This is a genomic window from Flavobacterium terrae (assembly GCF_900142035.1).
Lineage (GTDB): Bacteria > Bacteroidota > Bacteroidia > Flavobacteriales > Flavobacteriaceae > Flavobacterium > Flavobacterium terrae.
Genome location: NZ_FQZI01000007.1, coordinates 1 through 86633 on the forward strand (window position 1 = coordinate 1; position 86633 = coordinate 86633).

General features: G+C 33.8%; 78 protein-coding genes, 1 tRNA gene and 2 pseudogenes. 40 read left to right on the forward strand and 41 right to left on the reverse strand.

All coding sequences use genetic code 11. The features are described from left to right. Nucleotides 1-1395, reverse strand: a pseudogene (locus tag BUC09_RS13685) (hypothetical protein); the annotation flags it as partial. Nucleotides 1396-1552: 157 nt separating this feature from the next. Here BUC09_RS13685 and folE point away from each other — a divergent pair. From folE to BUC09_RS13705, 4 genes are all read left to right on the forward strand, one after another. Then, nucleotides 1553-2224: a GTP cyclohydrolase I FolE gene (folE, locus tag BUC09_RS13690; protein ID WP_073312179.1), complete on the forward strand. Its 672-nt coding sequence runs from the start codon at nt 1553-1555 to the stop codon at nt 2222-2224. A 98-nt stretch (nt 2225-2322) separates the two neighbouring features. Beyond that, nucleotides 2323-3804: a cysteine--tRNA ligase gene (cysS, locus tag BUC09_RS13695; RefSeq protein ID WP_073312180.1), complete on the forward strand. Its 1482-nt coding sequence runs from the start codon at nt 2323-2325 to the stop codon at nt 3802-3804. 49 nt (nt 3805-3853) lie between these two features. Further along, nucleotides 3854-4426 carry a 2'-5' RNA ligase family protein gene (locus BUC09_RS13700; protein WP_084127260.1) on the forward strand — a complete coding sequence of 191 codons (573 nt, stop codon included), beginning with the start codon at nt 3854-3856 and terminating at the stop codon, nt 4424-4426. A gap of 139 nt (nt 4427-4565) precedes the next feature. Then, nucleotides 4566-6209: a phospholipase D-like domain-containing protein gene (locus BUC09_RS13705; protein WP_073312181.1), complete on the forward strand. Its 1644-nt coding sequence runs from the start codon at nt 4566-4568 to the stop codon at nt 6207-6209. Between the two features lie 28 nt (nt 6210-6237). Here the strand turns inward: BUC09_RS13705 and BUC09_RS13710 are convergent, their stop codons facing one another. Continuing rightward, nucleotides 6238-7842, reverse strand: a complete 1605-nt coding sequence (locus tag BUC09_RS13710; RefSeq protein ID WP_073312182.1) for a class I SAM-dependent methyltransferase — start codon at nt 7840-7842, stop codon at nt 6238-6240. Nucleotides 7843-7972: 130 nt separating this feature from the next. On the opposite strand from BUC09_RS13710, the gene BUC09_RS13715 reads away from it, so the two are divergent. The 12 genes from BUC09_RS13715 to BUC09_RS13770 all read left to right on the forward strand — a co-directional run bounded on the left by BUC09_RS13715 (nt 7973) and on the right by BUC09_RS13770 (nt 18242). Further along, nucleotides 7973-8599: a Crp/Fnr family transcriptional regulator gene (locus tag BUC09_RS13715; protein ID WP_073312183.1), complete on the forward strand. Its 627-nt coding sequence runs from the start codon at nt 7973-7975 to the stop codon at nt 8597-8599. Between the two features lie 71 nt (nt 8600-8670). Beyond that, nucleotides 8671-9456, forward strand: a complete 786-nt coding sequence (locus BUC09_RS13720; RefSeq protein WP_073312184.1) for a sulfite exporter TauE/SafE family protein — start codon at nt 8671-8673, stop codon at nt 9454-9456. Nucleotides 9457-9524: 68 nt separating this feature from the next. Beyond that, nucleotides 9525-10937, forward strand: a complete 1413-nt coding sequence (locus BUC09_RS13725; RefSeq protein WP_073312185.1) for an MBL fold metallo-hydrolase — start codon at nt 9525-9527, stop codon at nt 10935-10937. Further along, nucleotides 10938-11141: a hypothetical protein gene (locus tag BUC09_RS13730; protein ID WP_073312186.1), complete on the forward strand. Its 204-nt coding sequence runs from the start codon at nt 10938-10940 to the stop codon at nt 11139-11141. It begins immediately after the preceding gene. Beyond that, nucleotides 11134-11436, forward strand: a complete 303-nt coding sequence (trxA, locus tag BUC09_RS13735) for a thioredoxin (protein WP_073312223.1) — start codon at nt 11134-11136, stop codon at nt 11434-11436. The genes BUC09_RS13730 and trxA overlap by 8 nt, the downstream gene beginning before the upstream one ends. Before the next feature lie 4 nt (nt 11437-11440). Continuing rightward, on the forward strand, nt 11441-11632 hold the full coding sequence (locus tag BUC09_RS13740) for a DUF6132 family protein (protein WP_073312187.1): 192 nt from the start codon (nt 11441-11443) through the stop codon (nt 11630-11632). A 10-nt stretch (nt 11633-11642) separates the two neighbouring features. Further along, entirely contained in the window at nt 11643-11846 is a 204-nt protein-coding gene (locus BUC09_RS13745) for a hypothetical protein (RefSeq protein WP_073312224.1), read from the forward strand. Nucleotides 11847-11989: 143 nt separating this feature from the next. Further along, on the forward strand, nt 11990-13297 hold the full coding sequence (locus BUC09_RS13750) for a TolC family protein (RefSeq protein ID WP_073312188.1): 1308 nt from the start codon (nt 11990-11992) through the stop codon (nt 13295-13297). Between the two features lie 96 nt (nt 13298-13393). Beyond that, the gene (locus BUC09_RS13755; RefSeq protein WP_073312189.1) at nt 13394-14476 is read left to right on the forward strand and encodes an efflux RND transporter periplasmic adaptor subunit; all 1083 of its coding nucleotides are present in this window, start codon (nt 13394-13396) and stop codon (nt 14474-14476) included. 49 nt (nt 14477-14525) lie between these two features. After that, the gene (locus BUC09_RS13760) at nt 14526-17720 is read left to right on the forward strand and encodes an efflux RND transporter permease subunit (RefSeq protein ID WP_073312190.1); all 3195 of its coding nucleotides are present in this window, start codon (nt 14526-14528) and stop codon (nt 17718-17720) included. Between the two features lie 16 nt (nt 17721-17736). Continuing rightward, nucleotides 17737-18060, forward strand: a complete 324-nt coding sequence (locus BUC09_RS13765; protein WP_073312191.1) for a hypothetical protein — start codon at nt 17737-17739, stop codon at nt 18058-18060. Next, the gene (locus tag BUC09_RS13770) at nt 18057-18242 is read left to right on the forward strand and encodes a YgaP family membrane protein (RefSeq protein ID WP_073312192.1); all 186 of its coding nucleotides are present in this window, start codon (nt 18057-18059) and stop codon (nt 18240-18242) included. Before BUC09_RS13765 ends, BUC09_RS13770 begins: the two co-directional genes overlap by 4 nt. On the opposite strand, the gene BUC09_RS14865 is transcribed toward BUC09_RS13770, so the two are convergent. After that, nucleotides 18239-18379 (reverse strand): hypothetical protein, encoded by a 141-nt coding sequence (locus BUC09_RS14865; protein WP_200778497.1) that lies wholly within the window; start codon nt 18377-18379, stop codon nt 18239-18241. The two genes, BUC09_RS13770 and BUC09_RS14865, sit on opposite strands and share 4 nt — an antisense overlap. Next, nucleotides 18376-18915 (reverse strand): hypothetical protein, encoded by a 540-nt coding sequence (locus BUC09_RS13775; RefSeq protein ID WP_073312193.1) that lies wholly within the window; start codon nt 18913-18915, stop codon nt 18376-18378. The genes BUC09_RS14865 and BUC09_RS13775 overlap by 4 nt, the downstream gene beginning before the upstream one ends. 103 nt (nt 18916-19018) lie before the next feature. Here BUC09_RS13775 and BUC09_RS13780 point away from each other — a divergent pair, with 103 nt between their 5' ends. The 5 genes from BUC09_RS13780 to BUC09_RS13805 all read left to right on the forward strand — a co-directional run bounded on the left by BUC09_RS13780 (nt 19019) and on the right by BUC09_RS13805 (nt 23495). Then, complete coding sequence (locus tag BUC09_RS13780; protein WP_073312194.1) at nt 19019-20137, forward strand: TlpA disulfide reductase family protein; 1119 nt, start codon at nt 19019-19021, stop codon at nt 20135-20137. A gap of 171 nt (nt 20138-20308) precedes the next feature. After that, nucleotides 20309-20389, forward strand: a tRNA-Tyr gene (locus tag BUC09_RS13785). Nucleotides 20390-20663: 274 nt separating this feature from the next. Next, the gene (locus BUC09_RS13790) at nt 20664-21902 is read left to right on the forward strand and encodes a site-specific integrase (RefSeq protein ID WP_023579469.1); all 1239 of its coding nucleotides are present in this window, start codon (nt 20664-20666) and stop codon (nt 21900-21902) included. A 530-nt stretch (nt 21903-22432) separates the two neighbouring features. After that, nucleotides 22433-23188, forward strand: coding sequence for a hypothetical protein (locus BUC09_RS13800; protein WP_023571585.1), 756 nt, complete (start codon nt 22433-22435; stop codon nt 23186-23188). 28 nt (nt 23189-23216) lie between these two features. After that, entirely contained in the window at nt 23217-23495 is a 279-nt protein-coding gene (locus BUC09_RS13805; RefSeq protein ID WP_023571586.1) for a hypothetical protein, read from the forward strand. Between the two features lie 256 nt (nt 23496-23751). Here the strand turns inward: BUC09_RS13805 and BUC09_RS13810 are convergent, their stop codons facing one another. From BUC09_RS13810 to BUC09_RS13845, 7 genes are all read right to left on the reverse strand, one after another. Further along, nucleotides 23752-23931 (reverse strand): hypothetical protein, encoded by a 180-nt coding sequence (locus BUC09_RS13810; protein WP_023579470.1) that lies wholly within the window; start codon nt 23929-23931, stop codon nt 23752-23754. Nucleotides 23932-23958: 27 nt separating this feature from the next. Then, nucleotides 23959-24381 carry a DUF6943 family protein gene (locus BUC09_RS13815; protein ID WP_023571588.1) on the reverse strand — a complete coding sequence of 141 codons (423 nt, stop codon included), beginning with the start codon at nt 24379-24381 and terminating at the stop codon, nt 23959-23961. A gap of 1419 nt (nt 24382-25800) precedes the next feature. Beyond that, nucleotides 25801-27792 (reverse strand): heavy metal translocating P-type ATPase, encoded by a 1992-nt coding sequence (locus BUC09_RS13825; protein WP_023579472.1) that lies wholly within the window; start codon nt 27790-27792, stop codon nt 25801-25803. Nucleotides 27793-27803: 11 nt separating this feature from the next. Continuing rightward, complete coding sequence (locus BUC09_RS13830) at nt 27804-28169, reverse strand: DUF3703 domain-containing protein (protein WP_035118369.1); 366 nt, start codon at nt 28167-28169, stop codon at nt 27804-27806. Between the two features lie 16 nt (nt 28170-28185). After that, nucleotides 28186-29454 carry an efflux RND transporter periplasmic adaptor subunit gene (locus BUC09_RS13835; RefSeq protein WP_023571592.1) on the reverse strand — a complete coding sequence of 423 codons (1269 nt, stop codon included), beginning with the start codon at nt 29452-29454 and terminating at the stop codon, nt 28186-28188. A gap of 11 nt (nt 29455-29465) precedes the next feature. Then, complete coding sequence (locus BUC09_RS13840; protein ID WP_023571593.1) at nt 29466-33785, reverse strand: CusA/CzcA family heavy metal efflux RND transporter; 4320 nt, start codon at nt 33783-33785, stop codon at nt 29466-29468. A 98-nt stretch (nt 33786-33883) separates the two neighbouring features. Then, complete coding sequence (locus BUC09_RS13845; protein WP_234972663.1) at nt 33884-34210, reverse strand: DUF6660 family protein; 327 nt, start codon at nt 34208-34210, stop codon at nt 33884-33886. A 122-nt stretch (nt 34211-34332) separates the two neighbouring features. Between BUC09_RS13845 and BUC09_RS13850 the strand changes: the two genes are divergently transcribed. From BUC09_RS13850 to BUC09_RS13860, 3 genes are read left to right on the forward strand one after another with little or no spacing between them, the layout of a single operon-like run. Beyond that, the gene (locus BUC09_RS13850; protein ID WP_035118371.1) at nt 34333-35535 is read left to right on the forward strand and encodes a di-heme oxidoredictase family protein; all 1203 of its coding nucleotides are present in this window, start codon (nt 34333-34335) and stop codon (nt 35533-35535) included. A gap of 1 nt (nt 35536) precedes the next feature. Next, entirely contained in the window at nt 35537-35977 is a 441-nt protein-coding gene (locus BUC09_RS13855) for a Rieske (2Fe-2S) protein (RefSeq protein ID WP_023579474.1), read from the forward strand. Between the two features lies 1 nt (nt 35978). Continuing rightward, entirely contained in the window at nt 35979-37205 is a 1227-nt protein-coding gene (locus BUC09_RS13860; protein ID WP_035118373.1) for a hypothetical protein, read from the forward strand. An 83-nt stretch (nt 37206-37288) separates the two neighbouring features. Here the strand turns inward: BUC09_RS13860 and BUC09_RS14940 are convergent, their stop codons facing one another. The 17 genes and pseudogenes from BUC09_RS14940 to BUC09_RS13940 all read right to left on the reverse strand — a co-directional run bounded on the left by BUC09_RS14940 (nt 37289) and on the right by BUC09_RS13940 (nt 55600). Further along, nucleotides 37289-37510, reverse strand: coding sequence for a GDCCVxC domain-containing (seleno)protein (locus tag BUC09_RS14940; RefSeq protein WP_035118559.1), 222 nt, complete (start codon nt 37508-37510; stop codon nt 37289-37291). A gap of 48 nt (nt 37511-37558) precedes the next feature. Then, a pseudogene (locus BUC09_RS14945) lies at nt 37559-37897 on the reverse strand (MerC domain-containing protein); the annotation flags it as partial. A 14-nt stretch (nt 37898-37911) separates the two neighbouring features. Further along, entirely contained in the window at nt 37912-40446 is a 2535-nt protein-coding gene (locus tag BUC09_RS13870; RefSeq protein ID WP_073312196.1) for a heavy metal translocating P-type ATPase, read from the reverse strand. Between the two features lie 73 nt (nt 40447-40519). Next, the gene (locus BUC09_RS13875) at nt 40520-41074 is read right to left on the reverse strand and encodes an AAA family ATPase (protein WP_073312197.1); all 555 of its coding nucleotides are present in this window, start codon (nt 41072-41074) and stop codon (nt 40520-40522) included. A 28-nt stretch (nt 41075-41102) separates the two neighbouring features. After that, nucleotides 41103-42323 (reverse strand): efflux RND transporter periplasmic adaptor subunit, encoded by a 1221-nt coding sequence (locus BUC09_RS13880; protein WP_073312198.1) that lies wholly within the window; start codon nt 42321-42323, stop codon nt 41103-41105. A gap of 2 nt (nt 42324-42325) precedes the next feature. Beyond that, nucleotides 42326-43570 (reverse strand): heavy metal-binding domain-containing protein, encoded by a 1245-nt coding sequence (locus tag BUC09_RS13885; RefSeq protein ID WP_023579478.1) that lies wholly within the window; start codon nt 43568-43570, stop codon nt 42326-42328. Nucleotides 43571-43572: 2 nt separating this feature from the next. Continuing rightward, nucleotides 43573-44826 (reverse strand): TolC family protein, encoded by a 1254-nt coding sequence (locus BUC09_RS13890; protein ID WP_035677971.1) that lies wholly within the window; start codon nt 44824-44826, stop codon nt 43573-43575. Continuing rightward, nucleotides 44813-46750 carry an efflux RND transporter permease subunit gene (locus BUC09_RS13895; RefSeq protein ID WP_023579480.1) on the reverse strand — a complete coding sequence of 646 codons (1938 nt, stop codon included), beginning with the start codon at nt 46748-46750 and terminating at the stop codon, nt 44813-44815. The genes BUC09_RS13890 and BUC09_RS13895 overlap by 14 nt, the downstream gene beginning before the upstream one ends. A gap of 1 nt (nt 46751) precedes the next feature. Continuing rightward, nucleotides 46752-48041: an efflux RND transporter permease subunit gene (locus BUC09_RS13900; protein WP_023579481.1), complete on the reverse strand. Its 1290-nt coding sequence runs from the start codon at nt 48039-48041 to the stop codon at nt 46752-46754. Between the two features lie 90 nt (nt 48042-48131). Next, nucleotides 48132-48383, reverse strand: coding sequence for a heavy metal-binding domain-containing protein (locus tag BUC09_RS14870; RefSeq protein ID WP_023579482.1), 252 nt, complete (start codon nt 48381-48383; stop codon nt 48132-48134). Between the two features lie 105 nt (nt 48384-48488). Then, the gene (locus tag BUC09_RS13910) at nt 48489-49364 is read right to left on the reverse strand and encodes a DUF3347 domain-containing protein (RefSeq protein ID WP_023579483.1); all 876 of its coding nucleotides are present in this window, start codon (nt 49362-49364) and stop codon (nt 48489-48491) included. A gap of 196 nt (nt 49365-49560) precedes the next feature. Continuing rightward, the gene (locus BUC09_RS13915; RefSeq protein WP_051364347.1) at nt 49561-49932 is read right to left on the reverse strand and encodes a hypothetical protein; all 372 of its coding nucleotides are present in this window, start codon (nt 49930-49932) and stop codon (nt 49561-49563) included. Between the two features lie 122 nt (nt 49933-50054). Then, nucleotides 50055-50711, reverse strand: a complete 657-nt coding sequence (locus BUC09_RS13920) for a P-loop NTPase family protein (protein WP_023579485.1) — start codon at nt 50709-50711, stop codon at nt 50055-50057. Next, the gene (locus BUC09_RS13925) at nt 50695-51384 is read right to left on the reverse strand and encodes a transcriptional regulator (protein ID WP_234972664.1); all 690 of its coding nucleotides are present in this window, start codon (nt 51382-51384) and stop codon (nt 50695-50697) included. Before BUC09_RS13925 ends, BUC09_RS13920 begins: the two co-directional genes overlap by 17 nt. Before the next feature lie 293 nt (nt 51385-51677). Beyond that, nucleotides 51678-51956, reverse strand: a complete 279-nt coding sequence (locus BUC09_RS13930; RefSeq protein WP_023579486.1) for a helix-turn-helix domain-containing protein — start codon at nt 51954-51956, stop codon at nt 51678-51680. Nucleotides 51957-52296: 340 nt separating this feature from the next. Continuing rightward, the gene (locus BUC09_RS13935) at nt 52297-53163 is read right to left on the reverse strand and encodes an RteC domain-containing protein (RefSeq protein ID WP_234972665.1); all 867 of its coding nucleotides are present in this window, start codon (nt 53161-53163) and stop codon (nt 52297-52299) included. Nucleotides 53164-53173: 10 nt separating this feature from the next. Beyond that, nucleotides 53174-55600 (reverse strand): aminotransferase class I/II-fold pyridoxal phosphate-dependent enzyme, encoded by a 2427-nt coding sequence (locus BUC09_RS13940; protein ID WP_023579489.1) that lies wholly within the window; start codon nt 55598-55600, stop codon nt 53174-53176. Between the two features lie 227 nt (nt 55601-55827). On the opposite strand from BUC09_RS13940, the gene BUC09_RS13945 reads away from it, so the two are divergent. The 5 genes from BUC09_RS13945 (at nt 55828) to BUC09_RS13960 (ending at nt 59122) form a co-directional block, all read left to right on the forward strand. Beyond that, nucleotides 55828-56211: a DUF7793 family protein gene (locus BUC09_RS13945; protein WP_035677979.1), complete on the forward strand. Its 384-nt coding sequence runs from the start codon at nt 55828-55830 to the stop codon at nt 56209-56211. A 63-nt stretch (nt 56212-56274) separates the two neighbouring features. Beyond that, nucleotides 56275-57141 carry a helix-turn-helix domain-containing protein gene (locus tag BUC09_RS13950; protein ID WP_159432955.1) on the forward strand — a complete coding sequence of 289 codons (867 nt, stop codon included), beginning with the start codon at nt 56275-56277 and terminating at the stop codon, nt 57139-57141. A gap of 95 nt (nt 57142-57236) precedes the next feature. Beyond that, the gene (locus BUC09_RS14645) at nt 57237-57680 is read left to right on the forward strand and encodes a MauE/DoxX family redox-associated membrane protein (protein WP_084127268.1); all 444 of its coding nucleotides are present in this window, start codon (nt 57237-57239) and stop codon (nt 57678-57680) included. Then, on the forward strand, nt 57677-58732 hold the full coding sequence (locus BUC09_RS14650) for a hypothetical protein (protein WP_143161939.1): 1056 nt from the start codon (nt 57677-57679) through the stop codon (nt 58730-58732). The genes BUC09_RS14645 and BUC09_RS14650 overlap by 4 nt, the downstream gene beginning before the upstream one ends. 114 nt (nt 58733-58846) lie before the next feature. Further along, nucleotides 58847-59122, forward strand: a complete 276-nt coding sequence (locus BUC09_RS13960; protein WP_073312201.1) for a DUF6520 family protein — start codon at nt 58847-58849, stop codon at nt 59120-59122. Between the two features lie 83 nt (nt 59123-59205). Here the strand turns inward: BUC09_RS13960 and BUC09_RS13965 are convergent, their stop codons facing one another. From BUC09_RS13965 to BUC09_RS13975, 3 genes are read right to left on the reverse strand one after another with little or no spacing between them, the layout of a single operon-like run. Then, nucleotides 59206-61848: an alpha/beta hydrolase family protein gene (locus BUC09_RS13965; protein WP_084127272.1), complete on the reverse strand. Its 2643-nt coding sequence runs from the start codon at nt 61846-61848 to the stop codon at nt 59206-59208. 2 nt (nt 61849-61850) lie between these two features. Further along, the gene (locus BUC09_RS13970; RefSeq protein ID WP_084127274.1) at nt 61851-63278 is read right to left on the reverse strand and encodes a RagB/SusD family nutrient uptake outer membrane protein; all 1428 of its coding nucleotides are present in this window, start codon (nt 63276-63278) and stop codon (nt 61851-61853) included. A 17-nt stretch (nt 63279-63295) separates the two neighbouring features. Beyond that, nucleotides 63296-66304, reverse strand: a complete 3009-nt coding sequence (locus BUC09_RS13975) for a SusC/RagA family TonB-linked outer membrane protein (protein WP_073312203.1) — start codon at nt 66302-66304, stop codon at nt 63296-63298. Nucleotides 66305-66852: 548 nt separating this feature from the next. On the opposite strand from BUC09_RS13975, the gene BUC09_RS13980 reads away from it, so the two are divergent. From BUC09_RS13980 to BUC09_RS13990, 3 genes are all read left to right on the forward strand, one after another. Then, entirely contained in the window at nt 66853-67074 is a 222-nt protein-coding gene (locus BUC09_RS13980) for a helix-turn-helix domain-containing protein (RefSeq protein WP_073312204.1), read from the forward strand. A 160-nt stretch (nt 67075-67234) separates the two neighbouring features. Beyond that, on the forward strand, nt 67235-67801 hold the full coding sequence (locus BUC09_RS13985; protein ID WP_073312226.1) for a TIR domain-containing protein: 567 nt from the start codon (nt 67235-67237) through the stop codon (nt 67799-67801). A gap of 5 nt (nt 67802-67806) precedes the next feature. Continuing rightward, a complete protein-coding gene (locus BUC09_RS13990; RefSeq protein WP_073312205.1) occupies nt 67807-68649 on the forward strand; it encodes a macro domain-containing protein in 843 nt (280 codons plus the stop codon). 142 nt (nt 68650-68791) lie between these two features. Here the strand turns inward: BUC09_RS13990 and BUC09_RS13995 are convergent, their stop codons facing one another. Genes BUC09_RS13995 through BUC09_RS14005 form a run of 3 tightly spaced genes read right to left on the reverse strand, consistent with a single transcriptional unit; the run spans nt 68792 to nt 71767 of the window. Further along, the gene (locus tag BUC09_RS13995; RefSeq protein ID WP_073312206.1) at nt 68792-70606 is read right to left on the reverse strand and encodes a DUF2326 domain-containing protein; all 1815 of its coding nucleotides are present in this window, start codon (nt 70604-70606) and stop codon (nt 68792-68794) included. Then, on the reverse strand, nt 70593-70835 hold the full coding sequence (locus tag BUC09_RS14000; RefSeq protein WP_073312207.1) for an ABC-three component system middle component 8: 243 nt from the start codon (nt 70833-70835) through the stop codon (nt 70593-70595). The genes BUC09_RS13995 and BUC09_RS14000 overlap by 14 nt, the downstream gene beginning before the upstream one ends. Further along, nucleotides 70832-71767: an ABC-three component system protein gene (locus BUC09_RS14005; RefSeq protein WP_073312208.1), complete on the reverse strand. Its 936-nt coding sequence runs from the start codon at nt 71765-71767 to the stop codon at nt 70832-70834. The genes BUC09_RS14000 and BUC09_RS14005 overlap by 4 nt, the downstream gene beginning before the upstream one ends. A 433-nt stretch (nt 71768-72200) precedes the next feature. Between BUC09_RS14005 and BUC09_RS14010 the strand changes: the two genes are divergently transcribed. Continuing rightward, complete coding sequence (locus BUC09_RS14010; protein ID WP_073312227.1) at nt 72201-72995, forward strand: cation efflux transmembrane domain-containing protein; 795 nt, start codon at nt 72201-72203, stop codon at nt 72993-72995. Nucleotides 72996-73097: 102 nt separating this feature from the next. Here the strand turns inward: BUC09_RS14010 and BUC09_RS14015 are convergent, their stop codons facing one another. The 5 genes from BUC09_RS14015 to BUC09_RS14035 form a co-directional block, all read right to left on the reverse strand. Continuing rightward, a complete protein-coding gene (locus BUC09_RS14015) occupies nt 73098-74180 on the reverse strand; it encodes a Fic family protein (protein WP_073312209.1) in 1083 nt (360 codons plus the stop codon). Nucleotides 74181-74594: 414 nt separating this feature from the next. Continuing rightward, nucleotides 74595-75278: a lysoplasmalogenase gene (locus tag BUC09_RS14020; protein ID WP_073312210.1), complete on the reverse strand. Its 684-nt coding sequence runs from the start codon at nt 75276-75278 to the stop codon at nt 74595-74597. A gap of 223 nt (nt 75279-75501) precedes the next feature. Beyond that, a complete protein-coding gene (locus BUC09_RS14025; protein WP_073312211.1) occupies nt 75502-76287 on the reverse strand; it encodes a patatin-like phospholipase family protein in 786 nt (261 codons plus the stop codon). 89 nt (nt 76288-76376) lie between these two features. Continuing rightward, a complete protein-coding gene (locus BUC09_RS14030) occupies nt 76377-77072 on the reverse strand; it encodes an SIMPL domain-containing protein (RefSeq protein ID WP_073312212.1) in 696 nt (231 codons plus the stop codon). A gap of 44 nt (nt 77073-77116) precedes the next feature. Next, entirely contained in the window at nt 77117-77743 is a 627-nt protein-coding gene (locus BUC09_RS14035) for a rhomboid family intramembrane serine protease (protein WP_073312213.1), read from the reverse strand. Between the two features lie 94 nt (nt 77744-77837). Here BUC09_RS14035 and BUC09_RS14040 point away from each other — a divergent pair, with 94 nt between their 5' ends. Continuing rightward, nucleotides 77838-78713 (forward strand): lysophospholipid acyltransferase family protein, encoded by an 876-nt coding sequence (locus BUC09_RS14040; protein WP_073312214.1) that lies wholly within the window; start codon nt 77838-77840, stop codon nt 78711-78713. An 11-nt stretch (nt 78714-78724) separates the two neighbouring features. Here BUC09_RS14040 and BUC09_RS14045 read toward each other — a convergent pair whose 3' ends face one another. Further along, nucleotides 78725-80212, reverse strand: a complete 1488-nt coding sequence (locus tag BUC09_RS14045) for an aminotransferase class V-fold PLP-dependent enzyme (RefSeq protein ID WP_073312215.1) — start codon at nt 80210-80212, stop codon at nt 78725-78727. 108 nt (nt 80213-80320) lie between these two features. Between BUC09_RS14045 and BUC09_RS14050 the strand changes: the two genes are divergently transcribed. The 5 genes from BUC09_RS14050 (at nt 80321) to BUC09_RS14070 (ending at nt 84362) form a co-directional block, all read left to right on the forward strand. Next, nucleotides 80321-81886 (forward strand): protein adenylyltransferase SelO, encoded by a 1566-nt coding sequence (locus BUC09_RS14050; RefSeq protein WP_073312216.1) that lies wholly within the window; start codon nt 80321-80323, stop codon nt 81884-81886. A 42-nt stretch (nt 81887-81928) separates the two neighbouring features. Beyond that, a complete protein-coding gene (locus BUC09_RS14990) occupies nt 81929-82780 on the forward strand; it encodes an SRPBCC domain-containing protein (protein WP_317041206.1) in 852 nt (283 codons plus the stop codon). A 19-nt stretch (nt 82781-82799) separates the two neighbouring features. Further along, nucleotides 82800-83231 carry a VOC family protein gene (locus BUC09_RS14060; RefSeq protein ID WP_073312217.1) on the forward strand — a complete coding sequence of 144 codons (432 nt, stop codon included), beginning with the start codon at nt 82800-82802 and terminating at the stop codon, nt 83229-83231. Between the two features lie 44 nt (nt 83232-83275). Further along, nucleotides 83276-83689, forward strand: coding sequence for a hypothetical protein (locus BUC09_RS14065; RefSeq protein ID WP_073312218.1), 414 nt, complete (start codon nt 83276-83278; stop codon nt 83687-83689). A 121-nt stretch (nt 83690-83810) separates the two neighbouring features. Continuing rightward, nucleotides 83811-84362: a hypothetical protein gene (locus BUC09_RS14070; RefSeq protein WP_073312219.1), complete on the forward strand. Its 552-nt coding sequence runs from the start codon at nt 83811-83813 to the stop codon at nt 84360-84362. A 33-nt stretch (nt 84363-84395) separates the two neighbouring features. Here BUC09_RS14070 and glmM read toward each other — a convergent pair whose 3' ends face one another. Then, nucleotides 84396-85784: a phosphoglucosamine mutase gene (gene glmM, locus BUC09_RS14075; RefSeq protein WP_073312220.1), complete on the reverse strand. Its 1389-nt coding sequence runs from the start codon at nt 85782-85784 to the stop codon at nt 84396-84398. Nucleotides 85785-85918: 134 nt separating this feature from the next. Between glmM and BUC09_RS14080 the strand changes: the two genes are divergently transcribed. Further along, nucleotides 85919-86515, forward strand: a complete 597-nt coding sequence (locus BUC09_RS14080) for an acyl carrier protein phosphodiesterase (RefSeq protein WP_073312221.1) — start codon at nt 85919-85921, stop codon at nt 86513-86515. The last annotated feature ends 118 nt before the right edge of the window (nt 86516-86633 follow it).

Sequence of the window (86633 nt, forward strand, 5' to 3'; positions counted from 1 at the left end):
CCCAGATGTTAATCCCGATAAAGTCACAGCAACTGGCGTAGTAATAGACTCACAATATGATGATGAGGCATAACTAAAACTGCCACTAGGACCAGCAGTAACGTTTAATTGAAAACTTCTTAAGTTTATACACCCAGTACCTGTTACAGTTCCTTGTTCTTCAACTTCAACCCAAATTGTTTGAGGATAGGTTGATGATGCAGGTGTATATGCATTAAGTGTACCGTTAGGAATTAGTGCTCCTGGAGCACCAGAACTATCAACATAATATCTAAAAACAAAATCTCCAGGCGTTGCATAACCATTTACCATGTAGGCATTTTGATTGATGTTGAACGTATATGGACCTGGACTTGAAGTACAAAGTGTTATATCTTGAGGATCTAGTGTAGGTAAATTGGGTTCTGGAGCAACTGTTATGTCATCTTGAATTTGAATTAAAGAACCATCACAACGAGTGTATGTAGCAACAGCAGTATAGGTTGTAGATGTTGTAGGAGAAACAGTTATTGGATTTGTAGAACCTAAACTTGTTGCACCTTGAAACCATTCTAAAGTTACATTTGACCCTCCAGCTGAAGAAGGAGTAAAACGCCAAGCCTCATTAAAAGCACTCCAAGTACCTGTGTTTCTATTTGGTGGAACAGCCGCTAGAGTACCTGCTTGATTCATTAAACCAATAACTCCTCTACCTCCATTCCAACTTGTGCAGGCAGTTCTTTTATTAACTAATACATCAATCGTATTAGTTGTCTCGTACAATATAATTTGATAGGTTTGCAAACCAACACTTGTATTACAACTATATTGTGGAATTTCTGATGTATTAAGTACAAATGCTCTGTTAGGATAAGTTCCTGTTACATAATAATTAATATTTTGAACAGCTGGATTAGTTATTAAACCTGGATGAATATCTTGATAAACTCCATAAATTGCATTTTTTATTGGGAAAGTTGTACTAGGTATTGTTCCACTATAAGACCATTCACAATCTCCAGGTACCAGAGGTGTCTCTGTTCCACCTGGAACTACTCCAGCAATATTAAATGACAAAACTCCATTAGCTCCCACTAATAATTTAGTATAATTCTGTCCATAGAAACAGAACGGGAATGGTAAATCTACAATTGGAGACCAAATATCATCAATTTCAACATTCAAAAGTGTCCCTCCAATAAAAGGAAACTGAGGCGCATAAGGAATAGATGTTACATCATAATTATTGGTATTAGTTGCATATGTTTGCAAGTAATCTGCTTGGAGAGTAGTTGACTCCCCGGGATTACATACAGGTAAGGGAGCTTGTATATCCACGTAAACTGTTGGGGCATTTTGCGAAAATGAAAGAAAATATCCCAATGAAAAAATGAATATAAGTAGGTGTTTTTTCATAATTATTGTAGTTTGCTCAAATAAATTTGCGAAAATTAATGAATTTTTAACAATTAATACATTTTTCTTTAACTTTTTTTATGTTAAAAAACGAAATATATAATCTGAATATATTGCGTATATTTGCGCAGTATTTAAAACTGTTGATTATTTTATAATGACTCAAAACGACGAATTTCAAGAAGAAATTGGGAATAACCATATAGCTACAAGTGCTACAAACCCTTTACGCAAAGATGCTTTTGAATTGACGGATGATGAAAAAATAGCCTCAATAAAAAAAGACGTAGAAAATATTTTAAACACATTAGGTATGGACTTAACTGATGACAGTTTGAGTGGAACTCCTAACCGTGTAGCTAAAATGTTTGTAAAAGAAATCTTTGGCGGACTACACCCTAATAAAAAGCCGGGATCATCAACTTTTGCTAACAACTACAAATATGGTGAAATGTTAGTTGAAAAAAACATTACCGTCTATTCAACCTGTGAGCATCACTTGTTACCTATAATTGGTAGAGCTCATGTTGCGTATATTTCAAACGGTAAAGTTATAGGTTTGTCTAAAATGAACCGTATTGTTGATTATTACGCTAAAAGACCTCAAGTACAGGAACGCTTAACTATGCAAATTGTTCAAGAACTTCAAGCTGCTTTAGGCACCCAAGATGTTGCTTGCGTTATAGACGCCAAACATTTATGTGTAAACTCAAGAGGAATCAAAGACATAGAAAGTAGTACTGTTACGGCAGAATTTGGTGGAAAATTCAAAGAAGATAAAACTCGCAGAGAATTTTTAGATTACATTAAACTAGATACGAAATTTTAATAATAGCCCTGATAGAAGCGACATCCTTTTTGAACACTGAGCGAAGTCGAAGTGTATTACAAAAAGATAAAGCGGATAGCAGGAAATAGCTCCTACTAATGCATTTATATCAAGAAAACACTTTAAAGGTATACAATTCGCTAACTGGCGAAAAAGAAACATTTACACCTATTCACGAAGGAAATATCGGAATGTATGTTTGTGGACCTACTGTTTACAGTAATGTTCACTTGGGTAATGTTCGTACTTTTATGAGTTTTGATATGATTTATAGATATTTCAAACATCTAGGATATAAAGTAAGATATGTAAGAAATATTACTGATGCAGGACACTTAACAGATGATGGAAATGTAGAAAACGATCGTTTTGTTAAACAGTCTCGTTTAGAAAAACTTGAACCTATGGAAGTTGTACAGAAATATACTGTTGATTTTCATAAAGTTTTAGATTTATTTAATTTTTTGCCTCCAACAATTGAACCTACCGCAACTGGTCATATTATTGAGCAAATTGAATTGACTCAAAAATTAATTGATAAAGGATTAGCCTACGAAAGTAATGGTTCTGTATATTTTGATGTACTAGAATATAATAGTAGAGGGCTAAATTATGGTGAATTAAGTAACAGAAACATCGAAGATTTACTTGCTAATACAAGAGATTTAGATGGTCAAAATGAAAAGAAAAACGCTCCTGATTTTGCACTTTGGAAAAACGCATCACCAGCACATATAATGAGATGGAACTCTCCATGGGGTGAAGGTTTTCCGGGTTGGCATTTAGAGTGTACAGCCATGAGTACAAAATATCTTGGTGAAACTTTTGATATTCATGGAGGAGGTTTAGATTTAAAATTTCCGCATCATGAATGTGAAGTTGCTCAAGGAAAAGGATGTAATGATTCAAATCCCGTAAACTATTGGATGCACACAAACATGCTTACCATGAATGGTTTGCGTATGAGTAAATCTACTGGAAACTACATACTTCCAATGGAACTATTAAATGGAGACAATGACTTTTTCGAAAAAGCATTTAGTCCAAGTGTAGTTCGCTTTTGTTTTATGCAAGCACATTACAGAAGTGTTTTAGATATTTCAAATGAAGCAATGGTGGCTAGTGAAAAAGGACTTACTAGATTAACAGAAGGTATCAAATTACTTGATAAATTATCTACTTCAAACAAATCTACAATTGATGTTCAAACTTGGAAAAAAAGTTGTTATGATGCAATGAATGATGACTTTAATACCCCTATATTAATCGCTCAATTATTTGAAGGTATTAAATACATCAATCTTATAAATGATGGTAAAGAATCAATAACAACATCTGATTTAGAAGATTTAAGAATTACGATTTCAAATTTTGTTTATGATATTTTAGGTATTCAAGACGAACAAACCGTTTCGAATAATTCCGACAAGCTAAATGGAGCTGTTGAAATGTTAATAAGAATGCGTAATGAAGCTAGGGCTAACAAAAATTGGGCTTTATCTGACCAAATACGAGATGAATTAGCAGCCATAGGCATTATTTTAAAAGACGGGAAAGAAGGAACTTCTTTTACAGCATAACAAAAAACGCCTTTATGGCGTTTTTTTTTATTAATTAAACTATCATAAATTGGAAACATCAACTTTTATTAGACCTGAAAAATATTCCATTGCAATTCATCCTTCTAAAGAAATAATTGAAGATATTAAAACAATGAAAGAGCAATTAGCATCAGAAATTGGTTGGTATAAAAGCAAAAACTCCATCGCTCATATCACTATTTGTGAATTCGAAGCAACTGATGATGATTTAAAAAAAGTATATTCAGAATTAACCCAAATATCTGCACCAATTTCTCCATTAAACGTTTCAACAAAAGATTTTAATTTGTTCCCAAATGGAGCATTTTTTATTGCTATTGAAGAAGATTCTAAAAAATCACTTCGCCCTTTAATGAAGCAGTATCACAATACTTTATCTGTTAAAACACACCATCATAGCGACACGCCACATATTACTATTGGCCGTGGGCTAAATGAAGAACAACTTGTTTGTGCGCAAAATCTTTTTAAATCTTACCAAAAATCATTTCATTGTGACTGCATAGTTTTAAGAAAATTTGACCCCATTGTAAAGCAATTTCATGTCACAGAAAAATTTTATTTTAAAAGCGAACCCAATAGTCAGTTACTTCTTTTTTAAGAGTTCAAAGAAAAAGGCAACTAAAATCACAAAACTGTAATACTTAACTTACGAAAAAGCTGAAAAACAGCACTTTATAGCTCTCGATTAAATAGTGTTTATATATTTGAAGCCCCCAACTTTAAAGTAAATAAATACTATGAGAAAAAAACTACTATTATACATTTTACCATTATATTTTTTCACATTAATAGTTAATAGTCAAACAACTATTAGAGAAAAAAATATTACTACAAGTTATTTCTCTGATAAAGTTGAACTAAACTTTGACTCTCCTACTAATATTGTAAATGTTTTGGATGCATTCAGTGGTGAAAAATTGTATTATGCTAAAAGCAATAATAGCAATGCTTCATATAGTATTCCTGTTTCTAAACCTGGACAAATTTTAGTTATTAATTATATCGAAAATGGTATTGAAAAAACATCACGTTTAGCAACGCAATCACTATCAACTGGGGAAATAAAAGTGTATTTTAATCATACTGTAAGTACTTCGGTGGCTTATCCCGGAAATAATGCTACAAACTTAGGAAACACCTTAGATGATAAACTTATTGAAAAAATAAATGCTTGCACCTCAACTTTAGATATTGCTATTTATAATTCGGCTTCGCCAAATTCAACTTCTGGAATTGCTGGAGCTATAAATGCTGCATATGCTAGAGGTGTTCAAGTAAGAGTTATTTATGACGGATCTACTAGTAGTACAATGATCCCTTTATTGAATGCTGGAATTCCAAAATTAGCAAGTCCTACATCTTCTGAATATGGAATCATGCACAATAAGTTTGTCATTTTTGATGCCAATCACGCTGATGCTAATATTCCTTTAGTTTGGACAGGGGCAACCAACTGGACTGTAGTTCAAATAGACGGACCAGATTCAAACAATGTGATCACATTTCAAGATCAAGCCATGGCTTTAGGCTATAAACTAGAATTTGAAGAAATGTGGGGAAGCACTACAATGACTCCCAATCCAACCAATTCAAAATTTGGTCCTTTTAAAACAGATAATACCCCTCACAATTACATAGTTGGAGGAAAAGCTGTAGAAAGTTATTTTAGTCCATCTGATGGTACATCATCAGCAATCATTAACTGCATAAATACTGCTAATTCAGATATAAACATAGCAACAATGCTTATTACCAGAGATGATATTGCAAATGCAATTGTGGATAAATATAATTCAGGTATAACCAATATAAATCTACTTACAGATACACAAAATCCTTCTGGTAATGATTTTAATTTTATTCAAAGTAGTATTGCTCCTAACCACGCCGTTAAAGACGTAGTTACAGGAAGCATAATGCACCATAAATTTGTTGTAATTGATAACGGTAACACTTCTTCTGACCCACAAGTTCTTACTGGTTCTCACAACTGGAGCTCATCGGCAGAAACTAGAAATGATGAAAATACAGTAGTTGTTCATGATGCTAACATTGCCAATCAATATTATCAAGCTTTTCATTATTTATACACTTTAGCTTCTGGAGTTTTATCTGTTAACAATTCAACATTCAATGAAAAAGCTCTTACATTGTATCCTAATCCAACAAGTAGTAGTATAACAATTAAAAATTCTGGTGAAGATGATCTTGAGAATTGCTCAATTGTTCTTTACGATTTTATGGGCAAAAAAGTATATGAGAAAGAAATTGGTTATTTAGTTTCCGAAACTTTAGATTTATCAAACCATCAAAGTGGAGTTTATATTTTAAACTTAAAAAGCAATGATAAAGTAAAAAGCTTTAAAGTCATTAAACAATAAAAAAAGGCCTCAATAGAGGCCTTTTTATTTATCCTTTCAATAAATTAATACTTACTGTAGCATAATCTGTGTTTGGATATTTCTTGAAAAAATCATTATCCGGAAAAAGACCAGCTTCAGCTGCTATTTTATGCAGCACATCAATCTCTACAATAAATTGATCAGAAAACCCATGTGTAGCATCATAAGCTGTTGCAGCAGTGCTTCCTATGTTTACGGCTGTAAGTTGTGGAGCCACAGTATGAAGTTCTATCATTAACAATCCAAATCTATGTACATATGGAGCCCATTTTGAGAAATGTTCCAACAAATTGTCTTCAACATCATTATTGTTGATTCTGTTACCTCTGTGAGCAAATGCTCCAGTAGAGGTGCTTACTCTATTTTCATTTTTTACAGAAGGCTCTTCCCAAATTCTATTGTGATCTAAAAATGTTCTCACATTTAATAAATCTTTTAAATCAATATTGTAGTCCTCTAATAAATCTGAAGCTAATTGCTTCGGATTTCCTATATCTCCCCAAATAACCTTAGCCCAAATATCGGCCTTAATTAAATTTGCTCTAGTAACTTTTAATGCTGCTTGATTGTAATCGGCGCCTACTAAAAACAAAGGATACTCGTCTAATAATCTCCCTCTCAATGTTTGCCTTTCGATAACTTCAAAAATATGTTGTAAAAAAGCTCCATTACCACAACCCATATCTAAGATTCCTTTAGGCTGTTCGTGGATAGGTTTATTAAACAATTCTATAATAATATCATCTATAACTTTAAAATAGGTTGTATGAGCTCCTCCACTACCCCAAACATTCATTTCTCTGTTTACGTGAATTTCTTCTTCATTTTGTCCTATGTCTCTTAATTTATTTGGATTACCAAAAAGTAAGACTTCCATGTTCTTAAACATTGGCAAGTAGGATACAGTAACTCCATAGGCTGAAGCTCTTTTGGCAATAAACAAACCATCCTCAGTAAATTGATATTTTCCTTTTTTCTGTAAAAACCATCCTAGATAAGCTAGAAAATCTAACATTTTTGAGAATGATTCCGGGTTTTTATGAAACTCATCAGCACTAAAAGAAGATTCCATAAAGTATTTATGGAACATACCACTCATTCCTAGACTTACTGTAATAGGAGCTACTAAATACCCTTCAATATGCATTAAGATTTGCTCTTGAATACTTTTTAAAACCTCATCTGACTCCCAAGTAAGGCCATAATTGTTTTTGTATTTTTCAAAAACTGGTTCTAAAACACTTATGCTATCAGGCGTTATAACATTTGCAGTAAATATGTTTGTTGTATTTAATAAATGAGACACATCTTTATAGAGATAAAACAAACTAAAAGCGTATTCACTTTTTGAATTTACCTCAACACTAATGGTGTCTTTTTGTATATCTATCTCATAATTTAAAAAACCTTGTGAAGCTAATACTCTAAGTGCTACATTAAGATATCCTTCATTAGCGTTAAACTCTTTTACGAGTTCTTTTAAAGTCACTTTTTTGGTTTGCAAAATATAATCTAAAACTCCTTTCTCGTTCAAAACAGTGGCTACTGGTGCAGTAACAATTCCATCTAAATGTCTAAAAATTGATTCACGAAGTTTGTTTTTTGGTATCATAAAAGTTTAATGTTATATCTCAAATATATAAAATTATTATTCAATAAAATGAGATATCTCTTTCAACAACAAACATTCTTAGAATAAAATTGACTTAAAAAAACGTAACTTAGAACGCCAATTATTCAGTATGAAAAATATAATAAAAGATAACTTTCCTAATTTCAATCAATTATTAATTGAAGACATAGAAAAAAATGCAACTATTAAAGATTTCAATGCCGGAGAAGTGCTTATTCGCTCTGGACAGTATATCAAGAATACTGTTTTAGTCCTAAAAGGAAAAATTAAAATCTACAGAGAAGATGATGATGGAAACGAGTTTTTCATGTATTACTTGCAACCTGGACAAGCCTGTGCTATATCTATGATTTGTGCAACCAAAAATGAAACAAGCGCAATCATGGCAAAAGTAGTTGAGGACGCAGAGGTTTTGATGCTTCCTTTACCACTCATGGAGAAATGGATGGCGCAACATCGTTCTTGGTACGAATTTGTAATTGAAACTTACCGAAATAGGTTTGAAGAAGTACTTGAAGTTGTAGACAGCATAGCCTTTAAAGCGATGGATGAACGTTTAGTTTATTATCTAAACAAACATAAAGAAGTCAATAAATCAAAGGATATCAAAATTTCACATCAAGAAATTGCTAATGAATTGAATACTTCTAGAGAGGTTATTTCAAGATTACTAAAAAAAATGGAACAACAAGGTTTAGTAAACCTACATAGAAATCATATTGAACTGATAAAATAATTTTTAGTATGTGATAAATGTTACTATCATTTATCTAATGGCAAGCCATATTTGCACTATAATTTTTAATAATGGAATTACTAGGTTATTTTTCGGCAGTTTTAATTGGAATTTCTTTAGGCCTAATTGGCGGAGGTGGTTCTATTTTGACAATTCCAATTTTAGTATACTTATTCAAGATTGAACCAGAAAACGCAACAAGTTATTCATTATTTATTGTAGGTTTTAGTTCTTTGATAGGGACATACAAGCATTATAAACTAGGGAATTTACAAATTAAAGCAGCTCTTTATTTTGGAATACCTTCCTTAGTTGCGCTCTTAATAACAAGAAAATTTATCTTGCCTACCATACCGAGTGTAGTGTTTAAAATTAATCAATATCAAATAACCAAAGATGTATTAATCATGGTTGCTTTTTCTGTTTTGATGATATTCGCAGCTTTTTCTATGATAAAAAAACAATCAGAAACTGAATCTCGTGAAACAAACCATCTGAAGTTGGCTTTTTTAGGCATTACAATAGGAATTATAACTGGTTTTTTAGGAGCTGGTGGTGGTTTTTTAATCATTCCTACGTTAGTCTTATTTGCAAATTTGTCCATGAAACATGCAATAGGTAGCTCATTATTTATTATTTTTATAAACTCTACGATAGGTTTCCTTGGCGATGTAATTAATGGTGTTAACATAAATTATTCCTTTTTAATAATTATTACTTCAATAGCAAGTATAGGAATCTTAATAGGTACTCAACTTTCCAAGAAAATTGATGGCAAAAAACTAAAACCGGCCTTTGGTTGGTTTGTTCTTGTTATGGGAATTTATATCATCAGTAAAGAATTTTTAAACATGTGATAATTATCACTAATTATAATCTAGATATATTTTAATTTTGCTTAAATAAAAAATAATTCAATACTATTATGAAAATAGAACAAATATATACTGGTTGCTTAGCTCAAGGTGCTTACTATATAACATCAAACGGTGAAGCTGCCATAATAGATCCTTTAAGAGAAGTTCAACCCTATTTAAACAGATTGTCCTTAGATGGTGTTTCATTGAAATATATTTTTGAAACTCATTTTCATGCTGATTTTGTTTCTGGACATTTAGATCTTAGCAAATCTACTGGAGCTCCCATTGTTTATGGGCCAACAGCAAACCCAGAATTTGAAGCAATCATTGCTACCGATAATCAAATATTTGAAGTAGGTAACATCAAAATAAAAGTTTTACATACTCCAGGGCACACCATGGAAAGTACAACTTATTTATTGATTGATGAAGATGGAAAAGATCATGCTATTTTCTCTGGAGATACATTGTTTATAGGAGATGTAGGAAGACCTGATTTAGCTCAAAAATCGGCTTCAATGACACAAGAACAATTAGCTTCTACATTATTTCATTCATTACGCAATAAAATAATGACACTCGCAAATGATGTAGTTGTTTACCCTGCTCATGGTGCAGGAAGTGCTTGTGGAAAAAACATGAGTAAAGAAACAGTTTCAACCATTGGAGAACAAAAAGAGAAAAACTATGCGCTAAGAGCTAACATGACCGAAAGCGAATTTGTTACCGAAGTTCTGGATGGATTAACTCCTCCTCCAGCCTATTTTGGTATGAATGTAGCTATGAATAAAAAAGGATACAATAGCTTTGAAGAAGTTTTAAATAATGGAATGAAAGCGCTGTCTGCTAACGAATTTGAAGAAATTGCGGATAGTAGTGAAGCTTTGATTTTAGATACTCGTAATCCAGCTGAGTTTTATAAAAAACATATCCCACAATCTATTAATATAGGAATTGGTGGTGATTTTGCTCCTTGGGTAGGAACATTGATTGCAGATGTAAATCAACCTTTATTGATAGTAACCGATTTAGGCAAAGAAGAAGAAACAATAACTCGACTAAGTCGTGTTGGTTTTGATAATGTTTTAGGACACTTAGAAGGAGGTTTTGAAACATGGGAAAAAGCAGAAAAAGAGACCGATAGTGTAAAGCGTATATCAGCTGAACAATTTGCATCGGAAGTTACCATAGGACAAGATAAAGTAATTGACATCCGTAAAGAAGGTGAATATAGTGCTGAACATGTTGATGAAGCTTACAGCAAACCTTTAGCTTATATCAATAATTGGATTAACGAAATTGATCCTAAAGAGCATTTCTACATTCATTGCGCCGGTGGATATAGAAGTATGATTGCTGCGTCAATTTTACAAGCTCGTGGTTATAGAAATTTTACTGAAATTGAAGGTGGGTTTAACGCTATTGCAAAAACTGATTTACCTAAAACAGATTTTGTATGCCAAAGTAAAGTATTATAAATGAAACAATTATTGTTTACAAATTGGCATTTAATGCGTTTCATTCGTTTGATTTTTGGAATATTTTTAATTTTCCAAGCTTTTGAAACACGTCAATGGATATTTTTGGGATTTGCTGGTTTCTTTTTATTTCAAGCCTTATTAAATCAAGGTTGCGGATTAAATGGATGTGAAATCCCTCAAAAAGATAAAAATAATGAATGATTCTTTTCAAAATATAATCAATAGTGACAAACCTGTTCTAATCGATTTTTTTGCTACATGGTGTGGGCCTTGCAAAATGCTAGCTCCCATACTTAAAGAAGTAAAAGACAATATGGGTGATCGTGTTTCTATCATCAAAATTGATGTAGACAAAAACCAAGAATTAGCTTCTAAATACCAGGTTCGTGGTGTTCCTACTATGATGCTATTTCAAAAGGGACATCAATTGTGGAGGCAATCTGGAGTTTTATCAAAAGAAGATATTATTAGTATTATCATAGATAAAAGCTTATAACTTTATGGTAAAAAAGTATTTAACTACTATTATTGGAACTCTATTAGGGGCAGTAGCTGGATATTTATATTACAAAAACATAGGTTGCATTTCCGGCACTTGTATGATTACTTCTAAACCAATCAATAGTACTTTATATGGAGCACTAATGGGAGGTTTAATTGGAAATTTATTTCAAACAAAAAATAAAAATTAAACCCTTAACTATGAAAAAACTAGTAACAGCAATCGTTTTTGCAACTTTTTTATTATCAGTAAATACATTCGCTCAAGAAATAAAAAGTGATAAAAAAGCGAAAAAAGCAAAGAGCGAAAAATCGTGTTCAACAGAAGAAAAGAAAGCTTGTTCTTCAACAGCTTCAACTGACAAAAAATCTTGTTGCGCTGTTAAAGCTGAAAAAAAAGCGTAACTATTTCTATTTAAAACTATCAAAAGCATCTGAAATTCAGATGCTTTTTTTATTTATTATAAAGAAACTCTTGATTGTGACTATAGTTACAGACTTATCAATTTTTGCGATATATTTTTGTTTCATAATTTATAAAATCTATTATGAAAAACAGACATATATTATTGGCTACAAGTATTTTGAGTCTCAATGTTTGGTCACAAGATACAATTCCACTTTCTAAAACCGATTTACAAGCAAAGGTTATAGAAAACAATCTCCAAATTAAAATCGCAGAGAAAAATTATCAGGTGTCAAAAGCGGATTACAATCAATCAAAGTCCGTCTATTTGCCTAATGTGACTGCATCGCATACTGGATATATAACTACTAATCCTTTAATGGCTTTTGGTTCCAAATTAAATCAGGAAGTTTTAACTGCAGCCGATTTTAATCCTACTTTGTTGAACGATCCTAAACGAACACAAAACTTTGCAACTAAAATTGAAGTACAGCAGCCTCTAATCAATTTTGATGGTTTCTACGGCAGACAGGCCGCAAAAGCAAAAATGGAAGCCTATGATTTACAAACTGAACGTACCAAAGAATATTTAGAACTGGAAATCAATAAAGCCTATATGCAATTGCAATTGGCATACAAAGCCATTAAAGTCTTGCAAAAAGCGGAAACTACTGCTAAAGCTAATTTAAAGTTGGTCGAAAACTATTTTAAAAACGGAATGTTGCAAAAAACTGATTTGTTAAATGTACAAGTACGCGTTAATGAAATTGTAAATCAATTGCAATACGCAAAATCAAATGTTCAAAATGCTTCTGATTATTTAGCTTTCTTATTAAATGAAGAAAATACTGCTAAAATATACAAACCTACAGAAGAGTTGGAGAATTCAATAACACCTTACTCCGTTGAAACCAAAATATCTGAGGAACGAAAAGATATTCAAGCGATGAAAAAATCGGCTTATGCGTATCAAAAAATGTTTCAGTCTTCTAAACTTGGTCTTTTACCTCGTTTGAATGCTTTTGGAAGCTATGAAATGTATGATAAAAACATCATAGGCATGAGAGCCAATGGATATTTAGTAGGCGCACAACTTTCCTGGAATGTTTTTGATGGATTAAAAACAATTACTAAAACTGAAAAAGCCAAAGCTGAATTCCAAAAAGCTGAAGTGGAAACAGAACAATATACAAAACAAAGCCAGCTTGAATTAAACAAAACGAACCGTCAGTTAAAAGATGCTGAAAATAAAGTAAATCTTTCCAAATTGGCCCATGAACAATCTCAAGAAGCATTCAGAATCAGAGAAAACAGATTCAAACAAGGTTTAGAAAAAACTACTGATTTGTTGCTTTCTGAAACACAAATGGCACAAAAAGAACTTGAATACTTACAAGCCGTTTTTGAATATAATTTTACAAAAAGCTACTTACAATTTTTAACAAAGTAGAATTAAGAAACAAGATAATAAACAAATAGATAATAGACGAATAGATAAAAGATGAAATCGAAGATTCACGAAGTCCTAAAAATAAAAAACAACATTATGAGTAAAAATATAATAGTAATAACATTAGTGTCAGCATTGGTTTTAACCTCATGTGGTGACAAAAAAGAAAAAGTCGTTGAACTAGAAGCAATTCCTGTAAAAATAAATGGAAAATTGGATACTAATAATAGTCCATTCATTACTGCAAGTGGAAAAATTGAAGCCGAAAATAGTGCTAATTTAAGCACAAGAATGATGGGTTATGTTACTAAAGTACATGTAAAAGTGGGGCAAAACGTTCGCGCTGGACAATTATTAGTCAGTGTAAACAGTACCGATTTACAAGCCAAAAAAGCGCAGGTTAATGCCTCAATCATTCAAGCGGAAGCTGCTTACAACAACGCTAAAAAAGATTATGATCGTTTTGTAAACCTTTTTGCACAACAAAGTGCTTCTCAAAAAGAACTGGACGACATTACGGCACGCTATGAAATGGCAAAAGCAGGCTTAGAAGCAGCAAAACAAATGCGTAATGAAATTCAGGCGCAGTTCTCTTATTCAAACATCACAGCGCCTTTTACTGGTGTAGTAACCAATACGTTTGTAAAAGAGGGTGATATGGCAAACCCTGGCATGCCGTTAGTAAGTGTTGAAGGTGCTTCAAAATTACAGGTGACAGCTATGGTTTCTGAAAGTGATATTGCTAATGTAAAACAAGGCATGAAAGTAAAAGTAACCATCAAATCACTAAACAAAGAAATATCAGGCAGAGTAACTGAAATAAGTTTATCAGCAAAAAATACCGGTGGTCAGTATTTAGTGAAAATAAATTTAGACAAAACAGATAAATCTATTTTATCAGGAATGTTTGTCAATGTTCAATTTCCAGTTGAAAGATCAGCTACTACTGCAACTTCTTCGGATAGAGTATTAATTCCAAAAGCAGCTTTAGTAAAACAAGGGCAATTAAACGGAATCTACACCATTGGAAATGGTAATGTGGCAATCTTAAGATGGTTGCGAATTGGAAAAACATTTGGAAACCAAGTAGAAGTTTTATCTGGTTTAACAGCTAATGAAGCATACATTGTTTCATCTAAAGGAAAATTGTTTAACGGAGCTAAAGTGAGTGTTCAGTAATCAGTCACGGTTTTCACTTTACAAATTGAAGCTCATAAACTAAAAATATATGGAAGGAATATCAGGTAAAATAGCCATTTTTTTCATCAACTCGAAATTAACCATTTTGTTGATGGTTGCACTGATGATTATTGGCACATATAGTTCGTTCTTAATTCCTAGGGAAGAAGAACCACAAATTGCCATACCAATGGCAGATATAATGGTAGGTTATCCAGGTGCCAGTCCATCGGAAGTGGAAAGCAGAGTGGTAAAACCATTAGAGAAAATTATATCAAATATAAAAGGTGTAGAACATGTTCACAGTATGGCTATGAACGGCCAAGCTATGATGATTGTTCAGTTTTATGTTGGCGAAGATATTGAACGTTCTTATGTAAAATTATATGACGAATTGATGAAGCACCAAGGAATGTTTCCTCAAAACGTGATGCAGCCAATGGTAAAAACACGCTCGATAGACGATGTTCCGATGTTAGGAATTACACTATGGAGTGATAAAATGGATGATTTTGAGTTACGCCAAGTAGCTGAAGAAGTTACCTCTGAAATTGAAAAAGTAAAAGACGTTGCAATTACTAAAGAAATTGGAGGAAGAAACCGTCAGGTAAAAGTCATTTTAGATAAAGACAAGATGGCTGAAAACGGTGTGGATGCCTTAAGTATCATGCAAATGATTCAGGCAAACAACGGCAGTGCACAATCAGGTAGCTTTGTACAAAAAGACAAAGAATTTTTAGTAACAACGGGACAATTTTTAGCAACTTCTGAAGATGTTGAGAATTTGGTTGTAGGCGTCAATCAAAACATGCCTGTTTATTTAAAACAAGTAGCTTCTGTTCAGGATGGCCCGTCAACTCCAAAAAGTTATGTTTCTTTTGGCTATGGAAAAGGAAATGAAAAATTCAGTAAAAGTCCATCCGAATATCCAGCAATAACCATTTCTATTGCTAAAGTAAAAGGTGCTGATGCCATGAAAATTTCTGAAAAGATTATTGATCATGTGGAGAAATTAAAACAAAATTTAATCACCAATGATGTTCATGTAGAAATTACCAGAAACTACGGGGAAACAGCTTCTCATAAAGTTGGCGAGTTATTAATGCACTTAGGAGTAGCCATCCTTGCTGTTACACTATTAGTAATGTTAGCTATGGGCTGGAGAGGCGGTTTAGTCGTATTCTTCTCTGTACCATTAACATTTGCCCTGACTTTATTCAGTTATTATATGTTAGGCTACACTCTAAACCGTATCACGTTATTCGCATTGGTATTTGTGGTTGGTATAGTCGTAGATGACAGTATTATCATAGCTGAGAATATGCACAGGCATTTTAAAATGAAAAAACTGCCATTCAAACAAGCGGCAATTTATGCCATTAACGAAGTGGGTAACCCAACCATTTTAGCCACTTTTACTGTTATTGCAGCTATTTTACCAATGGCTTTTGTTTCGGGAATGATGGGGCCTTATATGAGTCCAATGCCTATTGGCGCATCTATTGCCATGTTATTGTCTTTATTTGTAGCTTTGACAGTCACACCATATTTAGGATATCACTTGTTACATGAAAAAGAAGAACAGGAACACAAGGAAGAACAAGGTTTAGAAACAAGTTGGATTTATAGAATATACAAAAGAATAGAACAGCCTATGCTGGAAAGTTCTTCAAAAAGAAATCTAATGTTTGCCATTACAGTTTTCTTGTTATTGGGTTCTATTGCAATGTTCTTTACCAAATCGGTTGCTGTAAAAATGCTCCCTTTTGATAATAAAAATGAATTTCAAGTGGTGATTGATATGCCTGAAGGAACTACTTTAGAGAGAACAGCTGTAGTAACTAAAGAAATAGCGCAATACATATCAACGGTACCTGAAGTAGTGAATTATCAAAACTATATAGGAACCTCTGCTCCTATAACGTTCAACGGATTGGTTCGTCATTATGATATGCGAGGCGGAAGCAATATGGCAGATATCCAGGTAAATTTATTACACAAAGAAGATAGGGATTTACAAAGTCATGATTTAGCCAAAATTGTACGTCCTGAAATTCAAAAAATTGCCAAAAAATATGGTGCCAATGTAAAAGTGATTGAAGTGCCGCCCGGACCACCAGTACTATCCACCTTAGTAGCTGAAGTTTACGGTCCCGATTACAAGGAGCAAATTAAAGTTGCCAACCAAGTAAAAGACATTTTAAACAACACCCCAGATATCGTAGATGTTGATTGGTATGTGGAAGATGCTCAAACCGAGTACAAATTAAATGTAGATAAAGAAAAAGCCATGTTAAACGGCATTGCACCACAACAAATTGTGGGTAATTTGACGTATCTGCTTCGAGAAATGCCAGTTACTAATTTATATGACGAACGTTCTAATGATCCTGTAGGTATTGTTCTTTCTTTAGATGATAAAGACAAAACCTCATTAGACGATTTGAAAAATTTGAAAATCAAAGGAAGCAGAGGCAATGTGGTTCCTGTAAGTGATTTAGTGGAAGTAAAACAAGATACACTACAAAAAACAATTTACAGAAAAGATCAAAAAAGAGTAGTTTATGTTACTGGTGATATGGCGGGTGCTTTAGAGAGTCCAGTTTATGCTATCCTAGGTATGGAAGAAAAACTTCAAAAAATGAAATTACCTAAAGGTTATAACGTAAACGAAATTTACATGGGACAACCAGAAAGTGAAAGTGATTTTACTGTAAAATGGGATGGTGAATGGCAGATTACGTTGGAAGTGTTTCGTGATTTAGGTGCCGCGTTTATGGTTGTAATCATCATTATCTACATGTTGATTGTAGGTTGGTTCCAAAACTTTAAAACCCCGATTGTAATGATGGTAGCCATTCCGTTATCCTTAGTTGGTATTGTATTAGGACACTGGTTGTTAGGCGCTTATTTCACTGCAACTTCATTTATTGGAATGATTGCACTGGCAGGGGTTATGGTTCGAAATTCGGTACTGCTCATCGATTTTATCGAAATTCGATTGAATGACGGTATCCCAATGAAACAAGCTATTATCGAAGCGGGAGCTGTACGTACCACTCCTATCCTATTAACAACTGGTGCGGTGGTTATTGGTGCTTCCATTATATTATTTGACCCAATTTTCCAAGGACTTGCCATATCATTAGTAGCAGGTGCTATAGTATCGACCTTGTTAACATTGATTGTAGTACCATTGATCTACTATATCACAGAAAAGAAAAAATGGGAATCTAATTTATAATCGTAAACGAAACACTATGAAATTAGTAGTCATTACAGCTATAACAGAATATAGTAAGGATATAAAAAAAATATTGAAAACCTCTAATGTCAAAGCTTTTTCCTTTAAAGAAGTGACAGGTTATAAAGATATTTCTGAAGAAAATATCGATACCAATTGGTTTGGTTCAGAAATGAATGAAACAGATTCTGTTTTATTCTATGCGTTTGTTAATCTTAAAGATCTTGATTCGTTGTTTGTGAATATTGAAGCATTTAATGAGCAGCAAGAAACAATTTCAAAGATTCATGTGGTGTCTTTAGCTATTGAAAAAAACAATTTTTTAAAACAAAGATTATGAAAGATAGAATCATCAGAGCTTTTGCAGGAACATTTATCCTCACCAGCTTACTATTAGCACATTATATAGATTCCAATTGGTATTGGTTTACCGCATTTGTGGGAGCTAATTTATTACAATCATCTATTACAAAATGGTGCCTCTTGGAAGTCATTTTAACTAAATTAGGCGTACAAGATTAATTTTTATTTTCGTTAAATTTTTTCAAAATTGCTTTAAGTTGAGCTTTACGCTCAACTTTTTGCTTTTTTTCTTTAGCTTCTGCTTTATGTAGTTTATCATTATATTTTCTTATGTTTTCATTATTCTTTCTACTCATAAATACTTTCTTTTAATTTCATCTAAAGACAATTCAGTATTGATTAAATCGCCAATTATTTTTTCTCTTAAAACATTTATATCAGTTTCAAAATATTTAGCCCAATTTGTTAACTGCAGAATATTTCTGGCATTTTTAAGCCTTTTTTGAGTCTCTTTTGAAGTTCTTAAAATAGCCGTACCATTGTAATCAGGGTTGTTTTTATGTTGGTACAAAATATCATTTAGCTCTTTATCCCATTCCAAATAATATAGTTTATCAAAATCGTTATCGGGATAAAAATCTTCCCAATTAGCAAAACCAACTTTAAATTTTTCTTCTGACAAATTTTTATCAATTAATCTCCATTTACTATTCGCTAATCGTCCCCAATGATTAGATAATCTGTACATTCCTTCTTCAGTGTAATAATATTTACTACCAGATTCACTTGAATAGCTAACTTGAAAATCTTTTATACTTTGAAAACTTACCTCTTCAAAAACACAAAAAGTATTTTTAAATGAATTAGGTATAGGTCTAAAATGATTAATCATACTAAATACATTATTAACAACAAAATAACATATTTTGTAGCTTAACTAAGCATAAAAATTACATAAATAAGCTATTTTTGTGACGAATTAATTAAAATAACAAATGAAAAAAATAATTTTAGTAGTCCTTGCAGGAATTTTGTTTTCTTGTAATAGTAACAGTTACAAAGTTTCAGGAGAAATAAAAGGAATTTCTGATGGTACCAAAGTGTTCCTTGAAAAACGCGACTCTTTAAAAGGAATTGTTACCATTGATACTGTAAAAATTAAAAATGGTGTTTTTAACTTTGAGGGAGAGACTAATGAGCCTGAAATTCATAACATAAGAATAGACAATTTAAAAGGCGGATTCGTAATTGTATTAGAAAATGGAAACATTAAGGCTGAAATAAATAAAGACAGTATTTCAAAAGCCAAAATCACTGGAACATATAATAACGATGAATTACAAAAATTCAATAATCAGATTTCGAAAATTCAAACTAAAATAATGGATTTTCAAAATAAAAATAGAGCCTTGATTGTAGAAGCTCAGCAAAAAAATGATACAGCTTCTTTAAAAAAATTTCAAAAAGAATTTTCAAAATTTGGAGATGAATTTAAAATAGTGAATGAATCATATGTTGAAAAAAGCCCAAAATCTTTTTTGTCTGCACTTCTCATTGAAGGGATGTTTGCTGAAGTAGAACCAAAAATTCAAAAAATTCAAAAATATTATGATGCACTTGCTGATGACATAAAACAAACAAAACCTGGTAAAAGAATTAAACAAAAACTAAGTAAGTTTAAATCTGTAGAAATTGGTCAAAAAGCTCCAGATTTTTCAGGACCAACACCAGATGGTAAAACAATATCATTAAAACAATCTTTAGGAAAAGTAACTATTGTTGATTTTTGGGCGTCATGGTGCGAACCTTGTAGAAAAGAAAACCCTAATGTTGTTGCTTTGTATAATGAATTTCACTCAAAAGGACTAAATATTATTGGAGTTTCATTAGACAGAGAAGGTGGATCTGCACAATGGAAAGAAGCTATTGCAAAAGACAAGTTAGCTTGGAACCATATTTCAAATCTTAAATTCTGGGAAGATCCAATTGCAAAACAATATAATGTTCAAAGTATACCCTCAACATTTATCTTAGATAAAAACGGAATTATTGTTGCTAAAAATATTTCTGGAGCTGAATTAAAAGCAAAAATTAGTGAATTATTAGCTAAATAATAGCTTCAAAATATAGTTTTAAAAGCCTCATTTAATTTTGAGGCTTTTTTATTTTATTTATATCCAAAGACTTACAAAAAAGTTGAAAATAAAGTGCATTTTTTGTTTGCAAACAAAAAAAACAATTCTATATTTGCAACCGCTTTGAAGGCGAACTATTAAACAATAGTTGGGGAGATACTCAAGCGGCCAACGAGGACGGACTGTAAATCCGTTGGGAAACCTTCGCAGGTTCGAATCCTGCTCTCCCCACAAATAAAAAAACAAACGGTATCAAAACCCAGTAAATCTTATGATTTTACTGGGTTTTTGCTTTTTAGGTACTTTCAAAATATTCATTCAATCTTAAATCTTAAGGGGAAAAATCGAGACCCTTAAAAATTCTCAGATTTAGGGTCTCGCTAAATTCACTTAAGCCTTACAAACACTGTACTATCAGCCTGTTCACTATTCGGTTCAAATGATGTACATCTTGTTTGTTATTACTCAGAAATTTAAATTGAATAATAATTAAAAGGTTACCATTATGAAAACAAAAATCACTCTTCATTTTTATGCTAAAAGCACAAAAGTGAATGCTAACGGCAAATTACCAATTTATGTTCGACTAACTGTAAATGGCCAACGACTGGAATTTAGTTCTAAAAAATTCATAGAAAAAACGAAATGGTCATCTGAACTAGCTAAAATGAAAGGTAATACAGAAGAAGCTCGTTCAATCAATAGTTACCTTGATATGATGAGATCTAAGGTTTTGAGTGCAGAAATGGAATTACTACATAAAGAAGAGGAATTATCCATCGAAAATTTTCAATCGATACTACTTGAGAAAAATAAGAATCATAGAATGTTGATACCGGTCTTTCAAGATCATAATAATAAAATGAAAGAGCTTTTAGGTAAGAAATATGCTCCAGGAACATTACAGCGCTTTGAGGTTACTTTAAATCATATTCAGAACTTTCTTCAATGGAAATTCAATGCCACGGATATTAGAATTGATAAAATAGACCATTGCTTCATTACTGAACTTGAATTCTATTTAAGAAGCGTAAAAAACTGCAGTAATAATACATCCGTGAAGTATGTTCGTAATTTCAGAAAAATTATAAAAATCTGTTTAAATAATGATTGGTTAGAAAAGAATCCTTTTAGCAGATATGAAGGAAAAGTTATTGAAGTTGATAAAGAGTTTCTGACCGAAGAAGAGATACAAAAAATCTACACTAAAAAGTTCCCTAATACTCGTCTGGAATTAGTAAAGGATATATTTATTTTCTGTTGTTTTACCGGCTTGGCATATATCGATGTGCAACAATTACGAAAAGACCATTTGGGAATTGGCATCGATGGAAATAAATGGATATTCAAAAACAGACAAAAAACAGATACTCGCTCTAAAATACCCTTACTCCCTATTGCGGAAGAATTGATAGAGAAGTATTCCGACCACCCGAAATGCATAAATGAGGACAGAATTCTGCCAGTATTGAGCAATCAGAAAATGAATAGCTATCTAAAAGAAATTGGAGACGTCTGCGGCATTCCAAAAGAAATAACCTTCCATATGGCTAGACACTCTTTTGCAACCTCTGTAACACTTACTAATGGCGTGCCAATTGAAAGTGTAAGTAAAATGCTTGGTCATAAAAGTCTTAGAACTACTCAGCACTATGCTAAGATTGTAGACAAGAGAGTGAGCGATGATATGGCTATACTAAAGCAAAAATTATCAATACAAAATCTTCAAACCAAACAAGCATAATTAATATTCTAGGCGATTTACTAAAAATTTATCGCCTAGAATATTTCTTTAATATACCTTTTAGCCAATAATATGCTGTTCAATATCTTCATACTTTAAGCCTGCATATTGACAGAACTCTTCAATACTTACAAAGTTGTCTTTGGACTTATTTAAACCCTCCTTTATCTTCTGGAGAAGTCTTGTACTTTGACGGTAACTTTTCCCTGTAATACGTTGTATGTCCTTTGGGTAAATACATACTCTTTTAGGCTCTGATTTCATACTTTATCTATGCTTTTGATATGGCTTTGCTATACTCTATTTGTTGTCTTGAAGAGCTAAAATAGATAATTATTAGAATCGTTTTCGATGGTCATTTATGTTTTGTTTGGACATTTATATCATTTGATGTCATTTGGTTTAATATGATTAATTAAAGTGTTTTATTAATTATAATATTTGTTCTCAAATCCTTCAGGAATTGTTGCAACAAGATGAAGATTTATGAATTTGAACACGAATTATTAATCTAATCTATTTAAAATATTATGGCTAGACAGAAAGGCATAATTAAACTAAAAGGTACTATCGGGGATATTACTTTTTATAAAACACAAGACGGGCATTTGGCTCGAGAAAAAGGCGGAATTGATGCGAGCAGAATTGCGAGTGATCCAGCTTTTCAGAGAACAAGAGAAAACGGTTCTGAGTTTGGAAGAGCCGGAAAAGCCGGTAAGGTTTTGAGAACATCATTAAGAGGTTTGCTTTTAAATTCTGCCGATGGTAGAATGGTAAGCCGATTGACGCAGCGAATGGTAAAAGTTATTCAGGCTGACACAACCAGCGAGCGTGGTTTAAGAAATGTTATCGATGGTGAGGCTGAATTGCTGGCAGGTTTTGAATTCAACATTAGAGGAAAGTTGGGAACCAGTTTATTTGCTCCTTTTGTAGCAACCATTGATAGAGTAACTGGGGAAATCAAAGTTGATTTGGCTTCATTTATACCATCGAATATGATTGCTGCACCAACTGGAACAACGCACTTTAAAATTATTTCTGCGGGTACTGAAATCGATTTTGAAGCAGAAACTTTTGTTGAAGCTCATTCCGAAACGGCTATTTTGCCTTGGGATACTACAGCAACTGCCGCTATCAGTCAAACGAATTTGGTAACTGCGAATAGTACACATCCTTTATTTTTAGCATTAGGGATTGAGTTCTATCAACAGGTAAATGGTCAAATGTATCCTTTGAAAAATGGGGCTTTTAACCCATTGGCTTTGGTTTCTGTAAGTGGATTGTAATAGTGTCTAATCTTAAAATAGAGAATTTATGAACATTGTAGAGAGAGCTAAGGCTCCAACACCAAAGTTTTTCAGAGTTTTGAGAACCGTAGGTTTAGCATTATTGGCGGTAAGTGGTAGCATTGTTGCTGCTCCAGTAGCTTTGCCTGCGATTGTAGTTACAGTAGCTGGTTATGCTGCAGTTGCTGGTACTGTATTATCTGCTGTAAGTCAGGTTACGGTTGATGATGATGCAAAGCGTGAGCAGGAAATTGTAAAACGACTGCAGGAAGAAAACAAATATTTACCTCGTGATGGAATCAAATAATTCAATCCATGCGGGAACTGCAGCCGGAACCGTTTTAAGTATAGTGCCTAATATCAGTTCCGAAGATATTTTAAAAACGATTGTTTTGGCAATTGTCGGAGCAATTGTAAGTTTTACAGTCTCGTTACTATTAAAGAGGCTGACAAAATTCAAAAATAAATAGTGCTTCGATGTACTCAGCAACCATCCGGTTTTGATTGGTAACCTTTTCCGGATAATTAGAAAGCCTGGTCACGTGATCAGGCTTTTTTGTATGCTATCCTTCCTGAAATTGATTTAACGTTACTTCTTCAATTACTACCTCAGCATCTGAAGTATACAATCCGTTATACTTTGCAATATCGACGGCTTTAATTCTGCTGTCGAATATTCCAAAATAAATTCTCGATGATTTGGTTTTCCAAACATCTGTTTGGTACAAAATAAATAGTGTCATAGGCTGGTTATGTTATTGGCTTTTACTTTATCGCTTACAGTACCTGTACAGGATAGTTCTACGCAAATCATTAATAAGATTGATATTTTCGTGAAATTGCTTTTCCTTTAATTCCAAAAGGCGTAATGCCTGAATGTTTTTTTTGTGCTGTTCGTAATCTTCATAAATTTCTGTTACTCTTGGAAATAACTCTTTTTTAAATTCCTGCAATCGAATAAAAGGAATAACAGAACCTATTAAAAATTGATGCCAAAATTTTGATTTCCATAAACTGAAAGTTACCCAGTAGATATTTTCGCAATCTTCTTCGTTTTGGAAAATGAGTACAAAGCTATTTGTAAATGGTTCCTTCTGCGGTTTACCGCTGTTAAGTCCTTTGTTAAGGATAAATAAATGAGGTTTGCTGTAAATAGTGTCCTTTCTGTGGGTTTTAACGATGTAATTTATCATGGCTTCGGATTTTAGTTTAATGCTCAGTCCCTTCCTTACACAACATTTTTTTCAAAAGAAAAAAGAGTAAAAAAGAAAGCCTACTACCCCTGTGGAGGGGTTCAGAAAAGCAAGTTTTTCTGGAAAAATACTACCCGGATGGGTGGAGATTTTTACAGAAACCCGTAGGGTTTGAACTTGCTTTTTTGAAGACCGGAACTAATCTTTGCCTTCTTTTTTTCTCTTTTTTGTTTTGATTACGAATTGTTTCTTCTGAAATCCTGATCTTCATGAATTGAGAGCTAATCGTCTTGAAAGGGTTAGAAATTTTTGGGCATTTTGAATAAAAGAAACTTGTCAGTAAAACCAGAGTGCGTTTCAAAATGCCCAAAAATTTGTAACTCTTTCTTAGGACTTGATTTTTGGGGATGCCAAAAGCAGTGTTCAGTGAACAGTTAGCAGTATGCAGTGAGGTTTTTGTTCTGAAAATGGAAGGCATCTCCAAAAAATAACTATAAACCACTCCTAGTGCGGTGGCAGTAGCGGAAGCATGGGTATTGTTTCTTTATTTGTCAACTAAAGGTCTTCTGATTGGTTTTATGCCGGCTTGATGCCTTTATAGGTGTACAATATTCCGAACTTCGTTTACAAGAAATTGTGATTATGGAATTGTAAGGCATTGAGCTGGCGTGAAACCAATTATGGCAATGCTACTGGCAAATAAAGAAACAATACTTATGCGGGCAAAATTTGGCTTTGTGGGTGCTGTTTGGTTTCTGCGGTGGGATTAACTTGAATTAAAGAGAAAAGTTGCTTAGGAATTGTTACAGCGCTTACAAAGGCAATGCAAACACTACCGCTTTAAACACAAAGAAGCTAAAAACAGGAAACGGAAACTTCTTCTGGAATGAATTTAGCCTAAAAATTTCTGTTGAAAAACTGCGCTTGTTAAAGGTAGTGGCGAAGGGCGGTGTTTTTGGTAGCTGGTTGGTGCGATGGAAGCTGCCAAAAATGTTGCCCTGGAGCCACTACCCTGCGCGGCTGTTTTACATAATGACATCTTATAGTGCTTGGCTTTCCAAAAATACAATAACTAGGTCTGGCATGAACTATAAGACTGCATTATGTAACACAGCTTGGGGAAAAAAATTACTGGCACAAGTTGCGAAGCATATGTGTTTTTGTACTAAAAACTGTGACAGTATTTTTTTTAGAGCGTTGGCAAATAATTCTACTGAGCTACTCACATAATAAATGAAACGATTAATAATTACACTTAAGGAAATTAGCGAAATGAAGCAAACAAAGAACTTGCTTTAGGAATACTTGGACTAAAGACAGTTTTTGTGTAGCTGAATGAGATAATGACTATTATGCAAAAAAAAAGATGCTTACTTATTACAGCAAACATCTCTTTCATTTGAATAATATAACTAACACTTAAAATTTCATTTTTTGAATCCGAACCGCATTAAGGATTGCCAATAAAGCCACACCTACATCGGCAAAAACGGCTTCCCACATCGTGGCTAAACCTCCTGCACCGAGTATAAGCACAATCGCTTTTACGGTAAATGCTAATCCAATATTTTGCCACACAATTTTTTTAGTTTGTTTCCCAATATTGATTGCCATTGCAATTTTACTTGGTTTATCGTCTTGTATCACTACATCAGCCGTTTCTATGGTGGCATCGCTTCCTAATCCTCCCATAGCAATACCTACATCACTTAAAGCTACTACCGGAGCATCGTTTACACCATCACCAACAAAAGCGACGGTTTCCTTTTTAGACTTAATTTCTTTTACCTTGTTTACCTTGTCTTCGGGAAGTAAATCGCCAAAGGCATTGACAATTCCGAGTTTTTGAGCTACAAATTGTACCACTGTATTTTTATCGCCACTTAACATTGTTGTTTTGACACCTAACGATTTGAGCATTTCAATGGTAATTTGAGCATCTTCTTTGATACTATCGGCAATGGTAATGTATCCCGCAAATTTAGAATCGTATGCAATAGCGATTAAAGTATAAACAATACTTGTTGGATCAATATCATACGAAATAGAAAATTTGTCCATCAGTTTGAAATTACCAACCAATAATTCTTTGCCGTTTACAGTGGCTTTTAATCCGTGACCTGATATCTCTTCTGTATTTTGCAAAACTATTGATGTATCAATTGTTCCAACAAATTGATGAATAGCTGTAGCAACAGGATGGGTACTTTGTCCTTCAAGTGCATTGACCATTCGTAAAATTTCATTTTTATCGAATTCTGGCTTAATGACAACCTCCTGAACATTAAAAACGCCTTCGGTCATTGTTCCGGTTTTGTCCATTACTACGTTCTGAATAGTTGCCATTACATCAAGAAAATTGCTTCCTTTGAAAAGGATTCCGTTTTTACTGGCTGCACCAATTCCTCCAAAATATCCTAACGGAATACTGATTACTAAAGCGCAAGGGCACGAAATAACCAAGAATACTAGAGCTCTGTATAGCCATTCACTAAAAACATAATTATCAACAAACAGCATTGGCAAAACACAAATAGCAACAGCTAAAAACACTACAATAGGCGTATAAATTTTGGCAAACTTCCTTATGAATAGTTCTGTATGTGCTTTTTGTGCGGTGGCATTTTGTACTAATTCTAAAATTTTACTTAGCTTACTGTCTGTATATGCCGTGGTTACTTTTACTTGCGAAACAGTATTCAGATTTATCATTCCCGCTAAAACTGTTTCGCCTTTACTTTTTGTATCGGGTTTACTTTCTCCTGTTAAAGCCGCTGTGTTGAAGGATGCCGTTTCAGAAAGCAGTTCACCATCTAAACCCAATTTCTCCCCTGCTTTAAGCTGAATAATATCTCCAATTTTAGCTTCCGAAGCTTTTATGATTTTAGCCATCTTATTTTCAAGAATGGTTACTTCATCCGGTCGCTGGTCAAGTAACGATTTAATATTGGATTTTGCTCTTGTAACGGCTAATGTTTGGAATATTTCTCCAATGGCATAAAATAGCATTACCGCAACACCTTCGGGGTATTCACCAATAGCAAATGCTCCAATAGTTGCAATACTCATTAATAGAAACTCTGAAAATATTTCGCCTTTGCGCATACTTCCTACGGCTTCTTTTACTACCGGTAAACCGACAGGAATATAAGCTAAAATATACCACCCAATTCGCACCCAACCCTTAAACCAAGTTTGAGTAAAATAATTATCAAAACCTATTGCCACAAGTAACAATGTAAAGCTTATAATCGCCGGGACAAACATTTTAAAAGTACTTGTACTTTCGTGCGAATGTTCGTGATTATGACCATCGTCATCAGAATGCTTCTCGCTTTCGTGATTTATTTTATCCTCAAGTGTGCAGCATAGCTGCTTACCTGTTGCATCGTATTTATGCTGATGTTCCATATTGGATTATTTTAAGAATTAGCATTGATAATTTCCTGAATGTCTTTTGGTATTTCCATCGATTTTAATGGTGGCACATTTGAACCACCTGTATTACCCACCGGAATATGACCTACAAATGACTTAACGCCTCCAATGAGTAATCTTGGTATTTGTCCGATTACCTCTCTGGTACTTTTTATTTTAAAGCCAAATTGCAACATTTTCCAATGCACATAGGAATGCTCATAAGGATACTTTTGCCCTATAATGTGCGCCCGCTCTAAGTGATACCAAGCCATATTTAGGTTATCTATCTGTAAATTGTCCTTGAATGCTTCTAACTCTTTTTTATAAAAAGGAATTAGAATACTTGGCATTATTGTGTTAATTTTCATAACATTAAAGTATTAGTTAGTGTTCGTGTTCTCCACCTCCTTTAGAAGTTGCTAATAGATAGAACGCCCCTTTGATTACTATTTTTGCATCCGCAGGAATTTCCCCAACCAATTTGACTTCGGTATAACCTAAATCTGTAGTGCCAGGAACTACTTCAATGGCTTTAAAGTGAATTTCATTGTGTCCTTCTTCTTCGCCTTCTGCGTGTTCCGAATGGGCTTCGCCTTCTTTGTGTATATGCTCTTCTACTTTAGCTTTTGGTGCTTCTTCGCTGTGTTCTTCTTGAATGTAAATAAAATATTTATCTCCGTTTCTAACAATGGCATCTTTTGGCAATGCCTGAACCGTTTGATTGGTAATATTGATATTAGCAGCTACATACATTCCTGAAATTAAATCTTTAGCATCGCTTGGATTAATTTTTGCGTGTACGGCTACCGACTTACTTTCATTAGAAAAGGATTTATTAATACCGAATATTTTCCCTTTGATGGATTTGTTGGATTGATTGGTTAAAACAAAATCGACTTCCTGACCTACTGAAATTTTGCCTAAATCTTTTTCAAATACATTCAAATCCAAATGCATTTGGCTATTGTCAACCACTTCAAAAAGTGTCACTCCTGTTTCTGCAAAAGCGCCTTTGGTTATGCTTATTTTACCTACGTAACCACTAATTGGAGAAACAATAGGAATAAGTGAAGTACTTCCGCTTAAACTTACGTGTAATGCTTGTAGTTTATTTTTAGCGGCTTGTGCTCTTGCTCTTTCAACTGCTAATTTTGACTTTACTTCCTGAAATGTTTTGCGAGGATTTACATTTTCATCGCTCAATGTTTTTTGACGGTTGTATTCCAATTGCAGGTATTCAATGTTAGCAATGGCAGAATTATAATCTTCCTGCATTTCTGTAACTTCAAGATTTTGAATGGTTGCCAATGTTTTGCCTTTTGCAACAAATGTACCTTCTAACACATAAATATCTTTAACAACGCCTCCTATTAAAGTTGAAATATTAGCCATATTTTGTGGCGGAACTGCTGTATATCCGTTAGCTTTAATTACGGTATTAAGATTTTTCATTTCAATACTACCCGTTACAATACCAATGGTTTTGAATTGCGCTTCGGTCAACGCTACTTCGGTTTCTGACTTTTCTTCCTCGTGGGCTTCTTCGGTTTTCTTCTCGCCACAAGAATTTAGAAAAAAGAGAAAAGAAAATAGAACAAAGAGATTGAAGAACGAACCCAGATTATAATTTATTTTTAAAAATATATTTTTCATTTTGTTGAGTATTAATTATTGCTAAAAGATGGGAATTGCAATTGAATAGCGCTTTGATTATAAGCATTTACCGCTTCGGCATTTTGCTTTTTTATATCGATTGCCTGATTTAAAAAACTGATGTACGACCAGTAACTCATATCGCCATTGGCATAACTTTTTTGTGCCGTTGTTATGATTTGGTCTGCGTATTGCAATCCTTCATTTTGATAATACAGCATTGCTTTGTTCTGTTTATCGAACTCGCTTTTCAATTCTTCTTTTTGCAGTTTTAAAGCTAATTTACTTTTATCTAATTCCAGTTGTGCCTGTACCACACTTATTTCTGAAGCCTTGGCACGAGCCGAATTTACACCTCCAAAAAGTGGAATTTGTAGCCCCGCCGTAAATCCTTGGAAATAAGATTTTGTATCGATGGTCTGTCCAAAATAACCTAATCCTAATTTTGGTGTTCTCATTGCCTTGAAAATATTGGCTTCTTTTTGATAAACTGAAATTTGTTGGGTGTAATAATCGTTTACCAATCCTTGCACTTTATCCTCGGCAATTGAAACATTCTTTTCATACTTTAACGGAGTTGCGGCATCAGGAACAATATTTTCATCGGTTTGGATAAAATACTGTAACTGCTTTTGATACACCGCCAAATCGTATTCCAACTGTAATTTTTGGGTTTCAATTTCTTTTACCTTGGCTTTGGCACTTATGACTTCTATATTACCACTTTCACCTGTTTGAAAACGAAGTTCAGCATTTTTTAAAAACTTGATATAAATGTCACTCAATTCGTTGTTTAACTTTTGAATGGAAACACCATACAAATATTGATAGTAAGCTAATGTTACCGCTTTTTCAATTTCGTATTCTGATAAGGCTTTTCTTTTCTCAGCTAATTTTGCCAATTCTTCCTGTAATTGTCTGTTTGCCTTAGTGATTTTACCAATTGGGAAATATTGCTGAACAGAAACATTATGGTCATAATCAACACTATTAAACTGTCCGCCTTGGTATTGGACTTGCAAAGGATCTACTTGAAATGCCGCTTTTTTAAGCGTCGTTTGTTTTTCAATTTCTTTATCGGCAATTTTTAAATCGATATTGCTTTTCTTGGCTAAGGTAATTGCTTGGTCTAAAGTTACCGTTTGCTTGTTTTGTGATAATGCTACACAGCTAATCAATAGAAACCAAAGGGTTACAAATGGTTGTCTTTTTTTAAATTTTCTTATTTTCATTCCGTTTTCAAATAATAAATAAAGTATTGGTAATACTATTAATGTCAGTAATGTTGCCGAGAACAAACCGCCTATAACTACTGTTGCCAATGGTTTTTGTACTTCGGCACCGCCACTGGTTGATAATGCCATAGGCATAAATCCTAAAGAAGCCACTGCCGCTGTCATTAACACAGGTCTAAGTCTTGTTTTTGTCCCCATTAATACACGTTGCAACGGATCGGTTATACCTTCTGATTTTAGTTGATTGAAATAGGAAATCAATACAATTCCGTTTAAAACGGCAATACCAAACAAAGCAATAAATCCAATTCCTGCTGAAATACTAAAAGGCATTCCTCTAAGCCATAACGCAAAAACACCACCTATCGCTGATAAAGGAATCGCGGTGAAGATTAACAAGGACTGTTTCACACTGTTGAATGTAAAAAACAGTAAAACCATGATAAGTCCTAATGCAATGGGCAACGCTATTGAAAGACGCTTATTGGCTTCAACCAAATTTTCAAATTGTCCGCCATAAGTAATATAGTAACCCGCAGGAAGCTTGAAATTGGTTTCCAGTTTTTGCTGAATTTCTTCTACCACACTTTTTATATCACGACCACGAACATTTAACCCAACTGTTATTCTACGCTTTCCATTTTCACGAGAAACTTGTACAGGACCTTGCTCATAACTAATGGCAGCCACTTGGGATAGTGGTACTTGCTGACCATTTGGCAATGGAATAAACAAATTGCTTACGTCTGTAATATCGCTTCTGTTGGCTGCATCCATTCTAACCACAACATCAAAACGCTTACTCTCTTCATAGATTTTTCCTGCGCTTTCCCCTGCAAACGAGGAACGAATAATTTTATTGACATCAGTAATATTTAAACCATACAATGCAATTTTATTGTAATCGTATTTTACAGTTATTTGTGGGAGTCCGGTTACTTTATCAGCCTTTAAATCGCCAATACCTTCTATTTTATTTATTTTAGAAATCAATTCTTTGGCTTTTGTATCTAAAACTTCTAAATCGTCACCAAAAATTTTAATGGCTATATCGCTTCGGCTACCCGTCATTAATTCGTTAAAACGCATTTGAATAGGCTGTGAAATTTCGATATTCGCCCCAGGAATAGCTTCCATTTCTTCTTTCATCAAATTGGCTAAATCTTCCCAATTATCGGCAGATGTCCACTCAGATTTGTCTTTCAAAACAATAATCAAATCGCCACTTTCAATTGGCATTGGGTCGGTTGGGATTTCTCCACTTCCAATTTTGGTAACGATGGTTTTAATTTCTGGGAATTTTGCTTTTAGAATTTTCTCATATTTGGTTGTTGTTTCTACCATTTGGGTTAATGAACTACCTGTCATAATGGTAGCATTAATGGCTAAATCGCCTTCTTCAATGGTTGGAATAAATTCGCCACCCATATTTTGAAAAGTTATTACAGCCAAAGCAAATAATCCTAATGCGATTACTAAAACCGATTTTTTAATTTGCAATGCTTTTTCTAAAAAAGGGGTATATATCTTCTCGAACCACGCCATCATTCTATCGCTAAAATTCGATTTATGCTCAGTATTTTTCGATAAGAACATAGCACTCATCATTGGCACATAAGTCAATGATAAAATAAATGCTCCAATAACTGCAAAACCTACTGTCATTGCCATTGGTTTGAACATTTTACCTTCTGTTCCTACTAAGGCTAATATTGGCAGATATACGATAAGAATTATTATTTCCCCAAATGCTGCACTATTTCTGATTTTTGAAGCAGATTTATATACCTCGCTATCCATTTCGGATTGGGTTAAATCCTTTTGCCTTTTGAGTTTTTGTAAATGGTGCATTGTGGCTTCGACAATAATAACTGCCCCATCGACAATGATACCAAAATCGATTGCACCTAAACTCATTAAGTTTCCACTCACACCAAAGTAATTCATCAGGATTACTGCAAAAAGCATTGACAAAGGAATTACGGAAGCTACGATTAATCCGGCACGAAGATTTCCTAAAAATAATATCAGTACAAAAATTACGATTAAAGCTCCTTCCAATAGATTTTTTGTAACCGTTCCTATGGCGTTGTCTACTAATTTACCTCTGTCAATAAAGGCTTCGGCAACTACTCCTTCAGGTAACGTTTTATTGATTTGAACCATTTTTTCTTTCACTCTTTCCACTACAGCACTGGAATTTTCGCCTTTTAACATTAATGCTAAACCGCAAACAATTTCTCCTTTACCGTCTTTTGTAGAGGCACCATATCGCAATGCAATACCTTCACGTACTGTTGCAACGTCACGCACTAAAACAGGAGCACCATTTCGGTTTTTGACTACTACATTTTCTAAATCCTTGATGCCCGTTGCCATACCCACACCACGAATGAAATAAGCGTATTGGTCTTTTTCAATATAGGCACCACCAGTATTTTGATTATTTTTTTCTAACGCATCAAAAATCTCAGTGATAGTAACGCCTAAACTATTGAGTGTGTTTGGATTAACTGCAACTTCATATTGTTTTAATTTTCCACCCCAAGTGCTCACTTCAGCAACGCCTTCAATACCTTGTAATTGTGGTATAATTATCCAATCTTGAATGGTTCTTAATTTGATGGCATCGTACTTATCTTCATACCCTTTTTTAGCATATACATCATACTGATAAATTTCTCCAAGACCTGTTGAAATTGGTGCCAATTCAGGCGAACCAGCATAGTCAGGTATATTTTCTTCGGCTTGCTTTAATCGTTGAAAAATTTGTTCCCTTGCCCAATATATATCTACATCGTCTTTGAAAACAACCGTAACTACCGAAAGCCCGAAACGAGAAATACTTCGTAACTCAATTACTTTGGGGATGGTTTTAACGGATTGCTCTAACGGATAGGTAATTAATTGCTCCACTTCCTGACTGGCAAGAGTGGGCGCAGTAGTAATAATTTGTACCTGATTATTGGTTACATCAGGCAAAGCATCAAGCGGTAATTGTTTAATAGAATAGCTACCCCACGCTATAAGGACTAAGGTTAGCAATAGTATAATGAATTTATTCTTTATACTGAATTGTATTATTTTGTCTAACATTGAAAATATTGTAATGAATTAGAAATTAGCAAATTAAAGTACTTGCCATTATATGTGATTAAAACACACTTTTCTAACCCGAAATTACTCGGGCATCATTATACTATTTGAGGAGGTTGCCAAATACTTCCAAAGAAATAGGAAGCAAAAACTGGCTTATAAAATGGCTCTTTGGTCTTTATAACTGTAGAAATTACAGGAAAATCATAACTGATGGAAGGAAAGTAACTCAAAACCTGCGCTCCACAGCAATTGCAAATGCAAAAAGGCGAACACAAATCTTTACTCTTGTCGTGTGAATGGTTGTCATGGTCAGCCCGATGCGCTTCCAAAGAATGCCCAGCACTATTTACTTCCATATCAGCACAAGGCATAGATGCCAAGACTATTAAATAAATTGATAATATGATATTTAACCATTTCACGAGTGTAAAAATAGCAATAAAATTTATATGAACTAATCACATTTTATTTTTTTAATGCAATTTGATGCGATTCGAAATATTTTTTTAGCTTTGCCTAAAAATAATATTAAGCATATATAAAAATGAAAAACAAGGCATATCTAATTTTAATTGTTATGACTTTAGGGATAAGCACCCTAACCTCTTGTGAAGATATATTAACAGATGCTCCTGCCGATGAAGAAATTTTAGACGGGCCCGTTGAAGGATTGACTTCTTCGGAAATGTTAGAATTCTTAGAAGGTGATGTTGCTTTCAATGAAGAAGTATTTACAACCGAAACAGGTTTGGGACCATTATTTGTTTCTACCAGTTGTGTGTCCTGTCATGCGGGGGACGGAAAAGGACATCCTTTTACTACTTTAACCCGATTTGGACAAACAGATGCCACAGGTAATCAATTCATGCATTTGGGTGCGCCACAGTTGCAAAACAGAGCCTTACCGGGGTATTTACCAGAGCAAATTCCTGCGGGAGCTACTTCAGCTAAGTTTATGCCTCCTGCAAATACAGGTTTAGGTTTTTTAGCCGCTTTAACCGATGCACAAATTTTAGCAAATGCAGACCCCAATGATAATAATGGAGATGGAATTTCAGGTGTACCAAACTATATTACACCTCCAGCTTTCTTTTTGCCAAAATGGTTTCATCAGGAAATTAACGGAAAATACATTGGTCGCTACGGAAAAAAAGCGGCAGCTATCGATTTGTTGCATCAAACCGTTAATGCCTATAATCAGGACATGGGAATTACCTCTTCTTTTTCTCCAATCGACACCTATTCGGGATTAGAAATTGACCCTGAAGTTTCAAACAAAACAGTAAACAGTGTAGTGTTTTACTTGAGAACCTTAAAAGCACCCAAACGAAGAAATCAAAATGATGCTGAAGTTCAAGCAGGTGAAGCTTTATTCTCAAATTTAAAATGTGCAGAATGCCATAAACCGCAATGGACAACACCAAACAGTGATATTGCCAGTTTATCCAACAAAACTTTTTACCCATATACCGATTTACTGTTACACGATATGGGAAGTGGCTTAAACGACGGTTATACAGAAGGAACTGCATTAACAAGCGAATGGAGAACTCCGCCTTTATGGGGAATTGGGCTGGCTAAAAAATCGCAAGGTGGACAATATTTTTTACTGCATGACGGTAGAGCCAGAAGTATTGAAGAAGCAATTTTAATGCACGGCGGTGAAGCTAACAGCAGTAAAAATGCGTACCAGCAATTAACATCGGGTGAAAAACAAAAACTGATAAAATTCATTGAAAGTTTATAGTATGGACAGAAAAGAATTTTTAAAGATTTGTGGCTTTTCCTGTTTAGGAGTTTTTGGATTGTCTGGGATGATGCAAAGTTGTGGAACAACTCATTATGCTTCTACAAATGTTCAAGGCAATCGATTGATTGTGTCTAAAAAAGAATTTGAAATAATCAAAAACGACACCATTCGTTACAGAAATCATGTTGTTAGCAAAATAGAAGGTATCAACTATCCGATTATCATATACAAAAACCTAAATGATACTTATTCAGCATTTTTGTTAAGATGCTCTCATCAAGGAGCCGAACTTACCGTTAATGGTGATGTATTAACCTGTTCAGCTCATGGAAGCGAATTTGGTAAAAACGGTGAGGTTATTCAAGGACCCGCAGAACAACAATTAACCGCATTTAAAGTGCAAACCGATGCACAAAACATTTACATTCAATTATCCTAAAATGAAATCACTATATATAACTGTATTAATCTTATTTTTTAATTTTTCAGTACTGGCACAGGTTGATTCAACAAAAGTCGTAACGACACAAAAAGACACTACAAAATTAGCTTTGAATATGGATGCAGTTTATGCACGTCCGTTTTTGAAATTAGGGAAACTTCCCATTTCCATAGGTGGTTATGTTGAAGCCAATACGAGTTATTTTGCTACTGATGGAGTCACAGAAGGTATGTCTTTTCAGATGCCGAGAATGACATTATTTGTTTCATCCACCATCAGAAACCGAATTAAATTTTTATCGGAAATTGAGTTTGAAGAAGGCGGAAAAGAAATAAATATTGAATTTGCTTCGCTTGATGTGGAGTTACATCCACTATTCAATTTGCGTGGTGGTATTATTATGAACCCTATTGGCTCTTTCAACCAAAATCACGACGGTCCAAAATGGGAATTCATTGACCGTCCAATATCTTCAACAACCATAATCCCATCTACATGGAGTAATGTTGGTTTTGGTTTTTTCGGAAAGTATGCCAAAAATAATTTGGTTTGGGCGTATGAAGGTTATTTCTCCAATGGTTTTGATGATACGATTATATCGAATACCGAAAACAGAACATGGCTTCCTGCTTCAAAAGAAAATAAAGAACGCTTTGAGGAAAGTTTTAACGGAGTACCATTGATTACCGCCAAGACTGCATTAAAACACAGAAAAATAGGTGAATTTGGTATTTCTTGGATGGGTGGTGTGTACAACAAATTTCAGGAAGACGGTATTCAAATTGACAAAAAACGTAGAGTGGACTTATTCGCATTGGATTTTAACACAGTGCTCCCGAAACTAAAAACATACATCAATACGGAATGGGTTTGGGCTTATATAGATGTTCCTGACACCTATACTCAACAATTTGGCTCAAAACAAAAAGGGGGCTTTATCGATATTGTGCAACCCATTTTAAAGCGCGATGTATTGGGTTGGCAAAACAGCACACTTAATTTGGCTTTTAGAATGGAATACACAGATTATAATGTTGGAACGTTTAAAGAAACTAACGAGAATATCCACGATGATGTAATGGCTATAACTCCGGGAATCAGTTTCAGACCCTCTTCACAAACGGTTTTCAGAATGAATTACCGCTATATTTGGGAAACAGATATTTTTGGTAATGATCCTTCGAAGACAGCTGGGATTCAATTTGGGTTTTCCACTTATTTTTAGTCTGATTTGCATGAAAATCACCCAAGATCAGAAAAGTTTTTCATGCAAATTAACTATGTTTTTCCCATGACTAATAAATTTTGCTAGCAACAATCTCCGTCTGCTTGTATGGGTGGACATTTTACAGTTCCGTAACTGCAATAAACGCAACAATCACCCTGTTTCGGTTTTAATACTGTTTTGCATTTTTCACATTCGTAAAAATACTGACATGCATCAGTAGGCATCATTTCTTCCTTTTTATGCCCGCAATTGGGACAAGTAATCGTAGATTTTAATTCAACCTCTTTTCCTCCATACGAAATACAGGTATTACAATTACCCTGAACTTTATTTTGATAATAATTTGCTATTGTAGCAATAAAAAGCCCAAGCATACCAGAATAAATTAAATAGACTGCATTTTCCGATTTACTAAAATAATATGCGAAGAATATTAATATTCCACTTGGTATTGCTATTAATAAAGGATACACGCAACGATGTTTACGGTAAGAAATGATTAAGCCAACAATTGAAATTAAAACCATTGCTTGAAAAATCCACATCGTCCATCCACCAAATAATTCAAAGCTGCCGAGTCCAAGAGCTGAAGCACCAAATGCAAATAGCGGAAAACAGCAAGGCGAAAATAGTGCTGTGAAGAAAAGTCCAATCGTACCTAATTTATCAATGTTATTAATTATTTTCATTTTTGTTTTTGTTTTTAAATTTTTAAATTTCGTAATCTCAGGGCATTTGCAATTACTGATACAGAACTAAAAGACATTGCTAATGCGGCAATCATGGGTGATAATAAAATTCCGAATGTCGGATATAAAACGCCTGCTGCAATAGGTACTCCCAATACATTGTATATAAAAGCAAAGAATAAATTTTGCTTGATGTTTTTCATCACGGAATGGCTTAGATTTTTAGCCTTTACGATTCCCTGCAAATCACCTTTTACTAATGTAATTTTAGCACTCTCTATGGCTACATCGGTTCCGGTTCCCATTGCAATTCCTATATCGGATTGCGCTAAGGCTGGTGCGTCGTTTATTCCGTCGCCTGCCATTGCAACAATTTTGCCTTCGGATTGTAATCGCTTAATTTCTTTAAGTTTATCTTCTGGTAAACAACCGGCTTTGAAAGAACTTAAATGCAGTATATCGGCTACAGCTTTAGCAGTATTAGCATTATCGCCTGTAAGCATAATTACCTCGACTCCTTGGCGCATTAGTTCTTTAATCGCTGCTGCACTAGATGATTTAATAGCATCGGTAATCGATACAAAACCGACTGCTATATTATCCACTGCTATATAGGATACTGTTTTTCCTAGTTTTTGTTCGGTTATAATTCGATTTTCTATGTCATCCGAAACAACTACATTCACTTGCTCCATTAGCTTTTTATTTCCTAATGCTACTATTTTACTGTTTACTGTACCAACAACTCCTTTTCCAGTAACATTTTCAAAATCTTTAACCTCGATCAAAGAAGTGTTTTTTGTTTTAGCGTAATTTACAACGGCCTGTGCCAATGGATGTTCGCTATATTGATTTAAAGAAGCAATATTTTGCAATAAACTATTTTCGTCACTATTAGATGCATAAATTTTTTCTACTGATGGTTTTCCTTCAGTAATAGTCCCAGTTTTATCGGTTATTAAAACATCAACTTTGTTCATGTTTTCTAACGCTTCTGCATTTTTTATCAAAACACCTGATTGTGCTCCCTTACCTACCCCAACCATTACTGACATTGGCGTTGCTAGTCCTAAAGCACAAGGACACGCAATAATTAAGACTGCAACCGCATTGATGAAACCGTAAACTAATGCCGGATCAGGTCCGAATTTTGCCCAAACGAAAAATGTTAGTACTGCAATAATTACCACAATGGGGACAAAGTATTTTGAAATACTATCGGCTAATTTTTGGATTGGTGCTCTTGAGCGACTCGCATCATTAACCATTTTAATAATTTGCGACAATAGTGTTTCTGAACCAACTTTCTCGGCAACCATTACAAAAGATCTATTTCCGTTTATAGTACCGGAAGTTACCTCGTCTCCAGTTTTTTTATCTACCGGTATGGGCTCTCCGGTAATCATAGATTCATCAATAGTACTTGTGCCCTCCATGATTTTCCCATCAACAGGAATTTTGTCTCCGGGTTTTACACGTAATAAATCCCCTTTCTTAATATCATGAATGGAAATGACTTTATCCTTTCCGTTTTCCACTAAAGTTGCTTCTGTGGGCGCCAGTTTCAATAACTCTTTTATCGCACCGCTGGTTTGGCTGTGCGCTCTAGCTTCTAATAGTTGTCCCAACAAGACCAACGTGATAATTACTGTTGCTGCTTCGAAATAAAGATGAATAGTTCCGTGTTCGGTTTTAAATTCTTCCGGGAAAACATTCGGAAACAACATCCCTACAATACTAAACACAAAAGCTACTCCGGTTCCTATTCCAATCAGCGTGAACATATTCAAATTCCATGTGATTATTGATTTCCATGCACGGGTAAAAAACATCCAACCTGCATAGAATACAACCGGAATCGAAAGCAGAAATTGCACCCAGTTCCACTTGCTGCTGTCCATTATCTGAAACAACGGGTTGTTATGCAGCATTTCCATCATGGCGATAATGAAAATCGGAACCGTACAAAGCGTGGCAATCTTCATTTTTTTCAGCAAATCCAGATAGGTTCTGTTTTCTTCAGTATCCGTTGGTTCCATCGGAACCAAATCCATTCCGCAAATAGGACAAGAACCTGGCCCCTCTTTAATAACTTCGGGATGCATCGGACAGGTATACATTTTTGGGATGGTATCCAATTCAACCAATTTTTCCAGATTCATTCCACAAACCGGACAATTACCTGGTTTGTCATAAGTTTTATCTCCTTCGCAATGCATCGGACAATAATATTTCCCTTTGGTATTTCCGGAAACTGCCATTGTCATTTTGGAATGATGAGTATGGTGTTCAAGAGATACTTTTTCTCTCGCGGCTTCGGATGTTTGATGGTTATGAGCTAAATTGCTCATAGTTATGGTGTAGTTACCGGCAATTGCAAGCGCTTGCTGAAGCTGTTCCGTCGGTATGTGCTTTTCCATAGTTATAGTGGCTATCGGTGGGTTTAAGGAAACTGTAGCTTCAACCCCATCAATAGTATTTAATGCATTTTCTACTTTTGACTTGCAGTTATCACATGTCATGCCAGCTATATTATACGTATGTGTCATCAGTTTAATTGTTTAAAATAATGGGATTTATAAATTATTGGATAGCTTTAGTAATGTTTATTTTTTTTCATCATTAAAGATTTTTCAAAATAAAATCTACCCTTTCTTCAGCCGATAGAACCGGAACATGAACTACCGGAAAGGGTAAGGATTCGTAAACTTCGGTAATTAACTCATGAATTTTTTTTTGTGCCTGTTCATCTTCACTTCGGGCATAATCATTTTTTAATGGAAGGGAATCCAGAATAAAAATCTTTTTATAAGAAACCATTTGTAGTGCTTTAGCTAACTTTTCATCTACCGATAGGTTTAAAAAACGATAGTAGGCAAGAGCGTCCGGAATTGCTCTATCAAGAAATACCTGAACGTTTGGTGCAATTTCATTTTCTTGTTCAATCTGCATATCCAAAACTCCCAATTGGAATTCTCTTTGGTTTTTTCTTGCTTCTTCAACTGTTCTTCCCTTTAGTCGTTGCGTGTCTAAATAATGTCTCGCATGCTCAAAAGTTGTTATGTACCCTCTTTCTTTCAGTAAATTGACAGTGGTGGTTTTACCCGAGCTTGGACCACCTGTAATGACATACCAATTTGTTTTTCTTTGCGGAGTATTTATAATATTAGTTTCCATAGTTTCATTTTGGATTCTTACAAAAGACCTACATCTTCATTCCTTCCATTGGGTCAGTCCCTTTTCGGAATTTATATTCGCTATTTATGGCATAAGCCCCAGTAATTACAATCTTTTTTGAAACATCAATCTCTGATTTAATTTCAATCAGTCCATTGCTTTCTATCCCTGTCTCCACCATAAGGTTTTCGAATATCCCCGGACTTTTTTCAATCCAAATGTAAGAGGCATTTTCTTCTCGGATAACCGCATCTACCGGAATAAAAATCCCTTTTTTAATTGATTGGTTTAACTTAACCATTGCCTGCATTCCGGGTTTCAATTCCAAATTTTTATTTGGCACTTGCAATCGGATTAAAAGCAGTCGGGTATCCGGATTGATTTCGGGATTGATGAAAGAAACTTTCGCGTTCATTGTTTTATCGGGGAAATCGGTAAAAGAAACTTTGGCATTTTGTCCAAGGCTAACATTTTTTGAATAGTTCACGTTTACTTGTGCTTCGAGCCAAAGATTACTTAAATCAGCCAATTTTATTATAGGGGAACCTTCCATCATATAAGTTCCTTCTGTGGCTATTATTTCTGAAATATAACCACTTGTTGTGCTGTAAAAAGTTGTATACGGTGAAATTACCTTGCTGTTTCTTATGTTCTCGATTTGTGCATTCGACAATCCGAAGAACAAAAGTTTTTGTTTGGCCGCATTTAGCATATTTTGAGCATTTTTCCCAAAATCACCCGGCATGGAAAGTTGTTTGTAAGCCGTAAAATAATCCTGCTTGGCTATGGCGATATCTTCACTGTATAAAGAATACAAAGCATCATTTTTACGCACATATCCCCCAATCGTTTTAAAATAAAGCTTTTCAATTCGTCCCATTGCTCTTGCTGAAATGGTATTGATTTTTTCTTGGTTAATGGTTAAAACTCCCGTATAGCTTTGTTCTAAGCTGTTTTGCGTTGCTGCAATAGTTTGCGTGGTAATGTTTCCCAGTTGTATTTGTTGTTTGCTTAAACTTATTTCATTTGCTTCTGTATCGTTGTTTTTTATTGGTGTTAAAGGCATGTGACAAATAGGGCATTTTCCCGGTTTGTCTTCCTTTATTTGTGGATCCATGGAACACGTGTAGAAAGTAGTTTCTTTCCCCATATCATGTCCTGAATGGTCTTCTTTGTTTTTAGTAGTACATGCAATTACCATCATGAATACTAATAGTACTGTAATACTGCGGTTTATCATCTTTTTCATTCTTACTCGGTTTTAATGAAGCTTTCACTGTCTATTAAATACTGTGCATTTTTAGCTATAGTATCTTTAATGGAAATTCCGTTGATGACTTGAATATAATCTCCCATTTCAATTCCCGTTTTTATTTCTTTTGCCTTAAAGCCGTTATTCATTTTTATAAAAACTATTTTCTTGTTACCAATGCTGACGAATGCCTGTTTTTGTAACCAAGTCGCTTTAATCGGGTTAGTTTTTACGCTACCCTGCAAACGTAAACCAATAGGTAGTTTTAATTTAGCATTATTTAAATACACCCGAATCCTATTGGATTTATCAGATGCGTTAAACTGCGTTTCTATGAAATTTATATTTGCATTGATGCTGTTATTTTCATCTAATTCTGTAGTAATGGTAATGGGTTGATTCATTTTTAGTAATCCGTTATATCCTTGTAAAACATTAAAAACACCCCATACTTTATCGGTATTCACTAATTTAAAAACAGTTTCGCCCTTTTTTATATAGTTTCCTTCCTTCACATTTAGTATTTCGGAAGTAGCACTTGCGTTTGACATTGTATTACTATTGACCTCCATTGTTTCCGTCGCGTCAATTATGCCATAAGCAGGGCTATAAATTGAAATTACGGGATTTGCCCGTTTTGTTGCCATTAAGGAATTAATATGATTACCGCTCATTCCGTAGAGCATTAATTTTTGTTTTGAAGCTTCAACAATGGAAGTATTAGCAGCATCATTTGAAATTAAATAAATGAAATTTTGCTGTTCCGTAAGTAATTCGGGGCTGTATAAATCAAACAGTTTTTGACCTTTAGTGACCTTTTGGTATTTGTAATTCACATACATTTTTTCAATTCTTCCACTTATTCTTGCCGCGATGTTTACGGAGGAATTTGGATCGTATGCCACAAGCCCAGGTAAATTAATTACATTGCTTATCGTTGTATCTTTTGCCATTGTGGTTTGATAATTTCCAACAATAAAATTATCCGTTGGCTTTAAAACATTTTCGATTGAATTGTTTTCTTCTGTATGATTGTTTGTAATCTTTTTTACTAAAGTCATACCGCAAATAGGACAATTTCCCGGTTTATCCCGAATAATTTCCGGATGCATCGAACAGGTATAAACCACTGCTTGTTGTTCGTGACTGGAATGGTTATCCGATTTGGTTGCAAAATAATAGACTGCAAACCCAATCGTTACAATCGCAATGGTTATTAAGCTGTATTTTAAATATCTGTTCATAATTATTTCGTTTCCAGTTGTTTTTCAATTTCAACCTGTGTTGCCAAAATAGCTTGTAATTTATCTAACGAATCCATCTGTGCCATATTTAACGCTTCCCAGGCATCGAGTACAACAAACAAATCTCCCGTATTATTTTGCCAGGCAATAATGGCAGTATCGTAGTTTTTACGCAAGGCCGGAATAATATTTTTTTCAGCTATATCATATTGTTTTTTAAGATTTGTCAGTTCCGTTTGCATTCCTGAAATCATTCCCGACGCTTCATTCAGTATCATTTGTTTTTGCCAATTAAGACTTTCATTTTTAATTTGAAAACTACTAATGTTGGCTTTGTTCATTTTGGTTGACCAAGGCATTGGAATGGTAACCATTCCCATTAAAGAGAATTGCTGGGGTTGCTGTCCAAAAGCAAACATATGGTCGTATTTAACTCCAAACTCCGGCAAAAACTTTGTCTTTTCGGCTTCTATTTTCAGTTGATTTAACGCCATTGTTTTTTCAATAGCTTTAATGTCACTTCTGTTTTGGGAAAGCAGCGTTGTATCGGTCTTTATCAGATTAAAATCGGTTAATTTATATGCCGAATCAATATCAAATGGGGTATTTTTATCCCTTGCCATCAGCATATTAAGCATAATTCGTTTTTGTGCTATGTCATTTTGCAGCATGACAATCATACTTTGTAATACACTGTATTGAGATTTTGCTTTGTAATATGTTGGTAGTTTGTCCATGTTATATTGATAGCGTATCTCCATACTTTTAATCATGTAGTCCAAAAGCAATAAATTATCATTGGCAATTTTTATTTTCTTATTCAGTACAATCCATTGGTAGTAATTTGTTTTTGCCAAAGCATTGAGCTGATTAATCGTATAATTTTTGTTTTCCTTTTCCACGGAAGACATTGCGTTCATATACTTAAAATCGGCATTCAGCTTTCTGGAATTCGGTATCATTTGCGTGATTCCCAACATATAAGACCCCATTCCGGGTGACATTTCATCAGCCTTCCACATTTTAGAATTGTAAGGTGTCATGAAAAAACCTGTTTCGACCTGTGGTGGCATCCAGCTTTTAGCACCTTTTGCAGCTGTATCCATACTTTGGATATCAGCGTCATACATTTTTAATTGCGGATTGTCAGTTTCTATTTTCTTCAAAACTTCATCCAACGAAAGTGTTTGAGCCCTACTTGAAGTGAGGCTTAAAATCAAACAACCTATTACGATATAATACTTATTCTTTAGCATCTAAAATTTCTATTTTACCATTTGCTTTTAGCTCGCGGAGTTTTACCATTTCAAAAACAACTGGTGTTACTAATAAAACATAAATAGTGGACGTAATTGTACCGCCAATAAGTGGAACAGTAATAGGAAGCATTACATCGGCTCCGGTTCCTGTTGCCCAAAGAATAGGAATCAGACCAAATAATGAAACGGAAACCGTCATTAGTTTTGGTCGTAACCTTTTTGCTGATCCATCAATAATATATTGTCTCAATATTTCTTCGGTGATAACCTCATTGCTATTTCCGTATTTCTCCACCATTTTGTTCATGGATTCATTTAAATAAATGGTCATTAGCATTGCCGTTTCTATGGCCATTCCAAACAAGGCAATAAACCCGACAGCTACCGCTACAGACAAGTTAATACCATAAAAATAGACCATAAAAATTCCACCAATTAATGCAAATGGTACGGTTATCATGGTGATTAAGGCTTCTTTCATGGAACGATAGGTAAAGTATAGGATAAGGAAAATAATAACGACCACTATAGGCAATATCAGACTTAATGTTTTGTTAGCTCTGATTTGGTTTTCCCATTGTCCGCTCCATTCCACGTAATATCCTTTGGGCATTTTAGTCATCATTGCATTTAATTTTTTCTGTGCTTCTTTTACCGTACTGCCCAAATCACGTTCACGAACATTAAACAATACACTACCTCGAAGCATTGCGTTTTCACTGTTTATCATTGGTGGTCCATCACTTATCTTTACATCAGCAACCGTTTCCAACGGAATTGGACCAAATTGCATCGTTTGTATTTGCAATTTTTTTAAAGCGTCAAGGCTATTTCGATATTCCTGAGCATATCTTGCATTTACAGAGAATCGTTGTCTTCCTTCAATGGTTGTAGTCAGTTTCATTCCACCGATAGCCGCTTCGACAACATTATTGATATCATCAATGGAAAGTCCATATCGACCAATAACTTCTCGTTTTGCTTCAATATCTATATATTTACCACCTGTGATAGGTTCTGCATATAAATCTTTTACTCCTGAAGTACCCTCCAATGTTTTTTTGATTTTTTGAGATAAAACATCGATTGTATCTAAACTTGCACCGTAAATTTTTATTCCAACATCCGTTCGAATACCCGTAGAAAGCATGTTGATACGATTGATAATAGGCTGTGTAAAACCGTTTGTTACTCCAGGAATTTGCAGTTTATTATTTATTTCAGTGATAATATCATTTTTTGTTTTGTCCTCTCTCCATTCCGTTTCGGGTTTTAACAAAATAATAGTTTCAATCATACTTATCGGACTGTTATCGGTGGCTGTGTTTGCCCTACCCGCTTTTCCTAAAACATGATCTACTTCTGGTACTGATTTTATTAGTTTGTCCTGTACTTGCAAAATCCTTTTTGCTTCAGAATTTGATACATCCGGTAATGTTACCGGCATAAATAAAATAGAGCCTTCATCTAACGGAGGCATGAATTCCGACCCTAAACGGGTAAACATTAACACGCCAATCAGTAATGCCGCAATATTGAAACCCAATATTGTTTTACGCCATTTTAAACAAAAGGTTAATATTGGCGTATAGATTGCTTCCAGTTTGCTATTGATTGGATTTTTTTCTTCCGGACGAAGTTTTCCTTTGAGTAAGAAGCTGATTAGCACTGGTGTTAGTGTGATGGCCAAAAAAGCATCGACAATAAGAATAAAGGATTTTGTATACGCTAATGGACTAAATAATTTACCTTCCATTCCCGTCAGAAGAAACACCGGTAAAAAAGAGGCAATTACAATGATTGTTGAATAAAAAACCCCTGGCCCCACCAATTTAGATGATGCTTCAATTATCTTGAGTTTCTCTTCTGAAGATAATGGATCCTGTTCTTTTTTGAATATTTTTAATAGTTTCTCTTTCATCTTAAACGGATTCTTTATTGTTAGCCATTTCTTCCTGTTTCTCCGAAATATTTCGATATGAATTTTCCACCATTACAATACCATCGTCGACAACCACTCCGATAGCCAGCGCAATACCCGTTAATGACATAATATTGGAAGAGATGCCGAAAGCCTCAAGTAAAATAAAGCCAACGGCTACAGATATAGGAAGCTGAATAAGGATAATTAAGGCACTTCTCCAATGGAAAAGAAAAATGAGTATAACAAGTGATACTGCTATCATTTCTTCAATTAGCGTTCCTTTGACTGATGCAATGGCTTTTTCTATCAGTTCACTCCTATCATACGAAGTTTTAAAAGAGACCCCTTCCGGTAACCCTTTTTCGACCTCTTTCATTTTTTCTTTTACCGCTTTTATTACTTTGTCGGCATTTTCTCCGTAACGCATTACTACAATTCCACCAACAACTTCTCCTTTTCCGTTTTCATCAAAAATTCCCAATCGTAAATCACCTCCCATTTGTATTGAACCAATATCTTTTACCCGCACAGGAACAGCATTGTAATTTTTTATGGCAATATTCTCTACATCTTTGATATTCTTGATATATCCCAAACCTCTTACGATATACGACATATTGCTCATTTCAAATTTTCGCCCTCCAACATCATTGTTATTTGATTTTACGGCATTCATAACTTCCATCATGCTGACATTATAATATTGCATTTTGAGCGGATCTAAAACCAATTGGTATTGTTTTTCGAATCCACCAAAAGAAGCTACTTCCGCTACACCAGGAACTGTTTGCAATGCAAATTTCACATACCAGTCTTGTAAAGCTCTTTGTTCTCCCAAGTCCATACCCTTGGCGTCTAAATGATACCAAAAAATATGGCCAACTCCTGTACCATCAGGACCCAATGTTGGAACAACGTCTTGTGGAAGTAGACGTTGTGCATAATTTAGTCTTTCCAATACTCGGGTTCTTGCCCAATAGGTATCTACATTATCTTCAAAAATGATATATACAAAGCTCATCCCAAACATGGAGGCACCACGTATGTTTTTAACTTTTGGTATCCCCTGAAGGTTGGAAACCAAAGGATAGGTCACTTGTGCTTCTATTACCTGCGGACTTCTTCCCATCCATTCCGTAAAAACAATAACCTGGTTTTCTGATAAATCAGGGATGGCATCAATAGGATTCTGTTGCACACTGTAAACTCCCCAACCAAATAGTCCAGCTGCAACAAGCAGCACTATAAAACGGTTTTTTAAGGAGAATGAAATCAATTTTTCGACCATACTGTTTATTATTTATTAGTCAGGAAGTTCTACAAAATTCCAGAAGATTTGCAGGACATTCTTATCTAACTAATGGTATTAATTTACGAGCTATTTTGTGACTTCTTCAGTCAATTCCATACCGCATTTTGTGCATTTGTCCCCTTTATTTCCAGTAACTTCCGGATGCATTGGACAGGCATACATTTTTGAATCGCTTTCCATAGTTTTAGAATTATGATCCACCATGGTGGAGTCATGGCTCATCATTTCTGAATTATTAGTTTCAGCTTCTTTGTTTTTTTGGTTACAAGAAGTCATTACGAATGCCATTAGAACGGCAGAAAAGATTATTTTTTTCATATTATTAGATTTAGATTATGTATTACTTTTATTATTAAAAGTACGAATAATCATGTACAATTAATTGTATAATTAATTATAAATTAAAACGTTACAGTTTTAAAACTAATTAATTGTTTCAACAGTTTTACCACAACTTAACATCATTGAACCATAGTATGGATTTTTGACTGCATTCTCTTTACTTAACCAATTTGCCCCTTTACCATCATTTGCCATTGGACAAAACTGATAGTACACCGGAGTTTCATTTTTAGAAACTTTGATTAAAGTATAAATGTCTTTTGATAAAGTCATAAAGTGTTCCCGTTGGTGTTTTACATCCTTAGTGTCTGCAATATGTTCCGCATCTTCTCTCAATTGGTTTACAACTTTCATCCATACCATATGCACATCCATTTCCAGCTTATCCATTTTTACACCGTTAATTGCAGCCAATAATTCTTTGGAAGCTATAGCCGTTGCATTACCATCAGACTTAACCAAAGCGTCCTTAACAATAAAGTAATTATCAAAAACTATTTTTAAATGATTTTCTTTCTGATTTTCAGATACTGATGCTTCATTATGATTACCGTGAGATGAATGGTCTTCATTGGATGCCATAGCAGTAGTTGTTTCATTTACAGCAACTTTAGCAACCCTATCATATTGACAACACCCATGAAGGTTATTGTAAACATCATCAGGTGCAAGGAATTTATCACTATCGTATCCTGCTAATGCTATTTTTTTTAGTATTTCATCTTGTGATATTTTTTTGACATCATAAGTAAATGTGGCTATTTTCGTATCCTGATCCCAATCTACTTCTGCTACTTTTTTCAAACTACCTGCTTTTTCGATAGTTGCCTCACACATACCACAGTTTCCATATACCTTAACGGTTTCTGTTTTGGCGTTGCTAATTTGAGCATTAGACACAACCGCTGATAGCAATAGTGTCAATATCACCATTGCTTTTATAAATGATTTGTTCATTGAATTATGATTTTAGAAACAGTGCTTTAGCAAACAATGTTTCAATTTAAAAATTGATTTAATTAGAGAATACAGCTTGATTAAGTCAAAACAAACGATAAAAGATTGTTTTAGAACAAAAAAAAAAACTGTAAATGAATTTGGAATAGCAATGCTGCTATAGAATTGACGCACTTGTGGCTATCAAAAAAGAAATTTAGCTTATTTTAGGGATAAGCCATAAAGAATAAAAGCCAGAAGAAATATTGGCCTCGTTGTGAAAAAAGTTTTGTTTTTTATCACTTATAACATAAAGACGGTTTTTGATTTCAATGTCGTTGAAAGTAACTACACTAAAATGTACTGTGGAGGTAGATGTACAATTTGAATTACCACATTTACCACCACATCCTTTTTCAGAATTATTTTTTTTATCGCAGCAAGATTTTTTTTCAGATTTAGTATCTGTTTTCTTTTTATCGCAACAAGATTTTTCTGTTTTTGGATTGTCCTTACTGCACGCAAAAACCTCACTAGGCATAAAAAAAATGCCCAACACAAAGATTAAAACTATATGAAACTTTTTCATTTGCACTAAATAACAAAATCAAATTTATGAAATTTAAACCAATTTGTATTAAATAATTGCAAAAAAACTCATTCTTCTTTATTCTACCTATAATCACTATTATGAATAATTCAACAGTACTTTCAACGTTTGTCTTTTGAATTTCTGTCAAAAGTTATTAGGTTTACCATACTTCTTAAACGACTTCTAAGCCGGTTTCCGTAAAGATTTTCAATTTCTGAGGCAGAGAGATTTGTAGTTATATGCGTTACTGTATTATTCTCGACAAACTGTTCATAACGACTTATGAGTATTTCTGCCATTACATTGCAATCGTTACCGAAGTGCTTGATTTGCTGTTCAGCTCCTAAATCGTCAAAACAATAACCTGTCAAACGGTTTTGATTAGTCGCTTTTTGAGTATATAAATTTAAAGCCTCATAACCTCGTTTTGCAAATTCAAAGGAAACTTCCCTAGTCGATTTTATTTTGTAGTCATACTTGGATGGTACGAACGGTTTTATCAGGTGTATGATTGATGTTTTTCCACAACCAACGGGACCCGATAGTATGATTCCTTTGTTAAGATCTAAACCTAACTTCAAAGCATTTTCGGTATCTTGGATTGCATATATAAGCAACTTACAAATAACCGGTTTATCCTCTTCGTATATTTTGAAGCTTTGTCCATAGGTTTGTTTCCCTTGCTGCTCAAGGTATCTAAAACATTGTTCTAAATTGTACGTTCTAAAATTATTTTTTACAACGAACGTGCTGGTAAAACTATAGTGGTTCTGCATAATTTTTCTGAATTACTGTGTGAAGATGATTTGGTTTAGGTCCTTCGACAAGCTCAGGATGACGATTGGTTTTTGAGTTAAATTTTTGGCTGTTCAGCATCCAATTTCTCGCAGCGGCTTTCCAGTTTTTCATTTTTGACTTTCCACTTACCAGCCAGCCATTGCTTTGAAAATGGTTGTAGTACTTCTGCGCTTCGATTTCGGAAACATTGCATTCGCTGAAAAACTGTACTACACTTTGCCATTGTGGTGGGATTGTGTTCTCTGTTGTTTCACCTTTTTTTTCGCGCAACTTTTTTTTTGGTCCTTCGACACTTCGACTTGGCTCAGTACAGGCATGCTCAGGATGACAATTAATATCACCTGACTGATTTTTGAACTCGTCTTTTTTTAAGTCATTTTTGCTTTTGGCCAAGTTTAAAATGTTTGTATTGTTTGTACTGTTTATATTGTTTATAGAAGATACCAGCGCTTGTTCAGTAGCTGTTTCACTACTTGTTTGCTGCTTGTTTACTTCCTGTTCAATAACTTGTTTACTTTTTGAATTGGTTTTATCGCTTCGCTTTATTGGTTTAAGTTCATGAGATAAATTGACCATTTGAAGCATACTTCCTTTAAATGGATTATAGGAGGGCTCGTAAATAACATAGCCTTTATCATGTAGTTCTCGCATGCATTTATGATAGGTGGCTTTTGAACATATCTTGCTGATTCGCATGACCTCATCGCGAGTGATGCTTATGGGGTTCTGAAACCGGTTAAGGTTCCAGAACTGAAAGAGTGCAATGTATAGGCTGATGTGGGTTGGGTTTAGGGAATGGTCGTCTACCACCCTATCGAAATAAGCTGTGAGGTGTTTTATGTAATTCATAATTTTTGAGTTGCTGAGTTACTAAGGTTCTGAGTTGCTAAGTTTTTAGCTTGTGATTTTGTCATGCCATATATGCCCTAACATTGGGCTATTAGCTAGTTAGTTGAATTCGTTTTATTCTGTGAAAGTATCTTTTCGATATCATCGTGCGAATAAAATAAAGTCCCGCCGATTTTGGTATACGAAAGGCTTCCGTTGATTCTATAATTTTGGAGTGTGCCGGAGGAAATACCGAGTAGTTTTCTAACCTCGCTTGATTTTAACCATTGTTTTGAAGCGGATGTGGACTTGACATCCAATAACTTTTTAATATCCTCCAATAGTTCTTTCTTGAATTCTCTTAAATCTTCGGTTGTAATAATTGTTGCTGCCATATTGCTTTTTAAATGTTAAACGATTTTGAATGACGTCATTTCTTGTTACTTGTTTTGTTTTGTTCGAACAGGGCAAAATTGTTGTATTTTATTCTTTTCTTTTCCCAATGCTTATCGTAGTTACGAGAAAATTTAACATCAAAACGCTAAAAAATGCCTGTTTACAAGACAATTGAAATCAAACTTTTTTAATCGTATTGCTTTTACCGACCAACAAAAAATCCGAATTGGTATTCTTTTACCAATTCGGATTCAGTTTTCGGATTTTAAAAATCGTAATCAATTCATAACCAACAATTAAAAGACGTTAGACTTCGTAGTTACGATTACCTACGAAACCTCAAACACTTTCTTCTTTACTGATTTTATGTTGCAAATTGAGCATTAATTCTTCAAGGAATTTGGTTTTACTACTTTTTCTTTCTTTTATCTCGTTATAGGTTTTGTACACGTTGTCAAGCTTCACATTGAAAAAATCTTCGAAAGATGAGGTAATGGTATTAATATCTGCTGCGCCATGATTCAACGCTCCACTTGAATAAAGAGCATAAATAAGCTCAATCAAGGCCGTTTTTGGAGCAGTCCAAACCAAGACCTTATGCCTTTTTTCTTGAAAAATCTCCGCGTCGTTCACTTTTAGCTTTTTCAGTGCTTCCCTGATGTAGTGGATGAACCGATACATCGCTTTTACTTTAGACCAAAGCATATCCTGAGCAGTGGAAAATTCAGGAAACTGGTAGTAGTCGGTCATTGGGGTAAATGGGAAATTATCTCTTTGATTCCTTGTGAAAAACTGATGATCCAGGTAACTGTAGCCCTGTTCCATATAATGCACAAAATCAGCATTTTTACAGAAAAATTTATTGACTTTTTTTAACTCCTTTTGAAGAAATTCAATCTTATATGACGTACCTGCTTTGGGCATGCGCAGCTCACAAGACCTAACTTCCGTAAAATAAATGAGATAACTCATTGGAATGGGTTTATGATTTTTGAAGAACTCGATTTCGTCCGGTACGTTTTCAAAATCATGTTGTTCTACTTTATCTTTTAAAACCGAAAGTGTTCTATTACATAACTGAATACCTTCGTTTGCTTTCTTTAAATGGTTTTCGTTTGTTTCTAAAATGGCATTGCACTTTTGGTTGAAATCTGTAATTTGTGCTGTAATAGTTTTCATTTGTTGTGTTTGGCTAATAGTGAGCATTGTTGGTTTGTTACTTTATTTCGTTTTGTAAACTGTTTAATGCCTCGAATGAGTAATTGTCTTTGGCTTGTATGTAGGCAATTTTAGGTGTTATTTCTGCTCCCAGTTTTCGTTTTTCGAATGTGGCCGAAAAGCCAAAATCTATTTTTGAAATGCCTAAAATATTGGCTCTCTTAATAATCTGAAACAATAACTGACGGTACAAATTCAATTCCTGAACATAGTTGTAATTCATACCAATTAGCGTTGGAACGTAAGTTCTGTTTAAATTTTTATACCCGAATACCACACCCACCATTTCAGGTTCTATGGATTCCTTTCCTTTTAAGTATAGTATTATATATTCCCATGAAGCATATTCGCTCATTTTCCTGAATACACTTAATGGATAAGTGAAAGTATTTATAGCAAAATTATTCTCTTTTACGTTCGTATATAGCTTGTATGCTTTTTCTAATTCTAAATCTGACAGACTACTTTTAACCTGAATATCAAAGCAGGATTCAAAAGGATGAACTTCTTTATTAAAATGTTTTCTGGAACGAGGTGACAGCTTCTTAGTAAAATCTTCAATCGTTGACCAAGTGTTGTTGGTTACTGTGCAAGCTTCCGGCATATCTACTTTTACAAAGCCTTGATTGTGTAGCACACCATTCCAATTATTATTCGTTTCAAAATCCCTAAATACCAGCATATCCGCATTTATATCATGGTATAACTCATCAACTTTTGAAAGCAATAATTTGATTGCTTCACTTTTTAAATGATGCTGACTATTACAGTAATAATGCTTTCCTTCAGTAAATAACGATCCCATGCTCAGTACTTTTGAAGTATGGTACATCGGATTTGATTTTCGTTTTTCCTCCAACTGTTTTGAAACGGATTCCGGTAACAACATATCATCCTTCCATAGTGCGCAAGTAAAGAAAGTAACGAGGATTGGTGTACTATCGGTATCTTTTATAATGCAGTAATAAAAGTCCCAGTTGTCCTGTGGATTCGGATTGTTCTTGAAAGTTTCTTCTAAATAACAGATTCCTTCCCAATCGAAAACACTTTGGCCTCCCAGTGAACTATTCCAAAAATATTTATCTATGTTGTGAATTGATGTTTCAAACTGAAATTTCAACAAACCGGAATTGGTACTTTCCTTTTTGAGTTTAGGATATGATTTTTCAAGTCGAAAACTTCTTTGGATTTTTTCCAGACTATTATCGGTTTCTTCCAAAGCTTTTGGAAAATGAAATTGCAATGCATCTGCAAGAGCTTTAATATCTTCTTTCTGATTGTGTCGTGATATCGTTATGCGAATACCAGTGTTCTTAACCGGAACGGCTGGATACAATCCCGGATTCACAAAAAAGCCTTCTTTGAAAAGCTTTTGAGTAAGATTATAAGCTGTGGCCGGCATGCCCGTTCCTATAAAGAAAACAGGGGAATCATTCTTCACGATTAGCGGCACATTTGATTCTTCTAATAATGAATTGAAGTATGTTATTCTTTCTGTTAATTCATCTTGCAATACTGTGATTTCGGGTGATAAATGAATATCGGCAGAGCTAGAAGCTGCGGCTAGTGAAGCGGGTTCCAATTGTGCGGAAAATGTTAGTGGTCCTCCAAAGTTTTTGATTTTCTCTCTTAACTTTCCATCTGAGCAAATTAACATTGCTCCGCTTGCTCCGAATGTTTTACTTAAAGTTGAAACAATTAAAACATTGTTTGGTAATTGATTAAATGAGTCAAAAACATAGCCTGTCCCATTTTTCCCTTTCCAACTCATGCCGTGAACATCATCAAAATATAAATGTAGCTGAGTGTATTTTTGTGTAAGCATTATCAATTCAGGGATTGGTGCAAAATCGCCAAACATTGAATATACACCATCGGCCATATACCATATTTTTCCGTTTCTGTTGCTTAGCTCTTTTATTTTGTCTTCTAACATATTAAGGTTGTTATGACGAACCATTTCTACGGGAATCCCTCTTAGTTTGAGTTGTTGACAAGCGTTTTGTACACTCCAATGTACCTGATGGTCTAAGATAACAGCATCTTCGTCACGAACTACTGTTGGGATAACCGCCAAATGTCCTAGTGTACTGTTTTTAGTAATTACAGGCGTTATACCATACATCCTTTCAATTTTAGCTTCCAATTCGGCATACAATGGATTTGAAATGTATGTTTTGGAAAGCGGGAACTGGGTACCGAATTTTCGAATAGCGTTTATTGCCGCCTGCTTAATTCTTTCATCCTGCTCTAAACCGAGGTAACCGGTAGTTCCGAAATGATACATTTGCTTTCCTTGTATTTGCAATGTTCTACCGTTAAAAAAGGAATCTTCGGCATACAAATGAAGTACTCCTTCATTTTTTGCTCCCGAAATGACACTATTTACGGTGTCGATAAAGTTGTTGTGTTTAATTTTAGCCATTTCTGTTTTGATTAGTAGTGGGTTACGTTTGAGTTAATAAGGCGCCAAAATTGTAGATAAATTTTGGTGTGTTTTACAGCGAATTGTGCTTACTCCTATTTTGACAACTCATATTCCCGAATTGACAAACACTAATTGATTTTAGGGACAATTAGTTTGTTTTGTAGGTTTTTTAATTCAGTATTATTTTTATTTTTGCAGCATTGTATCATTTTATTTAATACATCATGAATGCAGCTCATGATTGTTACGAAAATGCGCATGCACGATTTTGCATAGCGCACGGCATTCTCTATTTTGAATATAAGCCGGAGACCGTTATTTCCTTAACTGTCGCCCGAAAAGTCGTGTCTGACCGAATCCAATTTCAAAACAAAACAACTTATCCTGTTTTATGTGATATCAGAGGTGTAAAAGATTCGGACAAAGCCGGTAGGGATTACCTGGCTCAATTTGGTTCGGTACTTACTAAAGCTGTTGCCATTCTTGGTAATCCGCAAGTTTCTGAAACTATGGGAGATTTTTATCTAAGGATAAACAAACCCACTATTCCCACTTTATTTTTCACTGATGAAGAACAAGCGTTAGCTTTCCTGAAATCTTATTTATAATTAAATTTTAAAGCGTGTATGCATAGGGAAATCAATCAGAAACGAATGCACAGTATCCGGCAAATGTTACTTGAAATGGCCAGTGGTAATTTTAGTCAGCGGATAGTTCGAACTGAGGAAGATGATGAACTGGAATCTTTAGCAGTTCTTATCAATATGGTAGCCGAGGAAATGCAAGAAACGCTGTTTCCCAAAGGCTATATCAATACACATCATTTGCAACAAAGCCTTAACACTTTGAGTTTCATTGTTGATGAAAACTTTATTATTCACAGTACAATACCGGAAACTTATCTCGTTTTAAATTACGATACAACTTCACTTGAAGGACTGGAATTTGTAAAAATTTTAACGGACAGTTCTTCTCAGAATTTTGACAGATTATTGCCAACCATCTTACTTAATGAAAAGGTTTCTACTCTTTCCTTGTGCTATCTTACTTCCGACCAAAAGGAAGTCTTATCATTGTTTAGTAGCATATCGAAAATATCCAATGAAAACCGTTTTATTATTCATTCCATTCTTGCTGATTCAACAGAGAGTGATAACAACTCTGAGGATGTAAATTCCGCTTTCAGACAACCTAAAACGAGACGGGACGATGCCCGATTAATGCAGCAGGTATATGATTATATTTTATCGAATTTAGAAAACCCACTTCCTTCTCTTAAAGAGCTTTCCAAAATTTTTGGAACCAATGAACATAAGCTAAAAGAAGCTTTTAAATATTTCTTTAATACCAGTATCTATCAGTTTTATAATGACGAACGACTAAAAAGAGTTCACTTACTTATTGAGCAAACCAATATGCCACTAAAGAGCATTGCTTACATGAATGGTTTTAATACCTATCCCAATTTTTCTAAAGCCTTCAAGAAAAAATACGGTTACTCACCCAACGATTTAAAGAGAGACAACGACAACCTGTAATTTCTCCCTTTTGGATAAGTTGTTGTCCCGAATTGCAAAGCCTTTATTAATTGTATTTCAGAATTTTACATCATTAAACTAAACCAGTTAATGCTATGAAACTGAATGACCCATTAAAGAAGATTTTTGTTGAGATTGTCTGTTTACTATACATACTTCTATTTGTATATGCAGCTGTTAGTAAACTTCTTGATTTTGAAAACTTTCAAGTTCAAATAGGGCAATCACCATTACTTAGTGCCTTTGCAGGCTGGGTAGCTTGGGGTGTTCCTGTCTTTGAATTACTAATCGTGTCTCTTTTGGTTGTTCCAAAATCAAGATTATTAGGTCTTATTGCCTCCTTTACCTTGATGGTTATGTTCACGGTTTATATCGTAATCATTTTGAATTTCAGCTCGTTTGTACCCTGCTCCTGCGGTGGGATACTTGAAAAAATGGGTTGGACGGAACATTTGGTATTTAACCTTGTTTTTGTATTACTGGCAGTAACCGCTATTTTGATATTTACAAAGCAAAACCCTAAAACCGATCTATTATGAAATGGAGAAAGATATATTCCGTATTATTACTCTGCCTGTTTTTAGCAACGGGATTCGTAACCTTACTTTTTGTTTTGTCTGAAGGTATTATGCATCACCACAATACATTTGTGCGTCGTTTTCCAAAAATGTTGGCAACACCTTCTTATCAAACCGATATAAAATATAACTCTTACTATTTTGCAGGTACCGGTAATGGTAGAATTTATTTAGGAAATTCTACCACTCCTCTACAGATAATGGTTCTTGATACTCTTTTAAAAACGAGAGAATATCATACCATTACTCTTAATGATACTACCCTGCCCTTTCGTTCGGTACAGGTTAAAGTAACTCCCCCTTACTTTTATGTTCTGGATGGTACAGTTCCTTGTATTTACAAAGGAAAAACGAAAAACTGGAAAGCATTCCTTAAGTATAAAGGAACAACTAATTTTTCTCAAGCTGAAATTATGGATTCGACAAGTATTGTATTTAGAGGACAGAGCACTGTTGGTGAAAACATAATTGGGAAATTTAACCTTACTGATACCAATAGTATTGTTTATGGAACTGACTTACTACAAAAACAAATTGACGGTGTTTTTGATACCGATGGTGTTTTGAACTATGATTCAAAAATGAAACAAATCGTTTATTTATACCGTTACCGAAACCAATTTATTGTAGCCGATTCTAATCTTAAACTCAAGTATAGAGGAAAAACGATAGATACCATTAGCAAAGCACAGTTAAAAATAGCGTACATCAAGAACCGACGAGAGAGAACTTTTGCCGCACCACCCCTTGTGGTGAATAAAACAAGTAGTACATCCAACAATTTACTTTTTGTAAACTCTGCTTTGTTGGGGAAATATGAATCACTAGAAATATGGAAACATGCCAGTATTATTGATGTTTACAATATAGCTGATTCAACTTACCTATCAAGCTTTTATGTATATGACAGTAACGGTAAAAAGATGAAAAGCTTTATGGTTTATGGTAATCGATTGTTTGCCCTGATTGGTACCGAACTTGTTTCTTATGAACTGAATAAAGATTTATTATAAGGTTTTAAACCAATTAAAAAATAAAACAACTTTTGAAAATATACCGGCCAGTATCAGGGGTAAGATTGAAAACCTGTAAAAAAGAGTAAATCATCACTTTTAATTTTAATTATCATGAAAAGCAATTTTTTAAAAATGATTTTGCCGATGGCTGCCATTGCGGTTGCCTTGACTGGCGCATTTAGTACTAATGCCATGAATACCAAATCTAAAACAGTGGCTTTAGTACAAGGGTACCATTTCATTTCACAAAGTAATCCTTGTCAGGCTGCTGATATGTGTGAAACAAGTGGAACTTCATTTTGTCGCGTTGGCGGAGGTGTTGCCACACCACGCCTTTGGGCAAAGGATACTAATGGTAATTGTGTAATCCCGCTGTACAAACCATAATTTTTTAATACTATTAATGGTTGTGAAAATGCAATGCAGTCTTTAATGAGACTGCATTGTTTTTTACTTTATACCCTACGGACTTAATCGTAATAATTTGGAATCATCCAAGAAGAGGATTCTTTTCCTTTTAAATAATAATCGAACCAAGACTCTATCTTATTGGTTAAGTCTTCTGTATTAGTGCTTTCACTCAGCGCGTGTTCTTCACCGGGATAAACTAACATGATGCTTTTCTTTTTTAACCGGCGAAGTGCCAAATAAAACTCATAACTCTGTTTTGCGTTAATTTGTAAATCCATTTCACCAGTCCAAGTTAAAAGTGGTGTATTAACATTTGCAGCTTGAAGTACCGGTGAATTTCGTAAATATCCTTCAGTGTCTTCGAATAAGGATTTACCCATACGGAACTGATGGTATTCAAACCTCCAAAAATCGGGTTTTGAGTAATTCCAGGATACCCCAAGATAAGCACTTACAAAATCGGATAACCCTGCTCCTGACACCGCAGTAGCGAACATATCGGTTTGTGTTATGATGAAATTTGTTTCAAAACCGCCAAAGGAATGCCCGATTAATCCGATTTTGTCCTGAGAAACAACCCCCATATCAATTACAGCCTGTGTAGCAGCAGTTGTACAATCTGTAGCCGAAGCACCTGTATTACCTATTTCATAAACTATATCCGGATACAATACAAAATATCCTTTTGTGGTAAAGTTTGTATGGTTCCAGCCTTCATTATTATGTAAAGACGGATTCACATATTTATGCAATTCCCTTGACTGTTTTTGATATATATGTACCACCATTGGATATTTTTTGTCCGGACTGTAATTAGCCGGATAAAAAAGAACTCCTGTTAACAGAACACCTGAAGCATTCGTATATTTTATTTGAATTGATTTACCCCAAAAATAGTTTTGCTGTTGTGGGTTACTGTTGACTACAGCCTCTTGTTTTGAGCCCTTTATACTGTTTAGTACCAAACGTGGTGGAACATCAAAATTCTCTTCAACATACATTATATCTTGCTTGTTCGCTGCCCATTGAAGCTGGCTGATTTTCATTTCTTTGTACACTATTGGTTTTTCTCCCTGTGAGCGTTGCCAATAATAATATCCCGAAGCTACATGATCTTTCCCTGTGGCTTCCAAAAGCAATATTCCACCCGTATCAAATAACCCGGTTCTGTTGCCATCGTATTTGACTTCCGGTTTTTGAATAGCCGACTGTTCCGATATTCTGAATGTGATTTCTTTTTCTTTTCCTCTGGTTAAACGGGTACAAAAACTTCCGTCTACTGACACCTCCCATATATCGTATTTATCATACAGTAAAAGTGATTTTTCATCGGTAGTGAACCCGGGATTACCATAAGGTATCCAATCTGTACTCATTTCAAAATCGGGTCTTGATAATTCTGCTATCCTGTTTCGAGTGATATTGGTATGCTTATCCTTTTTAATGTCGTATATAAACCAGTCAGACTCTTTAAAATAAGTGATGTACTTCCCTTTTGGTGACATTAACACCATTTGATTAGCACCTGAGTATTTTTTCAACAACAACTTTTTTGTTCCCGTTTGTAAATCAACTCCATAAAAATCGCGGTCGGCCTCTCTTTTTTCCTGTGGTTCATAGGTTTCCTGATTTGAGACAATAACATAGGTTTGATTTCCATTGAGCGCCACCTGCGGTAAAGCATTATCTGCTATCTGAAAAAACCGATTGCTTTTTGGATACCAAACCGTTAATTTTTCTACTTTATCCCATCCGCTAATTTGTTTTTTTAAAGGATATATTGACTTGTCTTGGGTATTCCAAACCTGCACGGCTGTTTTGACACTATCTTTTGTAATCTGCACTTTTTTTACGCCAAAAAATATCCGTTCCCCATCTTCTGATAATGATAATGGATTATAATCGCTGTCTGAAATAGTAGACTCTTCCGGAAAATCCTTCTGTGCTTTAGGATCAAATACAAATGTTCTTTTATCCTTACTTCTGAAGGTGAACAGCTTTCCCTTGGTGTTCTGTTCCTGTAACCCCTCCAAAGGATGGTGCAAAAAACAAAAGGCTTCACCGTTACTTTGCCATGCAAAATTGTGAAAGCCAGCACCAGTTTCTACAACTACGGTGTGAGTTTGTATCTTTTTATCTATTTGTAGTACCTCAACCGTATGCTGTTTGCCGCTATCCGTAACATAAGCTATTGCTGAATTTTGCGGATTTGGATACCATGCTTTGACGTTCTCAATACTTTTGAGTTCCTGCCCTTTCCAATCCTGTACCACTAAACTAATCTTGTTGTTTACTCCGGTTTTAAGTACTACCAAATAATTACCGTTAGCTGCAATTTTATAATCTGTTACCTCTGAAATGGTTTGCTTTTCTGCTGTTTTAAGATTTAAAATGTTTAGTGTATTATTAGCCTGCTGACAGACAAACCAACTGTCATTACTAAAATTGCCGTTTTTCCCTTTAGGAAATGACACGGTTTTTCCGTTACGGTTTTTTACAAATAAGGTATCTTCTCCCGACTCGTAGCGTAGCGCGTAGCTTACCCAATTGCCATTAGATGAAATTTTATCGGGCTGTAACTCACTCCACAAGTGATACTCCTGAGACGTAAGGTGTTTCTTTTGTTTTACCTGCCCCATTACAGGGCAGGCAACTACTAACAAAAACAAAAAAAATGAAAAGGGACATTGTATTGTTCTCATGATTAATAACCGGGATTTTGAGGATTGAGATTCGGATTCATGAGTAATTCGGATTCCGGTAACGGTAACAATCTATCGGTAGTGTTCCACCCTGTTTTGACTCCTGACAACGCTGCATCGAGATTGTTAGTTCTTTTTAAATCAAAAAACCTGTGTCCTAGTTCGGTAAAAAACTCTACTCTTCTTTCCTGAATAATGGCTGTTATAATATCCTGTTGGGTGAGAGCAGCCGTATCGGGCAAACCAGCTGTATTCCTGATTTTATTTAAATCTGTCTTTGCTCCTAAAAGGTCACCTAATTGTGCTAAGGCTTCGGCACGTATTAGATACTGCTCAGCCAAACGAAATATAATGGAGTATTCCTGTGATGTTCCGGTGTTTGTGAACTGTTTGTATTTATAAGCATGGTACCACGTATTTACACCATCGGTAACTGCCTTTGTCCAATGGTTTTTACGCTCGTCCCCCACTTCGAAAGCCGCTATAAGATTATCGTTTAGTGCCACAACCGGAGGAGGGCCTTGGTTGAAAATAAATGTACTACCTTCTTCGGTATTTCTGCCAGCTGATTGGGGCATGAGTTGCCAGATGGTTGTGGTGCTTTCTTTTAGGAAAATATTATCCAAATTGGTATCCCAAACGTATAAACCTGTGTTGCTTATTATATCTGAAGCTTCGTTTACTGCTGCGTTCCAATCACCCGTATAAAGATAAACTCTGGCCAATAGTGCTTTTACGGTTGCTTTGTTTGGTCTTACCCTTTCCGGCGTAATATAATCGTCAGACAACATTGAGGACGACAGCAACAAATCTGTTTTAATATTGGCATAAACCTGTGTTGAAGACATACGAGATACAATACTGTTTACCCTATAATCCGTAGTAGTGATATAAGGAATATCCCCAAAAAGATTGAGCAGATAGAAATGTACTAATGCTCTTGTAAAATAAGCTTCTCCCAATAGTTGATTTTTCTCTGCTACTGATAAGCCAGTGGAATTGGTAGCACCTTCTATAACCGCATTCGTCGCATAGATTTGGCTGTAACTGTTATTCCACAACGTTGCAATATCTGTATTGGAAGGGATTAAGGTATTGTTATAAAAATTAATAGTTCCCATAAAACTGCTACCGTAAAAAGTGAGTTCATCGGTGTAATTTCCCATTTGATTGGAAACTCCGGTAACGGTTCCTGCCAGTACTCCGTTATTTCTTATTTGAGCGTAAATATCTACCATGGCAGCAGTTGCCGTGGTATAGTTCTCGAATACTGTGGGTGATGTTAATTGCGATGTTGGTAACTCTACCTCAACAAAATTATCGCAGGCTACCAATAGTCCCAATAAAGTGATAGACACTAAATGTTTGCCTTGCTTTATCAGATTGTATCTGAAAGAAGTTTTATTGCAACTTATATTATGATGGTTCATGATTTATAGTTTTAAAATTAGAATGACAATTGAATTCCTGATGTAATAATACGCAGTGGCGGTAAGAAGCCTAACGCGGTAAACTCAGGATCGGCTCCTTTGTAGGATGTAAACGTTAACACGTTTTGCCCCTGTAATGAAACTTTACACTGAACATTTTTCATCCATTTCTTAGGTACTTCATAAGACAAGGCAATGTTTTTGAGACGAATGAAAGAAGCATCGGTAATTACGGCATCGCTGCTGATGTATTTGTAAAAGGCATCTACAGCTGCACCGTTTGCTCCTGAACTGTATTGCTGGTATGGAGCGGAATCTCCCGGACTTTGCCAATGATTACCAACTATTGTTGACTGATTGGACATTGTACCCGGCAAAGCCAATGTGGCTGCCGTATTGTAATTTTCCTGCTTTACGAACTGGAAAAGAAAATCCAGTTGCCACTGTTTGTATTTGAGTTGATTTTGTAAACCTCCGTAAAATTCAGGGTTTAGGTCTTTTACTGTTTTCTTGTCTTCGGTGGCCGTAATTATCCCATCGTTATTTACATCTTCAAACTGATAAATACCCGTTTGCGGATCTATTCCTGTAAAGTGATACACCTTTTTGATGTTTAAAGGCTGACCAATTACCAACTGATTGGCATAGGTTGAGGTTTCCAAGCTGGGGAAAGACAGTAATTTATTTTTGGTTGTTGTAAAATTCAGGCTGGTTGTCCATCTGAAATTCTCTTTCTGAAAATTAACCGTTCGCAATGTGAATTCCCATCCTCTATTTTGAACCGCAGCATCTAAATTAGCCTGCATGGAAGGAAAACCTGTTGTACCCGGAAGCGGAATACCTACCAATTGGTTTGAGGAACGGTTGTTGTACCAAGCCGAAGTAAGGGTAATACAGTCGTTGAAAAAACCGGTTTCGAGTGCTGCTTCGAACTTTTTGTTCATTTCCCAGCCGAAATCGGGGTTATATAAGCGTGTTGGGTGTAAACCGATTGTACCCTGATAATTGTTACCCGAAGTACTGTAGGTATTTAAAAACTGGTAATTCCCTATTTGATCGTTACCGGTTGTACCATAACTGGCGCGCAGTTTTCCGAAACTTAAAAAGCTTAGGTTTTCGCTAATAAACGCTTCGTTTGAAAAAATCCAAGCCGCACCAATGGCCCCGAAATTAGCGAATTGCTTCCCGGGTCCGAAACGGCTTGAACCATCGCGACGCCCTGTAATGTTTACGATGTAGCGTTTGTCCCAATTTAAGTTTACGCGACCGAAAAAGGCTTGGTATTTGTATATCGTAGCTTCATCGGTAAACACTGAAATATTTGACGCTGCTGCCAGATTATAAATAAGGCTATTGCTCATAAAACCACTTGCCTGCTGCACTAACTGTACGTTGTTTTGTTGTTGAAAAGTGCTTCCTACCAATGCTTCTACCCTCGCCTTACCAAACTCTTTGTTCCAATGAAGTTGCGGTTCTATAATCCAAGAATTACGGGAAGTGTTGTTTGCAAAAAGGACTGAATATTCACTACCCAAACCATAAGCAGGATTGTAGATGGTTGAAGGAAAGGTACTGCTTTCGGTATGATGCAAATCAGTATATCCGAAGCTTGATTTGAGTTCCAAATTTTGCAAGAGTTTGTAGGATATCAGCATATTTGCCACTAAGTCTTTTGTATTGGCCAATGACTTCCCTTCGAGATTGCGAAGCGGATTATTAAAAGTGCCGTTTTCCCAATTCAGGTTTCCGTTTTCGTCATACAATGCCGGAGCATTAGGAGCGATTGACCAAGCTTCGGGTGTTAAATCTGTAGATGGCTGATTGTTGTCCTGTATTGTATAGCCGGCGGTGAAATTTATCCTGAACTTTTTGTTGTCGGACTCATGATTTAAGTTCGTATGCAAGTTTCCTTTTTTATAACCGAATTCCCCTGGAAAAACTGTTGTTTCCTTACCGAAATTTCCGCTTACTAAAAACTGTGTTTGTGCATTTCCTCCGGATAGCGCTGCTTGGATGTTTGTAATTTCGTTTGTGCCGCCCAAGAGTGTTTTTTGCCAATCGGTATATCGGTTTTGATCCCATGTACCGTTGATGTCATAAGCATCAGGCGGATATGAAGTGATACCGTCATTTACATAGGCTTCGGCACGCATTTGTAAATACTGCGGGGTTTTCATCATGTCCATGAATCGGGTTACTTTGCCTAAACCACTGTTTATACTTGTTGAGAAAGTTGTTTTGCCCTTCTTTCCTTTTTTGGTGGTGATAAGCACTACCCCATTTGCGCCACGAGAACCATAAATAGCAGTAGCATCGGCATCTTTGAGGACCTCGAGGCTTTCGATATCGCCAGGGTTTAAATTGTTTAACGGGCTTGTGAGTGCGGGCATGACCGTTGCCGTGATACCACCACCAATTGCTTCGGAAGAATACGGAACGCCATCGATAACATACAATGGTGCGTTACCATTTGCCCGAAGACTATTTTGCCCTCGTATTTGAATATCGAAACCGCCACCGGAAACACCAGTACTTTGCGTTACCGAGACGCCAGCCATTTGCCCCTGCATGGTCGCCAGCACATTAGTTACGGGTTGCTTTTCGATATCCTTGGAAGTCATTCTTGCGATACTGCCCGTGCGTTCTTTTTCTTTTACGGAATAGTATCCCGCATTGATTTTGACTTCCTGTAGCGAAGTTGCCTCCTCTGACATAGATACATTTATAGTATTGCGACCTTGAATGGCAATTTCCCGCTTGGCATATCCCATCATAGAAAATACCAATGTATCTTTTGTTGAGGTTTTGATGGTGTAACTGCCATCGTAATTAGAGATTGTTTGGACCGTTGTCCCTTTTACAGTTACATTGACACCGGGTAAAGAGGACAAATTATCATAAATTTTCCCCTGTACGGTTATAGCCTGTTGCCCCCAAGCAACAGATGATAAGAGGTTTATTGCCGTGATGCAAAAAAAAGAGCAAAAAACGGACTGCCTATACCCCTTGAATGAAAAAATTTTCATAGTATTGGATTAGTTAAGTTAAACGAAAGTTTTATTAGCGTAAACCTTCTGCCTGATGCGCCAACACTGGGACAGGAGGTTTTTTATTTTTAAGAGAATTTACACCATAGGCACAACCATTTAGTTTGACATTGTAAAACAATGCCACTATTAGCTTAATGCAGCTAAGCCATAGTGGCATATAACGGCAGGGAAAACCCAACCGGTTTTATTGTGATTTGCGAGCCTGTGAAGTGAAGTTTTGCTTTGAAAAAGGAGAGTTTAGCGCATAAAAAAGCGTGGAACTCAGCTTATCCGCTATCAAGGTACTGGTATACCCTACGCACGAATAAGTGAGCCCACGCCAAGGACGTGAGCATCTTAACTTATCATCTCGTGCGTTAAAAATTACCAGTTTTTGATAACGAGATTCAAAGCGAATGCTTCAAATGTTTTCTATTATGAAGAATCGCAAAAATATGTATTTCATTACAAATATAAGAAAATATTTTAAAATGCGGATTTCACTCCGAATTATTTTTACTTTTTAAGAGTTCATTTGCAATACTATGATAGAAGTTAATCGTAAAATAGTTGATTTTATAGCAAATGAATGGGTTAGCAAAGCTAAGTCCCAGAGATCTTTTGCTTTAGATCACGGGATTGACGAAAAGACTGTTCGTAGTATTAAAAATGACGAAACTTATAAAATCAGTTTAGAGACAATAATTAAAATTTGTGAGGCTAGAAACTTAAAGCTCTCGGAGTTTTTTAAGATAATAGAATTATAGAAGGATGCTGATTAGCATCCTTCTTTTATTTGTGGTAAACCGTAACATTTTATTTAAGATTCTATTTACTTTTGACAAAAACTTCACATATTTAGAAGCTATAGACAATGGTTGTAGAACCGTTCATACAAAAAAAATAACCTTCAAACAAATATCAACTATGAGTAAAATTTATAATTATTCTGCCTTTTATGTCAGCGAACCATTTAGCGAATCCTCACTTGGTGCTCATGCATCAAAAGATTTTTGTTATTACAATTTACTTAAAGCATGGAAAGGTTCAGACAATTCCTTTCCATTTAACAATGCACATGATACTACTTATAATGTTCGTGATAATAGTGATTGGGAATTAACACTTAAACCGAGACTTCATACAAGACTAAGAAATTCAAGAAATATAATTTTATTTTTAAGTCAAAATACATCAAATTCAAAAGCATTAAGAGAAGAAATTGAATATGGAATTAATACTCTAAATCTTCCAGTAATTGTAGTATATCCTGATTTAAAAACTACTAAGGATATACGAAATAGTACAAATTCTAATTTTAGTACAACCGTAATTAATTTATGGAATAATTTACCTGTCTTTCGTGATTCCAAATCCAAAGTTCCAGTATTGCATATACCTATGGATAAAGAAATTATTAAAAGAGCATTAAACAATGTAGACTTCAGAGTAAATTCAGGTAAAACACCTGATGATTATTATTACAACAGTTAATTCTTATGAAAGTAAATTTCTTCGACAAAAATGTCAGAAACAAGTTTTGGGTTTATTTTTCAGTAATATCTGGAATCTTGTCATTTATACTACTGTTCAATGTTCTTCCTGAAGAGTATAAAGATTATTTAAAGTGCTTTGGTTACACAACTTTTATACTTTTAATATTGATTTATATTATATTGTGGCTCAGAGCAAATTATTTAACAAATGTAAAAATTGATATTGATGGTAGTACAGTCAATATAAAATCTGGAGACTTATTTTCGGAAGATGGATTTAAAGTAATCCCTTTTAATGAATATTTTGATACTATTGTAGATGAAAATATTATTGCTAGCAGTTCTTTAAATGGGCTTTTTATAAAAAAATATTTAACCACAAGTGTTAATGAACTTGACAATTTTATTGTTCAAAAAACCGATAATGAAGATTTAATAAATGCAAGTGTATCTAGGAGATTAGGCGGAAAAACTGTAAAGTTTAAACTTAGTACAATTTTCGTTTTTAATGATTACTTACTAACAGCATTTTCAAAGTTTGATGACCATAATAAAGCCGTTCTATCTATGTCCGAATACATTGAATTTTTAATAAATTTTTGGGATAGAGTTAATCGAGTTTATGCTCAAAAATCAGTTTCTGTACCAATTTTCGGTTCTGGAATAACTAGAATAAAAGAACATAAAAATATTAGTGATGAGGATTTATTGAAAATTATGTTATGGACATTTAAGTTGAGTGAAATGAAGTTTAAACATCCTGCCAAACTATCAATAATAATACACAAAGATAAAATTGGTAAGATTGATTTATTTAATTTAAAATCTACCGAATTAGGTTTGTAGAAAATACCACAGCCTATAACAAAGTTTGAGCAAGTGGGTTTAAATCGTAAAAAAATCGGACTGATTTAAACAAAACTAAGAGTGTTTTTTAATCAAAAAAGGGATGTTTTTAACATCCCTTTTCCTTGAATTTAATAACTGATTAAAACTCAAACCCGAACAAAGTTCCCGACTCATCCCTATCATTAAGCTCCAACACTATATTCTCTTTGTTAAAGTAAATAAATTCTTCATTATTATTAACCGGAAGATCGGACTTGATAACAGATAGTATATATTGAATATCATTACTTTTGGTAACATTATCAATCAATTCCAATAATCTTATTTTAATACCATTGTCTTGTTGTGACAACACATCGTCATGATATACAAAACGAAAATATGATTCTATATTATATGCTACTAGAATAGCCAAATCAAAGACTACACATAATATTTTCTTATAAGTTCTTCCTTCGTCTTTGGCTGTATCTTTAGATAAATGATCCTTAGTTTTTATTGTAGGTTGTTTAAAATCTACATTGTTACTAGAATTTATAGACCAAGAAATATAAGTGTCCTCATTCATTATTTCTAAAAAATACTTTGAAAACAAATCTCGAATTTGTTTATACTTCACATTCTTTTCTGTATTATTACTGAAATTTTTAATCTGCTTTACAGTTCCTTCAATTTCATTTTTAAGTGTTTCTTTTAGCTCCCCTTTTTCAATAATTACATCAATGATTCTTAAACGCTCTTGAAGTTGTATAAGTTCAGACTCTAGCCTAGCCAGCTCTTTTTGATATTCTTTTAATCTCCTAAAAGTATCTGTGTCTTTTAAGAAACCTAATAAATTTTCTTTCTTATTATTAAGCTCTTGTAATTCTTTATTAATCAGATTTAACTCCTCACTTTTATCCTTAAGTGTTTTTTTAAGTAATCTGTTTCTATCTTTTGTTAACTCTTCATTAAAACTAATTAACTCTTGATAATCCTTTTTTAACGAATCTGAAAAATAAATTTTAGACTCTAAAAATACTTTTTCAACCTTTGCTAAATCGAAAGCAAAATTATTCTTAATCGAATTTTGAAGTTTATTTATATCAAAACTCAAGTTATAAGAAAGAGTATTAAGGCTTGAAATTTTATTTTCTATTTCGTCTATCCCTTTTTCGATTAAACTCTGATCTTGCTCATAAAAATTTAATTGATCAATCCTTTGTCCTGCTTCATCCGTCTTGTTTTTTTGAAGACTAATTTGCGCTATAATTTCATCACGATCTGTATCATTAACTGAAAAATCTTTTTTCAGCTGTTTTATTTGATTCTCGATTTTTTCTTGTTCAATATCATTTTCATATTTCTTACGCAAGACCTCTCCATCAAATCCTAGCAAATCAAACATAAAAGGTTTCCAGTCTATATCCTTTCCTCCTTTGAACTTAGATAACCTGTATACATCTTCATAATCCGGCTGCATTCGAATGCAATAATTTATTGCCTTTCTATAGTCATACAGTTTATTTTTAAAAAAATCAAATCTTATATATTCAGCTAATTTCTTTTTAGCGGCATCACCACCTAAATCTTCGAACTGCCAAACCGAGGGAGGTGTATACCCCTCAGTTTTTTGATTATTAATACTAAACGATGCTTTAGAATGATTATCAATTGATCTTTTAACAGTTAAAAATCTACCATCATTCAGAAGAATTTCTAAGTAAAAAACATGATTAATAAAAATAGAATTCCCTTTTTCGTCTTTTATCTTTAACAAAAAATGATTTTTATCTATTTGTTTTATTAATAAATAATCAATTAACTCTGCTAATTTAGTTTTTCCTAAATCATGTGAATTTTTTTTATCTTTTAAATCTGTTAATACATCGGCATATACAACATTTAGCCCTTTTAGATTAAACGTAATATTTTTAAATCGACTATCGTTACTATATAGTTTACTTAATTTCATTTGCTCTAAAAGAATCTGTTTTTTGTTCGTAGTTCAACTTTCCTAATAAAAATAAAAAGTTTAAAGCATAGGGAAAATTTACCTTTGCCTCATCTCCAAGCACAGCTATGATTTTATTTAACAGATTGTCGTATTGAATAGCATAGAAGACATTAAGTTCAGATAAAATAACTGTACTGATATTTAGAATAGAATATTTTGGATTGGTATGTCTGTCTGGTTTAATCATTTAACTCCTATTAAACATTCATAATACATATAATGTAATAAAGTAAAAATGTGTCTTTTACCTTTTAATTTATTTCCATCGGAAACTTTCTTAAATATAAAAATAAATATTTCTTCAAACGACGCAAAGTTAGTCCTTTTTAATTGAATTAAATTTCTTAATTCGGCAGCTATATCAAAATATTGTTCTTTAAATTCTTCATTCCTTGTATCACTTAAAAAAGATTCAATTTTTTCAAAATCCTGCAATGAATGACTTAATATTTCATTTTCATAATACTCCTTACTCAATTGATTTTTCTTATTTTTCTCTTCAATTTTCACCCTATCAAAATCAAATTTTATTCTGTTAACTTCTGCTTCGAGGCTTGTTTTAATTTTAGGTAACTCTTTGTGAAATTCTAAAATTATATCTTTTATTTCTTCTTCAGAAAAATCAAACGGGATATGAAGTAAGTCTAATTTAAACTCCTTTATAATATCCTTGTTAGGGTTTATGTATAAATCATTTAACGATTCTTTCCCAATTATTGCAACATTTTCAAGACCGGTTTCTCTTTGAATTTTTTTAACTAAATCATCGCCTGAAATCCCAGTGAACTTTCTATTTGTAAATATCAAATAACAATCTATATCTCCTGCGCTTTTTAAGACATTTACTTTTTTAATTTCTTCGCCAACAGTTTTTTTAAAATCAGAATCAGAACATGAAGCAATAGGATTGGCTGTATGTTTAGCTTGAACAATAAATTTACCATTCCATGAATCCTTCTCTGAAGGATAGTTATTTGCTTTTCCAATAAATTTTCCATCTTTACCTCCATCTTTACCTGGAGCAAAAGAAATCACCCCCATACCTAACATACCTTGACAAATCCTATTTACAAGTTTCTCAAAGGTGTCTTCATCTAAAAGCTCTAAACGATAATCCATTAATTTTATATATTAATAAATACGAAAATAGTATATTTCAATTGAAATGTAATAAAGAAAGTACTCCTGAATACAAATTATATATATAGCTGGCAAAATATTCAATTTAAATTGCCAAAGCAAAGTTGTCAATTTAGTATAAACAGTTGTCAAAAACGGAGCATTTAATTTCACCATAACCACCACTCCCCTGCTTATTGTAATTTTGAGTTATGGAATGGTATGAAATTTTAGGGTTACTTGTGGTTTGGGTTTTAGGTCTTTACTTGAGAGGGAAACTTATTGAGTATAAGAGGGATTATTATAGGGGATATAATGGAAGTTGGAGAAATAGGAAAAGGAAATGAGAGGCGCTTTTGGGGTGTCTTTTTTTATGGCTAACAAAATACTTGCTATATTTGAGAGGATATCACGCCACAAAAGAAACGATACAATGCAGAAAACTACATTTAAAATAGCTAAAATGGATTGTGCAGCTGAAGAGCAAATGATCCGGATGAAACTTGGTGATTTGTCCAGTATCAGTTCATTAGAATTTGATATTCCTAACCGTCTATTAACGGTTTATCATTTTGAGCATTACCACCAAATTTTTGAAAGCCTTGACAGTTTAAATTTTGACACCTCATTTATTGATAATGTTTCAGCGGATAATTACGTCACAATAAACAATAGTAAACGAGAAAGGAAATTGCTTTGGCAAGTATTAATCATTAACTTTTTCTTTTTTGTACTTGAACTTACAACTGGCTTCATTGCAAACTCAATGGGTCTTGTGGCCGACAGTTTAGATATGTTTGCTGATAGTATTGTTTACGGACTTGCTCTTTTTGCAGTTGGTGGTACCATTATTAGGAAAAAAAATATTGCTAAAGCAGCCGGTTACCTTCAACTGTTGCTTACGATTTTAGGGTTTGTTGAAGTAATTAGACGATTTATAGGAACTGAAACAACTCCTGCTTTTCAAACTATGATACTTATCTCAATACTTGCTCTTATTGGCAATGCTCTTTGTTTGTACTTATTACAAAAAAGTAAAAGCAAAGAAGCTCATATGCAAGCAAGTATGATTTTTACTTCTAATGATGTAATTGTAAATCTTGGAGTAATTATTGCTGGTGGTCTTGTTTATTTGACTGATTCAAAATATCCAGATCTTATTATAGGGACTATAGTTTTCATTATTGTGGGACAGGGAGCATTTAAAATACTAAAGCTTTCTAAATGACGAATAAATAACTAATGTTGTATTACTTAGGTTTTGGGTGGAGAAGGGAATGAAAAAGGTTTGACTTTTTTAAAATCAAACCTTCTAGTTCTAAATATCCAATTACTTAAGCCTATACGAAGTACTCCTACCCTTTCCTTCCTGCTCCAGAATGTCTTTTTGCATAAGATCCTGAATATCGCGCAAGGCAGTATCTGTAGAGGTCTTGTTAATTTTTGCATATTTTGAGACATTGAGCACCCCAAAGAAATCGTCGAGAAGTAAATGAAGTATTTTTTGCTGTCTGACATTGAGTTGTGTTTCCCTGTGTGTTTCCCAAAATTTTGCGCGTATTAATGTTTTAGAAACTACTTCGTCTGTTTGTGCCATAGAATGCATAAGGCAATCCAAGAACCATTCTAACCATGGTGTTATGTCTAACTCGTCTTTTTGGGTGTTTTCCAGTATATCGTAATACTTATTCCTTTCTGCCTGTATTTGTGCTGACATGGAATAAAATCGCTGTGGACTTTGGTCTGCACGTGCTAGTTGTAAATCGGCAATTGCGCGGGCGATACGTCCGTTACCATCGTCGAACGGGTGTATGGTTACAAACCATAAATGTGCTATTGCAGCTTTTATTACGGGATCTATACCCTGGTCTGTTTCCATCCAGTTTAGAAACTGTTGCATTTCTGCGGGTACTTTGGTTGCTGGTGGAGCTTCAAAGTGTATTTTTTCCTTACCCATAGGTCCCGAAGTTACCTGCATTACATCATCACGCCACGCGCCGACATTGATTTTATACATACCGCTTCTTCCGGTTGGAAATAATGCTGCGTGCCAGTCAAAAAGCCGCTCTGCTGTTAATGGTTTGGTGTAGGATTGTGTTGCATCTAAAAGCATTTCAACAATTCCCTCAACACTACGTTCTGCCGGTACAGCTCCGGCAATTTCAATACCCAAACGTCTGGCTATGGAGGAACGTACTTGTTCCGGATTAAGTTGTTCGCCTTCAATCTGACTTGTTTTTACCACATCTAAAGTAAGTGCCTTTAACATGGTTTCTTCCTGTAGTTTAAAACCTAAAGCCTGCATTTGGCCAAGTATTTTTCCTTGATTGTGCCTCACTGCTCCCAATAATGGAGAGATTTTATCGGCATCCCAAGTGAAATTTGGCCAGTCTTTTCTTTGATGTATGTACATAATCACCGCTGTTTTGCGGTAAATATAAGATTTTTTTACCGCACTTTTATTGCTTTGCGGTGATTACTTTTCTTTATTGCCGCTTATTTGCGGTGATTGTTTTGGTTTTTCACCGCAATGTGACAATAATTTTGTAAAAAAAACGATATTTAAGTACCAAATATCTTTCAAAACCTGTTCGTTTTTTGGTCTGATTTAAAGCCTTTTATTTGGTCAAATTGCCAATTATAACTATCTTAGCAATATAAGATTTGAAGATGTTTGCAGTACAGATGCAAAATCGAGACCCTTGTTTTTTTGGTTACTTGTAACCCTTATAAATAAACGGATTAGTTAGGATGTTCGAATCCTGCTCTCCCCACAAAAAGCGAACCTAAATGGTTCGCTTTTTTTATTATACCTAATCTATAATTTTCAATCTAATTTTTTACTCAATAAAAAGTAATATACCAAGACATAAAAAGAAACTACATAACTCAATATACTAATACCCATAAAGAAAATAAAGTTATTGTAGAAATGATACATTACAAAGAACAAATCACTCACAATAAAGGTAAAACTCGTCATCATCAAATAAAAATTAGTTTGATTTTGTTGTAGTGTATACAATATAGTGGCAGAAGAACCAAATGTTACTGATGAGATTCCGTAAACAATGATGAGTAAATACAATTCAATTTTTAAATCAAACATCAAGACTAAGCTAAAATATAATAAGCTTAAAAAAAACAGGAACATTAAAACCATGTAAGATAAATTTATTCTATCTGGTAAATGGAATTTGAGTTCAAAAATATTTTTCAAAACAAAACATAACAGAATACAATAGGCAAAAAAATTAGCTAGTACAACAAAAAAGAAACTTCTATCATCATAAAAAAGATTTAAAATCCCCGAAACAAAGAACAACAGTAAAATAATTGAAGACCAAAAGCTAATTCTCCCATTACTCACTTGCCAATAATAAAAAAAAATAGAAGGTATAATAATTGGCTTTACAATAGAAACTAAACTATCAATTCCTACAACAACTGCTATAAAGTAAATAAAACTTGATAAAATATATAAGACTAATGCTGGTGTGCTCGCTTTCATTAATAAACTGCATTTCTAAATTTACAATTTGTTTTAAAGTCTTTCACAAAACAATAGAACATAAAATAATCGAAAATAGAGCTTTCTAATTATTTTTTTAAAGTTATGAATTGATTTTCAAAAACTGTAGAAATAAGACACTCAATTAATTAAATATTTTTCCAATTCTAAAATTAGTAATATTCATTCCACAACATCATAAAACTTTGAGGTAAGTTTTGTTTTATTTATCAATACTTAGTTCATCATAGGATTTTTTAGCTTCCTCATAACCTACTTTAAAAATCTTGTCCATTTTCAATTTATTGGTTTCAAAAGTCCCATATCGGGATAATTCCTCTGGTTCAATAACCCAATCGCAAATATTAAATTTATGAGTGTTAGAATTAGCCGAAAGTAAATCAAATGCTCTTGTGGTTACTGCCTTTATTGATGATAGATCTTTTCTTTCAATCTTCTGAATTGGACTAACATAGACCCCTATTAATGATTCACATCTACCCTGCAGAATATCTGTTGGAAAATGGTTCAAAATACCTCCATCACTATAAAGATTTCCATCTACTTCATACGGAGATAAAACCCCAGGAAATGATGATGAAGCTAATACCGCATCAACTACCTTGACATCGTTGTCAAAAACCTTTAATTTACCTTTAACAAGATCTGTCGCGGTTATATGAATTTGAATTGGTAAATCTCCTATTTTCTTATCTCCAAAGATTGAATTAAAATACATCTTAAATGCATCAGAATCAATTAACCCCGCTTTTTTAAAAGTGAAGTGCTTCCAATTGAAAAAGTATATCGATTTAAAGAAATTTAAAATTTCATCTGGTGACTGTCCTCCAGCATACAGAGCTGCAACTATAGAACCAGCACTTGTGCCAGCAATATGAATAGGTTTAATATTTTTTTCTTCTAAAAATTTTAAAACACCTGCATGAGCCAAACCTTTGGTTCCTCCTCCAGATAAAATTAAACCAATTGAATTTTGATGAAGCTTCATTAAAAAAAAGTAAATTCTTACAACAAATATAGAATACTATTCAATTATTATCAAATATAAAAAAGCTCCGCAAAAACGGAGCTTAAATTTTATTCTAATGCAAAAACTACTTGGGCGTTGGCCGTGACTTCAATTTCACCAACTGCAAGTGTTTCTCTTGGAGCCATATCAGCACTTTTTGCCATCATCATCTCTCTACCAGCATATACAGGTTGAGGATAATACGTTTGTGAATTATCAGTAATCAGTAAAACCTTTCCTAACTTCAAACTCAAAGCTGATGTATAATCAGTCGCCTTTTGTTTAGCGTCTAACATTGCTTTTTTTCTAGCTTCAGATAGGTATTGATCTAGTTTAGAAGATTTGAATTCAACTCCATTAATATTTGTAATACCAGTATCTGGCAAATCCATCATAAATGCATCATATTTTTTAATATCTTTTAATGTGATTGATATTGTTTGATTCGCCGTGAAATTATATTTCTTTTTCTCGTAATCATAATTCTTATACAAATTCACATTTGTAGTTTGATAATCTGATTGAGGAATGTTGTAACCTTTAATATATTTGATTACTTTTTCGATAATAATATCATTTGCTTTTTTTACTTCTGCAGCATCTTTACCGTTATTTTGAACACCAACCGAAATGATTACTTGATCTGGCGCTACTTTAATTTTACCTTCTCCTGCTACACTAATTTGTGGCACTTGTGGTCTTTGATCTTGAGCATAAGTCATAACCGTAAAAATTGTTATTAATGTTACTACTAAATTTTTCATCTCTTTATTTTTTTATAAGATTGTTATTACAAACTGTGTGCCAATTATATTTTTCCTGTTTTAGCTAGATAAAATAATATAACAATGGGGACAGCTAACAAAATTACCATGTAAGTATTTTCTACAAACAAAATTGGCATTTGTGACAATGTAATTACATAACCTCCTATTGCTCCACCAAAATGAGCTGTATGACCAATATTATCATTCTTAGCTTTCATCCCATAGATAGAAGACAACAAATAAATAAATCCGTAAAGAGATCCCGGTAAAAAACCAAAAATCATCAATCTATCTTCTAACAATATAGAACTAAATATAACCCCTGTGACAGCCCCAGAAGCTCCTACGGCTCTATACGAATAATCATTTTGATGAAAATACAATGTAAGTAAACTTCCACAAATTAAACTCCCTGTGTAAACTAGTAAAAAGGATATGTTACCCATAATATTTAAAACAACTGGGGCAAACATATACAAAGTGAACATATTAAAGAATAAATGAGCCCAATCCGCATGTAAAAAAGCTGATGAAAGCATTCTTATCTGCTCACCAGCCCTAATACTTGCTATGTGAAATTCATATTTTCTAAAAAAAGAAATATCTTGAAAAGCTTTATAACTTATAAGAAGATTTGTTCCTATTATTCCTAATAAAATTGGATTCATATTTTTTTATTAGTAAATATAAGAAAAGCTTTTAACATTTATTAACATAGTAATAGCCGAATAAATGATTTATATTTGCTTAAATTCTTTATCAATGCAGTTACTTGTTTTTATAATAATTTATCCACTATTGTGGATTATTTCAATATTACCTTTTCGCTTATTATATATCTTTTCAGACTTTGTTTATTTTATTGTTTATCATATCATTGGCTACAGAAAAAAAACAGTGAGAGAGAATCTATTGATTGCCTTTCCACATCTTAGTGACAAGGAAAGACTCGACATAGAAAAAAAATCATTTCATCATTTATGTGATATGTTTTTAGAAATGATTAAAACTATAAGCATAACAGATAAACAAATTGAAGAGCGTTTTACCTATTCCAATCTTGAAGTATATAAAGATTTAGAAAAAAAAGGAAAAAGTATTACTCTGTTAGTTTCTCACTACGCAAGTTATGAATGGGTAATTTCTATGAACAAAAAAATTTCACACAAAGGATATGGTATTTACAAGCAAATTAAAAATCCTTATTTTGATAAGCTAGTAAAAAAAATTCGTTCAAGATTTAAAGCTTATTTAATTACTACTAAAGAGACTAAAAAAACTATAGCAAAGAACTATAAAAATGAAGTTTTAGGAGTATATGGCTTTGCAAGTGATCAGACACCCAGATGGTCAGATAACATGTATTGGCACACATTTTTTGGTCAAACAACCGCAATACATTATGGAGCAGAAAGTTTAGCCAAAGAATTTGACATGAATATGATTTACATGAAAGTAAGAAAAGTAAAAAGAGGCTATTATGAAGCTAGTTTTGAAGTGCTTACAGAAGATGTAAAGTCAGTTCCCAATTATAAAATTTCAGAGGATTTTATGAGTAGGGTCGAAAAACAAATCATTGAAGCTCCAGAATATTATTTATGGACCCATAAACGATGGAAACATAAAAAATATGATTAACTTAATATATGTTATAACTTAAAAAGAGTCTTTACTTTTTCAAAATTGTTATTAGCGTCGTTTAAATGAGTAAATTCATTTGATTTGCAGTTATACTCGTACTCTTTTTCCCATTCTTTATGATTTGATGCCAATTGTTCAATACAACTTACCACAAAATCAATTTCTTTATTTGTAGTCGTTGGGTGAATTGACATTCTAATCCATCCCGGTTTTTGCTCTAAATTTCCTGTATCTATATTACAAGTAATACTGTTAGAAGTTTCTTGATCAACATGTAATAAAAAATGTCCGTAGGTTCCTGCGCAACTACATCCTCCACGAGTTTGAATACCAAATTTATCATTAAGCAACTTAACTCCTAGGTTATAATGCAAATCATCGATGTAAAATGAAATTACTCCTAATCTCTCTTTATGTTGTCCAGCTAAAATATTTAAATTAGAAATAGGTGATAATCTATGAAAAACAAATTCAACAATTTCATGTTCTCGATCTAGAATATTTTTAACACCCATTTTTTCTTTTAATTGGATTGCTAAAGCCGTTTTAATTACTTGTAAAAACCCTGGAGTACCACCATCTTCCCTATCTTCAATATTATCAATATACTTGTGTTGCCCCCAAGGGTTTGTCCAAGATACTGTTCCACCACCAGGACAATCAGGCACATTATTTCGATATAAATCCTTATTAAAAATCAAAACACCTGAAGTTCCGGGTCCTCCTAAAAATTTGTGTGGTGAAAAGAAAATAGCGTCTAAATAAGCTTCTTTATCTTCAGGATGCATATCAATATCAACATAAGGCCCTGAGCACGCGAAATCAACAAAACAAACTCCGTTATTTTGATGCATTATTTTCGCAACTTCATGATAAGGAGTGGTTATTCCTGTTACATTAGAACACGATGTTATAGAAGCAATTTTAAAACTTCTATCTTTATATTGATTAACAGTATTTTTAAATTTTTCTAGCGAAAACAAACCATCTTCATCAGCTGGAACCACAATTACATCCGCAATTGTTTCTAACCAAGAAGTCTGATTAGAGTGATGTTCCATATGGGAGATAAAAACGATTGGCCTAAGTTCATTTGGAATATTAGTAAACTCTTTTAAGTTTTCTGCAACACGAAGACCTAAAATTCTTTGAAACTTATTTACAACACCAGTCATACCTGTCCCATCTGTAATTAACACATCATCTTCATTAGCATTAACGTGATGTTTAATAATATGACGCGCTTCGTGATACGCCATGGTCATAGTTGTTCCAGAAATAGTAGTTTCGGTATGAGTGTTAGCCACAAAAGGTCCAAACTCATTCATCATTTTTTCTTCTATAGGACGGTATAATCTTCCACTAGCAGTCCAATCTGTATAAATTATTTTTTGCTTCCCATAAGGAGATTCAAATTCCTGATTTATACCTATAATATTTTCTCTAAATTGTTGAAAATATTGTTCTAAAGTTGTAGAAGATTCAGTTGCAATCATTGTGTTGTAATTTGGGGTCAAATATACATTTTTTACCAATTTTATAACGTTAAAATACTTAGATAATACCTACTTTTGATTAATATAACAATTTTGTTTAGCCAAGTTATGCAACTTAACATTCGAAATAAATTTACAAACGAACTTCCTGTTGATAAGGACAATACTAATGATGTGAGAAAAGTCTTCGATGCTTGTTTTTCTTTTGTAAATCCTACTCCAACTTCAAATCCAAAATTAATTCATACTTCAAACGAAGTAGCTGAAATAATTGGAATAATCAAAAATGATATTCTTTCTAAAGAGTTTTTAAATGTTTTTACAGGTAACAAAATCTTAGTAAATACGAAACCATATGCCATGTGTTATGGAGGGCATCAATTTGGGAATTGGGCTGGACAATTAGGCGATGGAAGAGCTATCAATTTATTTGAAGTTGAAAATAATAACCAAAAGTATACTTTACAATTAAAAGGAGCTGGAAAAACGCCATATTCAAGAAATGCAGATGGTTTAGCTGTTTTACGTTCCTCGATTCGAGAATATTTATGTGCAGAAGCCATGTATTATTTGGGAGTACCAACTACTCGTTCTCTATCCTTATCAGTAACAGGAGATCAAGTGCTTCGTGATATAATGTACAATGGAAATCCTGCGTTCGAAAAAGGAGCAGTTGTTTGTAGAGTTGCTCCTTCTTTCATTCGTTTTGGAAATTTTGAAATTTTTGCTGCTAGAAATGATTTAAAGACGCTTCAAGAACTAACCGATTTTACGATTAAACATTATTTCTCTGAAATTAAAATCGATGGAATAGAAAAATACATTTCATTTTTTAAAACTGTTTGCGATACAACTCTTAAAATGATTATTGAATGGCAACGTGTAGGTTTTGTTCATGGGGTTATGAATACCGATAATATGAGCATTCATGGTTTAACTATAGACTATGGACCATATGGCTGGTTGGAAGACTATAATCCAGATTGGACTCCTAATACTACAGACAATCAACACAAAAGATACCGATTTGGAAATCAGCCTGAAATTGCACTTTGGAATTTATATCAACTAGCCAATGCTCTTTATCCACTCGTAAATGAAGCTAAGCCTTTTGAAGATATTTTAAATAGTTACCAAACTGAATATGAGACCAAATATTTAGAAATGATGAAAGGGAAATTAGGGATCACTTTAAATCTTGAGACTGACATCAAATTGATTTATCAATTAACAGAATTGTTAACAGTAAAAGAGACTGACATGACAATTTTCTTTAGATTACTATCAAAAATCGAAAAAGAAGATAATCAAGAACAAGCTTTTTCAAAAGTGAGCCCAGCTTTTTACCAACTAGACGAAATTAAAGATGAGTTTTTAAAGGATTGGAATATTTGGCTAAATGACTACATTGAAAGAATAAAACAGGAAAATTTATCAGACTCCGGAAGAAAACAAAAAATGGATGCTACAAATCCAAAATATGTACTTCGTAACTATATGGCACAAATAGCTATTGATGCAGCAGATAAAGAAGACTATACCGTTATTAATGAATTATATACTCTTTTACAAAATCCTTACGATGAACAACCAGAAAAAGAAAAATGGTTTGCTAAAAGACCCGATTGGGCAAGAGAAAAAATTGGTTGTTCAATGTTATCTTGTAGTTCTTAATTAAGAATTTTATTAATTTTATAAGAATTAAGATTTCAAAATATGAGAAAGTTAGAATTCAAGATTAATATTAATGCTTCTGCAGATAAGGTGTGGTACTCATTATGGGATGATGAAAATTACAAGAATTGGACAAGTGCTTTTTGTGAGGGCTCATTTGTAATTACAGACTTCAAAGAAGGTTCAAAAGCACACTTTTTATCTCCTAATGGTGAAGGAATGTTTTCAAAAGTAAGCATTAACAAGCCATTTCAATTGATGAGTTTTAATCATATTGGTATGATAAAAAACTTTGAAGAACAACCACTAGATGATGAAACTAAATCTTGGAGTGGTTGCGAAGAAAAATACCAACTAGAAGAAACTAATGGTCAAACTACTTTAACCGCAAGGGTTGATGTAATTGATAAATATATAGAATATTTTAATGATAGTTTTCCAAAAGGTTTACAAAAAGTAAAAGAAATTGCAGAAGACACTAGCTTAAAACCAATTTCCATTTATACAAGTGTAAATGCTTCTTTAGAAAAAGTTTGGGAATTTTGGACAACTCCAAATCATATTATAAATTGGAATCAGGCTTCTGATGACTGGCACACAACAAAAGCATCAAATGATTTAAGAGTAGGCGGCACATTTTCAAGTACTATGGCTGCAAAAGATGGAAGCATGAGCTTTGACTTTGAAGGAAAATATTCTCTTGTTGAACCTCATAAAAAAATTAAATATTCCATGATCGATGGGCGTATAGTAACTGTTACGTTTTACAATATAGACAACCAAACTGTTATAACTGAAACTTTTGATCCTGAAACACAAAATTCTCCAGAGCTACAAAGAAATGGTTGGCAAGCTATCTTAAATAATTTTAAAAAATATACAGAAAACAATTAATCATTTAAACTAAAAAACTATGGCAAGTGTACACACTTATTTAACTTTCAATGGAAATTGCGAAGAAGCATTCAACTTTTACAAATCTGTTTTTGGTGGAGAATTTGAATTTATAGGAAAATTTAAAGATATGCCTCCAGCTGAAGGGCAACCTCCAGTTTCTGAAGCTGATGCAGAAAAAATAATGCATGTTAGCTTACCAATTGGAAATGGAAGTTCGCTTTTTGGGAGTGATACATCAGAAGGATTTGGAGGTAAAGTTACTTTTGGAAACAACTTTTCTATATCTATAAATGCAGCTAATAAAGAAGAAGCAGATAAGTTATTTAATGGACTTTCACAAGGAGGAACTATTACAATGCCTATGGCTGATACATTTTGGGAAGCTTATTTTGGCATGTTTGTTGATAAGTTTGGAATAAACTGGATGGTAAACTTTGATTATAAATAATATTTCTATTTAAATTGACGTTTATAACCACAAAATCTATCAAAATGAAAAATTTAATTAAAACCACAGTATTTGCTGCCTTTTTATTTTTAATAGTATCAGATAATATGTTTGCACAAGGTCCTCCACCATGGGCACCTGCTCATGGTTACAGAGCTAAAACAAAACATATTTATTTCCCTGAACAAAACTTTTATTATGATATAGAAGCGCGTAATTATATTTATTTAAACGGAGGAAGATGGTCTATTAGTGCTAGTATTCCTAGACCTTTCATCAATATAAACTTAGGAGGTGCTCCACAAGTTCAATTAGAATTTGTAGGTCACAACCCTTACAGAGAGAATCATATTCATGTAGTGAAATATAAAAAACCTAAAAAATATAAAAAGGTAAAGGTTATTCATCATGATAACCATCATCATCATCACAAGGGACATGGAAAACATAAACATTAAAATAAAAAGCTGCAATTAAAATTGCAGCTTTTTATTTATAACTCTATGCTAAAATTTTTGGTAATATCACAATATAATCAATTTCTTGAAGTTTAATTTAGAGTAATTAAATCCCAAAAAAATGAAAAAAATTTTAAACCTACTATTACTATTTACAAGTGCATTTTTATTAACTAAATGTTCAAGTGATGATTCATCAACAATAAATAATGAAGGTCCTTTATTTGTTAATGGTGTAACTTATCAAATAGGTACAAATTCAAGTGGAAACACCTATAACAGTACTATGTATTCCTCATCAACAAATTATAAAACAAGAACATTTACTATTTTAAGAGGAAGTTCAACAACTCCTGAGAATTCAGAAAGTATAAATTTAACAATAAGCTATCCTATTGCACAATCAAGCATAAATGGGACCTATGATTTAACAGTAGACACTACAGATGCAATAGCAACTAATTCAGCTTATAGCATTTGCTCATTGAATACTTTTAATAGCACTTATGGTGGAGAAAACATTTTCGCATCAGGAACTGTTACAGTTGTAGATAATGGTAATAACAATTTCAAACTAACATTTAATAGTGTTACGCTAAAAAATCAAGATAGCCCAACTACAGATGCCAGAACAATTATTGGTTTTTGTCAAACAATATTTACTCAATTATAAAAAAAAGGCCCTTATTTCATAAGGGCCTTTTTTTTATATTCCAGCAATAACTTTCAATTCATTCACGAAACGTTCAGCTAAAACATCAGCTTGCTTTTGTGTTGGTGCTTCAGTGTAAATTCTGATAATAGGTTCAGTATTCGATTTACGAAGATGAACCCATTCAGTTGGAAAATCAATTTTAACTCCATCAATGGTTGAAATATTTTCAGAACCATACTTTTTAGTCATTGTTTCTAAAACTAGATCAACATCAATTTGAGGCGTTAATTCAATTTTATTTTTACTCATATAATATTGTGGATATAAAGCTCTAATTTCTGCAACTGTTTTATCCTGATTAGCCAAATAAGTTAAAAATAATGCAACACCTACAAGAGCATCTCTACCATAATGAATTTCTGGATAAATAATACCTCCATTGCCTTCACCTCCAATGATAGCATTTGTTGATTTCATTAACTCAACTACATTCACTTCACCTACAGCACTCGCTTGATAACTTCCATTGTGTTTTTCAGTAATATCTCGTAAAGCACGAGACGAACTCATATTTGAAACTGTATTTCCTGGTGTTTTACTCAAAACATAATCTGCAACAGCTACTAAAGTATACTCCTCACCAAACATTTCACCATCATTTGAAATAAATGCCAAACGATCGACATCAGGATCGACAACAATTCCAAAGTCAGCTTTTTCATCTACAACCAACTTACAAATGTCTCCTAAATGTTCTTTTAAAGGCTCTGGGTTATGAGGAAAATGTCCATTGGGTTCACAATACAATTTCACAACTTCTACACCTAATTCTTCTAATAATTTTGGAATAATAATACCACCAGAAGAATTAACACCATCAACCACAACTTTAAACTTCTTAGCTTTTACTATATCAACATCAACTAAAGGCAATGCTAATACTTCATCAATATGAATATCCATGTAAGCATTGTTTTCTGTAACCTCACCTAACGAATCCACATCTACAAAATCAAAAGCTTCTGCTTCAGCAATTTCTAAAATTTTAGCTCCATCAGCTCCACTCAAAAATTCTCCTTTAGCATTTAATAATTTTAAAGCATTCCATTGTTTTGGGTTATGAGAAGCAGTTAATATAATCCCCCCATCAGCATTTTCTAGCGGTACTGCAACTTCAACAGTTGGAGTTGTAGAAAGCCCCAAATCAATAACGTCAATACCAAGACCAACTAAAGTATTTATCACTAAGTTATGAATCATTGGTCCAGATATTCTTGCATCTCTTCCTATTACCACTACAAGCTTTTCTTTATTCAAACTATTCTTCAAAAAAGTACCGTATGCAGAAGCAAATTTTACTGCATCAACTGGAGTTAAATTATCTCCAACTTTACCTCCTATTGTTCCTCTAATTCCAGAAATTGATTTTATTAAAGTCATTAAATAATATTTACAAAGATTAATACACAAATATAAAAGTAACTTAGTTCATAAATATCCTAATGATCACTTTTTTTAACTAATAAGAAATGAAAGAGTAAAGTTTGTATATTTGGAATACTTAGATTAAAAAAATGAACTTTCTAGCTCACATATATTTATCTGGAGATAATGAATTGCTAAAAATTGGCAATTTCATGGCAGATGGAATTAGAGGACAACAATACACTAATTTTCCAATTGATGTACAGAAAGGAGTTTTACTTCATAGATCAATCGACTCATTTACAGACGCCAACATAACATACCGAAAAAGCAAGCATCGACTTCATGAAAAATACGGACACTATTCTGGTGTTATAATGGATATTATTTATGACCATTATTTAGCCAAAAATTGGAAAAATTATTCCAATATAGCTTTAGATGATTATGCTGATGATTTTTATGAATCCTTAAAAAAAAATTATGACATCCTTACAGATAAAACTAAGAATATGATGCCTTATATGATAGCTCGAAATTGGCTCAAAAGTTATGCAAGTATTGGAGGATTAGAAATGATTCTTTTCCAAATGGATCATAGAACAAAAAACAGAGCAAACATGCAGGAAGCTATCGTAGAATTACAAGAATTTTACACTCTTTTTGAAGAAGAATTTACTTCTTTTTTTAGCGAATTACAAGAACATTGTAAAATAAAACTTGTAGAAATTAATAAAATCTTCTAAATCTTCATTTAAAAAAATAGCTAAAAAACAAAAAACCCTATCAGATTTGATAGGGTTTTTTAAAAGAAAGGCGGCGACATACTCTCCCACAGGATTGCAGTACCATCTGCGCAGGCGG

Excerpts from the sequence above, each read along its gene's own strand:
- BUC09_RS14645 (WP_084127268.1), top strand. The coding sequence starts at position 57,237 with ATGAAACTGAATGACCCATTAAAGAAGATTTTTGTTGAGATTGTCTGT.
- BUC09_RS14030 (WP_073312212.1), bottom strand. The coding sequence starts at position 77,072 with ATGAAAAATTTAGTAGTAACATTAATAACAATTTTTACGGTTATGACT.
- BUC09_RS13915 (WP_051364347.1), bottom strand. The coding sequence starts at position 49,932 with ATGAAAAAGTTTCATATAGTTTTAATCTTTGTGTTGGGCATTTTTTTT.
- BUC09_RS13850 (WP_035118371.1), top strand. The coding sequence starts at position 34,333 with ATGAAAAACAAGGCATATCTAATTTTAATTGTTATGACTTTAGGGATA.
- BUC09_RS13800 (WP_023571585.1), top strand. The coding sequence starts at position 22,433 with ATGGCTAGACAGAAAGGCATAATTAAACTAAAAGGTACTATCGGGGAT.
- BUC09_RS13720 (WP_073312184.1), top strand. The coding sequence starts at position 8,671 with ATGGAATTACTAGGTTATTTTTCGGCAGTTTTAATTGGAATTTCTTTA.
- BUC09_RS13965 (WP_084127272.1), bottom strand. The coding sequence starts at position 61,848 with ATGAGAACAATACAATGTCCCTTTTCATTTTTTTTGTTTTTGTTAGTA.
- BUC09_RS13760 (WP_073312190.1), top strand. The coding sequence starts at position 14,526 with ATGGAAGGAATATCAGGTAAAATAGCCATTTTTTTCATCAACTCGAAA.
- BUC09_RS13775 (WP_073312193.1), bottom strand. The coding sequence starts at position 18,915 with ATGATTAATCATTTTAGACCTATACCTAATTCATTTAAAAATACTTTT.
- BUC09_RS14005 (WP_073312208.1), bottom strand. The coding sequence starts at position 71,767 with ATGGATTATCGTTTAGAGCTTTTAGATGAAGACACCTTTGAGAAACTT.
- BUC09_RS14020 (WP_073312210.1), bottom strand. The coding sequence starts at position 75,278 with ATGAAAGCGAGCACACCAGCATTAGTCTTATATATTTTATCAAGTTTT.
- BUC09_RS13980 (WP_073312204.1), top strand. The coding sequence starts at position 66,853 with ATGATAGAAGTTAATCGTAAAATAGTTGATTTTATAGCAAATGAATGG.
- BUC09_RS13960 (WP_073312201.1), top strand. The coding sequence starts at position 58,847 with ATGAAAAGCAATTTTTTAAAAATGATTTTGCCGATGGCTGCCATTGCG.
- BUC09_RS13925 (WP_234972664.1), bottom strand. The coding sequence starts at position 51,384 with ATGCGAGAACTACATGATAAAGGCTATGTTATTTACGAGCCCTCCTAT.
- BUC09_RS13995 (WP_073312206.1), bottom strand. The coding sequence starts at position 70,606 with ATGAAATTAAGTAAACTATATAGTAACGATAGTCGATTTAAAAATATT.
- BUC09_RS13890 (WP_035677971.1), bottom strand. The coding sequence starts at position 44,826 with ATGCTAAAGAATAAGTATTATATCGTAATAGGTTGTTTGATTTTAAGC.
- BUC09_RS14010 (WP_073312227.1), top strand. The coding sequence starts at position 72,201 with ATGCAGAAAACTACATTTAAAATAGCTAAAATGGATTGTGCAGCTGAA.
- BUC09_RS13900 (WP_023579481.1), bottom strand. The coding sequence starts at position 48,041 with ATGGTCGAAAAATTGATTTCATTCTCCTTAAAAAACCGTTTTATAGTG.
- BUC09_RS13880 (WP_073312198.1), bottom strand. The coding sequence starts at position 42,323 with ATGAAAAAGATGATAAACCGCAGTATTACAGTACTATTAGTATTCATG.
- BUC09_RS13950 (WP_159432955.1), top strand. The coding sequence starts at position 56,275 with ATGTTACTTGAAATGGCCAGTGGTAATTTTAGTCAGCGGATAGTTCGA.
- BUC09_RS13730 (WP_073312186.1), top strand. The coding sequence starts at position 10,938 with ATGAAACAATTATTGTTTACAAATTGGCATTTAATGCGTTTCATTCGT.
- BUC09_RS13710 (WP_073312182.1), bottom strand. The coding sequence starts at position 7,842 with ATGATACCAAAAAACAAACTTCGTGAATCAATTTTTAGACATTTAGAT.
- BUC09_RS13910 (WP_023579483.1), bottom strand. The coding sequence starts at position 49,364 with ATGAACAAATCATTTATAAAAGCAATGGTGATATTGACACTATTGCTA.
- trxA (WP_073312223.1), top strand. The coding sequence starts at position 11,134 with ATGAATGATTCTTTTCAAAATATAATCAATAGTGACAAACCTGTTCTA.
- BUC09_RS13765 (WP_073312191.1), top strand. The coding sequence starts at position 17,737 with ATGAAATTAGTAGTCATTACAGCTATAACAGAATATAGTAAGGATATA.
- BUC09_RS14990 (WP_317041206.1), top strand. The coding sequence starts at position 81,929 with ATGAGAAAGTTAGAATTCAAGATTAATATTAATGCTTCTGCAGATAAG.
- BUC09_RS13825 (WP_023579472.1), bottom strand. The coding sequence starts at position 27,792 with ATGGAACATCAGCATAAATACGATGCAACAGGTAAGCAGCTATGCTGC.
- BUC09_RS13860 (WP_035118373.1), top strand. The coding sequence starts at position 35,979 with ATGAAATCACTATATATAACTGTATTAATCTTATTTTTTAATTTTTCA.
- BUC09_RS13750 (WP_073312188.1), top strand. The coding sequence starts at position 11,990 with ATGAAAAACAGACATATATTATTGGCTACAAGTATTTTGAGTCTCAAT.
- BUC09_RS14040 (WP_073312214.1), top strand. The coding sequence starts at position 77,838 with ATGCAGTTACTTGTTTTTATAATAATTTATCCACTATTGTGGATTATT.
- BUC09_RS13755 (WP_073312189.1), top strand. The coding sequence starts at position 13,394 with ATGAGTAAAAATATAATAGTAATAACATTAGTGTCAGCATTGGTTTTA.
- folE (WP_073312179.1), top strand. The coding sequence starts at position 1,553 with ATGACTCAAAACGACGAATTTCAAGAAGAAATTGGGAATAACCATATA.
- glmM (WP_073312220.1), bottom strand. The coding sequence starts at position 85,784 with ATGACTTTAATAAAATCAATTTCTGGAATTAGAGGAACAATAGGAGGT.
- BUC09_RS13895 (WP_023579480.1), bottom strand. The coding sequence starts at position 46,750 with ATGAAAGAGAAACTATTAAAAATATTCAAAAAAGAACAGGATCCATTA.
- BUC09_RS14870 (WP_023579482.1), bottom strand. The coding sequence starts at position 48,383 with ATGAAAAAAATAATCTTTTCTGCCGTTCTAATGGCATTCGTAATGACT.
- BUC09_RS13840 (WP_023571593.1), bottom strand. The coding sequence starts at position 33,785 with ATGTTAGACAAAATAATACAATTCAGTATAAAGAATAAATTCATTATA.
- BUC09_RS13920 (WP_023579485.1), bottom strand. The coding sequence starts at position 50,711 with ATGCAGAACCACTATAGTTTTACCAGCACGTTCGTTGTAAAAAATAAT.
- BUC09_RS13770 (WP_073312192.1), top strand. The coding sequence starts at position 18,057 with ATGAAAGATAGAATCATCAGAGCTTTTGCAGGAACATTTATCCTCACC.
- BUC09_RS14070 (WP_073312219.1), top strand. The coding sequence starts at position 83,811 with ATGAAAAAAATTTTAAACCTACTATTACTATTTACAAGTGCATTTTTA.
- BUC09_RS14065 (WP_073312218.1), top strand. The coding sequence starts at position 83,276 with ATGAAAAATTTAATTAAAACCACAGTATTTGCTGCCTTTTTATTTTTA.
- BUC09_RS14060 (WP_073312217.1), top strand. The coding sequence starts at position 82,800 with ATGGCAAGTGTACACACTTATTTAACTTTCAATGGAAATTGCGAAGAA.
- BUC09_RS13870 (WP_073312196.1), bottom strand. The coding sequence starts at position 40,446 with ATGACACATACGTATAATATAGCTGGCATGACATGTGATAACTGCAAG.
- BUC09_RS13725 (WP_073312185.1), top strand. The coding sequence starts at position 9,525 with ATGAAAATAGAACAAATATATACTGGTTGCTTAGCTCAAGGTGCTTAC.
- BUC09_RS14650 (WP_143161939.1), top strand. The coding sequence starts at position 57,677 with ATGAAATGGAGAAAGATATATTCCGTATTATTACTCTGCCTGTTTTTA.
- BUC09_RS14025 (WP_073312211.1), bottom strand. The coding sequence starts at position 76,287 with ATGAAGCTTCATCAAAATTCAATTGGTTTAATTTTATCTGGAGGAGGA.
- BUC09_RS13940 (WP_023579489.1), bottom strand. The coding sequence starts at position 55,600 with ATGGCTAAAATTAAACACAACAACTTTATCGACACCGTAAATAGTGTC.
- BUC09_RS13810 (WP_023579470.1), bottom strand. The coding sequence starts at position 23,931 with ATGACACTATTTATTTTGTACCAAACAGATGTTTGGAAAACCAAATCA.
- BUC09_RS14865 (WP_200778497.1), bottom strand. The coding sequence starts at position 18,379 with ATGAGTAGAAAGAATAATGAAAACATAAGAAAATATAATGATAAACTA.
- BUC09_RS13705 (WP_073312181.1), top strand. The coding sequence starts at position 4,566 with ATGAGAAAAAAACTACTATTATACATTTTACCATTATATTTTTTCACA.
- BUC09_RS13990 (WP_073312205.1), top strand. The coding sequence starts at position 67,807 with ATGAAAGTAAATTTCTTCGACAAAAATGTCAGAAACAAGTTTTGGGTT.
- BUC09_RS13985 (WP_073312226.1), top strand. The coding sequence starts at position 67,235 with ATGAGTAAAATTTATAATTATTCTGCCTTTTATGTCAGCGAACCATTT.
- BUC09_RS13970 (WP_084127274.1), bottom strand. The coding sequence starts at position 63,278 with ATGAACCATCATAATATAAGTTGCAATAAAACTTCTTTCAGATACAAT.
- BUC09_RS13745 (WP_073312224.1), top strand. The coding sequence starts at position 11,643 with ATGAAAAAACTAGTAACAGCAATCGTTTTTGCAACTTTTTTATTATCA.
- BUC09_RS14050 (WP_073312216.1), top strand. The coding sequence starts at position 80,321 with ATGCAACTTAACATTCGAAATAAATTTACAAACGAACTTCCTGTTGAT.
- BUC09_RS13885 (WP_023579478.1), bottom strand. The coding sequence starts at position 43,570 with ATGAACAGATATTTAAAATACAGCTTAATAACCATTGCGATTGTAACG.
- BUC09_RS13815 (WP_023571588.1), bottom strand. The coding sequence starts at position 24,381 with ATGATAAATTACATCGTTAAAACCCACAGAAAGGACACTATTTACAGC.
- BUC09_RS13875 (WP_073312197.1), bottom strand. The coding sequence starts at position 41,074 with ATGGAAACTAATATTATAAATACTCCGCAAAGAAAAACAAATTGGTAT.
- BUC09_RS13935 (WP_234972665.1), bottom strand. The coding sequence starts at position 53,163 with ATGCTCACTATTAGCCAAACACAACAAATGAAAACTATTACAGCACAA.
- BUC09_RS13855 (WP_023579474.1), top strand. The coding sequence starts at position 35,537 with ATGGACAGAAAAGAATTTTTAAAGATTTGTGGCTTTTCCTGTTTAGGA.
- BUC09_RS13930 (WP_023579486.1), bottom strand. The coding sequence starts at position 51,956 with ATGGCAGCAACAATTATTACAACCGAAGATTTAAGAGAATTCAAGAAA.
- BUC09_RS14045 (WP_073312215.1), bottom strand. The coding sequence starts at position 80,212 with ATGATTGCAACTGAATCTTCTACAACTTTAGAACAATATTTTCAACAA.
- BUC09_RS14035 (WP_073312213.1), bottom strand. The coding sequence starts at position 77,743 with ATGAATCCAATTTTATTAGGAATAATAGGAACAAATCTTCTTATAAGT.
- BUC09_RS14015 (WP_073312209.1), bottom strand. The coding sequence starts at position 74,180 with ATGTACATACATCAAAGAAAAGACTGGCCAAATTTCACTTGGGATGCC.
- BUC09_RS13780 (WP_073312194.1), top strand. The coding sequence starts at position 19,019 with ATGAAAAAAATAATTTTAGTAGTCCTTGCAGGAATTTTGTTTTCTTGT.
- BUC09_RS13835 (WP_023571592.1), bottom strand. The coding sequence starts at position 29,454 with ATGAAAAATATATTTTTAAAAATAAATTATAATCTGGGTTCGTTCTTC.
- BUC09_RS13790 (WP_023579469.1), top strand. The coding sequence starts at position 20,664 with ATGAAAACAAAAATCACTCTTCATTTTTATGCTAAAAGCACAAAAGTG.
- BUC09_RS13975 (WP_073312203.1), bottom strand. The coding sequence starts at position 66,304 with ATGAAAATTTTTTCATTCAAGGGGTATAGGCAGTCCGTTTTTTGCTCT.
- BUC09_RS13715 (WP_073312183.1), top strand. The coding sequence starts at position 7,973 with ATGAAAAATATAATAAAAGATAACTTTCCTAATTTCAATCAATTATTA.
- cysS (WP_073312180.1), top strand. The coding sequence starts at position 2,323 with ATGCATTTATATCAAGAAAACACTTTAAAGGTATACAATTCGCTAACT.
- BUC09_RS14000 (WP_073312207.1), bottom strand. The coding sequence starts at position 70,835 with ATGATTAAACCAGACAGACATACCAATCCAAAATATTCTATTCTAAAT.
- BUC09_RS13740 (WP_073312187.1), top strand. The coding sequence starts at position 11,441 with ATGGTAAAAAAGTATTTAACTACTATTATTGGAACTCTATTAGGGGCA.
- BUC09_RS13945 (WP_035677979.1), top strand. The coding sequence starts at position 55,828 with ATGAATGCAGCTCATGATTGTTACGAAAATGCGCATGCACGATTTTGC.
- BUC09_RS14080 (WP_073312221.1), top strand. The coding sequence starts at position 85,919 with ATGAACTTTCTAGCTCACATATATTTATCTGGAGATAATGAATTGCTA.
- BUC09_RS13805 (WP_023571586.1), top strand. The coding sequence starts at position 23,217 with ATGAACATTGTAGAGAGAGCTAAGGCTCCAACACCAAAGTTTTTCAGA.
- BUC09_RS13830 (WP_035118369.1), bottom strand. The coding sequence starts at position 28,169 with ATGAAAATTAACACAATAATGCCAAGTATTCTAATTCCTTTTTATAAA.